Genomic DNA, 96,718 nt, shown 5'->3' on the forward strand with positions numbered 1-96,718 from the left:
AACGTACTTTTGCCGTGAAAGCCACCACCAACAATGATTGTTATACCAGCTGGTATTCCCATTCCTGTCACAGTCCGTCCATAAGGTAAAGGAATGGTTACTTCATATTCTTTAGGAGATTGAAATGTAATAACTTCCTCACCTTTCATTGGCCGTTGACTGACACCACTTTCCCTCGGTAAGATGGCGCCACTTCCTACAAAAGAAACAATATTATTTTCTCTAATATATTCACGAATTGTCTCTTGATCATCTGCTAATGTAATATACTTTTGCAATAAATCCCTACTGTATGATGTAAAGCTTTTTTCTATAATTGATGGCACGTAATCACATAAGAGTTTTTCAGCTTGTTTTCCAAGGATAGATCTCCCTCGTGCTGGTAAACCAATGGATAATCGGATTTCAATCACGTCTTTCATCATTTTCACTGCAGTACGTTCGATGATTGCTTGACCCGGTGCATCAATGTATACTAATCCACTTTTCCCAGTACCTTTTACAGGACTTGGCGTTTGACGAATTTGATTAGCAATTTCCATAGCTAAAAAGTTCTCCGCTGCAATTTTTCGATAATGTGATGAATATTGCCCGGCATCTATATCCGTTTTCTCCAACGGAATGATAACACGAATTCGGGAAGGACTGGCAAATGGATCACCTTGAATGTAATCAATGTGGAGTGAAATAAGATCATCTTTATAGTGGCCTTGTATTGATTTCAGTGCCTTATAACCTTTCCCGTCTAATTGAATCAATTTCTTGCGTAATGTATTCATCTTTAAAAACTCCTTGTATAAATAATGGGATCATGGAAAGGATAACCATGATAAAAGACTAGATAAGGAGTGTACCATATGAAAAAATTATCAGTCTCCATCATTAGTATACTAATTCTGTTTTCAGTTTTCATCCCATGCGGTGTATTTGCACATAATAGTGTAGGAGTTAATTTTAGGTTTCTTCATGCATCAATTGGGTTAAATAGAGAAGTAGATGTATATATAAATCAAGACCTTGTATTTGATGGAGTCCGATTTAAAGAGCTAACTGAATATACGATCGTTAAATCGGGAGAACTTCGTGTTCAAATTTTCTCAGCAGGAGCAGACCCTAAGGAAGGGGAAGAAATATATACTGATACACTGAAAACGGCAAACGGAGATACATATACCATTAGTATTTTTGATGATAAAAATCACAAACGGATATTATCCTGGAAAGATGATCTAGTAGTAGACAAAGACAAGGCAAAGTTAAGACTTGTTCATCTCCATTCAGAAATACCAACAGTCAGTGTATTAATAGAAGATAAGAATTTTATTACTGATATAGCGTTTACAGATTCAAGTGAGTATAAGTCAATGGAGCCTCAGACGATAAATATGGATATCAAGGACTCAAAACAGGGGCATACTTTTTACAAAATACCGAATCTAAAATTGAGTTCCGGGGAAAATTACACTGTCATCATTATGAATACAGAAGGTAATCTTACCTTGGATGTTATTATATCCTTAGATAAACTACTATCATCATAATTTTTCCTATGATAAAAAAGAGATACTTAATTATGTATCTTCATTTATAATGGTTTTGTAATATAATTGTTACATTAATAATCTTGTTTGATCTTAAGAAAAATGATTTCATTAAAATATACATAAAGAACTAAAAAAATGAAATCTGTAGGTGAGAAGATGGGGAAAAGTTTTATGAAAATAAGATTAATCATGCTATCCATTTTAATCTTATTTACAATGTATCATGAGCCCATATCAGCAAATGAATTACCTCCAGCGCCTAATCTTGTAAGTGAAGCTGCTATCTTAATTGATAGTAATACTGGAAAGGTTTTATACCAAAAAAATGCACATCAGGAAATGTATCCTGCCAGTATTACTAAAATTATTACGGCAATAATTGCGATTGAAACGCAGAACTTAGATGATATGGTAATTGCTAGTTGGGACGCAGTTAGGGCCATTGGAACAAGGGTTTATTTATTGGAGGATGAAGAAGTACAACTTCGCCAATTATTACATGGGTTAATGGTTAGTTCAGGGAATGATGCAGCAATTGCAATTGCCGAACACATTGATGGGTCTGTGGAAGCTTTTGCTGAAAGAATGAATGATTTTGTACAAAATAAAGTAGGGGTTACTGCATCAAACTTCTCTAATCCCCATGGTTTATTTGAAGAAGAGCATGTAACAACAGCATCTGACATGGCAAAAATTAGCGCTTATGCTATGAAGAATGAAACTTTCAGGGAATTAGTGAGTACGGAGTATTATGACTGGGTTGGTGAAGGTTGGGAGACTAGGTTATATAATCATCATCCACTAACACGAGGAAATGACGAGATAATTGGAATTAAAAATGGGTTTGTTTCCATGTCAGGGACCACATTGGTAACTGCTGCGAAAATCGATGATACTGAATTGATTTCTGTCACTTTAAAAGCCCCCTCTAGAAATGCTGCTGCAACGGATACAATGAATTTAATGGATTATGGATTTGCGAATTATGAAACAGAGTGGATTAGTTTCGAAGGTGAAGTGGAGTTAACTCATTATGTATATCCTGATGTCATTCCTGTTACAAAACGAGCTGGCGAGCGGCTAAACTATACGATTACAGAAAGTGGCATTGTATTTATACACGGTGAAGAAAGGTTATTAGACGAAGTATTATTACCGAAAAGGCCGCTTGTTAGTACAAACTTCTTGATTAACAATTCACAAATGCATATGAAAGTGAACGAAGATAAACGTTTATGGTCTAATTGGTTAATAAAAACAGGACTACATTTTTATAGACGAAGATAACATTGAATGGAATAAGTTACCCTGCAGAAGTCCTTATCTGCAGGGTTTTTGAGTTAAGTTTTATTAACTACAGTATCCGAATTAACCTATATTTGATTATAGAAGTTTGAGTAAATGAATAATAGGAAAACCATATAGATAAGAACTAATACATTTATATATTATTTTATAATGGTAAAAATGTATGGGAGAACAGTCAAAAAGGCGTCGCAATATAAGGGAACCAACTTATATATTTCAGATTATAATATAGTAATAGTGACCGAAAGGGGGATATTATGAGGCGAAATCGCATCAAGGGAGTTGTAAAGAAATTGTTTCTCATTGGAACATCATTAGTTGGAATTATGTTTATTTTAATAGCTGTTTCTATTTATTTATGGCAAAATACCGATGAAGGTCGCCTCCCTGCAAAAACAGCAGTGGTACTTCATGCCATTAACAATAATTTGGTTCCCCTTGACCTTGATATTAGTGTACCGAAAATTGTATCTGGAGGGAGTAGTGGTGGGGGAAATCCATTGCTAAGAGAAGATCTTTATATCCCTGTCCAAGATGCTAATGTTCAAATTCCTATCAGAATATATCGCCCACAGGGGGAAGGACCATTTCCTATCGTGATGTATTATCATGGCGGTGCTTTTTTAGAAGGATTCGGAGACATCAACACGCATGATAACATCACTAGACAATTAGCAGCTAGAACAAATAGTGTCGTTATTGCTGTAGGCTATCGATTAGCCCCAGAACATATTTTTCCAGCAGCGATAGAAGATAGCTATGCTGCCATCCTTTGGGCAGAGGAGAATGCTGATACGTTTAATGGAGATATAGAGCGGATAAGCGTTGCAGGAGACAGTGCTGGTGGAAATATAGCTACAGTCATGACCATCCTTTCGAGAGACCGAGAAGGTCCTGAGATAACAGCACAAGTATTGATGTATCCTTTAACTACTTTTCAAGATATTCCTTTAGAATCAAGGGATATTTATGATAGTGGATACTATCTTTTATCAAGGTCAGTGATGTACAGAGCTAGAGATCAATATACGCCTGAGGAAATCATGTGGCTTAGTCCTTACACTTCACCTTTACAGGCAGATGATCTCAGTGGATTGCCACCAGCTTTAGTTATTACTGCGGAGTTTGATCCGTTACGGGACGAAGGAGAAGCTTACGCAAAACGATTGGCTGAGTTTGATGTACAGGTACAGGCAACGAGATATCGAGGGGTAATGCATGGGTTCATATCTCTATATGAAGTTATGCAGACAGGCCAGTATGGATTGCAAGAAGTATCAGCTTTTATCAGGCAGGCTAATCAGGACTCCCTTCATATTACAACACCGTATCAGCTTCAAGTGAGGCAACCGCCCCAAGGTTTTGATCGTGTTCGTGAACAAACAGAATCATTCGCAATTGCTGCATATTTACTAGGTAGAACAGGAGTCAACTTATTTACAAGATAGTTTTTTTAGGCTAGCTTATAGAAAAGGCTCTGTTAAAGGATAATGTTGATATATAACGTTGTTGATTTTTTGAGGAAGGTAGGAGACTCCAGCGGGATTGAAGGCAGGGATAAGACCCCGCAGATGCTAAAAGCATCGAGGAGGCTTATCAGCCGCCCGCGGAAAGCGAGTACCTGTATCAAAAAATCAACATCAAGGTTTAACATAGCCATAGAAAAAGGAGTGAGCTTATGGATATGGAAAGAAGAATCCCACTTCCAATTTTTATTATAGTGATAATCCAATGTATTGTTTTATTGGGCCATGCTTTTTACTTTGGGTTCATCGGTTGGAACTGGGGCTTCAATGAAAGATTTATTAATTATATTGTTAATGATAGCTTCTTTCTTATCTTAATAATGGTTGCACTCGTTGGCTTACTCCTTCATAAAACTTGGTCATGGTGGATGAGTACTATAATATTTGCTATGCTTTTTTTATCCAATTTCATTTCATTAATCGGGCTGTTTATTGCACAACTAGATATGACGGGGTATTCCTTTTCAATAGCTAGTATGTTTTACGACATATTAATACTTTTTTCATTTTTTATCGGACTTGTACTTCTTTTTTTACCCTACATTCGAAAAAAATACAGCGTGTCCATATCAACTGGACAAACGATATTTTTTGTTGGGGTAGGTGCGATCATTTTATATATGTTATATTTTATTTTAATGATTATTATATAATCTTGTTAGAAAACAAACTGGCTTTGAAGGTAGGTAAATACAAATGGAAAATTTAATAAACTCAAATGTTAAAAATATCGAGATATCAGGAATAAGACAGTTCTTTAATAGAGTTGCTCAATTTCCTGATGCTGTACAATTGACACTTGGTCAGCCAGATTTTTTTACTCCAAATCATATAAAAGAGGCTGCAAAAACAGCAATTGATAACAACAAGACTACATACACTAAAAATGCAGGAACACCTGAGTTACTAGAGGCAGCAAGTGAGTTTTTGCAACAAAAATATGGGTTGCGATACAAACCTGAAACTGAAATTATCACGACAGTAGGTGCGTCACAAGCTATTGATGTTACGATGAGGACCATCCTTGAACCACAAACGGAAGTTATTCTACCAGGACCCGTTTATCCAGCATACGCCCCCATTATAACGCTTTGCGGTGCTAAGCCTGTATACATCGACACGAGGGAAACGGATTTTGTCATAACTGTAGATCAATTAAGAGAGGCGATGACAGAAAGGACCAGGGCAGTAATACTACCTTATCCGTCGAATCCTACTGGCGCGGTCTTAACGGTTGCTCGTGGTCAGGAATTGGCTGAATATCTTAAAGAACAAGACGTATTTATTATTTCAGATGAAATATATTCAGAATTAAATTACGATAACGAACATGTTTCCATTGCCCAATTTGATGGAATGAAGGAAAAGACAATCGTCATTAATGGCTTATCTAAATCTCATTCAATGACTGGTTGGCGTGTAGGCTTTGCCTTTGGACCAGAATATATAATGAAACATATGATAAAGGTTCATCAATATAATGTAAGTTGCACTTCCTCTGTATCCCAAGAGGCAGCACTAGCAGCTTTAACTAATGGATTAGGGGATCCTGATGAAATGAAGGACGAATATATGCTGAGACGTGATTATATGTTGGAACGGTTAGAGAAAATGGGGATTCCAACGCGAAGACCTTCTGGTGCATTTTACGTTTTCCCAGATATTTCAGCAACCGGATTATCCTCTTTTGACTTTGCTATTCGCCTTCTTGAAGAAGAAAAGCTTGCGGTTGTTCCTGGCGATGCGTTTTCCTATTTAGGTGAGGGATATATTCGCTTATCATACGCGTATGATATGAATGCATTGAAGGAGGCTCTAGATCGTTTAGAACGGTTTTGGAAAAAAATTGCTTAACTATTAGAGAAGGGGGGTTCTAAAATGTGTGGGAGATTTACACTTTATGCAGATCCTGACTTTTTAGAAGGCTATTTTGACCTTGAAAATGGTGAAGACCTATACTGGGAGCCACGCTATAACATTGCTCCAGGTCAGAATATTTTTACTGTTGTCCAAGGGAAAGACAGGCTTCGCGGTGGTTTAATGAAATGGGGATTAATCCCTCCCTGGGCAAAGGATACCTCTATTGGCTATAGGATGATTAATGCTCGTTCCGAAACTGCTCATGAAAAGCCATCCTTTCGTAAGAGTTTGAATAGAAAGCACTGTTTGATTGTTGCGAATGGATTTTATGAGTGGAAAAAGGTAGACGGTAAGAAACAACCTTTTTATATTCACTATACGAATGGAGAGCCAGTTGTAATGGCAGGAATTTGGGAACGATGGAAGCCTATATTAGGTGATGAAGTGATCTCTTGCTCTATTCTAACTACTGAAGCCAATGAGTTCATGAGCACCCTTCACCATAGAATGCCAGTCCTTCTCTCGCAAGATAAATGGAAGAGTTGGCTTAATCCAACGGGAAATAGTCCTGAAGACTTGAGAAAAAAATATTTTCGCCCTATTACATCTGAAGCTTTAGATGCATATGAAGTCTCTACCATTGTAAATAATGCAAGGAATGAATCACCAATATGTATAGAAGCAATTTAAAACACCTTCCCAGCATGGGAGGGTGTTTTAAATTTTGAAAAGTTAAGACCTTTAAATAATTTTTCTGAAAAGATACTTAAATAGTTTTATAATATAAGGCTTGTCCATTAATGATACTCAAAATAGATTCAATTTTGCTGCTTAACAATTCCCCATAAAAAAGAATATGAATAAAAATTATAAGTAAATAAAGGTGATTAGTACAAGTTTAAAAAGGGAAGAGAATAATTTGTATACAATATTTTTAATTATTGAACGATATGTTTTGAGTAAATAATTCTATAGTGCTAAAATATGGTTAGGGTATTTTACACTATCGTTATAGTGCTTATCTATTCCGAAAAAAAATACATCGATAGCAGCAAAGAAGGGAATATTCATTAGCTTGTGACGAACAATACTGGAGGTTTGGGATGAATGGGTAGAAGTGGAATTCGTTTTGACGAAGGTTGGAGTCAGTTTTACGGACCTAATCTTGGCTATATGCTTGAAGTTTATGATGATTTTATGGATAATCCGAACTCTGTAGATTCAGATATTCAATATTTTTTCAAAAAATGGGGTGCACCTCCTGTATCAAATACAGAGACAATCGATTTACATTCTATGAAAAAAGAAATGGGAACTTCCATTGCACAAACTCATATACAAGAGATGCATACGTTAGCTAATGCTATGAAACTTGCAGATTCAATTAGGAGAAACGGACATCGAATTGCAAATATATCTCCAGTTGATAAAAGAAGTAAGGATGACCTTTTTGCACTTGAAAAATTTGATTTAACGGAAGAACAATTAAAAAGTGTTCCAGCAGAATTTCTTACTTCTGATGCCCCAAAAGATGTGAAAAATGGGGTAGATGCAGTGAATCATTTGAAGAAAGTTTATACAGATACAATGGCATTCGAATTCAAACAAGTACATGATATGGAGGAACGCAACTGGCTAATTCAAATGGTGGAGTCAGGTGATTATCAGTCTATTTTGAAGAAAAACGATAAACTTCAACTCCTGGAACGACTATCGAAAGTAGAAGGATTTGAACATTTTCTACACAAAACATTTGTTGGACAGAAAAGATTCTCCATTGAAGGGTTAGACTCAATGGTTCCAATGCTAGACAAAGTTATTAGAGAATCAGTGGCGGACGGTACTAAGAAAGTATTGATTGGAATGGCTCATAGAGGCCGACTCAATGTTCTGGCCCATGTCCTTGGTAAACCATACGAGATGATATTTTCCGAGTTTCACGATGCGCCTAGTAAGGAATTAGTTCCATCAGAAGGTTCTATTGGTATTAATTTCGGGTGGACTGGAGATGTGAAATATCATTTAGGGGCAGACCGAGAAATTAAAGAAAGTGCAGTAGAAGCTACAATTACTTTAGCAAATAACCCGAGTCATCTTGAATTCGTAAACCCTGTCGTTGAAGGTTTCGCACGGGCAGCCCAGGATAACCGTGAAAAACCAGGGTATCCAGAGCAAAATAAAAATAAAGCATTACCTATTTTAATCCATGGTGATGCAGCCTTTCCTGGTCAAGGAGTAGTAGCTGAAACACTTAATTTAGGAAAACTTAATGGCTATTCGACAGGTGGTACCGTTCACATTATTGCAAACAATATGATTGGTTTTACAACAACGAGTTCAGATTCCAGGTCAACTAGTTATGCAAGTGACTTAGCGAAGGGGTTTGAAATTCCTATTGTCCATGTGAATGCCGATGATCCTGAAGCTTGTCTCGCTGTAATGAATTTAGCTTACCAATATAGACGAAAGTTTAATAAGGATATTGTGATTGATCTAATTGGTTATCGAAGATATGGTCATAATGAAATGGATGAACCAATGACAACACAACCAAATCTATATAAACGCATTAAGGAGCATGATACGGTTGCAACCTTATATGGGAAGAAATTAGTTGAAGATAAATTACTCAGTCATGAGGAAATTGTAACCATAAAAGAAGATTTCCAAAGAAAATTAAGCAACCAATTCGAAAAGGTGAAAGCAAGAAAAAAAGTTGAGCCACAAGCAGGGGATTTACAACCACCTAATGTAGTGGAAACAAATATAAACACTATAGATACTAAAGTCAATCTTGAAATATTAAAGAAAATCAATGAAGAATTACTTCAGTTCCCAGAATCATTTCATGTTTTTCCTAAGCTGGAGAAAATTCTTAAAAGAAGACTTCGCGCCTTTGAAAAAGGAGGTACCATTGATTGGGCACTGGCAGAGGCTTTAGCACTTGCAACTATTAATAGTGAGGGCACACCAATAAGATTAACAGGACAGGATACGGAACGTGGAACTTTTTCACAACGTCATTTAGTTCTACATGACTATGAAACAGATGATATTTATTCACCAATACATGGTATGCCTTCTGCTAATGCCTCCTTTGCTATTTATAACAGCCCATTGTCAGAGATGGCCTGTGTAGGATTTGAGTATGGATATAATGTTCATGCACCAGAAACCTTAACGATCTGGGAAGCACAATACGGAGACTTTGCGAATGGGGCTCAGGTCATCTTTGATCAGTTTATATCTGGAGGTCGGGCTAAATGGGGGCAAAAGTCTGGATTAGTGTTACTATTGCCACACGGATATGAAGGGCAAGGACCAGAGCATTCAAGTGGCCGTTTAGAAAGGTTCTTGCAGTTAGCAGCAGAAAATAATTGGCACGTGGCAAACTTGACTAAGGCTAGTCAATACTTTCATATTCTAAGGCGTCAAGCAGAACTACTTGGGAAAAATGAAGTCCGACCACTTGTAATTATGGCACCTAAGAGTCTGTTGCGAAATCAAACAGTTGCATCTAGCCCAGAGGAATTAAGTAGTGGCAAGTTTCAACCACTCATGTTGCAGCCTTTTAACACAGATAAAGATAATGGAAAAGTCACACGAGTGGTCTTATGCTCTGGCAAAATTGGAGTAGAATTAGAAGAATTAATGAAGGAGAATGAATACCAACATACACAAGATTGGTTACAAGTTGCTAGAGTAGAAGAACTTTATCCTTTTCCTTCAAAACAGGTTTTACAATTGAAAGAGAAATTCCCTAACGTTTCAGAATGGGTTTGGATTCAGGAGGAGCCAATGAATATGGGTGCCTGGAACTATGTTTTCCCATACTTGAAAGAATTAGGAGGGGACGATGTTAAAGTGAAATATATAGGACGTCCACGCCGCTCGAGTACAGCAGAAGGAGATCCTAAAGCACATAAAAAAGAACAGAAGCGAATATTGGATGCGGCTCTCAGTCAACCAGCCGAAGGGAGAGATAATCATGAGTGAAGTAAAAGTACCAGAATTAGCTGAATCCGTTACTGAAGGAACGATTGCTGAATGGTTAAAAAATCCAGGGGATTTCGTGGAGCAAGGGGAAAACTTAGTAGAATTAGAAACGGATAAAGTAAATGTTGAGATTGCAGCAGAAGAATCTGGCGTTTTAAAAGAGGTGTTTGGTGAACCAGGTGACACTGTTTACGTTGGTGATGTAATTGCTAAAATTGATACAAAGGCTGAAGGACATAGTGGTTCAATTGAAAATGATGGTACAAATAAGGATAAAGACAATAGTAAGTCTAATAACACTGGAGCTGGAGACGATGTCCCTAATGGTGAAGAAAGGACAGAGAGACCTATTGCTTCCCCAGCAGCAAGGAAATTAGCAAGGGAAAAAGGGATTGACCTTCAAGAAGTAAGAACTCGGGATCCTTTAGGTAGAGTAAGACAAGACGATATTCATGAACATTTATCTCATAAGAATGAAACATCAAAGTCTAAAGATAAAGAGAAACAAGATCAGAACTCCAATCAAGCATCTTCATCTGTTTCAAATCAAGGAACTACACAAGAAGAATCATCTAAGGAAGTAGAAAGAATTCGAATGTCACGCCGTCGTCAGACGATTGCTAAGAGGTTAGTTGAAGCACAACAAACTGCTGCCATGCTAACCACGTTTAATGAAGTGGATATGACGAACCTGATGAATCTCCGTAAGCGTCGAAAAGATAAATTTCAAGAAGACCATGGGGTAAAACTAGGCTTTATGTCATTTTTCACAAAAGCTGTAATAGGTGCCTTGAAGAAGTACCCATATGTAAATGCAGAAATACAAGGAGATGAGATACTTCTAAAAAAATACTACGATATTGGAGTGGCAGTTTCAACTGATGACGGTCTCGTTGTTCCAGTGGTACGCGATGCGGACCGGCTAGACTTTGCAGGAATCGAGAAGGAAGTTGGAAGGCTTGCAGAGAAGGCCCATCAGAAGAAATTATCATTACCTGATCTTCAAGGTGGCTCCTTTACTATAACAAATGGTGGGGTGTTCGGTTCCTTATGGTCGACTCCTATCTTAAATACTCCACAAGTAGGAATTTTAGGTATGCATAAAGTACAAATGCGGCCAGTAGCCATTGATGAAGAACGATTTGAGAACCGTCCGATGATGTATATCGCCTTATCGTATGATCACAGAATTATAGATGGAAAAGATGCTGTAGGTTTCCTAGTTAAGGTGAAAGAGTTAATAGAGGATCCAGAATCGTTATTACTCGAGGGATAATTAAAGTTTAATGTTTGAAATAAGGTTTCGGTTGGGTGTTTCTTTAGCCTCTCCGAAACCTTTTAAATAGCTCTGATATAGGATAATGTTGATATTAAACACTTTAAATTTTTTGTGGAAGGTATGCCTGTCTCTTCCTCTACAAGCAAATGCTCTGTAGTATATCCGTCGAGACAACTCGAAGCTTACTCGTGATGTAAACGCTCGTTCCTGCGGGATTAAAGGCAGGGGTAAGACCCCGCAGATGCAAAGCATCGAGGAGGATTACCAGCCGCCCGCGGCAAAGAAGACACTGCGAAAGTTGAGCAGATGTCGCACTTGTACCTTGCGTGAAAGCGAGTACCTGTAACAAAAAATCAACATCCAAGTTGAACAGAGCCTTTTTAAAAATTATCCTATGATCAAGCATCAGATTTTTTAAAACACAACTACTGAATACTTTCACTAAATACTGTTTCTATTTGATATTTAAGTTCGAGAAAAAGAGGTGGTACTGGATGAAGTCCTTCCACTAGTGCCTTATACATGCTGGAGTAATACCAAAACTGACTTTCTTTATTGGCCTTAAAGCTATCCCATATCTTTTCACCATACTTCATTTTTGTGTCTAATAAAGAGGTGACATTATGAAGTTTATCGGCAAGGATTACATAACGAAGTGACAAAGGGGCTTCAGTAACTTTTTCAATAGTAGCAGTTTTCCTATCTAACCAAGATTTTGACTTGTCAGCTTCAGATGCACCTTCAACAAGGGTCATGATCCTTTGTCCGAATCGCTCTTCGATTTCCGAGAGGGTTGTGTCAGTATCTTCCCAGACGTCGTGCAAAATAATTGCAATTACAATATTTTCCTGTTCTTTTGGAGTAAATCCTTCCCGAACTAGAGCTGGTTGAATATACAAAGCAGCTGTAAAGGGGTGTGTTACGAATGGGACAGGGTCTGCTTTTCTCATTTGACCATCATGAACCTTTGCAGCAAATAAAACAGCTTCATGTATTCTTAAAAAATTCACTATAGTTACCTCCGAACTTTAATATATTTTTATATATTTTTCTTCTCTGTGCTTGTTTTCTCTATAGTATTGAACCATCTTTTTTACTGTTTTATCGAATCGTGGACAGTCAATGCCACTACCACGAAGATCATTTCTAGCTGTACGAGTGTCATAAACTGAATGGCAATCGAAATAAGGTAAAGATTCTCTCTCTACTCGTAACCATTTTCTTACTGTACCAATGCGCATCATACTATTTGCAATAGAAAAAGGAATTTTACCTCGAGGTTTGCGATTAATAAACTCCTTCGCCAACATCTCATAAACTTCTTTCATTAAAAAAGGAGCAGGATCGGTTAAATGATAAGTTTTATTTACACCTTTTGGTAAATGACTCAAATAAATCGTTGCACGGATTACATAATCTACTGGTACGAAATTACCTTCAGCCTCTCCAGATCCTATGTAGGGGATAACTGGTAAAAACTTCAAACGATCAAATAAATGTAGCATGAAATATGGACCATCATATTTCACCGTTGCCCCAGTTATGGAATGTCCCCTAACGATGCCTGGCCTTATAATTGTCGTAGGAATATCATTCATACGATCCCTAACTATTACCTCGGCTTCATACTTTGTACGTTCGTAATGGTTTTTAAACTGTTGATTCATAACTAATTCTTTTTCGTAAATACGACCTTCTCTTTTGCCGGAAACATAAGCAGTACTAAAATAAATATATCTAGCAATATTCTTCATCTGATCAACAAATTCAGTAACATTTCTCGTTCCGTTTACATTGACCAATTCAGCAGAATTTTTGTCTACAGCAAGATCATAAATAGCAGCAAGGTGAAAGGCATGAGTGACAACAGACTTTAACTTCTGTGTGAATTCCTCAGTTACACCTATATTAGGCTTTGTTATATCTCCCGTAACAATCGTAAAATTATTAATTGATAAGCCAGTTTCGTCACTAATCACGTTTAAATCATAATCTGCTTTTTCACGCATGTTAGGTAGACATAATAAATAAATGTGTCCAATTTCCTTGTTTTCCCTGATGATTTCTCTCATTAATTCTCCAGCTAAAAATCCAGGAAATCCTGTGATGAAGTATGTATTGCTCATTGATTCACCCCGATATTATTTAATTATTTTTATTAACACTATCTGAATATTCATAATAAGTAATTCAATATTGAACTGCCGTTTTCCTTGTTTTTATGATTTTATAGGTAGAGGTGAGCATAAAAGGGAGTTGTTATAAAGGTGCATTCAAGTAAATTTACTCGTAACTTAATAATCAATGATTATTTGTATACAATACCAATTATCACTTTTATTAAGCATAAGCTGCTGTATAGATAGTAAAATTAAAGGGGCAAAAAGGTAAATGAACAAAAAAATGATACTACAGATAAGTTTGATTCTAACTATTCTAGCAACTATATTTTGTTCAAGTTATATTTTTTCTGAAGTTACACCTTCTGATATTCAATCTAAACTCCTTTCATTTAATCGGTTATCCCCTATCATCCTTGTTTCACTTTTTATCATTAGGCCCTTCATTTTTTTTCCTGCATCTATTTTGGCAGTCGCTGCTGGCCTAACGTTTGGGCCAATTTACGGTTCGTTGATTGCATATTTCGGTTCACTTTGTGGTGCTAGTTTATCATTTATAGTAGGGAGAAAACTGAAAGGAAACTTTAAAATCAGTAGGTGGAGCGGGGATAGAGTAGAAAAGCTTCAGAAGAAAATTGAAGAAGATGGCTTTTATCTCGTTTTTATCATGAGAATTTTACCAGTAATTAATTTTGATTTTGTAAGCTATGTCTCTGGATTATCGAAAGTACGATTTAAACAATATATATTAGGAACAATCGTTGGCATCATACCAGGAACTATTACTTTAAATTTGATTGGCGCGTCCTTGGTTACTATGAATTGGAAGTTAATTCTTCTGACAAGCCTATTATTACTCACTACATTTACCATATCAATATTAGTTCGTAAAAGACTTTTCCAGAAAAATTTGTTGTTACAATTTTTCTTCGGAAGTAAAAATTAATTGATTTGTTTTCTGTTTCCCCCAACATTGTTTTAGAATGAAAATAAGTAATGGTGAAACTTTAAATTGAAATGTTCGTAAGTAAAGTAATGAGGAGAACCATTCGGGGGGATTATGTTTTGTCCATACTTTTTGATTCAAGGTTAGGAGAGGTTCTTGACCTTTTGTTGCTCGTTAGTATTTTGACATTTATACTAAGATTTTTTATAAAGAAAAAAAGTGTTTTATTCATTATTATGTTTACTTTTACACTGATAATTGGCCTTCTTTGGCATAACTCACTGTTTAAAACCTTTGACGATATTGCACCAACACTACATGACGAGGAAATGATTAGGGATGTAAGGATAACAGTGAATGAAGGGCATGATGATATATTTTATAGTGATGCGACCTTTGTTTTAACAGAAGAGGAAGAAGTGGAACGTCTCCTTGAAGATTTATCAGAAATAGAATTAAAGAAACTAGACCACTTTGACTACGGCTTTGACAGAGATTATAAGGTTGATATTAATGTAATTGTTGATAGAGGTAATGTCAGAAGATTAGAACAAATAGATCTGTATATTGATGATGAGTATCTCAACAACTATGAAATAATTAGTAATACCAATCATTTGAAAACAATTGAAGAACTTGTTGAAAAATATCATGTTAAGGAATAAACACCAGTTGAGTGAAGAGGCTGGGACAATTTCACATAAACACTTTATGTCCCAGCTATAATCATTCTTTTTGATACTGCAAATAACCTATTGCCAACCCTGTTAGGAGAACAAGATACAAGAGAGATAGCCCAAGCCACTCAGATCCTTCAACAATTGGTAGTGCTATGATACTGCAAGTATTCACTACGATGATTCTAGTTATCCACGTTATGTTCATTTGTTTTAAAAAAAGAATGTATGCTCCTATGCTAACTATAAGCATGTAGGTCACAACAGCAAAGTAGGGATAAAGACTAAAAAATGATGCGCTATAAAACAGATAAGTAAGACCTCCGAAAAAAAGGAAGGAGAATACGAGATAGTCTTTATTCATTAATATCAAATCCTTTTATAAGTAACTAAGCTTTAGCTTTCGAGATGTGTTTATCTACAATGATAAGTGCATCTCTTTTTAGTTTTTTTGAAACTTGATATTTACTTACTGAAAACATAATAAGTGCCAACCAGATGATTCCGAATGTAATGAAATGAACGAGAGAGAATGTCTCATCATATAGGAAAACACCTAGTAGAAGCATCATCGTTGGTGCGATATATTGTAAAAACCCAAGTAATGATAAGGGAATTCTTTTTGCAGAAGCACCAAAAAAGAGCAGTGGTGCTGCAGTAGCCAAACCAGCACCAATAAGTAACCACAAAGTAGTAAAATCACTTAAATAAAACATGCTATACAAACCACCGTGTTGTAAGCTAAGGAACAATAATGCAAATGGTAAGACGATTAATGTTTCCATTGCTAGGCCACTAAGGGAACCAACTTGAACGATTTTTTTCAATAAGCCATAAAAACCAAAACTAAAAGCTAATCCTAGGGCCACATATGGAAATGTTCCTAGAGAAACCGTTAATATAGTGACTGCAACTCCAGCGAGCGCGACAGATAACCACTGCACTTTCGTTAGCTTCTCTTTTAAAAGGAAAACGCCTAGTAAAACGCTCACTAAAGGATTAATATAATATCCAAGGCTAGCTCGAACAATGTGATTATTTGTTACGGACCAAATATATATATACCAGTTTGCAGTGATGAAAACTGCCGAAAGGATCACTCCAATAAGTAATCTTGGATTTTTAATTATTTGTTTTAGTTCATTAAGAAATGAGGGACCTCTACCAATTACGATTAAAAGTATCATTAATAAAATGAAGGACCATAAAATGCGGTGGGCAAGTACTTCTTGTGCAGGTATATGGTCTAGCCATTTCCAATAGATAGGGAGAGCTCCCCATAAAATATAAGCGCAGGCTCCAGCAAGAACGCCTGTTTTGATAGAATGTTGTTCATTGTTCATAATAGTTCCTCATTTATTGTTTTAGTTAATTACTGTGTTATAGATCATATCATATGGTAGCTCAACTATTGGTTTATTTCCAATAATTCGATTTCTGATAGAACTGATCATTGATTTCCGTTCGCTTGTTAATTGTGAACCTTCCCATTCTTCTTGCAAAACAACATAGAGTACAACATCTCGAAACTTTAAAAATAAAGGAAGGTTATTTAAATCATCTTTAGAAATATGATTCTCAGCCAAGTATCCTTTAAGAAAGTGTGTAAAAAAGTTTACTGAAAATGTAGGGAAACTTATTTTTGAATTCTCTAAATACCAGGCAGTATAATAAACTGGCATAGCCAAATCATGAACAATGTAATTGTAAGCACAGTCATCAAAATCAAACATCCATAGTTTTTTACCGTCAAAGAAAAAGTTTCCGGAATGCAGGTCAGTGTGAGTGAGCATGTATGTTTGCTTTAATTTTGGCAGCGATACAATCTCATCAAATAATAATTTAGCTTGCTTTTTTACTTCACAATCTTCAGTGGAAAACTTTGATAATAAAGTACGGGACATTTCCATATAATCTTCCCTTGGAATGATATTTGTTAAAGGTGTGTATGTACTTGTTAATCGATGTAACTCACCTATCCCTTTTCCCCAACTATAAAAAAGATTCATATCCTTCATGTTTTCTGTTATTTTTATCATACTGCCTTTAGCTTTTTCAAATACACTCACATAAAACTGTGTATCACCCGCAGTGATTTCTTCTACTAATATTTGATTGGCTGAAGGGATTGGACCACAAACTGTTGATCCTTGTTTTTTTAAGAAAGTAAGCCAATCCAATTCGGCTTTTATTTGTTCGACAGATCGATGTGAGGAGTGACAAAAACGAATGACGTATTCTACATCTGCTATGTTTCCGCTATAAATAAAATTCTCAAATCCAGCTAATTCTTCTAGTGAATTGGTGTCCATTCTAAATTTTTGAGCACCATCGTATAGTACTTTCTTCGTAAAATATTTCTTCGCTATTTTTTTCATCTCGGCACCTCCCGTTTTATAACTTATCTTTCGTCAGATCTACTATTAGAGAAAAGTTGATGAAGCTCTTCCAAAGAGTCATGGATAGAAAGCAATTCATAGAAAACAACAGTTTTTTCATGAAAGTGATGAAAATATTTCGGGTTACGTCTATGTCCAGAACTATACTCATATTTAAGGTATTGATCTAATTCATAGATTGTATAAAAATACTCATCTGTAATGGGTTCATTTAAATGTAGTAAGAAATAACTGATGGATTCAGCTGTTTCACTTAATATTTTTTGTTCATAGTCATTAAAATTTATCGTTTTATTAATAAATTGTAAGTTTCCAAGATGTAATGTCATTTTATCAAGTATGAATATAGTCTTTTCAAGCTTTTGAAACTTTTTATATTCACTAAATTTTATCTTATGAAACTTCCATTCTTCTTTTTGAAAGTAAAGAAGTTCAATTGTTTTTTCAAGGTCAGATTTTAATAGCTGATACATTTTATCTGGTACTTGTTTTTTTTCAGTGTTATTATTTGCTTTTAATAGCTTATTGACAGTTTGAATTAATACGTTAGCGAGACCCGATATATGATGTTCTGTCTTAGATGTAATATCAGCAATATATTTTGGTGGTAGAACAAATAAATTTACTATTGTAGAAACGGTCAAACCTATCATCGTTGTGCCTAATCGGGACAAGAATGCTAAAAAATAGTGATCATGTATATCAGGAATCATTGCAACTGCTGTTAATGTGGCAACAAGGGTTCCTTCTTTTAAATTTAGTTTCTGGCATAAAATGATTGTAAGGACAGCAGCTAACATAAATGTAATAGGGGAATTTCCCAATAATCCTACAAACAATGCTGCTAATGCAGCACCTATTGCAGAGGCTGGAAAACGTACTAATCCTTTTCTAAGTGAATCTGATGCAGTTGGTTCAATGGTAACAATAGCTGCAATGACAGCAAATTCTGCTGGTAGATTTAACTTTATACAAATGAATGCGGTGATAAAAACAGCGATTGCCGTCTTAATGATGCGATTTCCAATCCACTTTTTTCTTAATGACTGTATCATATTATAAGACTCCAATACTATGTTTATATAAAGCTCAACTATAGACTGTTTACTCTTTTTAATTGTATAGTAAATTGTCTCTGAAGGTAAGGTCATCCAATTAAGGAACATGAATTCTTCTAAATATGCAACGACAAAGATTCCTAAAAAACATCATATCCGATACAATATAAGGATAGAGATAGAGTTGATTATTATGTTGAGGAATACAATACAATGATAGTGAAGTTGCGACTCTAGCGACAAGCGATACTTCACGAATCAGCTTCTTGTTTTTTCGAGAAAAGCGTCTACCAGTAACGGATTCGAATAATAACCCAATAAATTGAAATCAAGTGTTAAAGGATCATCCTTTAAGTTTGTATAAATATTAATAATGAGGTGACACGATGACAGTCTCATTCCTTTTAGGAAGAACAGGGGCAGGGAAGACTACTCAAATCTTACATGACATTATCAAAAAAATAGAGTCTGATCCAAAAGGAACTCCAATTATTTATCTTGTTCCAGATCAAATGACCTTCCAATCAGAAGTAAATCTCGTAAAGAAATCAAATGGTGGGATGACTAGGGTTCAAGTATTAAGCTTTTCTAGATTAGCCTTAAGAATTCTGCAAGAAACAGGTGGAGTATCTAGATATCACCTTCAAAAAACTGGGATTCATATGCTCCTAAGAAAAATTGTGGAGCAAAATAAGGGAACGTTTAATGTGTTTGGCCGTTCAGCTAATGCTAATGGTTTCATAGATCAATTGGAACAGATGGTCACGGAACTGAAAAGATATAATATTAGCCAGGATAATCTTAATGAACGGTACGATGACCTGGTTAAAAAAGATAATAAACGCCCACAAGAAGTTGTTTTACAGGAAAAGTTACACGACATAAAAGTCGTATACGAAGCCTTTGAGCAAGAACTCAGTAAACATTATCTTGGATCCGAAGATTACTTAGCATTATTAGCTGAACAAATACCAAAATCAAGCTATTTAAGAGAAGCAGAAATATACGTTGACGGTTTTCATAGTTTTACTCCACTTGAAAATCTTGTTCTTGTAGAACTTATGAAACATTGTCCAAAAATAACATTTGCATTAACCATGGAAAAGTATGATTTAGATGCACCTATTCATGAGTTAGACCTATTTTTTGAAACGGCAAAGACATTTCAAGAATTAAACGACTTATGTGAAGATAATAATATTTCTGTGACTGAGCCGATTCTTTTTTCAAAACAGCATCGGTTTAATAGTCCTGCAATCGCCCATATTGAGAGAAACTATGACACTCGTCCTCCAGAAAATAGTGAGGAGGTTGATGGTGTTCATATAATCAGTGCTGTTCACCGTAGGAGTGAAGTGGAAGGTGTAGCTCGGGAGATCCTTCATCTTGTTAGGGATAAAAACTATCGGTTCCAAAATATAGCTATTCTCTTAAGGAACATGGGTGATTATGTAGATTTATTAGAGACTATTTTTGAGGATTACTCTATTCCTTTATTTTTGGATGAAAAGCGATCAATGTTAAATCATCCTGTAATTGAGTTTATTCGTTCATCCCTTGAAATTATCCATGGCCATTGGAGATATGAAGCTGTTTTCCGTTGTTTTAAAACAGATTTACTTTTTCCAATCGATAGGGAGATTAAGCAGATGCGAGAAAGAGTGGACCAAATGGAAAACTACGTACTTTCTTATGGAATTCAAGGATATAGGTGGTATCAAAAAGAACCTTGGACATACCGGAGAGTTAGAACTTCTGCTGATGGAGAAAAGAAGAGAACGGAAACGGAAGAGAAATTTGAAAGAGAACTCAATGAACTACGTGGACAATTAACAGAACCACTTATTCAATTTGAAAGAAAAATGAAGCGAGCTAAATCAGTACGAGAACAATGTGAGACATTGTATTTATTTTTAGAGGAATGTGAAGTGCCTAAGAAACTTGAAAATATGAGAAAGTCTTCTGAAGAGATGGGGGAATTAAGATTATCTCGAGAACATGATCAAGTTTGGTCTGCCGTAATAGATTTATTAGACCAAATGGTAGAAATGGCAGGAAACGAAAAAGTCTCCTTCGATATGTTTCGAACGATGCTAGATTCAGGACTTGAAAGTATTAAATTTGCAATTATTCCCCCTGCCCTTGATCAAGTAATTGTAGCTGATATGGAACGTTCGAGATTATCAGACATTCAGTGTGCTTTTATTATGGGTGTTAATGAAGGAGTCATTCCTGCAAAACCTGATGATGGCAGCATTATTTCAGAAGAAGAGAGGGATTTACTCCAACAAGGTGGTACATCATTAGCTCCAGGGAGTACGAGACAACTCTTAAATGAAAACTTTATTATTTATATGGCAAAGAGTACCCCTTCAGACAGACTCTATCTTACTTACCCACTAGCGGATGACGAGGGTAAAAGTTTACAGCCGTCCATTGTTATAAAACGAATGAAAGATTTCTTTCCGAACTTAAAGGAAAGACTCTCTCTTCAGGAGCCTACAGAAGTACCTGTTGGGGAACAACTTCAATTTGTTAGTACTCCGTGGAAAAGTTTGTCGATGTTAACATATCAGCTTCAAGCATGGAAGAAAGGATATCCAATCGGAGAATTTTGGTGGGACGTATATAACTGGTATGCCGATTCCATTGTTTATAAGAACCAGGCAAAAATGGTACTGAAGAGTTTGTTTTATAATAACAAACCTAAACAATTAACAAGTGATATGACAGAAAAACTTTATGGAAATCATATTCAAACAAGTGTATCGAGAATGGAGCAATATCAGTCATGTCCATTTGCTCAGTTTGCCAACTATGGATTACAACTTAAGGAACGAGAAACTTATAAACTGGAGGCTCCTGATGTTGGAACACTTTTTCATGCTGCGCTTAAAGAAATGGCAGAGCATCTTAGAAAAAATGGACGCGACTTTTCAAATCTTACAAAAGAGGAGTGCAAAACTCTTTCCAAAGAGGTTGTGAATAATTTAGCACCAAAGATTCAAAGGGAAATTCTACTAAGTTCAAATAAATACAATTATATTAAACAGAAGCTTGAGGAAGTGGTAGCGAGGGCCTCATCAGTTCTTTCTGCCCAATCAAAGGTATCTGGTTTTTCTCCTGTCGGTTTAGAGGTTGGTTTCGGTCCAGGAAAGGAGCTGCCACCCTTAACCTTCCAATTAGAGAATGGCAGTACGATGGAACTTGTAGGTCGAATTGACCGTGTAGATCAGTCTACTAATGGTGGGCTTTTACTGAGAATAATAGATTATAAATCTAGCAAGAAAGACGTTCAGTTAATGGATGTATATTACGGACTTGCCTTACAAATGTTGATTTATTTAGATGTTGTAATCACCTTTTCTGAAAACTGGCTAGGGACAAAGGCATCTCCTGCTGGTGTTTTATATTTCCATGTTCACAATCCACTTTTGCAAGCAAAGGAAACGTTGACATTGGAACAAATAGAGCAGGAGCTTTTTAAACAATTTAAAATGAAAGGCTTAATTGCTGCAGATCCTGAAGTGGCTAGGCTAATGGATGAAAATATTGATGGCGGGCGTTCAAATATAATTCCAGCAGGACTCAAAAAAAATGGAGAATTTTATTCTGGTTCCTCGATTATATCAAATAGCGATTACGAGGCATTAAGACAGTATTTAAGAAAAAAAATAGTTGAAATTGGATCCTCTATCACGTCTGGTTCAGTAGACATTAAACCAGTGAAAAATAAACAACACACTGCTTGTACCTTCTGTTCATTTAAACCAGTGTGTCAATTTGACCCAACTGAAATAAATGAATATCGTACAGTACCCAAATTGAAGGATGAAGAGATATTAACGATAATCCGTGAAGAAGGAGGTTCTAAGGTTGAAGATAAATAAAAAGCCAGAAGGAGCTCTTTGGACAGATGATCAGTGGAAGGCAATTGACGCTGTAGGTAACAATATACTTGTTGCTGCTGCTGCTGGTAGTGGTAAAACTGCAGTATTAGTTGAGAGAATTATCCGCAAAATTGTAGATCCAGAAAATCAAGTGGATGTAGATAGATTACTTGTTGTTACCTTCACTAATGCTGCAGCTGCAGAAATGAGAAACAGAATCGGAGAAGCAATTGAAAAAGAATTGAAAAGTAACCCAAGTTCTATGCACTTAAGGAAACAGCTTTCCTTACTAAATCGTGCAAATATATCTACATTGCATTCTTTTTGTATGAAAGTAATACGCCAGTTTTATTATGAAGTACAAGTTGACCCGAAATTTCGATTATTGGATGCCACAGAAGGTGAATTAATTCGTGAGGAAATTATCGATGATTTATTTGAAGAGGAATACGGAAAAGACAACAACGAGGTTTTCTTTGAGGTAGTTGATAAATACAGTGGAGATCGAACGGATGATGCATTAAGACAGCTTATTCGTAAACTATACGACTTCTCTCGATCACACCCATCACCTGATGCTTGGCTTGATGAAATGGTACAAACATACACACTTGATGATGTTCATCAAATTGAGGAGTTACCTTGGTCAGAGGAATTATTATCGGACGTGAAACTTCAACTAAATGGAGCCATTTCTTGGTTAGAAAAGGGAATGGATATCACGAAAGAACCAGACGGACCAGGGAAATATGGCGAAAACTTCGAAGAAGACCTGGTTGCAGTGAAATCCCTATTAAGTGCGTCTTCTTGGTCGGAAATGTATGATCTATTTCAAAGTATCAGTCTTTTTGGAAGGTTGAAGTCGATTTCCAAAAAAGAACTGGTTAACGAAGAATTAAAGGAGCGGGCTAAAAATCTTCGGGAGCAGGCAAAAAAACTAGTTGAGGGAATTAAAAAGGAACTATTTAATAAAGCGCCTAACACAATGCTACAAGAGCTTAAAGAAATGGCTCCCACAGTAGAGATGATAGTAGATCTAGTAAAAAATTTCTCTAAACGATATATGGAAGAGAAGAGAGAGAAAGCAGTGTTGGATTTCAATGATTTAGAGCACTTGTCATTATCTATATTAGGTAATGAAAATGTAAAAACAGGAACATGGCTTCCGACTAAAAACGCAAATGAATTTCAAGATCACCTAGTGGAAGTACTTGTGGACGAATACCAAGATACAAATCATGTACAAGAGACGATATTGAAACTAATATCCAATGGAAGTAACCTCTTTATGGTGGGTGATGTAAAGCAAAGTATTTATAAATTCCGACTTGCGGAACCTTCCCTGTTCCTGTCAAAATATAAACTCTTTACAAAAGAAGGAGATGGACCTGGTTGGCGTATTGATTTAGCGAAAAATTTTCGGAGTAGAAAAGAAGTGCTAGATAGTACAAACTATATTTTTCGTCAAATTATGGACGAAACTGTAGGTGAAATTTCATACGATGAAGACGCTGAATTGAGACTAGGCAATAAAGACTATCCTGAACAAGGTGGTTTAGAAACAGAGCTTGCTGTTATAAACAAGGGTAAGCCTTTAGCAATACAGGAACCAGGGGATGAACAGATTACATTAGAAGAAGATTTAGAAACCTCTCAGATGGAAACAAGATATATGATTAGTCAAATCAAGAAACTGATAAAAGAAGAATATCCCGTATATGACAAAAATATAAAAAAAACACGACCAATAACATATCGGGATATTGTTATTCTCATGCGTTCCATGCCTTGGGCTGCAACCATCATGGAAGAGTGTAAAAAAGAGGGTATACCAATTTATGCAGAATTGTCAAAAGGTTATTTTGAGGCAGTAGAAGTACAAGTAATGATGTCACTTTTAAGGGTTATTGATAATCCTTATCAAGATATCCCCCTTGCTTCGGTTCTACGTTCCCCAATCTATCACTTTGACGAAAGAAAACTGGCCCACGTCCGAATTATGGATAAACATGGTACTTATTACGATGCTTTAAAGATAACAGCGGAAGATTCACCAGATGAAGAAATACGGCTAAAAGCGAAAGACTTTATCACTAAAGTGGAGAAGTGGAGAACGAAGGCAAGATCTGGATCTTTATCTGAATTAATCTGGGAATTGTATCGTGAAACAGGTTACTTTGATTATGTTGGTGGAATGCCTGGTGGAAAACAAAGACAGGCAAACTTACGCGCCTTATACGATAGAGCTAGGGCTTATGAAACAACGTCCTTTAGAGGTCTTTTCCGATTTCTGCGCTTTATTGAAAGAATGCAGGAAAGAGGAGATGATCTTGGGACAGCACGAGCACTTGGGGAGCAAGAAGATGTTGTAAGAATTATGACTATCCATAAAAGTAAAGGTCTAGAATTTCCCGTCGTCTTTGTAGCTGGAATGAATAAAAAGTTTAATATGCAAGATCTTCACTCCTCATATTTATTGCATAAAGATTTAGGATTTGGTTCTAAATATATTGATCCTAAGTTAAGGGTTACCTATCCTTCATTGCCACAACTAGCTATTAAAAAGAGAATGCATTTAGAAACATTAGCAGAAGAGATGCGTGTTCTTTACGTAGCATTGACACGTGCAAAGGAGAAGCTTATCCTTATTGGTACCGTAAATGAAGGGGAAAAAAGCTTGGAGAAGTGGAAAGAATTTGTAGGCGAAGATCAATGGCTACTCCCTGCAGTAGACCGTCAAAAAGCAAACAGTTTCTTAGACTGGGTAGGACCTGCAGTATTAAGGCATAATACCTCCGTTCAATTTTTTAATGGAGGAGAGTCTAATAAGTCTGTATGTGAAGCTGTTCGAGAAGATCCATCGAAGTGGTCACTTACATTTGTAGAACAGGATGAATTACAATTATCCAATGAGAAGACCGAACAGATGGGAGGCTCAATAGAGGATTCTATCGTTAAGATGGAGCCAGTTCCATTTGGTAGTGATAAAAGGGAATTAATTGAAGCAAGATTGTCATGGAAATATGACTTTGAAAATGCAGCAATTCATCGCTCAAAACAGACGGTTAGTGAGTTAAAGCAAGAGCTAAATGATGATTACAGTGAAAAGCAATTTATTTCTGGTTTTCAGTCAAAGTTTGCAGACAGACCAAAGTTTTTACAAGAGAAATCTTTAAGTGCAACAGAAATTGGTACAGTTATGCATACGATCATGCAACACCTATCTATTGATGAAAAACCAACGAAAGAAAGTATTAAAGAGAAGATAAACTCGATGATTATCCAGGAACTATTAACAAAGGAACAGGCTGAAGTAGTTAATGTCGAAAAAATCTCGGCTTTCTTTGAAACAAAGATAGGTTTGCGCTTGCTCAAAGCCAATTGGGTAGAGCGTGAAATACCATTTAGCTTAGGCATTCCTGCTTCCAAAGCTTATGCAACATGGGTTGGTAATGAAGATAATATAGTTTTAATTCAAGGTGTTATCGACTGTGTTTTTGAAGATGAAGAAGGTAAATTAGTTCTTCTTGATTACAAAACTGACACAATTGATGGGAAGTTTGCTGGTGGTTTCGATGAGGCGAAAGAAGTATTTAAAGAGCGATATGGTATTCAGTTGTCATTATACCGACAAGCATTGGAAACAATATGGCGTGAAAAAATTGATCAGGCTTACCTATATTTCTTTGATGGTGGACACGTACTAGAAATGGAATGAGGGGACTCTGATTACTAATTTAATCTATAGCGAAAGATTAAAATGAACCTTAGGGAATTTTCCTTAAGGTTTTTTATTCCGCTTTGATAGGCATTTAATATGCAGTTTCTAGCTTAATATCAAGCATTTCATTCTCCAATTATTAAAAAAATAAAATATTTAGAAATTTATTTTTTAAAAAGGGGTTGAATTAAAAAAAATACTGTTATATAATACGAAACATGTTCATTACTGTATTATAACACAATGAATCGGATGTGACTTTGGAACAATAACTAATCTATAACAGTAATTGGAACTTTATTATTAAATTAGGAGGAAGATACAGATGAATTGTGAAAAGTGTAGCGGTAATGGGGAAGTCGGTTGTCAAAAATGCCACAGTGGTTCTATGTACAAAATGAGTAATGGGGAAATGTCAGAAAGGTGTGACCATTGCGAAGGAACTGGGATCGTTCATTGTTATCAATGTGCAGGGAGTGGAAGGATAGATTAATAAATTTGTGTTATGGGACAGTTACCTTGAAATCTATAAGGAGAAAACATTTTTATCAAAGTTTAATTGTTGTATTACAGGGGGGCTATATCTATCAGATATGTAGTTTTCTAGCCTAATAGATATAAATTTATAAAAATGAATCTGTTAATGTGTGCAATAGCCTAACTCATAGGCTAATAAATAATATAAAAGGGGTGCAATAATATGAATGAAAATCAAGTTTTACAAGAAATTGAAATGGAATGGTCTAGACCGAGATGGGAAGGGATAACTCGTCCTTATTCCCCGAAGGATGTTTATAAATTAAGGGGATCTCTTATGGTTGAGCATACATTGGCTCGTCGAGGTGCTGAAAAACTTTGGTCTATGGTTAATGAAAAAGATGATTATGTAAAAGCATTGGGGGCATTAACAGGAAATCAGGCAATGCAGCAAGTGAAGGCTGGCTTAAGAGCTATCTACTTGAGTGGTTGGCAAGTTGCTGCTGATGCAAATCTTTCAGGACAGATGTATCCTGATCAAAGTTTATATCCAGCTACAAGTGTTCCACATGTAGTTAAGCGTATAAATCAAGCACTTACACGTGCTGATCAAATTGAGCACAGTGAAGGTGGGGCAAAAAGAGACTGGTTTGTTCCAATTGTAGCAGATGCAGAAGCTGGATTTGGCGGAACACTAAATGTGTTTGAGCTTATGAAGAACATGATCGAAGCTGGTGCTGCAGCAGTTCACTTTGAAGATCAATTGTCTTCTGAAAAAAAATGTGGTCACCTTGGTGGAAAGGTATTACTACCAACACAACAGGCAATAGGTAACTTAATATCTGCAAGATTAGCAGCTGATGTAATGGGGGTTCCAACGATAATCATTGCTAGAACAGATGCAAATGCTGCTAATCTAATTACTAGTGATGTAGATGAATACGATCGCGCGTTTATTCGTGATGAAAGAACGGTAGAAGGTTTTTATCGTACAAATGAAGGTATTGAGCAAGCTATTCATAGAGGATTGGCTTACGCTCCATATGCGGACATGATTTGGTGTGAAACAGCTGAACCGAATCTTGATGAAGCTAGGCAATTTGCTGAAGCGATTCATGCAAAATATCCAGGGAAACTATTGGCTTATAACTGTTCGCCTTCATTTAATTGGAAGAAAAAGTTAGATGATGTTACAATTTCTCGATTCCAAGATGAGCTTAGTAAAATGGGTTACAAGTTTCAGTTTGTTACTTTGGCTGGATTCCATGCACTTAATCACAGCATGTTCCAACTTGCAAAAGGTTACAACGAAAGTGGCATGACAGCTTATTCTAGACTTCAAGAAGCAGAATTTATTAGCGAGAAGGACGGATATACAGCTACAAAACATCAAAGGGAAGTGGGAACTGGATACTTTGATGCAGTATCAACAATCATATCTGGTGGAACATCATCGACAACTGCATTGACTGGTTCAACAGAAGAAGAACAATTTACTAGCTAAAAAATTCAAGCAATTAGTCTTGTGTTCATAGGATTGTAACATTTAGACAGTAAAAATAATGATATAGCTGAAAAGTAATTCATTTTTTCCTCCAATCATTTTATAATACAAACAGATAAAATGATTGGGGGAGTTTATAAAATGATATATCATTTATTATCTATGAAAGAATGGGAACGAGCTAAAGGTGAAGGAGTATATTGGCCTGAAGAACTTGATAAAAAAGGTTATATTCACTGCTTGACAGAGGAGCAGTTACACAGTGAGGGGGACACTGTACTTTTAAAAGAAGAAGGGGATATCATTCTTTTGAAAATATACTCTCATGAATTAGAGAGTTTAGTTGTTTTAGAGGATACAACTGAGTCTGGTAAATTATATCCTCATGTTTATGGTCATATTAATTTAAATGCAATTAAAGAAGTGAGCGTATATAAAGGGATAGGAGCAATTCAAAAATTATCATAAATAGTCTTTTCCAATCCATACAAAGTGCTCTAGCCTTAATATTAGCTAGAGCACCTTTTTTTACTCTGTCATTTATTTTTTCTTTGCTGTCTTCATTTCAACGTATTCATCATATGAAATTTCTTTATCGAAGACACCAGATTCTTGAATTTCAATCACTCTGTTCGCAATGGATTGATTAAACTGATGGTCGTGTGAAGTGAAAATGATTGCTCCTTTAAAATTGATTAGCCCATTATTTAAAGCGGTGATGGACTCTAAATCAAGGTGATTAGTTGGATCATCAAGCATTAGAACATTAGCTCCACTCAACATCATTTTTGAAAGCATACAGCGAACCTTTTCCCCTCCAGAAAGTACGCTTGCCTTCTTCTTAGCTTCTTCTCCAGAGAAAAGCATTCTCCCTAGGAAACCACGTAGGAAAGTCTCAGTTTGGTCTTCAGGAGAGTACTGGCGAAGCCAATCTACTAAATCCAATTCACAGCCTTCAAAATACTTGGCGTTATCTTTAGGGAAATAAGATTGTGAAGTTGTAATACCCCATTTATAACTTCCACTGTCAGGCTCCATTTCACCAGCTAGAATTTTTAATAAAGTTGTTTTCGCAATGTCTCTTGTACCAACAAGGGCAACTTTATCATCTTTATTTAATACAAAACTTACATTATCAAGAATCTTCACGCCATCAATTGTTTTTGTTAAACCTTCTACGGTAAGTAGATCATTACCAATTTCTCGTTCAGGCTTAAAATGTACATAAGGATATTTACGAGATGATGGTTTAATATCATCTAACTCTATTTTGTCAAGAAGCTTCTTTCGAGAAGTAGCTTGTTTCGATTTTGAAGCATTTGCACTAAATCGGGCTACGAAAGCCTGAAGCTCTTTAATTTTTTCTTCCTTCTTTTTATTCTGTTCTTGAGCCATACGAAGGGCAAGTTGACTTGACTCGTACCAGAAGTCATAGTTCCCTACATAAACTTGAATTTTTCCGAAATCTAAATCGGCAATATGTGTACACACCTTATTTAAAAAGTGACGGTCATGTGATACAACTATAACTGTGTTTTCAAAGTTAATTAAGAATTCTTCTAACCATTGGATTGCTTCAATATCAAGGTGGTTAGTAGGCTCGTCCAATAATAAAACATCAGGATTACCGAAAAGAGCTTGTGCAAGTAAAACTTTTACCTTTTCATTACCAGAAAGTTCTGCCATTTTCTTTTGATGGAGGTCCTCACCAATTCCAAGACCTTTTAAGAGGATGGCAGCATCAGATTCAGCTTCGTATCCATTTATTTCTGCAAACTCGCCTTCAAGTTCTGCTGCACGCATACCATCTTCATCTGAAAAATCAGCTTTCATATAAATCTCATTTTTCTCATTCATCACTTCATACAAGCGTTTATGTCCCATCATAACAACATCTAGAACAACATGATCTTCATACTCGAAATGGTTTTGTTTTAAAACGGCCATTCTTTGTCCTGAAGGCATATGCACGTCACCAGATTGAGAGTCAAGCTCCCCTGATAAAATCTTTATGAATGTGGATTTACCAGCACCATTTGCACCGATCAAACCATAGCAGTTACCTGGCGTAAATTTAATATTTACATCTTCAAAAAGCTTTCGATCTCCAAATCGTAAGCTAACATTTGTTACTGTAATCATTTATTTCTCATCCTCTTCATGTAATGTCTTTGAAATTATAACATGGAAATGAAAGAAAGACGAGGGTTGTTGTCGTCACAGGCCTAAAGCTACGGCATATATTATTGTATAAGGTGAAGGGAAAGGAGACATGTTTATGTATTCTTCAATGAATCAATCTATGAATGGAGATATGAGTCAATTTATAACGGACTTACAAAATGCCATTGATGGTGAATATAGTGCAATACAATGCTATGAAAAAATGGCTAAGCAGGCTTCGAACAAAAAAGAAATGGAGCAAATACTCGAAATACGTGAAGATGAGTTGAAGCATTACGAACAATTTTCACAAATATTTACTGCGTTGACTGGTCATCAATATACTCCAGAGTTGTTGGAAACATGCCCTGATAATTATAGGATTGCATTACTTAAGGCATTTGAAAGTGAACAAAAGTCAACAGATTTCTATTTGGATCTATCCGATAAAGCTCCACAAGCTTATATGAGAAGGATATTTCGAAGGGCCGCTGCAGATGAGCAACAACACGCAGTATGGTTTCTGTCCTATTTAACAATTCGATAGATATATTTAAGAAACAAAGGCATAGAGAACACATTCTCCACGCCTTTGTTTCTTTTGGTTACTAAGTATAGCTGTTTTCTAATTCATCAATTAATGATCCTACATAAGCGACAGCTTCTCGAATTGTATCTGGGTTAGACATATCGACTCCTGCATGGTTCATTAGTTCAAGGGGCTCCATCGTACCACCAGCCTTTAACACTTCTAACCAACGGTCAACGACAGGCTGACCTTCCTCTTTTATTCGTTTAGCCACTGCTGTAGAGGCAGTTAGTCCTGCAGAGTAAGTGTACGGGTATAACCCCATGTAGTAATGTGGTTGTCTCATCCACGTGAGTCCCGCTGCCTCATCCAATTCAACAGCATCACCCCAGAATCCAGATAAAACGTCACGTTTTAATCCAGTTAAAACAGATGCAGTTAGGGGTTTTCCTTCTTCAGCATGGGAATAAACTCTTCTTTGAAATTCCCCTTCAAGTAAATGAGTTACAAAGTTATGATAATAAGTCCCAAGTAGTTGAAGGATCACCCAACGTTTCATTTGATTGCTATTTGATTTTTCCATTAAATGGTTGGCCAGTAACAACTCATTTATTGTTGAGGGAGCTTCAATAAAGTAAAGTGATGGTCTAGTATCCGCGATACGCTGATGTTTGTTTGCAAGGTAGAAGTGACCAGCATGTCCTAGTTCGTGTGCGAGTATAAAAGCACCTCTCATAGTATCTTTCCATGTCATTAGGATATAGGGGTGTGAGCCATATGGACTTGAACAAAAAGCTCCTGTCATTTTACCAATATTATCAGCTCGATCTACCCATCTTTCAGATAATCCCTTTTTTATCATCTCTGTATATTCAGTTCCCATTACACCGAGAGCCTCAATAATTATTTCAGACACTTTTTCATAAGTTGTTTCAGGTTGAAACTCAGGATCTAATGGAGCTTTTAGATCACAAAACTTCATTGTATCTAGACCTAATAATCGTTTTTTCAGCTTGACAAATTTTTGCATGTGCGGTGCCAACTCATTATAAATAATATCTAACTGATTTTCGTACATTTGCTTGTTGACCTTTTGTGGGTGTAAAAGCATATCTGTAGCTGACTCATAATTTCTTAATTTAGCCATAGTAACTTGCTTCTTCACTTCAGTTGCATATACAGTTGCATATGTATTTTCGTATTTTTTTAATGTGTTTACAAACGAATGATACGCATTCCTTCGTTCACGAGTGTTTGGTGAGATTTCATACTGATCTTCAAATTTGGCGAATGAAAGGGGAGTCTTTTGCCCTTTATCATCTAAAAATACATCAAAGGTCATGTCAGATGATTTACTTGCTGAATAAATTTTGTATGGTGCACCATGAAGTTCGCCAAGAGCTGCAAGTGCTTCTTCAGTTTCTGCAGATAAAGAATGAGCTTTTTTAGCTAAAATATCGTTAATAGGGATTTGATAATTCTTAAGTTCAGGTAATTCTGCAAAGTATTCTTTTATTTTGTCCTTTGATAAAGTTAGTACTTCCGACTCAATAAAAGAAGTAGCACTATTTAATTTTGTTACTACAGACATCATTAGGGCGTAGTTTTTTTGTGAATCTGGATTCGTGCCGTCTTCAGCCATTTTTAAGTTTGCATAAGTGGCAACAAGTACAACCCTTTCTTTCAACTTTTCTTGTGCCTCAAAACATTTAAATAAGTTTTCAGCACTTTCATGGAAAGTTCCTTTATATTCAACAACACTGGTTATTGAATTTTCGATTGATTCTAATTCTGTCATCCAGTCTTGGACTGTCGTAAATAAATCCTCAATTTTCCAAGTTTCTTCTTTAGGTATATCTTGTCTTTTTGTTAGACCACTAGGCATCGTATCATCTCCCTTATTTTAATATTTCGTAATACGAATTATATTACATTATACTATAAATTTTCCTGTATGCATCCCGAAATAAAAGTTTTTTCTAAATGTTTCAATAACGAGTAGTGGGATACTAGACTCCTGCGGGATGGAAGGCAGGGGAAACCGAGTAGGTTGTAGTGAGTTCAATTACAATTAAAAATAAATAAAGGATATCCATGTAAAAAGGATGGAGTCACATTTTTAAAGTGAGTCCATCCTCTATATAACGCATATAATATTAGTTTTGCTTTGTTTATATGAAAAACAATGCTCCAAGAATACCAACTAGTCCAATGATTGCTAAAACATAAACTGGTTTTATAGGCATCTCTCCGTTGTTTTCCATCGCTCTACCAAACATAAAGAACACAACTGGGTGAACAAGGAAAGGCATAGAGAAGATAAATGGAATCAATAAGGCAGCATTTGCTCCAAACATTCCTTCCTGAATCGCTGCAAATAAACCAAAGTGAGAAATACCACTAGCTTGAGCCATTGCTGCGAAATCCATTTGGATAGCTCCTAAAGAAAGTAATGTTAATCCTCCGAACACAGCCGTTAATTGCCAGCCAAAGGAAAACTGAATGAGAGCATTAACTTCTTTTCGATCTTCATTATTTGCTTTCCTAAGATTTTTTAAGGAAAGCACAGTTAAAAAGATCCCAATTGCTACAATAATGAGAGAGGGCACCATCCAAAGACTTTCCCGTTCAGCACTAATTGCTAAAATTGAAAATACAAAAACATGCCCAAAGAATGGGATGTTAATCATAATTGGTGCACGTTGTGCAGCTATTTTCCCGAAGTCACCAGCTGTACATGCCCCTGTTAGACCGGAGTGAGACAATGCCCCAGCCATACCAGGCGCTAGATTCCTTGCATTTGCAGTTCTTGCAAAGAACATGATTAATGCAATTCCACCAAACATCCAGAAAAGCTGGCCAAAGAAACCATATGCAATGACAGAATTCATCCCTTCAACCGAAAAAGCTTCTCCGATACGAGATCCACCTACCATAAAGTTTGCTGCAAGTACTACAGGGATACCAGCAAAGAGTAATGCTCTTACTGTAGGGCCGAACGACCATTTATAAAATAATGCACCTAAAGCAGCAGAAATCATCATAGCAAAGAAAATTTGTGGTAAAGCAATGATGGCTTGAACTGCAGTTGCGATATGAAATGATAAGAATAACACAGCTACAATTATCGCTATTTCTAGCAGTCCTTTTCTTATATAGAGATGTTTATTTTTAATTTTTGCCTTGTTATCAATAAAAACAATTGCTCCAACTAATCCAATATACGCAATTAAGGGATAATATCCGCTCAATAAGGTATTTGAATTGTTAAGCAATATTCTCATTACCCCCTCAATTCCTAACAAAATAAAGAAAGAACGGATAATAAAAATAAATTGTGTGCTGCTTGTACCTAGTACCAGTTCTTCATCTGATGGAACCATTAAATCGTCAGTATCGAGACTTTTGTTCCCAAAAATCTTTCTCAACTCTTGTCCACCAACAAAGAATGTCACTGTTAACGCAATGATTGTAGTATTAGCCATTAAGTTCACGAATGGGAACTCTACTAGACCTGGTGTCGCTACATCACTCATTACTAAAATATAACCCATTGCCAATCCAAAGATAACGATGATAAGGATTGGTGAATACCTAGTTCCTGCAACTACAGTTCTAGCAATCAAAACCATAGGAACTAAAAAGAATAGTAAAATCCAAAACTGATTTAATAACTGTAAGTGCGTAATTTGTTCAATTACATGATTAATATCCATGTTGAAACTCCTTCACAATAAATTTCTCACAATTGTATATATTATCTTAATTGAAGACTAAGGTAAACGACATATTGTACAATTGTTTTACAATTTTTCAACAGTTTTATATATAATAGGTTGAAATTCGTCGAAACCGGCTAATTATTACTATATTTATCATGACCAATCATAGCAATTTAATTAATATGTTGATAAAAGTCTGTTGTGTAATAGTTAACTTACTGAATATAATTAAGCGAATAAAATAAACTATAATAGTATCAATTGGCTTCTAAATAAATAAAATAGGCTCATGCTTATTGACAGTTTGAAACACCCATCATATACTATTAATATTAATTCCGACCAAGAATATAAGAATTATAGATTATCCTTGAATTAGGGGGATTGGATATGGAGCAAGTTCTAATTAAGAAGGTTGAAAAAACATTTGAAAATAAGGAAAAAAAACAATCATTTACTGTTTTTGATGATATAAACTTAACAGTCAATCCTGGTGAATTTTTATCATTACTAGGACCTTCTGGTTGTGGAAAGTCTACATTGTTAAATATTATTGCAGGTCTTGATCAAGCGACGAATGGAGAAGTGTATGTAGGCGAAAAATTAATTAAAACCCCAGGTTCTGACCGAGGTGTAGTTTTCCAAGAAGCAGCACTAATGCCGTGGATGTCAGTGATTGAAAACGTTATGTTTGCACTTCGGAAAAAAATGAAAAAGGAAGAAGCAAAGGAGCATGCAAAGAAATATTTGAAATTAGTTCACTTGAGTAAATTTATGAACTCTTATCCACATGAGCTATCAGGTGGTATGAAGCAAAGGGTATCAATTGCAAGAGCATTAGCTATGGACCCAAAGATATTATTGATGGATGAACCGTTTGGTGCTTTAGATGAACAAACGAGATCAATGCTCCACCGCGAGGTTCAATATATTTGGGAAGAAACTAAAAAAACCATTGTGTTTGTTACACATAATATTAGGGAAGCAATTATGCTCTCGGACCGAATAGTTCTAATGGGAACCCGTCCAGGTGGTATTAGGAAAATTTACGATGTAACCATTCCAAGACCAAGGGTAATTACTTCACCAGAATTTGTGAAATTAGAAGAGGATATTATGTCTATTTTAGGCGGAGAAATTGAGAAAGTGATGAGGGAGGAAATGGGTGATGACTTCAATAGTAAGAAGGCTTCTCTTCTTTACGGTACTAATAACAATATGGGAGACAACATATAGAGTTAACCAAGAGCTGGCTTTCTGGTCTACAAACATGTTTCCGTCGCCATTACTATCTGTAAAACAACTATATACAGGATTTTTTGAGACTGGGATTTTAACAGTTGCATTAACAGAAAGTATGCAGAGAATTGCCATAGGGTTTACATTAGCTGTGATTATCGGTTCTATATTAGGTATATTAATAGGAACTTCCAAGCTTGCTGATGAAACTTTAGGTACATTAGTCATAGCATTACAGTCCGTTCCAAGTATTGTATGGCTGCCACTTGCTCTAGTTATGTTCCATGGTGGAGCCGCTGCTATACTCTTTGTTGTTGTATTAGGTGGTACATGGCCTATGACAATGAATATGAGGATGGGTATAAAAAATGTGCAACCTATATTAATTAGGGCTGCTAGAACGATGGGATATAATCGCACTGAGTTAATTTGGAAAGTAATGATTCCAGCATCTATCCCATCTGCTTTAACTGGGGCAAGACTTGCTTGGGCTTTTGCGTGGCGTGCATTAATGGCTGCAGAGTTAATTGGTCGTGGAGGGCTAGGAAGAACATTAATGGATGCAAGGGACTTCTTTAATATGGAAATGGTTATTGCAATTATGATTATTATTTCAGTAATAGGATTAGTTATGGAATACTTTGTTTTTAGTAAAATTGAGAAGCGTGTGTTATCTAGATGGGGTTTAGCTAAATAATTAATTATAAATAACAACTAAAGGATTACAGGGGAGGATTTCAGAATGAAAAAGCTTCATTATTTATTTCTTACATTAGCAGGATTACTTTTTCTAACTGCTTGCGGAGAAGGTGATCAAGATGGATCTCAAACGACAGGTGATACTGATGGAGAATCGATTGAAGCATCAGGTGATGTTAATATTGGGTATTTCCCAAATTTAGACCATGCAGCAGCAATCGTTGGAAAAGAAAAAGGGTTCTTTGAAGAAGAAATGCAAAACTATGATTTAGAATTCGTAAACTTTCCCAATGGAAATGACTTTATTGAAGCATTGGATGTTGGAAATATTGATTTAGGTTATGTAGGCCCAGGACCTGCTATCAACTACTATTTAGCTGGTGGGGATGTTGTAGTTATAGGTGCAGCAGCCAATGGTGCAACTTTAATAGTTTCCCGTGAAGATTCAGGTATTTATTCATTAGAAGATTTTGATGGTAGTTCATTCTGTACTCCAGGGAATGGTTGTACTCATAATGTTCAGTTAGAAATAATGCTAAATGAACTAGGATTAGTATCTAATCGACTTGGTGGAACAGTAGAACATCAGTCTCGTGTTAATCCAGCGAATATGGTAGCCATGTTTGAACAAGGGCAAATTGATGCTGCTGCGGCACCAGAACCTTGGGGTACTTTATTAGAGGTTGAACACAATGCCAATGTAGTTGCAGAGTGGGATGAAGTATTTTTAGGTGAAGAGCTAGCAAGTGTGGTTATTGTTACAACGAATGAGTTTTTACAAGCTAATCCAGAAGCGGTTGAGCAAGCTCTTAGGGCTCACAAACGTGCTGTAGACTTTGCCCATGAAAATACGAGCGAAACGTTAGAAACAGTAAATGACCTCATTTATAGCCTTTCACAAACACGGTTATCAAATGAAGTTCTAGAAAGAGCGTGGGAGCGTATGGAAGTCACAACTGAGACACATGGTGATGCATTACAAAAATGGGCTACTGCTTCTTATGAATTACAGTTCTTAAATGACGAACCAGACCTTGATGGATTTGTTGATACTTCAATACTAGATAGTATTGTATCTGAATAATATTGTAACCCCCTTAGCCAATGTTTGGCCTAAGGGGGTTTTAATATAGTAGCGTAGACGAGTTTGTGGATTTTCTACTATATGTAACAGAACAATCGCAACATATATAACAGAAAATACATACATAGCTTATACCAGGTTAATCAAGCATAAATTGGATATAAAATCAATACTATAGATACTTGAAATACTTTTTTTCACAAATAGTTCATAATGAAAACGCTATCAATAAAAATGTGAAGAACTTCACAATTTTGACAAACAAATTTAACCATTTTCATACTATAATCGAGTTGTAGGTAAGGAACTTAATATAAAAATAAATTTTAAAAATTTTTTAAGTCATAATGTGAAATTATTCACATATGACGAGGAGGGGTTAACATGGCAGTTGAGGAAAAAGGTATTAAGAAAATGAGCACAGCTATAGAGATGGTAGACGGTCTAGTCCAAAATGCACAAAAAGCTTATAAAGAATTTCTTAACTTCGATCAAGAAAGTATAGACAAGATTGTTAAAGAAATGGCATTAGCTGGATTAGATCAACATATGCCTCTTGCTAAAATGGCTGTAGAAGAAACTAAAAGAGGTGTATACGAGGACAAAATTATAAAAAACATTTTTGCAACAGAATATATTTATAACGCAATTAAATATAACAAAACAGTTGGAATTATCTCAGAGAATGAACATGAAGAGATTATTGAAATTGCTGAGCCAGTTGGAGTAGTTGCAGGTGTAACTCCAGTTACAAATCCAACTTCCACAACAATGTTCAAGATTTTAATAGCAATTAAAACTCGTAATCCAATAATCTTTGCTTTCCACCCATCAGCTCAAAAATGTAGCTCCAATGCAGCTAATATTCTTTATCAAGCAGCGTTGAAAGCTGGGGCACCAGAACATTGTATTCAATGGATTGAAAAGCCATCTATTGAAGGGACACAGCAATTGATGAATCACGAAGGTGTCGCTGTTGTTTTAGCAACTGGTGGAGCAGGAATGGTAAAATCCGCATACTCAACTGGTAAACCAGCACTTGGTGTTGGTCCAGGTAACGTACCATGTTACATTGAAAAAACAGCTATCGTGAAGCAAGCAGTTAATGACCTAATTCTTTCAAAAACTTTTGATAACGGAATGATTTGTGCTTCGGAACAAGCAGTAATTATTGACAAAGAAATTTATAACGAAGCGAAACAAGAGCTTATAAAAAATAACTGTCACTTCTTAACAAAGGACGAAATAAAAAAATTAGAAGGCCTAGCGTTCCCAGGCAACGGTTGTGCAGTAAACGCTGATATCGTTGGTAAATCTGCTTACAATATAGCTAAAATGGCTGGTGTTGAAGTAGACCCTGCTACAAAGATCTTAATAGCTGAACTAAATGGAGTTGGAGAAGCATACCCACTATCTAGAGAAAAATTAAGTCCAGTTCTTGCTTGTTATAAAGTAAATAGTACTGATGAAGGTTTCAAACGTGCGGAAGAAATGCTTGAATTCGGAGGACTTGGTCACTCTGCTGTTATTCACACTTACGATGGAGAAGTTTTACGACAATTTGGCCTTAGAATGAAAGCTGGTAGAATCATTAATAATAGCCCTTCATCACAAGGTGCTATTGGGGATATATATAATGGATATCTACCATCATTAACATTAGGTTGTGGATCTCATGGGAAGAACTCTGTATCTCAAAACGTAGGTACGTTAAATCTAATAAACTATAAAAAGGTAGGAATCAGAAAAAACAATATGCAATGGTTTAAAGTTCCACCAAAAATTTACTTTGAAAAGAACTCAACTCAATATTTAGAAAAAATGCCGAACATCTCTCGAGTATTAATTGTAACTGATCCAATGATGGTTAAAATGGGATACGTTGATAAAATTAAATACTACTTGAATAAACGTCAAGAGCCAGTACAATTACAAGTATTTTCCGATGTAGAACCAGACCCATCTATTGAAACTGTAATGGCTGGTGCTGAAATGATGAAAAGTTTCGAGCCAGACGCGATCATCGCCCTTGGTGGAGGATCTCCAATGGACGCTGCTAAAGGAATGTGGTTATTCTACGAGCACCCAGAGGTGGACTTCCATGGTATTAAACAAAAATTCTTAGACATTCGTAAGCGTGTGTTTAAATATCCTAAACTAGGAATGAAAGCTCAGTTTATCGCAATACCTACTACATCTGGTACTGGATCAGAAGTAACTTCTTTCTCTGTTATTACTGATAAATCTAATAATGTGAAATATCCATTAGCAGATTATGAGTTGACGCCAGACGTTGCAATCGTAGACCCAACATTTGTAAAATCTGTTCCAAAATCTGTTACAGCTGACACAGGTATGGACGTATTAACACATGCGATTGAGGCTTATGTATCTGTTATGGCAAATGATTATACAGACGGATTAGCAATGAAAGCAATTCAACTTGTGTTTGAATATTTACCAAAAGCTTATGAAAACGGTAATAACGAGCTTGCACGTGAAAAAATGCATAATGCATCAACGATTGCAGGTATGGCCTTTGCTAATGCATTCTTAGGTATTAATCACAGCTTAGCTCACAAGATGGGTGCAGAATTCCATATTGCACATGGCCGTGCTAACACAATTCTTATGCCGCACGTTATTCGTTACAATGCAACTCGTCCTACTAAATTCACTGCTTTCCCTAAATATGGGCACTTCAAAGCAGATGAGAGATATGCAGAGATTGCTAAAATGCTAGGATTACCAGCTAGTACTACAGAAGAAGGTGTAGAAAGCCTTGCACAAGCTGTCACTAAACTTGCTAAGCAACTTGATATACCAATGAGCATTGCTGCATGTGGTGTAACTAAAAAAGAGTTTGAAGATAGAGTTGATTATTTAGCAGATAAGGCATTTGAAGACCAATGTACTACTGCAAATCCTAAATTACCATTAGTAACTGAATTAGCAGAGATTTACCGTCAAGCATACAAAGGAGTTTAATGAAAAAAAGTCTAGGACTAAATGTTAAGTAGTTCCGTTTAGAGGGAGAAAACTAAAAATGGTACAGCAAAACCGAGACCTTTTCACTATGTGAAATTGTCTCGGTTTTTATTATAAATTAATACTATGAAAAATGTTCTTAAACTCCCTCATTTTAATACTGCGGTGGGGGGGATGATTTATTGAGGGGAGGTAGTGAAATTTTGAAATAAGCGGAGTATTTCCGCTTATGCTCTAGAATTGCGGTTGGTTCGTGTTAAATAAACGGAGTTTTTCCCTTTAAGCAAAGTAAAATGGCTTATTTTCACGACTTTTTAATAAATAGCCAGAATTTCTCCTTCTATTCCAGTGATTATAAATAAGCGGAATTTCGAGACTGTCGATTTATTGTAGTTTATTTCACTTCTATCCCTTATTTCACAAACTTCTTGGCTTTTATTGAGTTTTTTCACAAAGTTTCACTATTTTAATGCTTTCTGCCCTTTTTAAGGCCTTCGATATTGTCCTAATTTACCTAATTTGGGCAGACGGGGGCCTTTATCCGATTTTCGCATTTTTTATAACGGTAAAAAGGCTTTATAGGTTCAGCTAATTTCTTCACTATTATTTTCAAGTTGATAACCATTGCCGTCAATTTAGATGTTATCCTTAATGATTCTCTCCCTCTTGTTCTTGGTTTCCTGAGTCCATGATGGTTGGCTGCTTCATTATTCGTTCTTTCCACATCGTACCGATCCCTTAATGCATCTTTTCCAACTTCAGTTAAATTATAGGATTTTCCTTGTTCCATTATTTCATAGTAATCACTGATAAAAACGGTACGACCTTTTTCATTGGTTGTACATTGTTCAAATAGTGGACAAACTTGACAAGTTTTCGCTTCGAATTTGAATTGATTCCCTTGATTTACGTTATTTCGCACTTTCTTAGAAGTCGAATACCCTTGAGGACAGATGACCTCATCCAAATTGGCATCATAAACAAACCAATCGCTTTCTAATAACCCCGTTGGATTTTTATATTTTTGTATAGGAGCTGTCATTAAAATTTTCATTCCTTGTATTTTCTGACGATTTTCACCTGTGCCATAGGCCGTATCACCTATGAGCTGTTTCGGTGCAATTCCGTAACTACCTATCATTTCTTTCACCATTGGACCAAGACGCTCTCCGTCCCACTCATTGCCTGGAATGGGTTCAATATTCAAGACTAATCCGTTCTCCCTCGACTCTAAGACTTGGATTTTATCTCCGGTAAACTTCAAGGATTTCGATTTATATCCACTCCGAATTTCTGGATCATAGGCACTTCGAATTCGATCTTTTGGTTTTTCTTTTTTTGATAATTCTTGGTACTGGGGTTGTCCCTGTTCGGCCCCTTCGTGCTTATCCTGATCAATTGATTTAGTGTTTTCCTGTAAAATTTGATAGAGAATGGCTTGAAGTTCCAAACAACGAAGTTGTTGTTTTGATTTCTTCCATGTCCAGAATATAGGTTTTACTTTTTCATTTTCTAGCCAATGTAACAGGCTATAGGCTTCCACCACCAGGCGACTAAATAATACCAATCGTCGCTTTTCAGGTATTTGATCCGAGAGTGGCTTCATAAAGCTTTTGAGTGCACAATCCTTTTGAAGATAGGTATACAGCTTTGGATATGTACGTTCGATGTGATGAATAATTTGAAGGATTCCTTGTTGGATTAAGCGATACGACCCTACTTTGGCAATGTTAGCATACGTATGAAAGGAATCAATAAGCCAACGATCATCTTCTTTCCCCCACAGCCCTTTGTCTAAAGCTTGGGAAAGAATGTGGTGGTGACACGCATCAAATAGGGCAGAACCCATGCGATCTCGATCGAGCCCTAAGGTACTATGGTCGAAACCGTTAAAAGCAACGGGCACTCCCAAAAAACGTTTTATATGTAGATGATAAAGAATGGCCACTTCCATTTCACGATCAGAGTAATTGTGATAGCGTTGAGCAAAATGAATCTTTAATTTAAGAGAAGGAGCATAAGGACGTTGTCCTTTAGAGGAATACAAGGATGCACAGAGTTCATCTGCAAAGGAAAAGTCAATCACTTGTTCTACTCGGCTCCAGAAAGGATGGGAAGGGACTGAAGAGAAAACTTCATAATCTGCGAAAGACAACTGACCAAATGTTTTATATTGAATATGAGCCATCACGATCACTCCATATATAAGATTTGTCTTAATTTTACCTTAGATATGGAGGAAAGTGATGAGTTAATGAAAAAAGTATGTGAAATAGGAGATTATTATGAGTTAATCGACAGTCTCATTTCTCCACTTATTTACGCAACTCATTTCTGGTTACTCAAGTTCAACCTAATTCAACTCTATTTTAGATAGGCAAATAGTAGTTACTTTAACATACAAAATAATTATTGAATAATGAGTATTAGTCTGTTGTTTTTTAGTGCGATATTTCGGAGTTCAATTAGAGACTAAATTAAGGGAAAACCTTGTTATATCAATAAAAATTCCTAGTATAATTAGCTATCTATTTGGACTAGGAATTAAGGTTATATTTGTATTTTTCTCCTCACGAACATAACTACTTAAATAAAGGTCCTAGACTCTTTTTCAATGTGAAGCCTTATAATCACCATACAATTAAGTAATTGCCTCAAAGATTGTCCTTCAGTTATTATTTAAATTAACCCTAAAGAGTAAATGAAATTGATAAGGAGAGAAGATCATGACTGCAATGTATTTCTTTGGAGGAATGCTAGTCATTCTTCAGCTCATAATCGCCTATTCAGCGCATGTGAATAGGAAATCTAATACAAAGACTAAATATATTTTTTCGTATGTACAATTATGTATAGGAATTTTTTTAGTTCCTGTTAGTTCAATCTTCAGTCAATGGGGGCAAATATTACTTGCCAGTGTTGGGGTTACCATGATTCTTACATCCCTATTAGTAATTCCTTTGATTACTATAATATTTAACAGTACTAGTTTTGAGAGGAAAGCAAGATCAAAGATATAATCTTAAAAAACACTCACCCAAACAGGATCATATATATCCTTATGGGTGAGTGTTTTTAATTCGTAAATTGAAAGAGGCAAAGTTTCAAATATTAAACAGCAGGTCTCCAATATATTTCTCCGTATTTTTCATTTTCTAATAGGGAAACTTGGAAATTGTGCTTTTTATAGAAATGAACTAGTCGATCAAGATGTTCCCAATCCCTTTCCACTATGTCTCCTTTAATTATATTGACATTTTGCTCTAAAGCATGCTCCTTTAAAAACTTCATACATACAGAGCCATATCCACGATTCTCTACACCACGTATATCATCAATATGAATCATATGATTATCTTTATATTGAGCATGAATGGAAAAATCCCATGTTCCACGATAAGGGGTGTCGCAATCATGAAGCATGATTCTACAAACATTTCCATCATCCATACTGTACACGATGACCCATTTATCCTCTTTCGTAAGTTCAATACCAAGTATTTGGTTACGTTTAGCAATTTCCTTCATATTCTCTTTCATTCGGAAAATTTGAAACTCTAATTCTTCAAATTCTTCAATTATCTTTTCTTTCTTTTTGTCTTCCTTCCTTTCGAAAGCAGACATCTCAGAAAGCATAAAACTCCCTCCCATTAATACCTATTCTTTATGTTTACGTTCACTCATACAATTAAAGTATTTTACTAAATATTACTAAGTTTTTCAAGGTATATATACTATATTTTTCGGTGAAAAAGATGTGATAAAAATCTTATGAAATATTGGGTTTAAATTATATGTAATAAGTAAATATAGGTAGGTAAGGAATAAACTAAAGGACAAGGGAGGAGTTAGTCATGTCTGAGAAGATTTTAACTACAAAAGCAACTGTAAAAGGTGGACGTGAAGGTCATGTGAAATCTGATAATGGTGTGATTGATCTTGATCTATCTATGCCAAAGGGAAGTGAAATACCACCTGACACAACTAATCCAGAACAGTTGTTTGCTGCTGGATACGCAGCGTGTTATGATGGAGCATTAAACCTAATGGCCTCTAGATCAAAAAAGACAATAGATTCAACAATAGAAGCTGAGGTGAGTTTATTAAAAGATGAAAGTGATGGTGGATTTAAAATAGGAGTTACTTTACATGTAAATATAAGTGGAGTATCTCAAGCAGAAGGCGAAGAGCTTGCTCAAAAAGCACATGAGTTCTGTCCATATTCTAAAGCAACAAAAGGTAACATAGATGTTAATTTGGAAGTGCATGCAAGCTAATTAAATAACAAACTTAACTACCGTAGCATTATGCGGTAGTTTTTTCTATATAAATTGGTAAGTTGAAAAAGAAGGGAAATCAAAGCATTTTTATTGATTAATATTTAAATTCGTGCAATAATTCATACTAAACACATATGAATAATTATATACCTATTTTTTTGTTGGAAAGAGAGGTTGATATTTATGAAGGGAATTCCCGTAACTTTAGTGAAGGCTAATCAATTAATGTTAGTGTTGTTAACTTTAACTTCTATACTTTTTCAAAATATTTATATTGTTATGTTTACCTTTGGTTTAATAGTGTTATCACTTATTTTTGGACCGCGTGCTAATGTTGCTATGCAGATTGCCAAATGGGTAATAAAAGACCTTAAGAATGATGAGACAGAAGCTGTTGTATTATTAAGATTTAATCAGATTATTGCATCGTCTCTTCTATTCATTGCAATAATTACTTTTTTGATTACGCAGCATTGGATAGCTTGGGTGTTCGTCGGCATGGTGACTGTAGCAGCTAGTATCGCTCTCGCGGGCTTTTGTATAGGGTGTTTTTTATATTATCAATATAAAAGACTTCTATATAAATCCTCACAAAGTTAAATAAAAGCATCCTCACTAAAATAACTGTGGGGATGCTATTTTTAATACCGTTGAGATTCCGCCAAGTCTTTTCGAACATCGCTCTCCAAGTTATGATATAGAAAGAGGTGATTAAAATGAGTAGAACCTTTTGAGTTTTATCTGAAAATGGGTTTCTCCATTGCGGGAGTTCTTCCTGATGCTAACGGAAGAGGAAAACCAGATATATTTCTTGCGAAAAAAGTGTGATTGATGTCTTTACATACGAATAATTATTTTAATTCATAAAATGACTAAAAAGTTTAGAAATCCATACATGCTTTCCATCAGATATAACAAACTAAATGAAGAACTACAATGTTATTAAATTCATGATGGAGGTTAAATGTATGATTAGAAAATTATTACTTTCAACATTAATGATGTTACTTATTTTTCCAATGATGGCTGGAGCTCAAGAAATCAAATTTTTTGATGATCCGCCGTTTGAGCATTACAAAGTATCTCCAGGTGATTCCTTTTGGTTTATTGGTCAACGATATAATGTAGATTATAAGAGATTGATGCAACTAAACCCTGACATTGACCCATTAAATATGCAGGTTGGTGAAGTGATCCGTCTTAAGGAAGCGGCTGAGCATCATTCTCAGTTTGAAGAACAAGTAGTTTCTCTTGTAAACCAACAACGGCGACAAAATGGGTTGCAACCTTTACAGCACCGCGCTGATTTGAAAAATGTTGCACATAAGAAGGCAGAAGATATGATCAATTCAAATTACTTCTCACATAACAGCCCTAACTACGGATCACCTTTTGATATGCTTCGAACATATGGAATTAATTACCGTTCTGCTGCTGAAAATATTGCAAAGGGACAGACTACTCCTGAACAAGTTATGAATTCCTGGATGAATTCTCCTGGACATCGTCGAAATATATTAAATGGTGACTTTGATACAATTGGTGTTGGATTTTATCGTGGTGCATGGGTTCAATTGTTTATACGCGCTAGATAAATGAAATACTTTATATTTGTAAGGATTGGGTAAATTCCCAGTCCTTTTTAGTTTTTACAGTTATCATATTAATTAAGGAAGAGACAGGCTTACCTTAAACTTAAAATCAAAGGTGTCAATGATCAACATTATCCATTAACAGAGCCACTATAAAAAAACATGCGATTAATTTAATCACATGTTTAGAACTGAAGTATATAATTTAACACCGTTTGGGACCCAACCACTCACATATCAGAATGTAGTGATCACTATTTTATACAGTTACATTTCCCTAGAAAACCTTGGGCTACTTTTACACTCAAGTGTATGTGTGTCGCTTCCATCATTTTACATTTCCCGATTATCATAGTAGGAGTAGCTAATACATACTAAGAGGGAATCTAAATTAATACTTCTAAAAAAATTCGTTTAATATTCGGAAACAACTTCATGGTTGAGCCTCAAACGGTGTTAAATAATTCTTGTTTTCTTTATCTATCCTTTACCCATAATCCTGAATAATATTGTGAACAGATTGTGACAACTTGTTATTATTCAATATTTATATAAATGGTGTCTATGGCGTTGTAACCATAACCTTTTTGATTCCAATATGCTCTAAATGGCTGTGTAGAACCAGTACTATCAGTTGCTTTTGCCCGAATGGAGTAGTGACCTTTATGTTTAACCTTCCACTTATAGCTCCAAGGTGTCCATGTATAGCCTTGACTGTTTTTCTTTAAATCAGCACTAATCCATTCACTATCATTAATACTAACGGCAACTTCTACTATTTTTCCTTTTCCCGACCAAGATATCCCTTTAATTTCATGCTCTCCAACTCCAAGTTTTGAAAAGTTTAATGGTTGTTGAATAGTAGTATTAACATTTACGGTTGTTACTGGAAAGGCATTATCTTTATTGGTTTTATTTGGATAGTAAACATAGTCATCTGTCTGGAAAGGGCCAGAGAAAGGTTTTTCTACGAGGTAAATATTTTTTAACCACTTAACAGAGGCCATTGCATACCATTGAGGCACAATTAATCTTAATGGTCCACCCCGTTTAAAAGATAGGGGACTCCCATTGTATTCATAAGCAATTATGGTATCTGAGTGGAGGGCCTTTGATATGGGAAGACTCCTTATAAATGAGGCATGTTTACCATCTGGCCTTTCACCGAAATCATATCCTTCGAAAACAACTTCTTGGACATTTGATTTTATTCCTGTATATTTAAACAATTCATTTAAGGTAATCCCTCTCCATGTCCCTTGACTAATAGCCCCATTTTCCCACTGTTCGCCGTAAACTCTCGGTTCAAATTTAGACCGTTTATTTCCTGCACATTCAAGCATAACTTTTAATGATTTACTTTTCATTTGTTTAAAATGCTCAAAGTGAAAAACTAGGGGTTTATATACTTCACCGTATATTCGGAGTGAAATTTTACTGTTTAGTGTTGGGTAAGGGAAGTGATTACGTATAAAGAATAAATTTTCTGAAGTAGATAGGCTTTTTAAAAAATGTATTGGTGACTCCTGGACTTCTGGGTCTGTGCTACGCGTAGTCCTAAAAAGTCTATTCTTGTCGTTCATGATGTCCTCCTCAGAATAAACTATTTAATATTTCCCAATGTCTGATGGATTAGGTTCAATTCCGTTTAATCCAGGTACCCAGTTGGCAGGTACGCCTTTGCCAGTACTTTCATTGTATTGTATGCCTTTCACCATTCTTAGTAACTCCTGAGCGTTTCTTCCTATTTCTTTAGGATAAATCATTTTAGATTCAATAATTCCTGTTGGGTTAATGATCAATGTTGCCCTATATGCAGCTCCCGATCCTTCATCCAATACGCGATAGGCTCTACTAATCCAATGGTTACGATCACTCACTAGTGGATATGTAACTCTACTAGCTGCGGCCGATGTTTCAGTAAATACTTTATGGGAGTATACACTATCAGTACTAATTCCAAGAACTTCTGTATTTATGGCGTTAAACTCATGATGATGAGCAGCAACTGCTGCTAGTTCAGTAGGTCATACAAAAGTGAAGTCACTGCCATAAAAAAATAAAATAAGCCATGAACCACGGAATTGATCAAGTCTAATTTTCTTTATACTTCCATTAACATATGATTCTGCTTCAAAAATAGGAGCAATATCACCTAAGGTTGCCTCAAAAGTTCTTGGATACTTCTGTAATTCTTCAACCGTTATTATATTTTTTTCATATCCATGTTTATTCATTACATACACCTCCCATGTTCAATGTTATAACTAATTGATATATATTCCACTTTTAAGGATTATTTACTGATTTTTTCAGGACATCAAGACAAGTTCGTAACATAACGACTTTCACAGCAGCAATACTAAAAAAATATAGTATGATTTTAGACTGTCGTGTAGGGGGTTGAGTTGACTTGGATAAATATAACATTCATATATTTCTTAAAGCCATAAACAATAGGACTACACTGATATTATTACAATATCAGAATTCAAAATTTCGAAAGGAGAATGTAACATGGCAACAAACAACAACAACTCAAACAATCTTGTAGTACCTGGAGTGCAACAAGCACTTGATCAAATGAAATATGAGATTGCACAAGAATTTGGTGTAAACCTTGGGCCAGATTCTCCTGCACGAGCAAACGGGTCAGTAGGTGGCGAGATTACTAAGCGCCTAGTACAACAAGCAGAGCAACAATTCGGTGGACCAAAAGCTTAATATAATGGATATTAGAGTACAAGGGCTTCCTTGTACTCTTTTTATTTAATTCGGGACAAAAGTAGGATATACCGGCGACAAGTAATGACAACATTCTTAAATTCTCCTAAGTATAATTGTAAAAAGAGGAGGGGGACACTAATGGACGAGCCTATTATCATATATGATTTGAAACAGGAATTACATAATCAAGATATCCATTATTTGTTAAAGAGGGAGAATGTAAATATTTGTTTTTTTCGATTTGTTGGCGGGAACCCCAGTGAAACGGATGAAGTTTTTAAGCAACTATACAGGTTAAAAGATAGTAGAACAATTGTCTTTGGAATATTCCGTTTCCCTTTTCGTTTTGAGGGAAAGCAGCGTATGGAAATTGCCATCGATCAATACTTTAAGCTGAAAAAAGTGTGTGATTCCATCATATATTTTTATAGTGATGGAATGATGGAGACTTTAGAAGAAGGAACTTCTATTCGAGACGCAAATATATTATTTGAAGAGTTTGAGAAAGCACCAATCAGGGCAATTGAAGAAATGGTAAAGAATACAGGAGATATAAATATTGATATTAGAGATATACAATCATTTATTAGAAACAAAGATGGAGCTTTATTTGTTAGAACTTTTGAAGGGAATTCCTTCGATGAACCGTTAAAACACTTAATTTCAACACCATATTTATCACAAAACTTTGCTGAGGGTAATCAATTAATGGTAAATATAGGATATACAAATGATGTAGATATGGATGCCTTTCGCCAAATAAATTTACGTATCAATGATCTCTTTCATAAAATGGAGATATTTAAGATTGGAAGCTATTTAATGGACAAGCCCGGGAGAAGACTAAAAATCACTGTTATGGCAAATGGTATAGTAGACCCATTTGAACAAAAAGAGGATACGAAAAACCTCCCATTATATCGATACTGGTTTGCTAATAAATGGAGAAAAGTAACACAGAAGGAAAAACAAAATGATTGGTTTTCTGTAATGAATAAAACTGCAGAAACAATAAAAAAGGACAGGCTCCAATAGTGGGTCTGTCCTTTAAACATATTCTACTTTAACTGCAACTTTACATTAAAAATGTAAAGTACTATAATAAAGTAAGTGTAAAAATATTATTTTTAAGGGGAGAAAAATAGATGGTTAAATCCTTACTTGGCATTCACCATGTTTCAGCGATAACTAAAGATGCAAAAGCTAATTATGACTTTTATACAAAAATACTTGGTCTCCGTCTAGTAAAAAAAACAGTTAATCAAGATGAGACATCTATGTACCATTTATTTTATGCAGATGAGAAGGGAAATCCAGGGACAGATTTAACTTTCTTTGAAATACCTAACGCAGGGAAAACTTTTAAAGGTACAAACAGTATTTCTGGAACTTCGTTAAGAGTGGTGAATGATGAGGCATTAAGATACTGGAAAAAACGTTTTGAAGATTATAATATTGAACATGAAGCTATTACATTCTTAAATAAATGTGCAGTAATTCCTTTCTGTGATCCGGAAGGACAACGGTTATTTATTATTTCAGATGAAAATAACAGTGGAGTGGAAGGTGGAAAACCTTGGACTAATAGCCCTGTACCTGAAAATGTTGGAATCATTGGATTAGGGCCTACCTTTCTAACTGTATCTAGACTTGATCGGACAGAAAGAGTATTAACTGATATATTGGGCTTTAGAAAAACAGAATCATATTTTGCTGAAATAGAAGAAAAAGAGCGTAAAGTAAATGTTTTTGAAACTGGTAAAGGTGGGAATGGTGCAGAAGTCCACGTAATCGAAGTAAAGGATGCTCCTCGCGAACGTCCAGGGAAAGGTAGCGTGCACCATGTGGCATTTCGGGTGGAAAATGAAAAGGAATTACATAAGTGGGTAGAAAAATTAAATAATGCCGGTATAGCTAATTCAGGGTTTGTTGAAAGATATTACTTTAAATCACTTTATTTTCGAGAACCAAACGGGATTCTTTTCGAATTAGCTACTGATGGCCCTGGGTTTGAAACGGACGAGGAATATGAAACCCTCGGAGAGACTTTAGCTCTCCCACCTTATTTAGAGAATAAGCGAGATTCAATTGAAGCTAAACTAAAACCATTGGATACAACTAAAAGCTAAGTTTTAAATAGAGAAGAAGGCTGGGACATAAGTGTTAAACATATAGAACTACTCGAACATTTCACTTCGGAAATACTTCTTTTTCCGCCGCGATTGTTGTTGTTCGAAATTTCTGTTAAACACTTTTAGTTAGTTCCCAGCCTCTTTCATCCACCTATCGATAGCTTCAATGTTTTAATTTATTTAGGAAAAGGGCTTGTTATTGAATTTACTATTATTATAATGGGGACATTATGAAGGGCTATATCAGTGCAATATACAATGCAAAGTTATATACTTAATTCATCTCAATTTTACATAGGGGAGACTAGCTTATGATAACAAATGAAAGAGAACAGCCAAAGACTACAATTGTGATTTTTGGTGCAACAGGAGATTTAGCGAAAAGAAAACTTTTCCCATCCTTATTTAATTTATATAAAAAAGGAAATATATCTGAAGATTTCGCTGTAGTTGGAGTTGCTAGGAGGGAATGGACTAACGAAATATTAAGGGAAAAGGTTTGTGAATCAATTGCAAACGTTGCTGAGTCAACAGATCAAGAAAGGGCGCAATTTGCTACACATTTTCACTACCTACCATTTGATGTAACTGGTAAAGAATCTTATAAGCAATTAAATGAGTTATTAACAGATTTAGAAACCGAATTTAAAATACCAGGAAACAGAATATTTTATATGGCCATGGCTCCTGAGTTTTTCGGAACAATTGCTTCTAATCTAAAAACAGAAGGTGTTACAGAGACAAATGGCTGGACAAGACTTGTCATTGAGAAACCGTTCGGACATAATCTAGAATCAGCAAAACAACTAAATAGCGAGATACGGGAAGCGTTTAATGAAGGTGATATTTATAGAATTGACCATTATCTTGGAAAGGAAATGGTTCAAAATATAGAAGTTATACGTTTTGCAAATGCCCTTTTTGAACCGTTGTGGAACAATCGCTATATTTCTAATATTCAAATTACCTCTAGTGAACATCTTGGAGTGGAAGATAGGGGAGGATATTATGAAAAATCAGGTGCATTAAGGGACATGGTTCAAAATCATATGCTACAAATGGTAAGTTTATTGGCAATGGATCCACCTATTCGCTTAACAACAGATGAAATAAGAAGTGAGAAAATAAAAGTCCTAAGAGCATTACGAACAATCGATGAAAGGGAAGTTAATCAATTCTTTGTTCGTGGACAATATGGTCCTGGGATAGTGAAAGAGACAGAGGTACCAGGTTATAGAAGTGAAAACAATGTTAATCCAAATTCAAGAACTGAAACTTTCGTAGCAGGTAAGCTAATGATTGATAACCATCGTTGGGCCGGTGTTCCATTTTATATCCGTACTGGAAAACGAATGAAGCTTAAATCGACGAAGATTGTAGTTCAATTTAAGGAACTACCAATGAATCTTTATTTTGATAAAAATAAAGATTATCTCCGTCCGAATTTACTAATTATTCATATACAACCAGATGAGGGTATTTCTCTTATATTAAATGGTAAAAAAGTTGGTCCAACTGGTGAAACAACTCCGGTAAAATTAGATTATAGTAATGATGGGGTTGATGCAGGAAATACACCTGAAGCATATGAAAGGTTATTATACGATTGTATGCTGGGTGATGCTGCGAACTTTACGCACTGGGACGAAGTGGATTTATCTTGGACATATGTCGATAAAATTTCAAAAGCGTGGGAGCTAAGCGATAAAAGTATCCCATTATATCCATCGGGAACAATGGGGCCAATTGAGTCAGAAGAATTATTAATAAAGGATGGATTTAAGTGGTGGCCAATTACAGATTAGTTTTTGTGAGAGGAGAGTTACGATGAAAGTTATTGATATTAGCACATCCGTTTACGAAGGAATGCCTGTATATAAAAATAAGCCTGAAAAACAACCTGAAATTACAACTGTAACTAATGGTCATGTTACTGAATCGAGAATCACTATGGATCTTCATACTGGAACGCATATAGATTCTCCGCTTCATATGATTAATGAGGGACCAGGATTTGAAACGGTAGAACTTGAAAAGTTAGTAGGACCATGCAAAGTATTTGATCTTACAAAGGTAAATGATGGAATAACTTCTGAAGATCTTGAGAAATTAGATATTCAAAATAATGATTTTGTTTTATTTAAAACAAAAAATTCATTTGATAAAGAATTTAATTTTGATTTTGTTTACTTAGAAGAAAGCGGGGCCAAATTCCTTACAGAAAAGAAAATCCGAGGAGTCGGAATAGATGCATTAGGAGTTGAAAGGAGTCAACCTGGTCACCCAACACATAAAACTTTATTTAATCATAATGTTATTGTAATAGAAGGACTAAGATTACAAGACGTTGCAGAAGGGGAGTACTTAATGGTAGCATCACCATTAAAACTTGTCGGGACAGACGCATCACCAGCAAGAGTATTGCTTATTGATGGTTTAAGCGTATAGTATAAATGAGGTTTTCCCATAAGAGGCTGGAACAACTCAGCTCGTTCAGGGAGAACCTCTTTATTTTCAGCTAAAAGCCTCTGTCTATTTGAGCTCCTTTTACTGTTGGTTGCGAGAAAAAAAGGCTATCCAAAGCGATATGCTTTTGGATAGCCTCATGTATGTTTATTCTTTTATTAATGGGTATACGCCGTTCTTATCATGTGTTTCTTTACCTGTGATAGGTGGATTAAATACACAAACCATACGCATATCAGTTTTAGCACGTAATAGATGTTCATCATGCTCATCTAACGCATAAATAGAATTTGCTGAGATAGGGTGTACTTTATTGTCTTTTAGTGTTTCTACTTCACCTTCACCTTCGATACAATATACTGCCTCAAGGTGATTTTGATACCAAATATGAGTTTCCGTTCCAGCTTTAATGATTGTATCATGTACAGAATATCCCATGCCATCTTTTGCTAAAAGAAGTCTGCGACTAGTCCAGTTCTCTCCTTTAACTTCTTGTTCTGTTCCAATGATATCTTCTAATTTTACTACTTTCATTTTGTTGTCCTCCTGAGTTTTAGTTAAGTTTTAGTTTCCTAGTTTATTAATTAATTCGTAACTAGTTCTTTTTTCTTAATGATCGTTTTAATACTATCTTCTATAATATTAAATCCTTTTTCTAAACCTTCCTCATCAATCGTTAGTGGAGGGAATAGTTTAAATACTTGATCATCAACACCTGAAGTTTCCATAATTAATCCTTTCTCAAACGCTACAGCTGCAATCTTTGCTGCAAGACCTTCTACTGGCGTTTCAATACCTTGCATGAAGCCACGGCCTTTCACTTTACCTTCAAGCTCTGGGTATTTTTTTACTAGTCCTTCTAAGAATTGAGTAATCATCTCAGACTTCTTCAAGATACTATTTTCAAACGACTTATCTTCCCAATAGGTTAGGGACTCTGTTGCTGTAACAAATGCGTGATTATTACCTCGGAATGTTCCATTATGTTCACCAGGGTTCCAAATATCCAATTCTGGTTTACATAGAGTTAATGCTAATGGGCTTCCAAAACCACCAATTGATTTTGACAAACAAATGATGTCTGGATTAATACCTGCTGGTTCAAAGGAGAAGAAAGTACCTGTACGACCAACGCCTGCTTGCACATCGTCAATGATTAACAAAATACCGTATTTATTACAAATCTTTTCTACTCTTTTTAGCCATTCATATCTAGCAGCATTAATTCCACCTTCACCTTGGACTGTCTCGAGAATCATTGCGGCTGGTAATTCAACACCACTGCCTCCATCTTCTAAGAAGCGTTCGAGATACTCCAGGGTGTCGAGGTCTTCATTTACAAAATTATCAAACGGCATTGTTACAACATTTTGTAACGGAATTCCAGCACCTTTACGTTTTGCGGAGTTACCAGTTACAGATAGTGATCCAATTGTCATACCATGAAAACCATTTGTAAAGCTAATAATATCTGTTCTTCCAGTTACTTTTCTAGCTAATTTCAGGGCACTTTCAACTGTATTAGTTCCAGTTGGCCCAGGGAACATTACTTTATATTCCATATCTCTTGGTTTTAAAATGACATCATTAAATTTTTTCAGAAACTCTGTTTTTGCTTTAGTAGCCATATCAAGTGAATGGGTAATACCATCATCCATAATGTATTCAACGAGTTTCTTCTTCATTTTTGGATCATTATGTCCATAGTTTAGAGCTCCTGCTCCAGCAAAAAAGTCTATATATTCCTTGCCATCCATATCCCACATTTTATGTCCGACAGCCTTTGTAAATACAGTAGGAAAACTCCTTACATAGCTTCTTACAGATGATTCAAGTTCCTCTATAATCTTCAAATTGTCATTTAACATTTTATCCCTCCGGTTTTATATAAAGCATTATGCTTAGTAATTCCATTGGTTTACTTGGTTAAAGGTCCGACACGATACATTAGTTCTGCTTCATGCTTGCCTTCTTCTGGAAAGAGATCTTCTGAGAAAAAGTCGTCAACTTTACATTCTGTATTATGATCTCTTGCTAGTCTTAAGAACAATGACTGTGAGGCAACATTAGTTGGAGTAACAGTAGCCTCTAAAAAACGTATGTTTTTACATTTTACTCTTGAGAGGAGATCATTCAACATTTTTGATGCAATACCTTTTCCCCGTTGAGACTCGTGAACGCCAACTTGCCATATAAAAATGACATCTGGGCGGTTTGGAGGAATAAAACCAGTAATAAACCCAACTAATTTATCCTCTTCTTTCGCAACAACACATGTATCTGAAAAAAATTCACACATCATTATATACTTATACGGAGAATTTTGATCGAGTGTTGATTGGTTCACTAAATCCCACATATCAGATCCATCACTAGTGGTTGGTTCTGAGAATGTCACAACTTTTTGCAATGTTTCAGTATTATTAGTCATTTGATTTTCCCACCTTGAAAATCAAGCAAATTTTTATTTAGAATAAAAAATCCGCCTCCTTTAATTTTCTACAACAACTATTACGAACATAATTAATGTTAATAAGAAATGAACTTTTTATCAAATCGATTTAAACTCCATTAATAGTTGTATATTGGTTAATACTACCTTCACCTTGAGATAAGCTTAATATGTTATTTATTACTCCTGTATTGTTATGTTTTCTGCCAATTAAAACAAAAGCGACAAAATAATCGGAATTTCTACTATTGTTTTATAAAAATAATTATTTAAAAAATTAAGAAGAATGTATACAAGTTGTAATTTCATTCAATAAATAGATGAAAATAGGTGTAAATGAGAGGGGAGAGGGTTTATTAAAAAGAAAAAGAGGAGCATCTTATTTTGGAACAAGATACTCCTCCTATTTTAAAAAACTAATTATCTAACCAATTTGTATGGAATGTGCCTTCTTTATCAATTCTTTTATAAGTATGTGCACCAAAGTAATCCCTTTGAGCCTGTAATAAGTTTGCAGGAAGTCTTTCTAAACGATAACTGTCGTAATAAGAGAGTGCCCCAGAGAAAGCTGGTACTGGAATACCCCGTTGAACTGCAAGGGTAATTACATCCCTTAGTGCTTGCTGGTAGTTATCTGCAATGTCTTTAAAATATGGATCTAAGAGTAAATTTGCTAAGTCTGGATTATTCTCATAGGCTTTTTTTATGTTTTGGAGAAAACCTGCACGAATAATGCATCCACCTCTAAAAATCATAGCGATATTGCCATACTGTAAATTCCATTCATATTCATCCGATGCTGCTTTTAATTGCGCAAATCCTTGGGCATAAGAACAAATCTTACTTAAATAAAGCGCTTGTCTAATTGATTCAATAATTTCTTTTTTGTTTTCTACTTCTGGTTTAACTTCAGGTCCTGAAAGAATCTTACTTGCGGCCACCCTTTCTGTTTTTAAGGCAGATAAGAATCGAGCAAATACTGACTCTGTAATAATTGGTAGGGGAACACCTAAATCAAGGGCACTTTGGCTTGTCCACTTTCCAGTTCCTTTTTGTCCAGCAGTATCTAAAATAACATCAACGAGTGGTTTTCCTGTATCAGCGTCAGTCTTAGTGAAAATATCGGCAGTTATTTCAATCAAATAACTATCAAGTTCGCCTTTATTCCATTCTGCAAAAATCGTATGTAGTTCTTCAGCAGTCAAGCCTAAGGCATGTTTCATAATAAAATATGCTTCACAAATTAGTTGCATGTCACCATACTCTATGCCATTGTGCACCATTTTAACATAATGTCCTGCTCCATCAGGTCCGATATAAGTACAGCATGGGTCACCATTTACCTTTGCAGAGATATCTTTCAACATAGGTTCCACTAGCTCGTAAGCTTCCTGTTGTCCACCAGGCATGATGGATGGCCCTTTTAGTGCGCCTTCTTCTCCCCCTGAAACACCAGTTCCGATAAAATTAATGCCTTTTTCTGATAAGTATTTATTACGTCTGATTGTATCTTTAAAAAATGTATTTCCACCATCAATTAGAATATCGTCTTTATCTAAATAAGGAAGGAGAGAGTCGATTGCTTTATCAGTAACCTCACCAGCTTGAACCATCAACATAATTTTACGAGGAACCTCAAGTGAGTTTACAAATTCCTCTATTGTATATGTTCCAACTACATTTTTCCCATCATTAGTATTCACAATCTCTCTTACACGATCAGCTGAAATGTCGTATAGGGAAACTGAGTAGCCTTTACTCTCAAAATTCAGCGCTAAACTCTTTCCCATCACACCTACACCTAAAACCCCAATATGTTGTTTAACCATCACGTTACATCCCTTCTATCTATTAAAAAATTTTACTATTGATATTACTATACACATTTTATCTTTAGTTTGCATGGTTCAAGTCATTATTATTATAAACTTTCCGGGGGAGAGCCGGCTGTCATTTAATCAATCACGGATTTAGGTAGAATATTACAACATAAAGCATAGGGAGAGTAATCATAGATAATATAGTTGTGATGGAAACACCGAATGCTGCAAATGCTGAGTCCGCTCCATATTTTTCTGCAAATATGGCTGTAGTGGGAGCAGATGGCATGCCAGAAACTAATACAGCAACAACAAATACTTCAAAATGAAGAGATGGGAAAAATATAAATGGGATAAGTAGTAAAGGAACAAGGATAAGCTTAGTAAAGGAAGCGATCCAAATATACTTATTTAATAATAATGATAAAAGCTTTTTCCATGGGAGTTGCCCTATGATACTTCCAATCAAAAGCATGGATAGGGGGATCGTAGTCATTCCAATACTCTCTAGTGTCTCTCCTACTATAAAAGGCAAGCTAATAGGTAATGCTATAATGATTAATCCAATGAATGTAGCCAATAGTCCAGGAGTTAATATAGCTTGTTTAATCGAGATCCGGTTGTTCGGTGCCACTAAGAAAATGCCATATGTCCAAATTAGAAGTAAGTAGAATATATTAAAAATAGCGACGTAAAATACACCACTCTCACCTAAGAGCATAAAGATGATGGCATATCCAATAAAGCCTTGATTTCCAAATACCATCAATGATTGGTATACACCTTTGCGTTCATTATCAAGACCACTATACTTAGCAAATTGATATGCTAAAATACATGCTCCAAATAGAGCGAAAGCGGATAAAAAGAGTAACCAAAGTATGTCTACTCTCAGTGAGTTGTTCATAGGAAAATCCATTGAAGAAAGAATTAGGGCAGGTAAAGTGATGTACATAACAATTTGTGTAAGAACTTTATTGGAATGAACATCCAGTATGCCAATAGCTTTAGCAATAAAGCCTATAATTGCAATTAAATATAGTATTAACATTTCTTGCGTGAAATCTAATATAGGCATTTGCATCACCCTTGATTACTTTATGCACTCACGAAATAAGTGTTAATGCTCATAGTAATTCATCGTTAGTTTTCTAACACTACATAAAAAATGATCAAATTTTTTATACTAAATGTAGTTGTAAAATAATTCGAAATTGGGGATAAAAATGACATTAATAAGACTAGGTTATGTAGCAATGAGTGTGGAACTAAAAAATAGTTCTCCGTCCCAGACAATGACTTATAATCAATTTGAAAAAATAAGTGATCGTAACATGGCCATGAAGAAGCTAGAACGAATTGCAGAGTCAAACCTTAAGAATTGTTTAAGGTTATTAAAGCATAATCTTGCCCACGATATTTATTTTTTTCGGTTTAGTTCTAAACTGATTCCACTTGCTACACATGAAGAATTAATTGATTGGAAATATATGAGGGCAATCAAAAGTGACTTAATAGCACTTGGTGAATTTATTGAGAAACATCAGATGAGAGTGGACTTTCACCCAGATCATTTTGTCATATTAAACTCAACAAAAGAAGATATTCTTAAAGCATCATTAAACAATTTAAAGTTATTCTATTATCTCCTCAAAGGGATGGGCCTGAATCCTGAACAGCGGTGTGTGATGCATGTAGGTGGGGGGTATAAGGATAAAGAAACAGCATTAGAAAATTTTATAGAAAACTGGTCAAACATACAAAGACAAATTCAACAGATGATCATGCTAGAAAATGATGACAAAACATTCACGTTAAAAGATACTTTATATATATGTGAAAAATTAGGTGTTCCATTAGTATTTGATTATCATCATCATCTAGCAAATAACGATGGTGAAGATTGGACCAGTGAATGGGATAGGGTTGTTAATACATGGAATAACACAACCTTTCCTATAAAAATGCATATATCTAGTCCTAAAAGCGAGAGTCAGTTTAGATATCATGCAGATTACGTTGATCCTCAGATGTTCCTGAAGTTTTTGAAGGAAATAGACGGTTCTATCCCACAAATTGACTGTATGATTGAAGCAAAACAAAAGGACCATGCACTTTTTCGTTTAATGAGAGATTTGGAGGCGACGGGCGCAATTGAAAAAATTGATGGGGCATCATTTACTTTAAAGTAAGTCTCCCTGGCAATAGATCTTGTTGGAAACAAACGTCGGTTTACTCGCTTTCATGCAAGGTACAAGTGTGACATCTGCTCATACTTCGCAGTGTCTTCTTTGCTGTGGAGAGCCGGCAAGCCGCTTCGAGCTACGCTCTGCAGGGGCTTGCCCTTCCTCCTTTTCCACAGGAGTCTGCATTGGTGATCCTCAATCGAGCCGGCTTTGTACTATTAATCTAACAAGTAGTTTGGTTTAATAAATATACAAACGATGATTTGGAGGTGTTAATAGATGAAGATATCAAGAGATGCTTATGAATTTCTTTTACAACTTTTAGAAAAGCAAAAAGGTAATAAAACATTTCGTATTGGATTTAATGAAAAAAGCACATGAGGTGCATCTAAATTTAACATAACTCTGGATGAGTTAAAAGAGAGTGATAACAAAGTCAATGTAAATCAATTATGTTTTCTTTTATCTAACGATGTTAAAAGGAAAATTGATAGTCTTTATATCGTGCTCCAAGATGGGAAACTGAGATTATTAGATAATAAGGAGGAAGATTAATATAGATAGAGTGGAATCTATAGCCATTTACATGATTATTTGAAACTTCTGTTAGTGCTGTTCGTATATAAAAGAAATCAAATAACACCACTAAAGGAGGGTTATAATTGAGATGGAAATATAATGTTTTATATATGATACTTCTACTCTATACATTTCTCCTTTTTTCAGCATGTAGTTTTCTTGATAAAGGGGACCCTGAAATATTAGGACAAGAAGTCATAACTTTGTATTCTGAAGGAGAGTTTGAAAATGCCTATAAAAACTATTTCTCTAATAGCTGGAAAGATGCGAATACACCTGAGGAGATGGAGTCTGAGTGGACAGATCACACTTCCGAAATGGGTGATTTTATAGGTGTTAATGAACTGATATCGAAGGAAAGCGTTAATTCTTCATATGTAGTAGAAGTTGCTGTGGAATATACAGACATCATTTTTGATGTCCGTCTTATTATGAATAAAGACTACAAAATTACTAATCTACATATGGATCAAGGTATTGTAAATGCAGTAATGCCAGATAGCATTATAGAAGAAGAAGTTAAGATTGGTGAAGGTACAGAGTTTGAGCTTATGGGAACATTAACATTACCCAATAATTCCGATGTTTCATTTCCAGTTGCAGTTATTGTTCACGGATCAGGTCCTATTGACAGAGATGGAACAGCTTATTCTTATAAGGCATATAGAGATATAGCTTGGGGATTAGCTGGTAGGGGAGTAGGAGTATTAAGGTACGATAAACGAACGTATGTTTATGGTGGTTTGATGCATGAGCAAGGGCTAACAAGTATTACTATAAGGGAAGAAGTAATTGATGATGCCTTAGCTGCCTTAGATCTCTTAAAGAACGATAGTAGGATCGATTCAGAGCAGTTATATCTTATTGGTCACAGTTTAGGAGGAATGCTAGCTCCTAAGATTTCCTTAGAATATGATAATTTATCAGGAATGATTATGATGGCAGGATCGCCACGTTCTTTATGGGACATTATTTACGATCAAAATATAAATATTTTAAATACAGGGATTTATGATGAGGAAGAGCGTGAAATTCTTCGTGAACAACTTGAATTGGAACGTGAAAAAAGCATAGTACTTTTAGAGGAGGCTAAGGAAGAGAAGTTAATGAATGAAACCATCTTTGGGCTTCCTGCAACATATATGTATGATTTAGAACAATATAAGCCCAGTGAGATAGTAGATGATTTAAAAATACCAATGTTTGTGTTACAAGGGGAGGATGACTTCCAAGTACTTAAGGAAGCTGATTTCAATAAATGGCAGAGTTTATTAGGAGAAAATGAACTAGCAACATTGAAAAGTTATCCTGGGCTTAATCATTTTTTTATAGAGTATGATGGCTTAGGAAAAGGTACGATAGAAGAATATGATATTCCTAATACCGTTGATGAAGAAGTGATTAATGATATTTCTCAATGGATTCTAAAATAGGAGGAGTAATATGAAGAAGCTGTTTTTTTTAGTAATATTGATAGTTCTAATGTTAGTATTTACCGCTTGTAATGATGAAAACAATGAAAATAATGAAAATAATGATGGTCACAGGGAAACTGCTGGTGAATTTCTACAACTTGTTACAAGTGAGGAATTTGATGAAGCTGTATCCTATTTTGATGAAACAATGTCAGATGGATTATCTAGTGCGGAGTTAAGTGAAATCTGGGATTTGCTCTTGATACAAGCTGGGGCATTTATTGATTATGAATATAATCGAACAGAGGAAATAGACGATTTAAAGCGAGTTGTCTATACGGGATTGTTTGAAGCTACAGAGGTTACATTTTTAGTAGTTGTCGATGAAGATCAAAAGGTAGCAGGTTTTTTTATACAATAAGAACGCTCACGATGGCAATTGAAAATGTTACTAGTAATTGAATGAGCGGGAAGCGAATGGACTGAAACGATAACCAACACAAGATTTGTAATTTCACGGTAGACAGTAAAAAAGACTGCTGGGAGATCCCAACAGTCTTAGTGCTTTGAAGAGGATTTGATCAAGCCAAGCTCTAAAGCTTTTTTAGTTTATTTTGCAAATACATGGTTTCCAATTGTTATCGTGTGCTGGCGTGTTGCGTTCCAATGATTGGTTGCTGTAGTCGGATTATAGAAGAACAATGATCCATTACCTTGTCCACGAAAAGCGATAGCTTCGGCAACGGCTTTCTTCGCAGACTCTGTTGGTGTTTGGTTAATTGTGCCAGTATGAACCGGTGTAAATTGACCTGGATCATGAATAACCCCATTAATTGTGTTAGGAAAAAGCTCGCTATCTACTCTATTTAAAATAACGGTAGCAACTGCTACTTGCCCTGCATAAGGTTCTCCCTTTGCTTCAGCTGTAACTAATTGCTCCATTAAATGACGCTCTTGGCTACTGATAGGGTTTGGAATCGTCAGTGTATTACCAATGAATATTGTATATCCCCTTAAGCCATTAGCATCTTTTATTTGATTGACAGAAACACCATAGTGTTGTGCAATGTTCCATAGTGTATCACCAGATTTTATGTTATGAACTGAAGAAGAAGCCTCAGCGGACATATTTACAGTGAAAATAAGTGATAAACTTAATGTTAATGTTAAAAGTAATTTTCGCATCGTATAACCTCCAAATAAATTTATTAAGTTATCCTTGCATGCATACTAGATTAACAGGTTTATAGATTCTCTTCATTAGGGGATAATTGGAAGTATTTGATAAATAAGTAAAGCTTAAATAATCTGTTCATTAAAAAATATGGTTGAGCTTTTGAACTGATTAAATAAATCAAAAAATAATGATTTGTTCAAAAAATGTGATGAGTATGTTATCATTTGAACAAACATACTATGAAAATATGTAACTAAATAAACAAAGGAGTTTGATCAATGTCAGCCGATTTAGAGGTCATACAGACACTAGCAGAAAGAGTTAAGGAAAATATTAATCGTGTTATTGTAGGAAAAGAAGAAACAGTGGACCAGCTTCTTGTTGCTATCATAACATCAGGCCACGTACTTTTAGAGGATGTACCTGGTACTGGGAAAACATTAATGGCTAAATCATTATCCAAATCATTAGATTCTAGTTTTAAAAGAATCCAATTTACTCCGGACCTTTTACCAACTGATGTAAGCGGTATCAATTTTTATAATCAAAAAAAAGCTGAGTTTGAATTTCGCCCAGGTCCTATATTTGCCAATATTGTTTTGGCAGATGAGATTAATCGAGCAACGCCAAGGACTCAGTCGGTCCTTTTAGAGTGTATGGAAGAAAGGCAAGTCACGATAGATGGTGACACAAGGTCATTAAATCGTCCATTCTTAGTTATAGCCACACAGAACCCAGTGGAAAGCCAGGGAACATTTCCATTACCTGAAGCGCAGTTAGACCGGTTCTTGTTAAAACTTAGTGTTGGATATCCTTCAAAGGAAGAAGGACTAGAAATACTAAAACGTTTTAAACAAAAGAGTCCATTAGAAGAGCTATCTGCTGTTGCAACGAACGAGGAAATTATCAATGCGCAAAATAGTTATTCATATGTCCATGTTAGTGAGGAGTTATTGAATTATATGATGGACATTATACATGAAACACGAAATCACCCTGATGTCGAATTAGGTGTTAGCCCCCGTGGTAGTCAAGCATTGCTAAAGGCAGTGCAGGCCTATGCAATTATCCAAGGTAGATCATATGTTATTCCAGATGATATAAAAGCGATGGCAAATCCTGTGTTAGCTCATCGTCTAGTCCTTAATCATACGTCCAGATTCCAAGAAAATCAGAATGAAAAGATTATTGAGAGTGTATTAAATAATGTAACAGTGCCTTCTGAGGAGGAAGTATTGAAAGGGATTGACAAATAAATGGCAGTCCATTGGTTGATTGTTGTTACGATTATAATGGTTTTCTTCCAGGCGTATTTATTTAAAAAATGGGGACTTGCTGGAGTAAGCTATAATAGATATTTTACGCAAAATGCTGTTTTTGAAGGTAATGATACTGAAATGGTGGAGGAAATTGTAAATAGAAAACTGTTACCAATTCCTTGGCTAAGGCTTGAGTCTAAAATGAGTTCACACTTATCATTTAATAAACAAGCTTCTCTAGCAGTGCTAGGTGATCAATTTCATAGAAGTTTTTTTAGCTTAATGGCTTTTCAAAAAATTCGTCGTAGACATAAGCTTACTTGTAGAAAAAGAGGCTATTACCAATTGCGAACGGCATCAATTTCAGTTGGAGATCCATTTGGCATAGACCAGAAGAGTAAAACAGTGAACCTTAACTCGGACTTAATTGTTTATCCTAAGTTGCTTCCAATTGATAATATTCTGTTACCAACCAACAGCTGGCAGGGCGATATTATTGTCCGTCGCTGGATTATGGATGATCCTTTTGTTTTCGCAGGAGTAAGGGATTATACATATGGAGATACAATGAAGTCCGTAAACTGGAGTGCAACAGCTCGTACAGGAAGATTACAAGTGAGCAAAAATGATTATACAGCGGACCATAAAATTATGATTTATCTTAATTTTGATGAAACAGAAGATATTTGGAAATCCATTAAAGATGAGGACCTATTTGAGAAAGGGATATCCTATGCTGCTTCGATTGCGGAGTACACGATTTCTAAAGGAATTCCTACAGGGTTTGGGTGCAACGCATATATAGACGATCCCCTAGAAAGATTAAAGAAAAGGAAAGACTCTATTAGGATAGAAGGTAAGAATGGTAAAGGTCATCTCATGTACATTCTAGAAACAATGGCTATGTTAAGAATAGATCGTAGCATGAATTTTAATCATTTCTTACAGGAGGACGTCGAGAGGAAGAGAAGAGATACTGATATTTTACTCATCACAACCTTTGTCAGTGAGACGATGGAAAAGCATATTCGAACGTTAAGGGTCTTAGGGAATTCCATTGAGATAGTAGATTTAAATCAATTTAAAACAAGAGAGACTATAAACCAGGACGGTCCATCAGTAGGTGAGCAACATGGCTAAAAAAACAATTCAAATATTATCAAACTGGCTTCAAGGTTGTATAGAATGGTTATGTGTTGCACCTTTATTGTTGGTGTTAGGTATTTTCCTTATTCCTAATGACATCATTATAATGTGGCTGGGTTATTTTCCTTTAATGATCCTAATTGGATTATTGTTAAGAAGTGTTTTTAACAATAATAAACGATCATTATTTATTGTAGTCGTCCTAATAATTAACATAGTCATTTCATTCCTTTTGTTGGCAAGTTACCCATTAACTATTCTCACCACAATATTAGGTCTATTCTTTTCAGTAAGAGGTGGACTTTACGCCTACCGAGCAGAAGATGACTTATTTTCAATTTCCTATTTGTGGTTGAGTATCGTGCTATATTTTATATCATATTTTGTGTTCAGTTTTGTAGATATGTTTCACGCATATACTAGTCTACTCACATGGCTGGGTGTTGTTGTAGTTTTTATAACATTATTTAAATCGAATAGTTCTCACATTCAAGATGAAACAAAAATTGATGGTAAAAAATCTAAATTAAATGCTCAACTGAAGTGGAAAAACAGAGTTTTTATCGGCATAACGATTGGGATAATCTTATTAATAATGAACTTTAGTATTGTACAGAATTTATTTCAAGGTGTTATTAACGTTATTCGTTACTTATTTGAATGGTTATCATCATTAGTAAGTTTAAGGGAGGGTGCCGAGGAACATACTCCACCTCCTCAAGAATCAATTCCCTTTTTACCTGGTGATGAGGAGGTTGTGGAAAGTACTAGTATATTTGAATATATTTTAATTGGTCTTGGTTATATCCTTTTGGCACTAGCGATTGTGTTCTTTACGTACTTCTTATTTAAATTGCTTAAAAAACTATTTAGGTTCATATTTACATCAGTTAAGAATCTTATAGATAAATTGCTACTAAGAATGGAACATGATGATAATTCACAAACATATATCGATGAAAAAGAGAGTGTAATAGATTGGAAGGATTGGCGATCTGAGTTAACTAACAATGCAAAGGATCGTTTCAACAGCCTCGTACAAAGGAAAGAAAAGTGGAGTAAATTAAAAAATAATGAGGAGAAAGTCCGTTACTTATATCGTGAGCTTTTAAATAATCAAATGAAGCTTGGCTATGACTTAAAACGATACAATACACCAAATGAAACGTTAAGAGACTTTAATAATAAGGGTATATTAGAGGGGGAGGATGCAGAATTATTTGCTGAATCGTACAGTCAGGCAAAATACAGTAAAGACCAAATCAACGATAATGTAGTAGAACGCTTAAAGGTCGTTACAGGGAAGAAGAAAAAATAAATTATGTTAACACTATCTTTTTGGTTTTATATATGGTATATTTAAGACACTTATTGTTGTTCGGTATTTGATTGAAGGAAGAAAAAGCTATTTTAGTAATTTCACCTTGAATGAATATGTAGAGCAAAAATTAGTAATACAAAGTGGCACAGCCGCACAGGAGGCAATAACATGGTACAAGGTACAGTTAAATGGTTTAACGCTGAAAAAGGATTTGGATTCATCGAAGTAGAAGGACAAGACGATGTATTCGTACACTTCTCTGCAATTCAAGGTGAAGGATTCAAAACTTTAGAAGAAGGCCAAACAGTTAATTTTGAAATCGAGCAAGGTCAACGTGGACCACAAGCTGCTAACGTTCAAAAATAATTGGATTAAAAAGATTCCTCTCGAGGGATCTTTTTTATTTTATATACAAACAACTGACATATTGAGGTGATATCCCCATGGATCATAAGATTATTGAGCGGTTAAGTAAAATAGAAAAATACAATAAGATACATATCCTTTATGCTTGTGATTCTGGAAGTCATACATGGGGAGTTTCTTCTACTTCAAGTGATTTTGATGTACGTTTTATTTATGTACATCCTATGGAGCATTACTTAAAGATCGATGATATGAAAAATGATGTGGTTGAATCTCCCATAACTGAGGGTATAGAGTTAGTAGGGTGGGATCTTAGGAAATCACTTAGACTTCTAAGGAAATCAAATCCAACACTTTTGGAATGGTTAAACACTGATATTATATATTATGAAAATGAAAAGTTTAGCCAACATATGAAAAAGATGAGTCAAGACTGTTTTTCAAACAAAGCAACCCTTCACCATTATGTAAATATGGCAAGTAGAAATTATAAACCACTATATGAAAATGCCGCAACAATAAAGCAGTACTTAAACGTTTTAAGACCTCTACTTATGTGTATGTGGATTTACGAGCATAACAAGTTTCCTTCAACATTATCAATTCCTTTATTAGTTGATATGCTGATTAATGAAAAAAAAGAAAATAAACATTTAAATAAGATAATACATGAATTAATTAACAATAAACAACATAATAAAAAAATGTTGGAGTCAATCTACAGTGATGATCTTAATAACTTCTTTGAGGAACAAATTACGTTCCATAAGCAATTTGTTCAATCATTACCAAAAATGACTAAACCAATGTACCATACTTCTCAATTGGACCATTTTTTTCGGTTTGTTCTTAATGAAATATGAGTTTATCCCTAAGGATGTTTCTCTTTACTCATGGTCCCTTTGTCCGTTAAGATAAGGAATACAAACTATTTAAAGGGTGGAGATGCGTGCAAAAAAAAGTTTTAGTATTTACTAGTATAGGATTACTGACCATACTCCTTGGAGGCATAGCATTGGGGGCAAATACTTTTTTCAGTAGCGAGACTACTTGGGAAGTTCACGAAACACCAGAAGAGGCAGGTTGGTCCTCAGAAAAACTTCGACAAGCAAGGAGATATTACGATTCATTACATTCAACTGCAGCGATGGCAGTTTATAATGGGAAAGTGCTATTTGCTTGGGGGGACGTAACAAAGAATACAAATGCTCATTCCATTCGGAAAAGCTTTTTAAATTCTTTGTATGGTATTCATGTGGAAGAGGATCACATACAGTTAGAAGATACGTTAGAAAAATTAGGTATATATGATTTTCCCGATTTAACATACGAAGAAAAGCAAGCAAAAGTGAAACATCTCCTTTCATCGCAATCTGGTGTATTTCATAAAGCTGGAGAAGAATCTTGGACAATGAGAAGAAATCGTCCATTACCTGGTACTCACCCTCCTGGGTCTTACTTTTATTACAACAATTGGGATTTTAATGTACTAGGAACAGTATTCAATCAAGAAACAGAAAAAGATTTATTTGAAGAATTTAAAAAGCAAATCGCCAATCCAATAGGAATGGAAGATTTTTCATTAGACCACACACAATATAAGTATGAGGTAAGAAGATCGATCCATCCTTCATACTTGTTTCAAGTTTCTGCTCGAGATATGGCAAGGTTTGGACAACTCTTTCTTCAAAACGGGGAGTGGGATGGTGAGCAGATCATTCCTGAATCATGGATAGAAGAAAGTCTAAAGGTACATGCTGATGTACCTGGAAATAATGTATATGATTACGGTTATTTATGGTGGGTAGCCACATCCGGTCCCTTCAGTGATTTAGGTATGTATTCCGCTGTTGGGAGGTATGGGCAATCCATAGATATTATTCCAGAACTAAACTTAGTTTTTGTTCATAGAGTGGATTCTACTAGTTCTACTTTAGGATTAAGAAGAAGTGTTGCCCAAGCACAAAGGTTGAGATTACTGGAAATGGTTATTGATGCTATTGTAGACGACCATGAAAAAACACCACAAAACTTTTAGTATCCCTTGTAACACGTTGGTGTTCGCTTCAGTTTTGTTTTTTGAGGTATTAAAAAGAGGTGTCTCATTTATTTGAGACACCTCTTTAAACTTGATCTAACTACTTTTTGACAAGGATCCGTGAGCTGGAGTTCGTGCTGGTTCTTGTTTTAAAGTAGGTTTAGTTGAAGTACCTATTCCCACTTTACCAACGAGGTACTGTCCGTATTTCCACTTATTCATATAATGGATGGTTGCAACGGATAAGAAGGTACTAAATAAAAACAACAATACAATATATAAAAAGCCAAAGATTTTTGGATAGTATAGTTGGTAAACATAATCGATAACATTCATATAGAACATGTGTAGCAAGTAAATTCCAAACGAGTACTGACTAATTGAAACAAGGGTACTTGGAATGTTTCGTATTAATCGAACCATGTAGAACATAAATAGAGTTATAGCAGTTGTGTGAAAAATCATATCGACACGCTTTGAACTGTGTTCAATTAATATATTATTATGGTACAAGAATAGTAGTGTAAAAGTAGAGACGACTGGTGCCGTAATAATCCAAACTTTATATTTATCAAGAAAAACTATAAACTTTTCATAATAAAATCCGCAATAGAAACCTAAAGTAAAATAGAAGGCCCAACCTAAAAATGGTACCCAGAAAAAACGATCCCAAATATAATCTCCAAAAGGAATATTTAGAGCTGTAGTAAAGTTAAAAATTGAGAGGTATCCAAATGTAATTAAGAAAGAAATCCCTAATACTAATTGTGGTTTAGCTCTCTTAAGTGTTTTATACAATAATAAATGTAAAAAATAGAATTGGAAGATAATTAATACAAAATACCCGTGGAAATCCCCAATCACAGCATTTAGTAAAAACTTTATTCCCCAATCACTAAAACTAGTCATATATGGAATGGAGTAAAAGAATGCCATGAATAAAAACGGAAGGAAAATCCACTTGAAACGTTTTTTTAAGAAATTATCAGGTATTGGCTTGTTTCGGTATGAATAAGCTATTAAAAATTCAGAGATGAATATAAACATTGGCGTCCCAAAATAAAGGAACACATTTATTGAATCGAATAAAACCGCTGTATTCGCCCCAATATTCTCAGCTGGAATAGCTTCAAGACCAATTCCAATGGCATGCAAAAAAACAATACTCAAACAAGCAATGCTCCGCATGATAAATATTTCATTTATTAAAGATGATTTCATCATATATCAATCCACCAAAATGTTATTTTTAAAGGCTATGTTAAACTAATAAACTCATTGTCATTTTATCTAATAATTGGAGATTATTCAAAGTTTGTATAGATCTCTTAATTACATATTTCATTACAAGAAAATCGTTAATTTATAAGGGGTTTACAGCTTATATTTATGATTAATGAAGATAAAATCAACCGACAATGGTTTATTTTCGTAAATGTTATACTTTTTCCCACATTTTAAGAGATTTGCACCAAAGTGTTATTGAATTAATTAATTGTTTGGGATAAGCAAGCATGGCAGTCTAAAAAACATAGTGATTAATTTATATTTAAATAACAATAAAACTGCATTCTAAAATTTTTTCCATGATCCACCACAAGCTAACTTTAAAGAAACCCTATCTTGTAAACAATGAAAACCCTTTCGCCATCGCAACTTTTAAAAATTAAAAATAGCTTAACGAATTAATGCGTTAGATTATCTGACAACTTTGTTGTTTCAGAAAATTAGCAAAGTATAATAACAATTAACACAAGATGTTAACTACTTTAACACAGAAAGGGAGAGGTTAGAATGGAAATAGCTTTAATGGATAACTTGTGGGTCATCATTGGTACATTTTTAGTTTTACTTATGTTAGGAGGATTTATCTTATTAGAGGCTGGATCTACTAGGATGAAAAACGCTGGTCACATTGCTGGTAAAACAATTTTCACCGTTGGTATTGGCGCTTTAGTTTTCTGGGCAGTAGGTTGGGGATTCATCTACGGAGAAGGGAACTTATTAATTGGTTTATCTGACTTCTTCTATGGAGATGCATCATTTGATGGAGAAGGATTAGCTCCAGCTGTTGATTTTATGTTCCAAATGATGTTCGCTTTAATTGCAATGACAATTATGTTTGGTGGTTTTGCTGAAAGGGCGAAATTATCTGCTTATGTATTATTTGCAGTCATATTCTCTGCAGTTATTTATCCAGTTGTTGCTCACTGGACTTGGGGTGATGGATGGTTAGCTGAACTAGGAAAACAAGACTTTGCTGGTTCCACTGTAGTTCACTTAACTGGTGCAATGGCTGCATTGGCCGCAACAATTATTTTAAAACCACGTATTGGTAAATTTAATAAAGATGGTTCTGCCAATGATCTTGCTGGACATAACCAAGTTTACACAGCATTAGGTGTATTGTTACTTTGGGTAGGTTGGTTTGGATTTAACGGTGCTAGTACATTTGAAGTTGATGGAGCGTTTTTCGGATTTGTTATTCTTAATACACAATTAGCTGCTGCAGCTGGTGCAGTTGCTGCAATGGCAACAGTATATTTACTAACAGGTAAAGCAGACGTACCAACGACATTAAATGGTGCATTAGCAGGTCTAGTTGCAATCACGGCTCCTGCTGGGTTCGTAGAACCTTGGGCAGCAGTAGTAATCGGTTTAGTCGGCGGTATCATGGTAGTATTCAGTATGAAATTGTTTGACAGAGCAAAAATTGATGATCCAATCTTTGCACTATCAGTCCATGGTACTGTAGGTGTTTGGGGTACAATCGCGTGTGGTTTATTTGCAACAGAAGCATTTTCTACAGGTGTAGGCTGGGGAGCTCCTGGATTATTCTACGGAGGTGGATTTGGTCAACTAGGTGTTCAAGTTTTAGGTGTCGTAGCAAGTGGACTTTACGCTTTCGTAGCAGCCTTTATCATCTTGAAAATTCTTGACAAAGTTCTGGGAGGACTTCGTGTATCTGAAGAAGAAGAGATTGTTGGTTTAGATATTAGTGAACATGGTAGCTATGGTTATCCAGAGAATATGCCAACAAAAGATGATTCTAAAGGAGCTTAATATTTTTTAAGCCGCTAATACGGGGAGACGGAAATGTGAATACTTATTCTGAATTAAAAACATGGCGTAATTCAGTTATCAAAAAAGTGTCAACTGACCATTACAAGCTTAATAGTTTTCATGATGAATTAATGATTAAATCGATCCGTATCGCCATTCGTAAAGTTGAAAGTGAGTGGGGGACACCCCCTACTCGCTTTGCTTTCATTGTAATGGGAAGTGCAGGGAGATTTGAGCAATTAAAATGGAGTGATCAGGATCATGGCATTATTTTTGAGGGTAGTATAAACCAACCATATTATAAATTATTAGGTGCGGAAATATCGAAAGCATTGACTGAAGTAGGATATGAACCATGTGATGGAAAAGTGATGGCTTCAAATGTACAATGGTGTAAATCTATTGAAGAATGGAAGGAACAGATAGAAAAATGGTTGAATAAAGAAAAGTGGGAAACCTTAAGGAATTTTTCCATCTTCTTTGATTCTCGTGTACTCATTGGAGAAGCTGATTTTCTAAGGGATTTAAAAAGAGGTGCATTTAGATTGCTGCAGGAAAATCCGCATCTATATTTTAGATTATATGAGAATGTCGCTAAGCTCCCGAAACCTTTAGGAGTATTTGGACAGTTTTTAACTGAACAACGTGGTGAGTTTGCTGGGATGATTAATATAAAGGAAAACATTGTTTTTCCATATGTTAATTCACTTCGCTTGTTGGCTTATATAGAAGAAATATATACTCCTTCTACATTAGAACGCTTTGAAAGCTTATCTCCATCATTTGATAATATATTAAAGTATAAATCAAGTTTTCAGTCTTTACAAAATTTCCGTATCAAAGCTAGTGAGAAAGCCGTTAGTTACAGTAAGATCCACCATATAGATATAAAAAAACTAAAGGGGTCAGAAAAGAACGAATTAAAAATGATTGCTAATAATGCCAGAAGGTTATTTTATGAAACCAAAAAAATAATAGAAGATAGGTGTCGATAAAATGAATCCGATGGTTCAATTCTTGAAACAATTGACTGATCGGGTGAGTCCTTCTGCTTATACTAGTATGAATCAATCTGATGCAAAGACTATTGCTTACATTCGTCAACTACAACGTGAAATGAAAAAGGAAGATGTATTAGAGATTCCTTTCGAAGACTTGAATGTAACAATTTTTGATTTAGAAACAACTGGATTCTATCCTAGTCGAGGGGATAAGATACTTTCTGTTGGAGCAGTAAAGGTTAATGGAGCATGTATAAGCGAAGAGAAACCGTTCTATTCCCTCATTTATGGAGAGGAACAGCCACCAGAAACGATTGTGGAATTAACGGGCATTAGTAAAGATATGCTTCAACATGCACCGCTCATTGGGAATGTACTCGAAGACTTCTTTCATTATATTCAGAGAGATACTCTTGTCGCTCACCATGCAGGTCATGAAAGAAATTTTATGCAATATTACTGTAAAGCTGTACTCAAAACAGGATTTGAGCATCGAATTGTAGATACTACATTTTTAACAAAAATAGTTGAGCCAACTCAATCACTTATAACATTAGATGACTGCTGTTCTTATTACGGTATAGATATTAAAAAAAGGCATCATGCCCTTTACGATGCAATGGCAACAGCTGAATTATGGGTAGAAAGCGTAAAGAAAATTCAAAGTTTAGGATTTAAGCACTTAAGAGACGTGTATTCACACCTCGCAAAAAATAAGTGATTTGAAAGAGGGTGGTAATGATTGTCAAAATTCCACATACATTAGCTGTCTTTCCAATAAGTATTGTCCAAAAAATTACAGAATTGTCTGCACGACAAATACGCTATTATGAGGAACAAGGTCTCATTGCCCCTGGTAGAAATAAAGGAAATCAACGGATATTCTCTTTACAGGATATCGAGAGATTATTAGAAATTAAATCCTTAATTGATCAAGGTGTTAATATTGCAGGTATCCATGCTATCTATTCAAAAAAAAAGAAAGATAATAATATAGAAGGAAAGTGATTCAGTTGTTATACATCTTTGTATAACAGCTTTTTTATGTAAAAAGGGAGATATAGTAAAGCGAACATGAGAATGGCTATAGCCTCAAGTGATAATATGTACCACGGATATGGGCCAAGCCAATCGAGAATACTCTGTCCTGATGGCTTTCTAGCTAAAAACATATAATTTGAGCCTATTGCTTGGTTAACCCAGAATACAAAAAATGCAAAAATATTTAGTATCACAAAAGACTTAATAGCTGATATCCAAGTTACATGAAATTTATTAACCCAAATCATATATAAAATAGCGAGTATAATGACAATATGTGCAATAAAAAAATGAAAAAATCGAAAATGAGGAAACGTGTAAAATAAATCAGGTGTAAGTAATGCTTGCAATGCACCACCTATACCAAAGAAATAAATAATTTCAAAGACTCGATAGGATTTCATTAGAAGCATATATGCTGATAACAATAAATTTATAGTACAAAGTTGTAATGGTAAATTATACATTATATCCCATCTATCAAAATAAAGCGTCCATGTTAATAAAGAAATTTCCGATAGGACTAAAGCAGCAAAGAAAACCCACCTTATTCTTCTCATATAAGGTTTATTCCGATGAGTAAATAGCCAAATAACAGACAAGAGAAAAATCACTAAAAATGTTAAATGTCCTGGAGACAAAAACAATTGAAAATTCCTGCTAGATTCTGGATTGAATATCTGTTCAATCATAGTTACACCTCTAATTTAACAGACTTAAACTTCTATTGTGCAAAACAGTTTCACTCTTCTTATTCAATATTACGCTATAAAAATCCTGTTACCAGTTGCAAGCTCTTTCATCAGTAGTAGCATATTCATATCAATATATTTAATCCAATGGGTAAATCTCCATAATTTTACTGCCATAAAATCCAAAAAGTTGGACATTTTAATTATTATAGGTGGTGAAAAGAATGGAACTATTTACCCATTTTAAGGTGAAAAAGATGGAAAAAGGGTATGAAATCTATTTATTTCCCAATACTAGTGATGTTGAATTCTCAAAAGAATTAGGATCATTAGATTCTGAAAAAGGAGATAAAATGGAGAGTAAAGCTTTGAATTACATAAAAAATAAGTTTCCTAATGTTAAAGTGAAAGCAGTTAAAGTCACTGCAAGTGCCATTGTAATTACAACTATTGGTTTCTCTGGTTTAATGCCTAGTCAAACGGAAGCTGCAGCATCAGGAAATACTGTTCAAGCACAGACAAGTGCAAATACTACTTATAGAGTAGTCGCTGGGGATAATTTATGGAGAATTGCAAATCAACATGGTGTCTCAGTTGATCAATTACGTCAAGCAAATCAATTAAGAACAGACGTTCTTCAAATTGGACAAACTTTAAATATACCAAATAGTGGTGGGAACGTTTCTACAATGGCACGCTCTTCCTATACTGTATCTGCAGGGGATACGCTTTGGAATATTGCAAGCCGATTTGGTTTAACAGTAAATGAATTAAGAAATATGAACCAATTACAGACAGATGTACTACAAATAGGACAAGTTTTACAAGTTTCTAGAAGCGATGCTGGACAGTCTGGTAATACTCAAACAACAAATCAAAAAACACATACTGTTGTAGCAGGAGAGACACTTTGGCGAATTGCAACTCAAAATGGTGTTACAGTAAATGAATTAAAACAGGCCAATCAATTAAATTCCGATCAATTACGAATTGGACAAACTATCATTGTTCCACAAAACTCTAGTCCGTCAAATAACACAAGACATCAACAAGTAGCTTCAATAAATCAAGAAGCATTAGAATGGCTTGCTAAGATGATTTATGCTGAAGCAAGAGGGGAACCTCTAGAAGGACAAATTGCAGTAGGAGCTGTGATCATGAACCGAGTTAACAGTAGTTTATTTCCTAATACAGTAAGAGAGGTTTTATTCGAAAGAAGTAATGGGGTCTTTCAGTTTACTCCTGTATCAAATGGAAGTATAAACACTGCTGTTCCTAATGATGTGAATATGGAGGCTGCTATTAGGGCTGCGAATGGGGAAGACCCAACTAATGGTTCATTATTCTTTTATAACCCGGCAAAAACAGGTGATTCATGGATAAGGACGCGTCAAGTTTCTACAACCATTGGAAACCATGTATTTGCTTACTAGCGAGCCTTTTAACAATATGACAGGATAAAATATTAATTCTAATTAAAAATCAAGATATATCTTTATAAAGTGATAATATTGATTTTGGCACATATAATTAGCACCAACTAATAAATAGGGGTGCTAATTATGATTCCAGATTTACTTTTAACAATCGCATGGATATTAGTAGGTGTCCGATGCGGAATCAAATTTGTTAATTTATTGAACAGTCGTTCTAAAGATTGGTTAGAAATTTTGTTTTACTTATCTGTTGTTATCATTACCTTAGGTATTTTGTTGTAACTCTTATAGAGGCTGGGACATCATATGTTAAAGTACATTTGTCCTAGCTTCTTTATGTTCAACCATTTGTTGTAATTACATTATCGCATTTTGAGAACTAGTAAGTTGTAGATCTGGGAAAACATAAGTGGAGTAAAATAAAGAGAATTTTTAATAACCATATACAAGAGGTGACCTAAAATGGAGTTATTTTTTTCGCCAGAATTTTATAAAGAAGATGGACAAGTACTAAACGTTGTGACAGATAAGAAGAAACCAGTTGGTTACATGGCATTTTTAAAGAAAGATAAAAAAATGTATGTATATGGTCATTTAGAGGAAGAAGGCGTTGCAGAGGATTTTAAAGATTTAGTCTCTCCATACATACAAGGTTTAACTAAAATTGAAGATGAAATAGAAGTATATAGTTATATATCTGTAGGTGGTAAAAAAATAGAAATACAGATCGAAGAAGAAGATAAATAAAGTAATGAGTCCGTTCATGTACAAACTAGCCTATGCGTTGGCCTAAACATGGATCATATACTTTTTATTTTAATAAAAATAAACTGCAAACAAAGGGGATTATTCAGTATCCTCTTTTTTTTGTTGTAGTAAAGAGACAAGTCCATGAATAGAATGTACAAGCGTTCATTCAAAAATCGTGGACTTGGAGGATCGATTCATGAGCATCTTTCTTACTTATATTTTATTAGGATTATCATTAGCAGCACCGATAGGCCCAATTAATGCGGCACAAATTGATCGCGGTATAAAAAATGGCTTTGTCAGTGCATGGCTAGTTGGTTTAGGAGCAACTATAGCAGATGCCTTCTACATGCTGCTCGTTTTTCTTGGAGTTTATCATTTAATTGAAATACCATTTGTTCAATCTTTCTTATGGTTATTTGGTTTCTTTGTATTAGTTTACACCGGCATAGAAAGCTTGACAGGGACTGGTGATATTTCTTTAAACAAGGATAAAAATATGCGTGAAGCACGATCTAAGTCCTTTTTCGCTGGATTTTTCATGTCTTTATTCAATCCTTTAACCATCCTTTTCTGGTTAGGTATTTTTGGATCTATTTTAGCAAAGACAGTTAGTTCTTATGATACAACACACGTCTTACTGTATATTACAGCCATATTCATTGGTATTACTGCTTGGGACATTACAATGGCCACCTTAGCAAGCTCCATGAGGAAATTTCTAACGGAAGGATTACTAAAGGTGGTTTCCATTGTATCTGGGCTCTGTTTAATTGGATTTGGTGTCTATTTTGGTATTCAAGCGGCTAGTGTATTATTTTCTTAAACCTTCTTAAATAAAGATGTCCTTTGTTTATTGTCTGGTTCATCAGGATGCTTTTTCCACCAACTTCGCATCATGAACGTAATAATGCCTATGATGAGAATAAACAAAAGGCTTACATAAAGACCAGGACGGCTAGTTTGGTGAAAAGCAGTACCAATGATGGCTACTAGTACGATTGTAAAACCTGACCACCTTTTTACTTTGTCCATGGTCGTCAATTCGTGCAAACGGCCGTATGATCCAATAATAAAAAACCAGTTGTACAAGAGCATCAACCCTGCAGCTGTCGTAAAATATTCATAGATTGAATCGGGCATGACGATGGATAAAACAATAGCAACAACAATACTTGCAGAAGTAAGTCCAATTGCAGGTAATGCCATATTTTTAACCTTTTTCGATAAGAAAGCAGGTGCGTCCCTGTCTTCAGCTAATGAAATTAATATTTTAATCATTGCAAATAACGATGCCACCATTGTAGAAAAGCCAGCAATAATAAAAACGCCATTAAAAACATGGGGGATAAAAGCAATGTTGTATTTATCTAACGCTTTTACGAATGGGCTCTTATCTGTTGAGAAGTTTTCCCATGGGACCATAAGCAGGGCAAGGGATATTGCAGTAATATAAATAATTGCTAATAAGAAAAACATTGCTTTTCCTGACTTTGTAACATCATTCATATTCTTTAATCGAATGGCTAATAAACCAATGATTTCAATTCCAGCAAAGCCATAAAAGCCAAAGATCAGTGCAGGAAGTAAACCTGTGATACCATTTGGAAATAAACCACCATATGTCCTAGGTATTGTCGTTATTCCTTCTCCTTCACCTAACAAGCCTGATATTCCAAGAATAGCCAGAATGATAAACATGAGAATAGCTGCAACCTTTAGAACAGCAAGTAAATTTTCAATACGATCAAAAGTTTTTGTACCTGTAACAATCACTAAGATGGCAAGAACAGCATATCCGCATGCAAAGATCCATAAAGGTATGTTTGGAAACCAAAACTTTGAAAAGATTGACAATGCTGTCAACTGACTCCCCATTATTAATAATTCAGAAAGCCAATAGACCCAACCTGTACTGAAGCCTGCCCATCGACCATAGGCTTTTTTTGCATAAGTACGAAAAGAACCGCTTTGTGGATCTGCTATTGTCATCTTTGCTAATGCTTCGTAAACAAAATAAGTACCAACCGCTGCTAAAAAAAATGCGAATACAACAGAAGGGCCGGCCATAGAAATGGCAATACTTGATCCAAGAAAGAAGCCTGTCCCTATGGTACAGGCCACACCGAGTAAAGAAAGCTGCCACCAGCTTAATTGTTTCTCTATTTTTCCACTAGTACTTTTCAACGAACGCTCCCTCCTTATGCTCCAATTATTGTTCGAAAAAACACTAGTAGTTATGTAAAAAAGCTGATATTGCAAAAATAATTAATACTTCTAACTTTTATGAACAACTGAATATATTCTAAAAAGGGTAATCATCAAATTACTTATTAGGAGATGATTAACGTTGGACGATATTTATCCTATATTAAATTCATTAAATGATATTAAAAGTACCAGTGTTTTAGCCACCATCACCCATGTAGAAGGATCAGCTTATAAAAAAGAGGGTTCTTGCATGATTTTTCATGAAGACACTACGCAAACAGGGATGTTAAGTGCGAATTGCTTAGAAGAGGATTTATCCTATCATGCCATTGAGGTGCGGTCAGAAGGATCACCAAAGACAGTCTCCTATAATATGTTGGACGAACGTGATGGACTTTGGGGTCAAGGTGTGGGCTGCAACGGTGTCATTTATGTTTTATTGGAGCCATTCGACGATTCCCTAAGAAACATGTTTAAGGATCTGAAGGAATCCTTAGATATGAGAAAGCATATGTGTATTTTAAGGGAATTTAATCAAAATTTCGAATTCGTTAATCGTGAATTATTTTCTGCTGATTATCAAACGGAAGAGCAAGACAGTACCAAAAGGGGAGCAATTTTGGAGTATGAAAATGATTCATATTTTTATAAACAGTTTGTATTACCACAGCCTAGATTAATTATTTTTGGTGCAGGACCAGACACAAGACCTTTAGTTAATCTAGCTTCAGAACTACATTTTAAAATAATTGTTTGTGATTGGCGTTCCGAATATAATACACAAACAAATTTACCTGGTGTTCATGAACACATGATTGGTTTTCCAATGGATATACTACCAAAGATTTCCATAACAAAATACGATTTTATTGTGGTAATGACACATAACTTCACGAGAGATCAGGAGATTTTGACATATTTAGTCAAAAATAACTCTGAATCTAAGTACATTGGAGTTTTAGGACCTAAAAGACGAACTTATAAATTATTAGATGTTAGTAAATTACCTAATAATCTATACTCACCAATCGGTTTATCTATAGGTGCTAAAGGTGCAAAGGAGATTTCAATTAGTATTATTGCGGAAATCATTGATGTATATCATTATCATTTCGATTTTAGACTTAAAAGGACTGGTGTGCTTGATAAACAAAAAAGTAGTAGGAGTTTATATGGCAGCAGGTAAAAGCAAGCGGATGGGGGAGAATAAATTAAATCTTCCATTAAAAGACAATAGAGTGGGTGGGTGGGCACTAAGGGCACTGATTAATAGTGAAACGAATGAAAACATCGTGGTTACAAGAGAAATTCATCAGCAAGAGTGGTTATCACAACACACATATGATTACTTTATTGTAAAAGTCGAGGACCAAGATCATTCTATGTCATCATCGATTAAAACTGGCCTTTTGAAGGCAATAGAACTTGATGCTGAAGCCATTCTTATTGTTCTTGCAGATCAACCTTACATTACTTCCAATCACTTGAATTTTTTAATGCATACATTCAAGTATCAGCCTCAAATAGCATTTGTTAATAAATCTAATGATGGACTGTTAAAGCCTCCAATGTTAATTAGTAAGCTTGTTTTTCCTGACCTATTAAAACTACAAGGTGATGTAGGAGCTAAAGGAGTTCTTATGAATAAATGGAAGGACCAGGGATTAACTTTTTCAGAAGATAATAGTGACTTGTTTTATGATGTTGATACAAAGGAAGATTACTTGGGTTTGTTTGATCCTAATTAGATTTAAGTTATCGCAGCCTGGTTCAATTAAGAAAAACTAGGGGGAATTAGATGACGAATATTGGAAAAAGCGTAATCCGAAAAGAGGCAGAAGATAAGGTTACAGGTAGGGCTAAATATACTGCAGATTACTCATCTGTTGGTATGCTATTTGGAAAAACCGTAATTAGTAAACATGGGCATGCAAGGATTAATAACATTGATGTTTCAGAGGCGGAGAAGGTACCTGGTGTGAGGGCTATTGTAGCAGGAGAACGATTTCCATTAACAGGTGAGGAAATCAGGGATCGTCCACCTATTGCAGTAGACAAAATCCGCTATCATGGAGAAGTCACGGCAATCGTTGTTGCAGATTCACCTTCTATCGCTAAAAAAGCAGCAACTCTCATTCACGTGGATTACGTACCATTGCCAGTAGTAAATTCCCCTAGGGAAGCGGTTAAAAAAAGTGCACCCCTTGTTCATGAAAATGTAGCATTATATGAAAAGGACGAAGGTGTTAACCCAATTCCAGAATCAAATATAGCCAATCATACGAAAATACGTAAAGGCAATATAAAAAAAGGATGGGATCAGAGTGAAGTTACAGTAGAAAATAACTTCTCCTTTCCACCATCTGACCATATTGCAATGGAAACGAGGAGTGCCATTGCTGAAATAAAACCTAATGGAGATATTCACATTAAAACATCTTCACAAGCACCTTTTATGGTTAAAGAATTGCTTTCTGCCTATTTTAATATTGAAGTAGGAAAAATTATAGTTGATACACCTTTAGTTGGAGGAGGATATGGGGGAAAAGCTTCCGTACAATTAGAAATTCTAGCATACCTAGCTTCAAAAGCTGTTGGTGGAAGAGTAGTTAAAATGATGAATGAACGAGAAGAGGACCTTATTAGTTCACCTTGCCATATGGGTCTCGATGCTACTGTAAAGATTGGCTGTACGAAAGAAGGCATTTTAAAAGCTGCTGAGCTTACATATCTTGTGGACAGTGGTGCTTATTCTGATAAAGCCATTCATTTAAGTCGTGCATGCGCAGTGGATTGTACTGGTCCATACCGTATTGATCATATATGGTGTGACTCTTATGCCGTGTATACAAATCACCCATACCCTGCACCTTACAGAGGCTTTAGTCATGCAGAAGTTCATTTTGTTTTCGAACGTGCGATGGACATATTGGCTAGAAAACTACGTATGGATCCACTTGAATTAAGGCGAAAAAACGCCATATTACCTGGAGACACATCACCAACGCAAGTTGTTCTAAATCGGAGTACAGTAGGGGACGTTCCTCAATGTATTGAAAAGGTCAAAGAACTAAGCCGATGGAATGAAGGTCAAATCATAGAAGTTGATAAGAGATACGTTCGTGCAAAAGGGATAGCTTGTGTGTGGAAAAATTCAACAATACCACCTGAATCAAGTTCGGGTGTTGTGATTACTTTTAATGAAGATGGAACATTGAATCTAATAAGTGGTGTTGTTGAAATAGGAACTGGTACAAAAACAGTGCTAGCACAGATGGTTGCTGAATATTTTCGTATGGACACAAACGATGTTTACGTGAGAATGAATGTAGATACGCAGGCTACGCCAGAGCATTGGAAAACAGTTGCAAGTAGAGGAACACTTATGGCTGGTAGGGCAGCATTAGCTGCAGCAGAAGATGCCATTAATCAGATCAAAGATATTGCATCTCGTGTTTTAAAGGTTAGGCCTGATGATTTAGAAGTTGGTAATCGCCGCATTTTTCTTAGAGAGGAACCTAATAGGGGTCTAGACTTTAAAGAAGTCGTTTATGGATATACGTATCCTGAAGGAAATGCTATTGGTGGCCAAATTATAGGTAGGGGTAATTATATATTAAGAAATGTGACCCACCTTGACCCTGAAACAGGGAAGGGGAATCCAGGACCAGAATGGGCAGTTGGGGCACAAGTTGTAGAGGTGGAATTTGATCGTCGCGATTATACTTATCGAATTTTAAAGGCAATCTCCGTCTTGGATATTGGGAAAGTATTAAACTATAAAGGAGCATTGGGTCAAGTTACTGGTGCAATGTGTATGGGTCTTGGTTTTGGAGGAAGAGAATCTTTTATTTTTGATCAACAAGGAAGAGTATTGAACCCACAACTTCGTACCTATAGGCCCGTTCAATTTGGTGAGCAACCAGAATATATAGTTGAGTTCGTGGAAACACCACATATAGATGCACCTTTTGGCGCGAGGGGAGCTGGTGAACAAGGCTTGTTAGGTATGCCTGCTGCACTAGGAAATAGTTTATCAGTTGCTGCAGGTGTGGAATTGTTCCATTTACCTTTGATCCCTGAGAGTATTTGGGCTGAAAAGGAGGGACGGGAATGATTCCTTTTGATTTTGAATACTATCGACCTGAAAGTATTAGTGAAGCAGTACAATTATTTATAGAATTAGATCAAGCTGGAAAGAATCCAGTTTATTTCTCTGGAGGAACAGAGATTATCACCCTTGGTAGAATTAATGTTCTGTATACGAATGCTGTCATTGACATAAAAGGAATACCAGAATGTCAAGTAATGGATTATCATGAAGGAAATTTATATTTAGGTTCTTGTTGTACCCTAGTTGATATAGAGGAGAAAAACCTTTTCCCACTATTAACCGCTACTTCAAAGGAAGTTGCAGATCATACTGCTAGAACAAAAATTACACTTGGTGGAAATATATGTGCAAATCTTTTTTACAGGGAGGCAGTATTACCGTTTCTCCTTGCTGACAGTCAAGTGATTATTGCAGGCCCAAATGGTTATAGAACAGAATATATCAATCAAGTGTTCAATCAAACATTACAATTAGAGCGGGGAGAATTCCTTGTCCAGCTCATTACGGAGCCAGATAAGATAGAAGCACCTTCTATCAATATTAAACGAAGACGTCAATGGACTACTGGTTATCCACTAGTAACAGTAGCGGGGCTTAAACTGGGGGAAGAGATCCGCGTTGCTATTAGTGGTTTATGTCCCTACCCCTTTCGTTCACAGAAAATGGAATACTATATAAATAGTCAAGATTTTTCACAGAGAGATAGAATAGAAAAAGCCTTAGGAGATGTAGATGGAAATGTTTTAAATGATACGGAAGGTTCAGATAAATATCGATTATTTATATTGAGAAATACGATGCTGGATATTGTAAGCACATTAGAAGGGGAGCGTGCTTAAGTTGACAGGGACAACAAATATTACTTTAAATATTAATGGAGAAAAACGACCTGTTACCGTTCGACCATCGGAAACGCTCTTAGGTATACTCCGAGGTAAACTTGGATTAACAGGGGCAAAACCAGGTTGTTTAAACGGTGACTGTGGAGCTTGTACTGTTATGATAGATGGGAAGCCAATGAAATCTTGCTTAATGCTAGGTGTCGAAGCTCCTGGTAAGAAGATACAGACAGTTGAGGGATTAAACGGGACTCCAATACAGAGGTCTTTTATAGAGCATTTTGCTTTTCAATGTGGTTACTGCACTCCAGGGTTTATCATGAACTGTCAGTCTTTAATTGACACTAACCCTAATGCACCAGATGAAATAATTGAGGAATGGTTAAAATCAAACATATGCCGTTGTACTGGATATGAAGAAATTGAGAAGGCGATTAAATCTGTTTTAAGAGATAAATAGGAATATGAGGTGTTCCATTGATATGATGGGACACTATTTTTTTGTTAAGGTTAAGGTACTTGTGCTTGTCTTTATACTTTCACATAAAGTTCAAACATTCGTTCGATTAAAATGGATATAATAAAATAAACCCAGATTTTCTTCTACAATGCTATGCCCACGATTTTCCTAGACTTTTCTCTTAACCTTCTCAAAATTTATTTAATTCCAACAGTTATAAATGCACAAATGGAAAAACAATACATAGGTTACCTTTCTAGTAACACTATTTATGTGAGGCTTTTTTATCAATTTGATATAATAAAATAACTTAAAAGTGTCATTTCTGTAAAGGAACCATTATAAGAATAATAGAATTCAGGTGAATGTGATGAAACTTATCGTAGCGGAAAAGCCAGATCAAGGTGCAAAGCTCGCTGCCCCCTTCCCCCATAAAAAAACAAACGGCATCATTCAAATTGAACCAAATGAAATTTTTCCGAGTGGTGCTTATGTAACTTGGGCAGTTGGTCATTTGTGTGAGCTTATACCACCAGAAGAATATGATTCTAAGTGGAAAAAATGGACTATGGATACATTACCAATTATTCCAAAACGCTTTCAGCATCGAGTTGTTAAAACAAGATGGAAGCAGTTTAATAAAGTAAAAGAGTATGTCCACCGCCAAGATGTAGATGAAATTATCATCGCTGGGGATGCGGAGCGAGAAGGGGAAGCGATTGTTAGAATTATTTTGTTATTATGTAAAAATAATAAACCGATGAAGCGCTTATGGATTTCTTCCTTAACGAAAAAGGCTGTAGAACATGGATTTAAAAATTTATTGAAGGAAGAGGATACAAGAAACATATATTACGAGGCAATTAGTCGTGCCTGCGCTGATTGGCTTGTTGGAATAAATGCGTCTAGAGCTTATACATTGCTACTACAGAAAAAGGGAATCTCTGATGTTTTTTCCACTGGAAGAGTACAAACTCCAACCTTAGCATTAATTGTTAAACGAGAGGAGGAAATTAGCAACTTTAAGTCTGAACCTTTTTGGGAAGTAAATGCTAAGTTTGATTTTGAAGGGAAAAAATTCACAGGTAAATGGCACAAAGATGGTGAAACAAGAATTAAAGACAAGAATCTTGCTGAAAAAATCATGCAATTTTGTAAACAGAAGCAATCTGAAATCATGGAAGTGAAAAAGGATCGTAAAGAATATCAGCCACCTTTTTTATTCAATTTATCCTCATTACAAGCAACTGCGAATAAATTATATCGATATTCACCAAAAAAGACACTAGATATTGCACAAAAGCTTTATTTAAAAGGTATTATTTCATACCCTAGATCTGATTCCAATTTTGTTACTAAAGGGGAAGCAGCTCAGTTTCCAGATACATTGAAAAAACTAAGTAATATCAGTACTTTTAAGGAGTTTTTCCCATTGCCTATCGACTCAATATATACTAATAAACGATATGTCAATGAGAAAAAAGTAAAGGACCACTATGCAATTATTCCAACAGAGCAAGTAACGAATCCTTCTAAACTTCAAGAAGAAGAAGCTAAGATTTATAGTCTGATAGTAAAAAGACTAATTGCTGCTCATTACAATAAAGCAGTAGTTGATGTTACGACAGTTCAAACCATTGTAGATCATCGTGCAACGTTTGTTTCAAAAGGGAAAGTTACAGTAGATGATGGCTGGAGAAGAGTATTCTCTGAGAAAAGTAAACCTAAGAAAATCAACGAAGGTGAGCAGGAATTACCAACTCTTCAAGAAGGAGAACAAGGTTTTGTAGACAATGTTACTGTCAAAGAAAGCAAAACGCAGCCCCCTAAGAGATATACGGAAGGTGATTTGATTACTTTGATGAAAACTGCTGGAAAGCATATCTATGATGAACAACTCATTAAAGTGTTAAATAGCACGGAGGGATTGGGGACAGAGGCCACGAGAGCTGGAATTATTGGCGTTCTTAAAGATCGTGGATATATTCAGGTAAATAAGAACCAAGTATATGCTACAGATAAAGGAAGACTTCTCATTAATGTTGTTGGAGAGAGTATATTAGCATCTCCTGAAATGACTGCAAAATGGGAACAACGTTTAACTGAAATTGGTGACGGAAAAGCTTCTGCAAAGGTCTTTATGGAACAAGCTAAAAAATTGAGTGAGAAATTAATTGAAGAAGCTATTCATGGTTCTGCGAGTTGGGACTTCAATGGTTTTGATATAGAGAATATTATAGATAATGCAACTTCGAGTAAAAAATGGGGCAATTCATCAAGGAAATCACCTTTAGGCTCTTGTAAGAAGTGCGATGGGAAACTAATAGACAAAGGATCATTTTATGGGTGCTCCCAATACACAAAAACAAAATGTAACTTTACATTATCAAAGAAAATATTAGGAAAAACAATCTCTCAATCAAACATAAAAAAACTATTAAAAGGCGAAAAAACAGATATTATTAAAGGTTTCAAAAAGGGAGAAAAGGTTTTTGATGCTTACTTGATTTGGAATAAAGATACAAATCAAGTCGAATTCAAGTTTAATTGATGCACACCTATAACCAATGCAAATGAGATGTTTTATTCAAAAAAAGCTGAAGCAATTTTAATTTGCTCAGCTTTTTTACATTGGCTACCGTGAAAATATGTTTTGTAGAAAGAAACTACGTTAAATTAAGCTTCTTTGAGTTGATCGTCCAAGTTTGAAACTGGTTCTATTCTTAGTGTGTGCATAGTATAAAGAGCTTTAGAAATTTCAAAAACTTCAAATGAATCTACATCACTATTCAATCGGCTAAGAAGTTCAGTTTTATTTAGGACAACATTAACATATGGCATCTTTAATGCGGCTTTTATTGAACGTGTATTTTCTTTTCTAATACGCATATAAACTTGTTCAATGCCAAGTTCAAAAAATAATTCATGTAGAAATAACTCTTTTGCAATTTTATTGTAACCTTTTCCGTGGTAAGGCTTCCCTATCCAAGTTCCTATAAAACCAGTGTTCTCATGAATATCAAATAAATTTATTGTACCAATTGGAAGACCCCACTCATCTAAAATAGTTCTAGAGATTAGCTTTCCCTGTTCTTCAGCTTCAAGTGTTTGTTTCGTTAAGAAGATAAATTCATCATATGAATAAGCTTTTTGGCGAACAAAAGGAAACACATCTGGGTGCACCATTAATTCATAAAGTACCTGACATTCTTGTAAATCACGTTTCTTAATCATATATATTCCCCCATATGAGGACAGACCTATTGTGTGGACCACCCTCGAAATTTTTCGATTGCACAAAAATTCCGGGGTGGGAATCGAACCCACTAGGACCAGTTCATACTGGTGGCGCACCATTTGCCTTCCCAAAACAACCAGTAACTGATTGTTAAGTTATATTATATTTAAATAACTGCAAAATACTTCGTAATCAGACGAAAATTATCATAACACATAATTATTTAAAGATAAACAGTTATTTACTTGAAATAACTTAGTAATACTTATATATACTAAATATACCTATTCGTAGAAAGGTGAAAAACTATTTAACAACATATTTATATTGCAAAGTTCTATAAATTTTTTTGAAAGTTCGATATAGTATATGGAAGGGGGGGACCTAGGGTTGATACATAAAACGATACAAGAACAGAGTTCTACGATTCCATTAACAGCCGAAGAAAAATTTCGTTTGAAAAGACTTGAGCAAAAACATCAAAAAAATGTATTTGAAATGGCTTTTTGTGGTCACTTTTCAGCAGGTAAATCAACAATGCTAAATAAACTACTTGGTGCGGAGGTATTGCCGACGAGTCCAATTCCAACGAGTGCAAATATTATTGAATTAAAAAATGGTGAATTAGGATTAACAATAAAGACTCAAAAGAATGATAAAAAATGGGACGGAGAGATTCCCTGGAATGAAGTTCGTAAATGGGGAATGGACGGTCAGGAAATACAGGGGTTGACAATTACTGCCGACCTACCGTTTCTTGGAGAAAATAGTTCCATTCTAGATACACCAGGTGTTGATTCTACTGATGCATCTCATGAAAAAGTAACCGTTGAACAATTATATACAACTGACGTTATTGTTTACGTAATGGACTATAACCATGTTCAATCAGAAACAAATTTATATTTCCTAAAACAATTGAGCGATGAAAATAAACCTATATATATTGTCATAAACCAAATTGATAAACATAATGATGATGAAATTCCCTTTATTGATTTTAAAAGTTCAGTGGAAACAATCTTAGGAAAATGGAATATACATTATATTAAAATGTTTTTTACTTCAATGAAAAAGCCGAATCATCACCTTAATGAATTTGGAACTATGGAAAATGAGCTTAAAGGGCTTTTATATAATAGTCACAAATTATTAGATCATGCGGCTTCCCGCTTAGAGCAAGGGTTTTATCAATCCGTTGCACTAAGACTAAGGGAACAAAAACAGGAAAATGCGACAGACATAATTGAGGAAATGAAGGAGCAAGGTTTTTCCTTAGAACAGTTAAAGGAAAAGGAACACTTACTAGATCGATTAGATGAAGTTTCAAATTATAAAGAGAATTATAGAAAAATGTATCATGAACAGCTTAGTCGATTATTTAAAAATGTGACATTGTTTCCATATTCCACAACTGATTTAACTCGTAGTTGGATTGAAAGTTTACAGCCTGGGTTTAAAGTTGGCTTACTTTTTTCAAAAAAGAAAACGGAAGAGGAGCGAAATAGGCGCCTTCAACTGGTACTTGAGGATTTAAAGGATAAAGTTAAGACACAACTTATTTTTCACGTAACAGATTTCCTTAAAAATTTAGACCGTACCGTATTAGATTTTACTTCTGATTTTGACAAAGCGATTGAAGAACTAGCTATATTTGATGAGAAAGTTGTTGCTGAAATGATGCTTCAACTCGTAAATGCAGAACACGCAAGTAGGGAGTACGTCTATACATTTACGAAAGAAATAACAGAATCAATCGTAAAACTAATTAAGGAACGTTCACTGCATATGTTAGAAACTTACATAGTAGGGGCAGAAAAATTTCATCATGAAGAAAAAGACAATGTTCTAGCAAAAATTAACGAATTAGGTAAGTTAGAAAAGTTTGAAGAACAGTTAAGGGAAAATGAAATAAAATTTGATAAACTACGAAAAGAAGTGGAGACAAGATTAGCAGAGTTCCCAGCAAATGACCTTTATTTTCAACATTTGAGTGATATTAGTAAAGGGAGTTTCCCACAAAGCAAAGGGCAAAGCTTCCGCAATATCACTGACTCTTCTGAAAGTCTAATCGAACCCGTGACGGATCTACCAATAATAAAAGAAGAAAGTCAAGAAAAAATAAGTATTGCAGATGACTGGTTGAAGGATCTAAAAAGAATATTACAAAACTTTAAAGGGGAAACCATTTTATCGACTGAAAGGGAAAGATTAATTGATCGGATAAATCGCTATGAAAATAAGACATTCATTATTTCTTTGTTTGGTGCCTTCAGTGCAGGGAAATCAAGTTTTGCTAATGCTTTGTTAGGCGATAGTGTATTACCTGTATCACCGAATCCTACCACTGCAACAGTCACTACAATACAGAGATCAACGGAACAATATAAACATGCTACCGCCGTTATTTCGTTTAAAACAAAAGAAGCATTGGATCAAGAAATAAAGAGTGTTAGTCAGCATTTAGGCCAGGACATCAACCTAGATAAATTAAAAAAGTGGGTACCAGATAAGAAAAGTTATATCACTGGGTGGCAAAAAACAAATGTAGAGTACTTATTAACGATTAAGAAAAGCGGAATAGATTCCAACGACATTGGTTCTGACAAAATAATACCCTTAGATCTACTTGATGATTTTGTTGCAAATGAAGACAATGCTTGTCTTATCGAAAAAGTACACATTTATTATGATTGTGATCTGACGGAAAAAGGTATTGTTCTTGTAGATACTCCAGGTGTAAATTCTGTGCACGGTCGTCATACGAATGTAGCATTTAAACAAATGCAAAAGTCAGACGCCATTTTTTACTTAACTTATTATAATCACGCTTTCTCTAAGAGTGATCAATATTTCCTTCAGCAAATTGGTCAAGTTAATGAAAGCTTTGAGCATAATAAGCTATACTTTGTTTTAAATGCAGCGGACTTAGCAAGCAGTACAGGAGAACTAAATGGTGTAAAAAATCATGTATTTTCTCAATTACAAAGCTGTGGGATAAAGGAACCTAGGCTATTCCATCTTTCGAGTAAAGAAGGGCTTTTAGAAAAGAAAAGGAGTGGTAAAAACTCATCAACTTTTTCAGCGTTTGAAAATTTCTTCCATCAACACACTATTTCTGAACTTAAAGTATTAAGTTTAGGAATCATTAAAGATGAGTTTCTATCGTATGGAGAAAAGCTTAATGACAGTATCCATTTTATTGAAAAAGACTTGAAGTTACAAAAAGAAAAGTATGAACAATATAGCGCAAATGTGAGTAACCAAAAAGAATTGATAGATGGACTTTCATTTGAACATGTAACAAGGGATGCCGTTTTAGAGTTGGAACAGCTTTCTTTGTATCTACAAGACAGAATGAAATATGTCTTATATGATTATTATTCTTCGGCAATAAATGTATCTGTTTTAACTGGAAATAGTAAAAAAGAACTCCACTTCCAGTTGAATTCTGCAATAAGGGAATGGGTAAATCAAGGGGAGACATTTTTCAAGCATGAATTGGAAGCAACAATCATTCGCGTAGAAGAAAAAATGAAAGAACGGGCAGTTAGATGGCTACAGGAAGCATCAAATCAAATCAAGTCTAACCTACCATACTTTAGTTTCGATTCGGAGATTGCATTGTCAGCATTAAAATATCGATTCCCGTCACTTTTATTACAGGTAGAAAGTAAAAACTATACAGGTTTTTTAAAATCAAAAAAAGATTTTTTTGAAAATAATAAATCAAAGGAATTAAGAGAGCAATTAGTCTCTGATGGTTTCACGTTTACAAAGGATATTCTCAAATATATTACGCATGAACTATCAAATGCATTCACAAAAATGGCTCACCAGCTAGAAAGCGAGTTAAAAAACAGGCTACAAAAAGCTTGTGATCAAGAATTGGAACGATTTAATAAATTATTTGATCCAGAGGCGAAGGATAATTTGTATAGAGAAAAGGAGCAATTATCAGCATTGCTTGAGAAAGAAAATAGTTAATAATAGGAAAGCCGGTTCATTATGAAACAGAATGTGTTTCAATGAACCGGCTTTCTTTTACAATTAAACCAAAAGAGTGTTAGGAGGAACGTTTAAATTAACTATATTGGTCTTGCATTTTGTCAATTGCTTTTTGGATTGGTTGCATCATTTGATTTCCACCATTACGTTTGCCTCTCATCATACCAACTGCTGCAGCACCAATGCCAACACCTACTAAAGACATCATTAACCCATTTTTGTTATTTCGCTTTCTTTTGAACATGTCCATAAAAAAGAACCCCCCGTAACTAATTTGTTTGAAAAATACCTTTCAAACATTACTTATAGTCAGTTAAAATGGGAGTAAATATGTTAGGACATCATTTCCACTCAGTGCAGGAATACTAAAACAGTTGGTGGGAATTATATATTTATGTGTCATTATTATGTGTTGAAGATAAGAAACGAATTTAACTTTATGTATGAAGGACCGCTTTCTAAGCTTCCTTCAAATAAATTTCTTGAAATGGTGAAACGATGTTTTCGTGAAGTATCATGATCTTTGACTCATAAGAAACATGTTCGTTATATGTCACCAATAATTCATGGTAAAATGAGACGATAATTTCAACAGACCTAATGTTCTCTTTTGTAAACATACCTGAACGGTTTATTAAGATATTTCCATACTTTTTCACCATTTGACCAGTACGTTTCATTAATTTGGTGGCATCCTTCATTTTATAAATGTCATGAAGTTCTGTAAGATATGTTATGACGTCTTGTTGAATATGCTTAGATAACTGCTTATTTATTTCCTCTTTTGTTTCAGGAACATCCATAAATATAAACTGTTTGAGCATGATTACATCTGTCTCTAATGGTCTGTTTAAAAAATTTAAATATATACGTAGTGTATTATAAGCATCGTACATTGGGTTATGTTTTTCACCTTCAAATGTTAGGCCGTAAAATTGGAGGGCATTCTCTACTGAAGGATTATTTTTAGACACTCTTTTTGTAAAAATTGATTGAAAATCAATATATCTTGTTTCTATTTTTTGTATTGTTGCATTTGGAATTTGGTGACGATTAGCATCTATTTTTAACCTCGTGAGGTCACTTGTGGACCAAGAAAAGAATCGCGACTTTTTCACACCACCAATCCAAGTAAGAAAAGCAGGAAAAACTTCATCAAACCTGTTAGCATGTACTAAATCCTTGTCTTCAATGCCAGTTAATTTCTTGCAGAATTTACTGAGTGGTTTAGAACTATTTGGTTTAATAAACTGGTCAAATAAACTTATTTCTCCAGTCTCTATATTATACTTAGCAGCCCCAAGCCGAATAGCTTCCATATCGTCGAAAACCATACCGCGATTAGAGCATAACATTTCAAAATCAAAGAAAATATACTGTTTAATTTGAGCCATAATTTCCTCCTTTCACTAACTGTTTATTTTAACTGATAAACACAATGTTTGAAAGGAGAAAATTAATCCATCTATAATATATAATAGTAAAATGAGTCAGTACCAACTATAACATGGTAAATTGGTAAGATTTAATGTACTGACTTTTGATAAAATCGGGTAATACTATTTTTATGAAGGAGGGTTAAATATGCCAGAAGAACAACAAACACCTCCACCACCTGTTGAGGTTGGAGAGGTTGTAAAAGTTAATGCAGGTGAAAATAAAGGGGAGGAAGCAAAGGTAATCGCTGTGTACAATAATTCGGTAGCAGTTGAGTTAAACAAAATGCAAAAGAATGGGACCCTTGCGAGAACAGTTCTAAGTCATAAGGAATATACAAAAAATAAAAAATAAATACATACAAAAACAAATATTATATTGATTTTTGGAGAGGCTGGGACAAAGTCTTTTAACATTTGAGAAACTCGAACATTTCGGTTTTCCTGTAGGAGTCTAAGTTTATTACTGACACTACATGTGAGTAATGTTTGGATTTCCAGTTAAATACTTTAGTTATCCCGACCTCTTTTTTAGTTTCAGTGTTCTATCTCACAACGTAAACTCATGTGATGGGTTACCATAACTATGAAGAGAAAAATAATAAATAATTGAAAGAGGGATAGGATATGAGCACTAATAATACTGTTGCAAAAATCTATGCTCCTGATATTGAACCACGCTTTAGACATCCACAAATATTGGAAACATTTGATACATTAAAATCAGGCGAAGTTTTAGAATTAACTAATGATCATGATCCAAGGCCTTTACATTATCAGTTTATGATGGAGAGGGAAGGACAGTTTGAGTGGAAATACTTAGTAGAAGGTCCTGATCAATGGAAAGTAGCGATTGGGAAAAAGTAAATCTTTGAGGGGCTATAAAAAGCCTCTCTTTTTATATTAAGTCCTATGTGAGTTATTACACAGCGCTCTCAATTATTTTTGCTTATGATGTTAGGAAGAGAATGAAATAAAGGGGGCGAGGGTATTGTTTCCTCGAGACTATAATGAAAATCCATTTATTGTGATATGGGAATTAACTCGTGCGTGTGAGTTAAAATGTTTGCACTGTCGAGCTGAAGCGCAGTATAAGCGTCATCCATTAGAGCTGTCATTTGAGGAGGGAAAAAAGCTAATTGATGATATTCACTCCATGAATAATCCCATGCTTGTATTCACAGGCGGGGACCCACTAATGCGTAAAGATGTGTTTGAAATTGCTAAATATGCGATAAATAAAGGGGTACGTGTATCTATGACACCATCAGCAACCCCAAATGTGACAAAGGAAGCGATGGAAACTGCAAAGGAAATTGGTCTCTCAAGGTGGGCCTTTAGTTTGGATGGTCCTAATGCAAAAATCCATGACCATTTTAGGGGAACGACTGGTTCCTTTGATTTAACCATGAACGCAATATCCTATTTACATGAGCTGAATATGCCAATTCAAATTAATACTGTAATATCGAAATACAACTATGATTATTTAGATGAGATGGCAGCACTTGTAGAAGAGTTAGACTGTGTTTTATGGAGTGTCTTCTTCCTAGTTCCTACTGGGCGAGGACAGGAAAAAGATATGATTACACCAGCGGAACACGAAAAAGTTTTTAAATGGTTGTATGAGCTTTCTAAAAAGGTTAACTTTGATATAAAAACAACCGCAGCACAGCATTATCGAAGAGTAGTTATCCAAAATAAGATGAGAGAAAAGGCCAATAGTCATGAAGGGTCTTCTATACACTATCAAGATGCGCTTGTGAATGGACAAACTGGACAAATTGATGGATTAGGCAGAGCACCAAAAGGGGTAAATGACGGTAACGGTTTCGTTTTTATTTCACACATCGGTGATGTATACCCTAGTGGACTATTACCAATTAAGGTAGGGAATGTTCGTGAAACCCCACTCCCTCATATATATCGAGAATCACCAATATTAAAATCATTAAGAGATCCTGATTTATATAAAGGTAAGTGTGGTGTGTGCGAATTCAGACAAGTTTGTGGTGGATCAAGATCAAGAGCATTTGCAATTACTGGGGACTACCTAGAAAGTGAGCCTTACTGTGTTTGTTTATGGCAAACTAATAATGTAGGGTATGGCAATTAATTTATGCCGGCCCCGAGGGGCCGGCATAAATTAAAAAAGGCCACTTGCAATCTTCTCCAAATAACTTTAAACTCCTCGTTGGACCAACAACGTTTGACAGGAGGATATTAGGAGATGTTGAAAGTGGCACAAATAGATTATATCAGATATGAAGTGAATCAAAAAGGTGAAACATATGCCAATGTAGCAAGGAGAATGGAGATAGATCCAAGGACTGTAACGAAATATGCGAATCAAGAAGAATTTAACGTAAAGGAACCACAAAAACGAATTTCTAGAGTTATGGATCCAGTAAAACCAATTCTAGATAAGTGGATTAAAGAGGATCTTAAAAAGAAAAAGAAGAATCATAGAACGGCCAAAAAGATGTATGAGCAATTAGTAAAGTTTCATAGTTTCAAAGGGTCAGCCCGCTCAGTAAGAGCTTATGTATCTCATCGTAAGAAGGAAATAAAGGAGTATATTGAAGGAGCTGCCCTTCCGCTGGAAGCAATACCAGGTACAGCACAGGTGGATTTTGGAGAAGCCCCTTTCAAATATTTAGGGGAAGTAATTGACCTTCCATACTTAGTAATGTCATTCCAGAACAGTAATACATTCTACTTTCAGGTATTTCCTTCGGAAAACA

Annotated in this window: 80 protein-coding genes and 3 pseudogenes (1 of these 83 running past the window's edge); 58 read left to right on the plus strand and 25 right to left on the minus strand. The window is 35.2% G+C overall.

The annotated features are described in order from the left end of the window. On the minus strand, window positions 1-779 hold the 5' end (the start) of the coding sequence (locus BW724_RS10735) for an ABC-ATPase domain-containing protein (protein ID WP_088075218.1). It extends 907 nt beyond the left edge of the window; only the first 779 of its 1,686 coding nucleotides appear in the window; its start codon is at window positions 777-779; the stop codon falls past the left edge of the window. A 78-nt stretch (window positions 780-857) separates the two neighbouring features. On the opposite strand from BW724_RS10735, the gene BW724_RS10740 reads away from it, so the two are divergent. The 8 genes from BW724_RS10740 (at window position 858) to odhB (ending at window position 11,510) form a co-directional block, all read left to right on the plus strand. Then, the gene (locus BW724_RS10740) at window positions 858-1,541 is read left to right on the plus strand and encodes a DUF4397 domain-containing protein (RefSeq protein ID WP_088075219.1); all 684 of its coding nucleotides are present in this window, start codon (window positions 858-860) and stop codon (window positions 1,539-1,541) included. A gap of 174 nt (window positions 1,542-1,715) precedes the next feature. Then, window positions 1,716-2,831: a D-alanyl-D-alanine carboxypeptidase family protein gene (locus BW724_RS10745; RefSeq protein WP_235848947.1), complete on the plus strand. Its 1,116-nt coding sequence runs from the start codon at window positions 1,716-1,718 to the stop codon at window positions 2,829-2,831. A 278-nt stretch (window positions 2,832-3,109) separates the two neighbouring features. After that, complete coding sequence (locus tag BW724_RS10750) at window positions 3,110-4,300, plus strand: alpha/beta hydrolase (protein ID WP_088075221.1); 1,191 nt, start codon at window positions 3,110-3,112, stop codon at window positions 4,298-4,300. 230 nt (window positions 4,301-4,530) lie between these two features. Beyond that, window positions 4,531-5,031, plus strand: coding sequence for a hypothetical protein (locus BW724_RS10755; protein WP_088075222.1), 501 nt, complete (start codon window positions 4,531-4,533; stop codon window positions 5,029-5,031). Window positions 5,032-5,074: 43 nt separating this feature from the next. Next, complete coding sequence (locus BW724_RS10760; RefSeq protein ID WP_088075223.1) at window positions 5,075-6,232, plus strand: aminotransferase A; 1,158 nt, start codon at window positions 5,075-5,077, stop codon at window positions 6,230-6,232. A 24-nt stretch (window positions 6,233-6,256) separates the two neighbouring features. Then, window positions 6,257-6,928: an SOS response-associated peptidase gene (locus BW724_RS10765; protein WP_088075224.1), complete on the plus strand. Its 672-nt coding sequence runs from the start codon at window positions 6,257-6,259 to the stop codon at window positions 6,926-6,928. A 417-nt stretch (window positions 6,929-7,345) separates the two neighbouring features. Then, a complete protein-coding gene (locus BW724_RS10770) occupies window positions 7,346-10,234 on the plus strand; it encodes a 2-oxoglutarate dehydrogenase E1 component (RefSeq protein ID WP_088075225.1) in 2,889 nt (962 codons plus the stop codon). Beyond that, window positions 10,227-11,510 (plus strand): 2-oxoglutarate dehydrogenase complex dihydrolipoyllysine-residue succinyltransferase, encoded by a 1,284-nt coding sequence (gene odhB, locus BW724_RS10775; RefSeq protein WP_088075226.1) that lies wholly within the window; start codon window positions 10,227-10,229, stop codon window positions 11,508-11,510. Before BW724_RS10770 ends, odhB begins: the two co-directional genes overlap by 8 nt. A gap of 428 nt (window positions 11,511-11,938) precedes the next feature. Here odhB and BW724_RS10780 read toward each other — a convergent pair whose 3' ends face one another. Together BW724_RS10780 and BW724_RS10785 are read right to left on the minus strand one after the other, a co-directional pair. Then, window positions 11,939-12,523: an HD domain-containing protein gene (locus BW724_RS10780; protein WP_088075227.1), complete on the minus strand. Its 585-nt coding sequence runs from the start codon at window positions 12,521-12,523 to the stop codon at window positions 11,939-11,941. A gap of 18 nt (window positions 12,524-12,541) precedes the next feature. Further along, window positions 12,542-13,639 (minus strand): SDR family oxidoreductase, encoded by a 1,098-nt coding sequence (locus BW724_RS10785; protein WP_088075228.1) that lies wholly within the window; start codon window positions 13,637-13,639, stop codon window positions 12,542-12,544. A gap of 265 nt (window positions 13,640-13,904) precedes the next feature. On the opposite strand from BW724_RS10785, the gene BW724_RS10790 reads away from it, so the two are divergent. Then, window positions 13,905-14,579 (plus strand): TVP38/TMEM64 family protein, encoded by a 675-nt coding sequence (locus BW724_RS10790; RefSeq protein ID WP_088075229.1) that lies wholly within the window; start codon window positions 13,905-13,907, stop codon window positions 14,577-14,579. Between the two features lie 119 nt (window positions 14,580-14,698). Further along, window positions 14,699-15,244, plus strand: coding sequence for a hypothetical protein (locus BW724_RS10795; protein ID WP_088075230.1), 546 nt, complete (start codon window positions 14,699-14,701; stop codon window positions 15,242-15,244). Window positions 15,245-15,645: 401 nt separating this feature from the next. Here BW724_RS10795 and rarD read toward each other — a convergent pair whose 3' ends face one another. The 3 genes from rarD to BW724_RS10815 are packed head-to-tail and all read right to left on the minus strand — an operon-like array spanning window position 15,646 to window position 18,710. After that, window positions 15,646-16,599, minus strand: coding sequence for an EamA family transporter RarD (gene rarD / locus BW724_RS10805; RefSeq protein WP_088075232.1), 954 nt, complete (start codon window positions 16,597-16,599; stop codon window positions 15,646-15,648). Window positions 16,600-16,620: 21 nt separating this feature from the next. Beyond that, window positions 16,621-17,634, minus strand: a complete 1,014-nt coding sequence (locus tag BW724_RS10810) for a phosphotransferase enzyme family protein (protein WP_088075233.1) — start codon at window positions 17,632-17,634, stop codon at window positions 16,621-16,623. Window positions 17,635-17,657: 23 nt separating this feature from the next. Further along, window positions 17,658-18,710, minus strand: coding sequence for an aromatic acid exporter family protein (locus BW724_RS10815; RefSeq protein ID WP_176371375.1), 1,053 nt, complete (start codon window positions 18,708-18,710; stop codon window positions 17,658-17,660). A 389-nt stretch (window positions 18,711-19,099) separates the two neighbouring features. Between BW724_RS10815 and addB the strand changes: the two genes are divergently transcribed. The 5 genes from addB to BW724_RS10835 all read left to right on the plus strand — a co-directional run bounded on the left by addB (window position 19,100) and on the right by BW724_RS10835 (window position 28,773). Next, window positions 19,100-22,603 (plus strand): helicase-exonuclease AddAB subunit AddB, encoded by a 3,504-nt coding sequence (addB, locus tag BW724_RS10820; protein ID WP_088075235.1) that lies wholly within the window; start codon window positions 19,100-19,102, stop codon window positions 22,601-22,603. Next, window positions 22,590-26,321 carry a helicase-exonuclease AddAB subunit AddA gene (gene addA, locus BW724_RS10825; RefSeq protein WP_088075236.1) on the plus strand — a complete coding sequence of 1,244 codons (3,732 nt, stop codon included), beginning with the start codon at window positions 22,590-22,592 and terminating at the stop codon, window positions 26,319-26,321. Before addB ends, addA begins: the two co-directional genes overlap by 14 nt. 328 nt (window positions 26,322-26,649) lie before the next feature. Continuing rightward, on the plus strand, window positions 26,650-26,817 hold the full coding sequence (locus tag BW724_RS23605) for a hypothetical protein (RefSeq protein WP_176371376.1): 168 nt from the start codon (window positions 26,650-26,652) through the stop codon (window positions 26,815-26,817). A 207-nt stretch (window positions 26,818-27,024) separates the two neighbouring features. Continuing rightward, window positions 27,025-28,305 carry an isocitrate lyase gene (gene aceA / locus BW724_RS10830; protein ID WP_088075237.1) on the plus strand — a complete coding sequence of 427 codons (1,281 nt, stop codon included), beginning with the start codon at window positions 27,025-27,027 and terminating at the stop codon, window positions 28,303-28,305. 141 nt (window positions 28,306-28,446) lie between these two features. Then, a complete protein-coding gene (locus tag BW724_RS10835; protein ID WP_176371377.1) occupies window positions 28,447-28,773 on the plus strand; it encodes a DUF952 domain-containing protein in 327 nt (108 codons plus the stop codon). Window positions 28,774-28,845: 72 nt separating this feature from the next. Here BW724_RS10835 and BW724_RS10840 read toward each other — a convergent pair whose 3' ends face one another. Continuing rightward, window positions 28,846-30,447 carry an ABC-F family ATP-binding cassette domain-containing protein gene (locus BW724_RS10840; protein ID WP_088075239.1) on the minus strand — a complete coding sequence of 534 codons (1,602 nt, stop codon included), beginning with the start codon at window positions 30,445-30,447 and terminating at the stop codon, window positions 28,846-28,848. 136 nt (window positions 30,448-30,583) lie between these two features. Here BW724_RS10840 and BW724_RS10845 point away from each other — a divergent pair, with 136 nt between their 5' ends. After that, the gene (locus tag BW724_RS10845) at window positions 30,584-31,015 is read left to right on the plus strand and encodes a ferritin-like domain-containing protein (RefSeq protein ID WP_176371378.1); all 432 of its coding nucleotides are present in this window, start codon (window positions 30,584-30,586) and stop codon (window positions 31,013-31,015) included. Window positions 31,016-31,076: 61 nt separating this feature from the next. Here BW724_RS10845 and pepF read toward each other — a convergent pair whose 3' ends face one another. Further along, the gene (pepF, locus tag BW724_RS10850; protein ID WP_088075241.1) at window positions 31,077-32,882 is read right to left on the minus strand and encodes an oligoendopeptidase F; all 1,806 of its coding nucleotides are present in this window, start codon (window positions 32,880-32,882) and stop codon (window positions 31,077-31,079) included. A gap of 286 nt (window positions 32,883-33,168) precedes the next feature. Next, window positions 33,169-34,713: a hypothetical protein gene (locus BW724_RS10855; RefSeq protein WP_088075242.1), complete on the minus strand. Its 1,545-nt coding sequence runs from the start codon at window positions 34,711-34,713 to the stop codon at window positions 33,169-33,171. A gap of 396 nt (window positions 34,714-35,109) precedes the next feature. Here BW724_RS10855 and BW724_RS10860 point away from each other — a divergent pair, with 396 nt between their 5' ends. The 4 genes from BW724_RS10860 (at window position 35,110) to adhE (ending at window position 40,729) form a co-directional block, all read left to right on the plus strand. Continuing rightward, window positions 35,110-35,955 (plus strand): ABC transporter ATP-binding protein, encoded by an 846-nt coding sequence (locus tag BW724_RS10860; protein ID WP_088075243.1) that lies wholly within the window; start codon window positions 35,110-35,112, stop codon window positions 35,953-35,955. Further along, window positions 35,888-36,655, plus strand: coding sequence for an ABC transporter permease (locus tag BW724_RS10865; protein WP_088075244.1), 768 nt, complete (start codon window positions 35,888-35,890; stop codon window positions 36,653-36,655). The genes BW724_RS10860 and BW724_RS10865 overlap by 68 nt, the downstream gene beginning before the upstream one ends. Window positions 36,656-36,700: 45 nt before the next feature. Next, a complete protein-coding gene (locus BW724_RS10870; RefSeq protein WP_088075245.1) occupies window positions 36,701-37,741 on the plus strand; it encodes an aliphatic sulfonate ABC transporter substrate-binding protein in 1,041 nt (346 codons plus the stop codon). Between the two features lie 384 nt (window positions 37,742-38,125). Next, on the plus strand, window positions 38,126-40,729 hold the full coding sequence (gene adhE / locus BW724_RS10875; protein WP_088075246.1) for a bifunctional acetaldehyde-CoA/alcohol dehydrogenase: 2,604 nt from the start codon (window positions 38,126-38,128) through the stop codon (window positions 40,727-40,729). Window positions 40,730-41,243: 514 nt separating this feature from the next. On the opposite strand, the gene BW724_RS10880 is transcribed toward adhE, so the two are convergent. After that, complete coding sequence (locus tag BW724_RS10880; RefSeq protein ID WP_088074408.1) at window positions 41,244-42,917, minus strand: transposase; 1,674 nt, start codon at window positions 42,915-42,917, stop codon at window positions 41,244-41,246. A gap of 538 nt (window positions 42,918-43,455) precedes the next feature. Between BW724_RS10880 and BW724_RS10885 the strand changes: the two genes are divergently transcribed. After that, the gene (locus BW724_RS10885) at window positions 43,456-43,749 is read left to right on the plus strand and encodes a hypothetical protein (RefSeq protein ID WP_088075247.1); all 294 of its coding nucleotides are present in this window, start codon (window positions 43,456-43,458) and stop codon (window positions 43,747-43,749) included. Window positions 43,750-43,840: 91 nt separating this feature from the next. Here the strand turns inward: BW724_RS10885 and BW724_RS10890 are convergent, their stop codons facing one another. Then, the gene (locus tag BW724_RS10890; protein WP_235848948.1) at window positions 43,841-44,365 is read right to left on the minus strand and encodes a hypothetical protein; all 525 of its coding nucleotides are present in this window, start codon (window positions 44,363-44,365) and stop codon (window positions 43,841-43,843) included. A 218-nt stretch (window positions 44,366-44,583) separates the two neighbouring features. Between BW724_RS10890 and BW724_RS10895 the strand changes: the two genes are divergently transcribed. From BW724_RS10895 to BW724_RS10910, 4 genes and pseudogenes are all read left to right on the plus strand, one after another. Further along, complete coding sequence (locus BW724_RS10895) at window positions 44,584-45,006, plus strand: organic hydroperoxide resistance protein (RefSeq protein WP_088075248.1); 423 nt, start codon at window positions 44,584-44,586, stop codon at window positions 45,004-45,006. 186 nt (window positions 45,007-45,192) lie between these two features. Beyond that, a complete protein-coding gene (locus BW724_RS10900) occupies window positions 45,193-45,609 on the plus strand; it encodes a DUF4395 domain-containing protein (protein WP_088075249.1) in 417 nt (138 codons plus the stop codon). A gap of 126 nt (window positions 45,610-45,735) precedes the next feature. Further along, window positions 45,736-45,837: pseudogene (locus BW724_RS24445) on the plus strand (aminoglycoside N-acetyltransferase AAC(6')-Ia); the annotation flags it as partial. A 140-nt stretch (window positions 45,838-45,977) separates the two neighbouring features. Next, window positions 45,978-46,604: a CAP domain-containing protein gene (locus BW724_RS10910; protein ID WP_088075250.1), complete on the plus strand. Its 627-nt coding sequence runs from the start codon at window positions 45,978-45,980 to the stop codon at window positions 46,602-46,604. A 533-nt stretch (window positions 46,605-47,137) separates the two neighbouring features. Here BW724_RS10910 and BW724_RS10915 read toward each other — a convergent pair. Then, complete coding sequence (locus BW724_RS10915) at window positions 47,138-48,184, minus strand: sulfite oxidase (RefSeq protein WP_088075251.1); 1,047 nt, start codon at window positions 48,182-48,184, stop codon at window positions 47,138-47,140. Between the two features lie 24 nt (window positions 48,185-48,208). Then, window positions 48,209-48,838: a peroxiredoxin gene (locus BW724_RS24075; RefSeq protein ID WP_088075252.1), complete on the minus strand. Its 630-nt coding sequence runs from the start codon at window positions 48,836-48,838 to the stop codon at window positions 48,209-48,211. Between the two features lie 280 nt (window positions 48,839-49,118). Between BW724_RS24075 and BW724_RS10925 the strand changes: the two genes are divergently transcribed. The 5 genes from BW724_RS10925 (at window position 49,119) to BW724_RS10945 (ending at window position 53,908) form a co-directional block, all read left to right on the plus strand. Next, the gene (locus BW724_RS10925) at window positions 49,119-49,325 is read left to right on the plus strand and encodes an alpha/beta-type small acid-soluble spore protein (protein WP_088075253.1); all 207 of its coding nucleotides are present in this window, start codon (window positions 49,119-49,121) and stop codon (window positions 49,323-49,325) included. A gap of 141 nt (window positions 49,326-49,466) precedes the next feature. Continuing rightward, on the plus strand, window positions 49,467-50,363 hold the full coding sequence (locus BW724_RS10930; RefSeq protein ID WP_088075254.1) for an FtsZ/tubulin family protein: 897 nt from the start codon (window positions 49,467-49,469) through the stop codon (window positions 50,361-50,363). 110 nt (window positions 50,364-50,473) lie between these two features. Then, window positions 50,474-51,457: a ring-cleaving dioxygenase gene (locus BW724_RS10935; RefSeq protein ID WP_088075255.1), complete on the plus strand. Its 984-nt coding sequence runs from the start codon at window positions 50,474-50,476 to the stop codon at window positions 51,455-51,457. A gap of 314 nt (window positions 51,458-51,771) precedes the next feature. After that, complete coding sequence (gene zwf / locus BW724_RS10940) at window positions 51,772-53,265, plus strand: glucose-6-phosphate dehydrogenase (RefSeq protein WP_088075256.1); 1,494 nt, start codon at window positions 51,772-51,774, stop codon at window positions 53,263-53,265. A gap of 22 nt (window positions 53,266-53,287) precedes the next feature. Beyond that, window positions 53,288-53,908, plus strand: coding sequence for a cyclase family protein (locus BW724_RS10945; protein ID WP_088075257.1), 621 nt, complete (start codon window positions 53,288-53,290; stop codon window positions 53,906-53,908). A gap of 165 nt (window positions 53,909-54,073) precedes the next feature. On the opposite strand, the gene BW724_RS10950 is transcribed toward BW724_RS10945, so the two are convergent. From BW724_RS10950 to BW724_RS10970, 5 genes are all read right to left on the minus strand, one after another. Next, window positions 54,074-54,460 carry an ectoine synthase gene (locus BW724_RS10950; protein ID WP_088075258.1) on the minus strand — a complete coding sequence of 129 codons (387 nt, stop codon included), beginning with the start codon at window positions 54,458-54,460 and terminating at the stop codon, window positions 54,074-54,076. A gap of 50 nt (window positions 54,461-54,510) precedes the next feature. Further along, a complete protein-coding gene (gene ectB / locus BW724_RS10955; RefSeq protein ID WP_088075259.1) occupies window positions 54,511-55,794 on the minus strand; it encodes a diaminobutyrate--2-oxoglutarate transaminase in 1,284 nt (427 codons plus the stop codon). Between the two features lie 50 nt (window positions 55,795-55,844). After that, a complete protein-coding gene (gene ectA / locus BW724_RS10960) occupies window positions 55,845-56,357 on the minus strand; it encodes a diaminobutyrate acetyltransferase (protein WP_088075260.1) in 513 nt (170 codons plus the stop codon). 437 nt (window positions 56,358-56,794) lie between these two features. After that, on the minus strand, window positions 56,795-58,207 hold the full coding sequence (gndA, locus tag BW724_RS10965) for an NADP-dependent phosphogluconate dehydrogenase (RefSeq protein WP_088075261.1): 1,413 nt from the start codon (window positions 58,205-58,207) through the stop codon (window positions 56,795-56,797). A gap of 133 nt (window positions 58,208-58,340) precedes the next feature. Next, entirely contained in the window at window positions 58,341-59,276 is a 936-nt protein-coding gene (locus BW724_RS10970; RefSeq protein WP_176371379.1) for an AEC family transporter, read from the minus strand. 148 nt (window positions 59,277-59,424) lie between these two features. Here BW724_RS10970 and uvsE point away from each other — a divergent pair, with 148 nt between their 5' ends. The 3 genes from uvsE (at window position 59,425) to BW724_RS10985 (ending at window position 62,799) form a co-directional block, all read left to right on the plus strand. Continuing rightward, window positions 59,425-60,390, plus strand: a complete 966-nt coding sequence (gene uvsE / locus BW724_RS10975; protein WP_088075263.1) for a UV DNA damage repair endonuclease UvsE — start codon at window positions 59,425-59,427, stop codon at window positions 60,388-60,390. Between the two features lie 656 nt (window positions 60,391-61,046). Next, window positions 61,047-62,396: an alpha/beta hydrolase gene (locus BW724_RS10980; protein ID WP_088075264.1), complete on the plus strand. Its 1,350-nt coding sequence runs from the start codon at window positions 61,047-61,049 to the stop codon at window positions 62,394-62,396. A gap of 10 nt (window positions 62,397-62,406) precedes the next feature. Further along, complete coding sequence (locus BW724_RS10985; RefSeq protein WP_088075265.1) at window positions 62,407-62,799, plus strand: DUF3887 domain-containing protein; 393 nt, start codon at window positions 62,407-62,409, stop codon at window positions 62,797-62,799. A 188-nt stretch (window positions 62,800-62,987) separates the two neighbouring features. On the opposite strand, the gene BW724_RS10990 is transcribed toward BW724_RS10985, so the two are convergent. Then, window positions 62,988-63,563: a cell wall hydrolase gene (locus BW724_RS10990; protein ID WP_088075266.1), complete on the minus strand. Its 576-nt coding sequence runs from the start codon at window positions 63,561-63,563 to the stop codon at window positions 62,988-62,990. A gap of 270 nt (window positions 63,564-63,833) precedes the next feature. Between BW724_RS10990 and BW724_RS10995 the strand changes: the two genes are divergently transcribed. From BW724_RS10995 to BW724_RS11020, 6 genes are all read left to right on the plus strand, one after another. After that, complete coding sequence (locus tag BW724_RS10995) at window positions 63,834-64,811, plus strand: AAA family ATPase (protein ID WP_088075267.1); 978 nt, start codon at window positions 63,834-63,836, stop codon at window positions 64,809-64,811. Beyond that, on the plus strand, window positions 64,812-65,954 hold the full coding sequence (locus tag BW724_RS11000) for a DUF58 domain-containing protein (protein ID WP_088075268.1): 1,143 nt from the start codon (window positions 64,812-64,814) through the stop codon (window positions 65,952-65,954). Then, a complete protein-coding gene (locus BW724_RS11005) occupies window positions 65,947-67,278 on the plus strand; it encodes a hypothetical protein (protein ID WP_088075269.1) in 1,332 nt (443 codons plus the stop codon). Before BW724_RS11000 ends, BW724_RS11005 begins: the two co-directional genes overlap by 8 nt. 171 nt (window positions 67,279-67,449) lie before the next feature. Continuing rightward, a complete protein-coding gene (locus BW724_RS11010; protein WP_088075270.1) occupies window positions 67,450-67,647 on the plus strand; it encodes a cold-shock protein in 198 nt (65 codons plus the stop codon). Window positions 67,648-67,724: 77 nt separating this feature from the next. Then, on the plus strand, window positions 67,725-68,510 hold the full coding sequence (locus BW724_RS11015; RefSeq protein WP_088075271.1) for a nucleotidyltransferase domain-containing protein: 786 nt from the start codon (window positions 67,725-67,727) through the stop codon (window positions 68,508-68,510). Between the two features lie 86 nt (window positions 68,511-68,596). Further along, window positions 68,597-69,685 (plus strand): serine hydrolase domain-containing protein, encoded by a 1,089-nt coding sequence (locus BW724_RS11020; protein ID WP_088075272.1) that lies wholly within the window; start codon window positions 68,597-68,599, stop codon window positions 69,683-69,685. Window positions 69,686-69,781: 96 nt separating this feature from the next. Here BW724_RS11020 and BW724_RS11025 read toward each other — a convergent pair whose 3' ends face one another. Next, window positions 69,782-70,909, minus strand: a complete 1,128-nt coding sequence (locus BW724_RS11025; protein ID WP_088075273.1) for an acyltransferase family protein — start codon at window positions 70,907-70,909, stop codon at window positions 69,782-69,784. 570 nt (window positions 70,910-71,479) lie between these two features. Between BW724_RS11025 and BW724_RS11030 the strand changes: the two genes are divergently transcribed. The 4 genes and pseudogenes from BW724_RS11030 to BW724_RS11045 form a co-directional block, all read left to right on the plus strand. Beyond that, on the plus strand, window positions 71,480-72,748 hold the full coding sequence (locus BW724_RS11030; protein WP_088075274.1) for an ammonium transporter: 1,269 nt from the start codon (window positions 71,480-71,482) through the stop codon (window positions 72,746-72,748). A gap of 35 nt (window positions 72,749-72,783) precedes the next feature. After that, a complete protein-coding gene (locus tag BW724_RS11035) occupies window positions 72,784-73,743 on the plus strand; it encodes a DUF294 nucleotidyltransferase-like domain-containing protein (protein WP_088075275.1) in 960 nt (319 codons plus the stop codon). A gap of 1 nt (window position 73,744) precedes the next feature. Beyond that, a complete protein-coding gene (locus BW724_RS11040; RefSeq protein ID WP_088075276.1) occupies window positions 73,745-74,470 on the plus strand; it encodes an exonuclease domain-containing protein in 726 nt (241 codons plus the stop codon). A gap of 17 nt (window positions 74,471-74,487) precedes the next feature. Next, window positions 74,488-74,739: pseudogene (locus BW724_RS11045) on the plus strand (MerR family transcriptional regulator); the annotation flags it as partial. A 26-nt stretch (window positions 74,740-74,765) separates the two neighbouring features. Here BW724_RS11045 and BW724_RS11050 read toward each other — a convergent pair. Beyond that, a complete protein-coding gene (locus BW724_RS11050; RefSeq protein WP_088075278.1) occupies window positions 74,766-75,482 on the minus strand; it encodes a YwaF family protein in 717 nt (238 codons plus the stop codon). A 224-nt stretch (window positions 75,483-75,706) separates the two neighbouring features. On the opposite strand from BW724_RS11050, the gene BW724_RS11055 reads away from it, so the two are divergent. From BW724_RS11055 to BW724_RS11065, 4 genes are all read left to right on the plus strand, one after another. After that, window positions 75,707-76,915: a LysM peptidoglycan-binding domain-containing protein gene (locus BW724_RS11055; RefSeq protein ID WP_088075279.1), complete on the plus strand. Its 1,209-nt coding sequence runs from the start codon at window positions 75,707-75,709 to the stop codon at window positions 76,913-76,915. 129 nt (window positions 76,916-77,044) lie between these two features. Continuing rightward, complete coding sequence (locus BW724_RS23610; RefSeq protein WP_176371380.1) at window positions 77,045-77,200, plus strand: hypothetical protein; 156 nt, start codon at window positions 77,045-77,047, stop codon at window positions 77,198-77,200. A 180-nt stretch (window positions 77,201-77,380) separates the two neighbouring features. Then, a complete protein-coding gene (locus tag BW724_RS11060; RefSeq protein ID WP_088075280.1) occupies window positions 77,381-77,665 on the plus strand; it encodes a hypothetical protein in 285 nt (94 codons plus the stop codon). A 199-nt stretch (window positions 77,666-77,864) separates the two neighbouring features. Then, the gene (locus BW724_RS11065) at window positions 77,865-78,494 is read left to right on the plus strand and encodes a LysE family transporter (RefSeq protein ID WP_088075281.1); all 630 of its coding nucleotides are present in this window, start codon (window positions 77,865-77,867) and stop codon (window positions 78,492-78,494) included. Here BW724_RS11065 and BW724_RS11070 read toward each other — a convergent pair. After that, a complete protein-coding gene (locus tag BW724_RS11070; RefSeq protein ID WP_088075282.1) occupies window positions 78,491-79,855 on the minus strand; it encodes an amino acid permease in 1,365 nt (454 codons plus the stop codon). The two genes, BW724_RS11065 and BW724_RS11070, sit on opposite strands and share 4 nt — an antisense overlap. 163 nt (window positions 79,856-80,018) lie before the next feature. On the opposite strand from BW724_RS11070, the gene BW724_RS11075 reads away from it, so the two are divergent. The 6 genes from BW724_RS11075 to BW724_RS11100 all read left to right on the plus strand — a co-directional run bounded on the left by BW724_RS11075 (window position 80,019) and on the right by BW724_RS11100 (window position 87,843). After that, a complete protein-coding gene (locus BW724_RS11075) occupies window positions 80,019-81,065 on the plus strand; it encodes an XdhC family protein (protein WP_088075283.1) in 1,047 nt (348 codons plus the stop codon). Continuing rightward, the gene (locus tag BW724_RS11080; RefSeq protein WP_176371381.1) at window positions 81,052-81,627 is read left to right on the plus strand and encodes a nucleotidyltransferase family protein; all 576 of its coding nucleotides are present in this window, start codon (window positions 81,052-81,054) and stop codon (window positions 81,625-81,627) included. Before BW724_RS11075 ends, BW724_RS11080 begins: the two co-directional genes overlap by 14 nt. 50 nt (window positions 81,628-81,677) lie before the next feature. Then, window positions 81,678-83,996 carry a xanthine dehydrogenase family protein molybdopterin-binding subunit gene (locus BW724_RS11085; protein ID WP_088075285.1) on the plus strand — a complete coding sequence of 773 codons (2,319 nt, stop codon included), beginning with the start codon at window positions 81,678-81,680 and terminating at the stop codon, window positions 83,994-83,996. Continuing rightward, on the plus strand, window positions 83,993-84,832 hold the full coding sequence (locus tag BW724_RS11090; RefSeq protein WP_088075286.1) for an FAD binding domain-containing protein: 840 nt from the start codon (window positions 83,993-83,995) through the stop codon (window positions 84,830-84,832). The genes BW724_RS11085 and BW724_RS11090 overlap by 4 nt, the downstream gene beginning before the upstream one ends. Before the next feature lies 1 nt (window position 84,833). Further along, window positions 84,834-85,292 (plus strand): (2Fe-2S)-binding protein, encoded by a 459-nt coding sequence (locus BW724_RS11095; protein WP_088075287.1) that lies wholly within the window; start codon window positions 84,834-84,836, stop codon window positions 85,290-85,292. Window positions 85,293-85,662: 370 nt separating this feature from the next. After that, entirely contained in the window at window positions 85,663-87,843 is a 2,181-nt protein-coding gene (locus tag BW724_RS11100) for a DNA topoisomerase III (protein ID WP_088075288.1), read from the plus strand. A 125-nt stretch (window positions 87,844-87,968) separates the two neighbouring features. Here the strand turns inward: BW724_RS11100 and BW724_RS11105 are convergent, their stop codons facing one another. Beyond that, complete coding sequence (locus BW724_RS11105; RefSeq protein ID WP_088075289.1) at window positions 87,969-88,526, minus strand: GNAT family N-acetyltransferase; 558 nt, start codon at window positions 88,524-88,526, stop codon at window positions 87,969-87,971. A gap of 394 nt (window positions 88,527-88,920) precedes the next feature. On the opposite strand from BW724_RS11105, the gene BW724_RS11110 reads away from it, so the two are divergent. Next, entirely contained in the window at window positions 88,921-92,517 is a 3,597-nt protein-coding gene (locus BW724_RS11110; protein WP_176371382.1) for a dynamin family protein, read from the plus strand. A gap of 97 nt (window positions 92,518-92,614) precedes the next feature. Here BW724_RS11110 and BW724_RS23615 read toward each other — a convergent pair whose 3' ends face one another. Beyond that, the gene (locus BW724_RS23615) at window positions 92,615-92,788 is read right to left on the minus strand and encodes a hypothetical protein (RefSeq protein ID WP_176371383.1); all 174 of its coding nucleotides are present in this window, start codon (window positions 92,786-92,788) and stop codon (window positions 92,615-92,617) included. A 208-nt stretch (window positions 92,789-92,996) separates the two neighbouring features. After that, the gene (locus BW724_RS11115) at window positions 92,997-93,932 is read right to left on the minus strand and encodes a 3'-5' exonuclease (protein ID WP_088075291.1); all 936 of its coding nucleotides are present in this window, start codon (window positions 93,930-93,932) and stop codon (window positions 92,997-92,999) included. Between the two features lie 190 nt (window positions 93,933-94,122). On the opposite strand from BW724_RS11115, the gene BW724_RS11120 reads away from it, so the two are divergent. From BW724_RS11120 to BW724_RS11135, 4 genes and pseudogenes are all read left to right on the plus strand, one after another. After that, window positions 94,123-94,329 carry a DUF2187 family protein gene (locus BW724_RS11120; protein ID WP_088075292.1) on the plus strand — a complete coding sequence of 69 codons (207 nt, stop codon included), beginning with the start codon at window positions 94,123-94,125 and terminating at the stop codon, window positions 94,327-94,329. Window positions 94,330-94,601: 272 nt separating this feature from the next. Continuing rightward, window positions 94,602-94,841 carry a DUF2249 domain-containing protein gene (locus BW724_RS11125; protein ID WP_088075293.1) on the plus strand — a complete coding sequence of 80 codons (240 nt, stop codon included), beginning with the start codon at window positions 94,602-94,604 and terminating at the stop codon, window positions 94,839-94,841. 124 nt (window positions 94,842-94,965) lie between these two features. After that, window positions 94,966-96,090 carry a TIGR04053 family radical SAM/SPASM domain-containing protein gene (locus tag BW724_RS11130; protein WP_088075294.1) on the plus strand — a complete coding sequence of 375 codons (1,125 nt, stop codon included), beginning with the start codon at window positions 94,966-94,968 and terminating at the stop codon, window positions 96,088-96,090. 114 nt (window positions 96,091-96,204) lie between these two features. Then, a pseudogene (locus BW724_RS11135) lies at window positions 96,205-96,718 on the plus strand (IS21 family transposase); the annotation flags it as partial.

It is taken from the genome of Litchfieldia alkalitelluris (assembly GCF_002153425.1).
Lineage (GTDB): Bacteria > Bacillota > Bacilli > Bacillales > Salisediminibacteriaceae > Evansella > Evansella alkalicola.

Coding starts and splice junctions, on each gene's coding strand:
- BW724_RS10740 (WP_088075219.1), top strand. CDS start 858: ATGAAAAAATTATCAGTCTCCATCATTAGTATACTAATTCTGTTTTCA.
- BW724_RS10745 (WP_235848947.1), top strand. CDS start 1,716: ATGAAAATAAGATTAATCATGCTATCCATTTTAATCTTATTTACAATG.
- BW724_RS10750 (WP_088075221.1), top strand. CDS start 3,110: ATGAGGCGAAATCGCATCAAGGGAGTTGTAAAGAAATTGTTTCTCATT.
- BW724_RS10755 (WP_088075222.1), top strand. CDS start 4,531: ATGGATATGGAAAGAAGAATCCCACTTCCAATTTTTATTATAGTGATA.
- BW724_RS10760 (WP_088075223.1), top strand. CDS start 5,075: ATGGAAAATTTAATAAACTCAAATGTTAAAAATATCGAGATATCAGGA.
- BW724_RS10765 (WP_088075224.1), top strand. CDS start 6,257: ATGTGTGGGAGATTTACACTTTATGCAGATCCTGACTTTTTAGAAGGC.
- BW724_RS10770 (WP_088075225.1), top strand. CDS start 7,346: ATGGGTAGAAGTGGAATTCGTTTTGACGAAGGTTGGAGTCAGTTTTAC.
- odhB (WP_088075226.1), top strand. CDS start 10,227: ATGAGTGAAGTAAAAGTACCAGAATTAGCTGAATCCGTTACTGAAGGA.
- BW724_RS10785 (WP_088075228.1), bottom strand. CDS start 13,639: ATGAGCAATACATACTTCATCACAGGATTTCCTGGATTTTTAGCTGGA.
- BW724_RS10790 (WP_088075229.1), top strand. CDS start 13,905: ATGAACAAAAAAATGATACTACAGATAAGTTTGATTCTAACTATTCTA.
- rarD (WP_088075232.1), bottom strand. CDS start 16,599: ATGAACAATGAACAACATTCTATCAAAACAGGCGTTCTTGCTGGAGCC.
- BW724_RS10810 (WP_088075233.1), bottom strand. CDS start 17,634: ATGAAAAAAATAGCGAAGAAATATTTTACGAAGAAAGTACTATACGAT.
- BW724_RS10815 (WP_176371375.1), bottom strand. CDS start 18,710: ATGATACAGTCATTAAGAAAAAAGTGGATTGGAAATCGCATCATTAAG.
- addB (WP_088075235.1), top strand. CDS start 19,100: ATGACAGTCTCATTCCTTTTAGGAAGAACAGGGGCAGGGAAGACTACT.
- BW724_RS23605 (WP_176371376.1), top strand. CDS start 26,650: ATGAATTGTGAAAAGTGTAGCGGTAATGGGGAAGTCGGTTGTCAAAAA.
- aceA (WP_088075237.1), top strand. CDS start 27,025: ATGAATGAAAATCAAGTTTTACAAGAAATTGAAATGGAATGGTCTAGA.
- BW724_RS10835 (WP_176371377.1), top strand. CDS start 28,447: ATGATATATCATTTATTATCTATGAAAGAATGGGAACGAGCTAAAGGT.
- BW724_RS10840 (WP_088075239.1), bottom strand. CDS start 30,447: ATGATTACAGTAACAAATGTTAGCTTACGATTTGGAGATCGAAAGCTT.
- BW724_RS10845 (WP_176371378.1), top strand. CDS start 30,584: ATGTATTCTTCAATGAATCAATCTATGAATGGAGATATGAGTCAATTT.
- pepF (WP_088075241.1), bottom strand. CDS start 32,882: ATGCCTAGTGGTCTAACAAAAAGACAAGATATACCTAAAGAAGAAACT.
- BW724_RS10855 (WP_088075242.1), bottom strand. CDS start 34,713: ATGGATATTAATCATGTAATTGAACAAATTACGCACTTACAGTTATTA.
- BW724_RS10860 (WP_088075243.1), top strand. CDS start 35,110: ATGGAGCAAGTTCTAATTAAGAAGGTTGAAAAAACATTTGAAAATAAG.
- BW724_RS10865 (WP_088075244.1), top strand. CDS start 35,888: ATGACTTCAATAGTAAGAAGGCTTCTCTTCTTTACGGTACTAATAACA.
- BW724_RS10870 (WP_088075245.1), top strand. CDS start 36,701: ATGAAAAAGCTTCATTATTTATTTCTTACATTAGCAGGATTACTTTTT.
- adhE (WP_088075246.1), top strand. CDS start 38,126: ATGGCAGTTGAGGAAAAAGGTATTAAGAAAATGAGCACAGCTATAGAG.
- BW724_RS10880 (WP_088074408.1), bottom strand. CDS start 42,917: ATGGCTCATATTCAATATAAAACATTTGGTCAGTTGTCTTTCGCAGAT.
- BW724_RS10885 (WP_088075247.1), top strand. CDS start 43,456: ATGACTGCAATGTATTTCTTTGGAGGAATGCTAGTCATTCTTCAGCTC.
- BW724_RS10890 (WP_235848948.1), bottom strand. CDS start 44,365: ATGCTTTCTGAGATGTCTGCTTTCGAAAGGAAGGAAGACAAAAAGAAA.
- BW724_RS10895 (WP_088075248.1), top strand. CDS start 44,584: ATGTCTGAGAAGATTTTAACTACAAAAGCAACTGTAAAAGGTGGACGT.
- BW724_RS10900 (WP_088075249.1), top strand. CDS start 45,193: ATGAAGGGAATTCCCGTAACTTTAGTGAAGGCTAATCAATTAATGTTA.
- BW724_RS10910 (WP_088075250.1), top strand. CDS start 45,978: ATGATTAGAAAATTATTACTTTCAACATTAATGATGTTACTTATTTTT.
- BW724_RS10915 (WP_088075251.1), bottom strand. CDS start 48,184: ATGAACGACAAGAATAGACTTTTTAGGACTACGCGTAGCACAGACCCA.
- BW724_RS10925 (WP_088075253.1), top strand. CDS start 49,119: ATGGCAACAAACAACAACAACTCAAACAATCTTGTAGTACCTGGAGTG.
- BW724_RS10930 (WP_088075254.1), top strand. CDS start 49,467: ATGGACGAGCCTATTATCATATATGATTTGAAACAGGAATTACATAAT.
- BW724_RS10935 (WP_088075255.1), top strand. CDS start 50,474: ATGGTTAAATCCTTACTTGGCATTCACCATGTTTCAGCGATAACTAAA.
- zwf (WP_088075256.1), top strand. CDS start 51,772: ATGATAACAAATGAAAGAGAACAGCCAAAGACTACAATTGTGATTTTT.
- BW724_RS10945 (WP_088075257.1), top strand. CDS start 53,288: ATGAAAGTTATTGATATTAGCACATCCGTTTACGAAGGAATGCCTGTA.
- BW724_RS10950 (WP_088075258.1), bottom strand. CDS start 54,460: ATGAAAGTAGTAAAATTAGAAGATATCATTGGAACAGAACAAGAAGTT.
- ectB (WP_088075259.1), bottom strand. CDS start 55,794: ATGTTAAATGACAATTTGAAGATTATAGAGGAACTTGAATCATCTGTA.
- ectA (WP_088075260.1), bottom strand. CDS start 56,357: ATGACTAATAATACTGAAACATTGCAAAAAGTTGTGACATTCTCAGAA.
- gndA (WP_088075261.1), bottom strand. CDS start 58,207: ATGGTTAAACAACATATTGGGGTTTTAGGTGTAGGTGTGATGGGAAAG.
- BW724_RS10970 (WP_176371379.1), bottom strand. CDS start 59,276: ATGCCTATATTAGATTTCACGCAAGAAATGTTAATACTATATTTAATT.
- uvsE (WP_088075263.1), top strand. CDS start 59,425: ATGACATTAATAAGACTAGGTTATGTAGCAATGAGTGTGGAACTAAAA.
- BW724_RS10985 (WP_088075265.1), top strand. CDS start 62,407: ATGAAGAAGCTGTTTTTTTTAGTAATATTGATAGTTCTAATGTTAGTA.
- BW724_RS10990 (WP_088075266.1), bottom strand. CDS start 63,563: ATGCGAAAATTACTTTTAACATTAACATTAAGTTTATCACTTATTTTC.
- BW724_RS10995 (WP_088075267.1), top strand. CDS start 63,834: ATGTCAGCCGATTTAGAGGTCATACAGACACTAGCAGAAAGAGTTAAG.
- BW724_RS11000 (WP_088075268.1), top strand. CDS start 64,812: ATGGCAGTCCATTGGTTGATTGTTGTTACGATTATAATGGTTTTCTTC.
- BW724_RS11005 (WP_088075269.1), top strand. CDS start 65,947: ATGGCTAAAAAAACAATTCAAATATTATCAAACTGGCTTCAAGGTTGT.
- BW724_RS11010 (WP_088075270.1), top strand. CDS start 67,450: ATGGTACAAGGTACAGTTAAATGGTTTAACGCTGAAAAAGGATTTGGA.
- BW724_RS11015 (WP_088075271.1), top strand. CDS start 67,725: ATGGATCATAAGATTATTGAGCGGTTAAGTAAAATAGAAAAATACAAT.
- BW724_RS11025 (WP_088075273.1), bottom strand. CDS start 70,909: ATGATGAAATCATCTTTAATAAATGAAATATTTATCATGCGGAGCATT.
- BW724_RS11030 (WP_088075274.1), top strand. CDS start 71,480: ATGGAAATAGCTTTAATGGATAACTTGTGGGTCATCATTGGTACATTT.
- BW724_RS11040 (WP_088075276.1), top strand. CDS start 73,745: ATGAATCCGATGGTTCAATTCTTGAAACAATTGACTGATCGGGTGAGT.
- BW724_RS11050 (WP_088075278.1), bottom strand. CDS start 75,482: ATGATTGAACAGATATTCAATCCAGAATCTAGCAGGAATTTTCAATTG.
- BW724_RS11055 (WP_088075279.1), top strand. CDS start 75,707: ATGGAACTATTTACCCATTTTAAGGTGAAAAAGATGGAAAAAGGGTAT.
- BW724_RS23610 (WP_176371380.1), top strand. CDS start 77,045: ATGATTCCAGATTTACTTTTAACAATCGCATGGATATTAGTAGGTGTC.
- BW724_RS11060 (WP_088075280.1), top strand. CDS start 77,381: ATGGAGTTATTTTTTTCGCCAGAATTTTATAAAGAAGATGGACAAGTA.
- BW724_RS11065 (WP_088075281.1), top strand. CDS start 77,865: ATGAGCATCTTTCTTACTTATATTTTATTAGGATTATCATTAGCAGCA.
- BW724_RS11080 (WP_176371381.1), top strand. CDS start 81,052: ATGGCAGCAGGTAAAAGCAAGCGGATGGGGGAGAATAAATTAAATCTT.
- BW724_RS11085 (WP_088075285.1), top strand. CDS start 81,678: ATGACGAATATTGGAAAAAGCGTAATCCGAAAAGAGGCAGAAGATAAG.
- BW724_RS11090 (WP_088075286.1), top strand. CDS start 83,993: ATGATTCCTTTTGATTTTGAATACTATCGACCTGAAAGTATTAGTGAA.
- BW724_RS11100 (WP_088075288.1), top strand. CDS start 85,663: ATGAAACTTATCGTAGCGGAAAAGCCAGATCAAGGTGCAAAGCTCGCT.
- BW724_RS11105 (WP_088075289.1), bottom strand. CDS start 88,526: ATGATTAAGAAACGTGATTTACAAGAATGTCAGGTACTTTATGAATTA.
- BW724_RS23615 (WP_176371383.1), bottom strand. CDS start 92,788: ATGGACATGTTCAAAAGAAAGCGAAATAACAAAAATGGGTTAATGATG.
- BW724_RS11115 (WP_088075291.1), bottom strand. CDS start 93,932: ATGGCTCAAATTAAACAGTATATTTTCTTTGATTTTGAAATGTTATGC.
- BW724_RS11120 (WP_088075292.1), top strand. CDS start 94,123: ATGCCAGAAGAACAACAAACACCTCCACCACCTGTTGAGGTTGGAGAG.
- BW724_RS11125 (WP_088075293.1), top strand. CDS start 94,602: ATGAGCACTAATAATACTGTTGCAAAAATCTATGCTCCTGATATTGAA.